This window comes from Arthrobacter sp. FW305-BF8 (assembly GCF_021789315.1).
Classification (GTDB): domain Bacteria; phylum Actinomycetota; class Actinomycetes; order Actinomycetales; family Micrococcaceae; genus Arthrobacter.
Map to the genome: position 1 here is coordinate 343,569 of NZ_CP084561.1, position 114,071 is coordinate 457,639.

At 67.2% G+C, this 114,071-nt stretch carries 101 protein-coding genes (2 of these 101 cut by a window edge); 58 read left to right on the forward strand and 43 right to left on the reverse strand.

The genetic code is table 11. From position 1 onward, the window contains the following. The 3 genes from LFT45_RS01555 to LFT45_RS01565 all read right to left on the reverse strand — a co-directional run. Positions 1-1,139, reverse strand: the 5' portion of a protein-coding gene (locus tag LFT45_RS01555; protein ID WP_236806209.1) for an MFS transporter. Its footprint begins 163 nt before the window's first position; only the first 1,139 of its 1,302 coding nucleotides appear in the window; its start codon is at positions 1,137-1,139; the stop codon falls past the left edge of the window. After that, positions 1,136-1,597: a MarR family winged helix-turn-helix transcriptional regulator gene (locus LFT45_RS01560; RefSeq protein ID WP_236806210.1), complete on the reverse strand. Its 462-nt coding sequence runs from the start codon at positions 1,595-1,597 to the stop codon at positions 1,136-1,138. Before LFT45_RS01560 ends, LFT45_RS01555 begins: the two co-directional genes overlap by 4 nt. 138 nt (positions 1,598-1,735) lie before the next feature. Beyond that, positions 1,736-2,818, reverse strand: coding sequence for a LacI family DNA-binding transcriptional regulator (locus LFT45_RS01565; RefSeq protein ID WP_336885596.1), 1,083 nt, complete (start codon positions 2,816-2,818; stop codon positions 1,736-1,738). 123 nt (positions 2,819-2,941) lie between these two features. On the opposite strand from LFT45_RS01565, the gene LFT45_RS01570 reads away from it, so the two are divergent. The 5 genes from LFT45_RS01570 (at position 2,942) to LFT45_RS01590 (ending at position 11,666) form a co-directional block, all read left to right on the forward strand. Further along, the gene (locus LFT45_RS01570; RefSeq protein ID WP_236808817.1) at positions 2,942-3,874 is read left to right on the forward strand and encodes a carbohydrate ABC transporter permease; all 933 of its coding nucleotides are present in this window, start codon (positions 2,942-2,944) and stop codon (positions 3,872-3,874) included. A gap of 2 nt (positions 3,875-3,876) precedes the next feature. Beyond that, on the forward strand, positions 3,877-4,815 hold the full coding sequence (locus tag LFT45_RS01575; protein ID WP_442863584.1) for a carbohydrate ABC transporter permease: 939 nt from the start codon (positions 3,877-3,879) through the stop codon (positions 4,813-4,815). Positions 4,816-4,858: 43 nt separating this feature from the next. After that, positions 4,859-6,202, forward strand: coding sequence for an ABC transporter substrate-binding protein (locus LFT45_RS01580; RefSeq protein ID WP_236806211.1), 1,344 nt, complete (start codon positions 4,859-4,861; stop codon positions 6,200-6,202). Between the two features lie 163 nt (positions 6,203-6,365). Next, entirely contained in the window at positions 6,366-8,405 is a 2,040-nt protein-coding gene (locus LFT45_RS01585; protein WP_236806212.1) for a beta-galactosidase, read from the forward strand. A gap of 66 nt (positions 8,406-8,471) precedes the next feature. Then, positions 8,472-11,666, forward strand: coding sequence for an Ig-like domain-containing protein (locus LFT45_RS01590; RefSeq protein WP_236806213.1), 3,195 nt, complete (start codon positions 8,472-8,474; stop codon positions 11,664-11,666). Positions 11,667-11,805: 139 nt separating this feature from the next. Here LFT45_RS01590 and LFT45_RS01595 read toward each other — a convergent pair whose 3' ends face one another. Together LFT45_RS01595 and LFT45_RS01600 are read right to left on the reverse strand one after the other, a co-directional pair. Beyond that, positions 11,806-13,020 carry an ROK family protein gene (locus LFT45_RS01595; RefSeq protein WP_236806214.1) on the reverse strand — a complete coding sequence of 405 codons (1,215 nt, stop codon included), beginning with the start codon at positions 13,018-13,020 and terminating at the stop codon, positions 11,806-11,808. Positions 13,021-13,030: 10 nt separating this feature from the next. Further along, on the reverse strand, positions 13,031-14,317 hold the full coding sequence (locus LFT45_RS01600) for an FAD-binding protein (RefSeq protein WP_236806215.1): 1,287 nt from the start codon (positions 14,315-14,317) through the stop codon (positions 13,031-13,033). 207 nt (positions 14,318-14,524) lie between these two features. Here LFT45_RS01600 and xylA point away from each other — a divergent pair, with 207 nt between their 5' ends. The 3 genes from xylA to LFT45_RS01615 all read left to right on the forward strand — a co-directional run bounded on the left by xylA (position 14,525) and on the right by LFT45_RS01615 (position 18,995). Beyond that, on the forward strand, positions 14,525-15,715 hold the full coding sequence (xylA, locus tag LFT45_RS01605; protein WP_236806216.1) for a xylose isomerase: 1,191 nt from the start codon (positions 14,525-14,527) through the stop codon (positions 15,713-15,715). A gap of 4 nt (positions 15,716-15,719) precedes the next feature. After that, positions 15,720-17,207: a xylulokinase gene (locus LFT45_RS01610; protein WP_442863585.1), complete on the forward strand. Its 1,488-nt coding sequence runs from the start codon at positions 15,720-15,722 to the stop codon at positions 17,205-17,207. Between the two features lie 204 nt (positions 17,208-17,411). Further along, positions 17,412-18,995 (forward strand): HNH endonuclease, encoded by a 1,584-nt coding sequence (locus LFT45_RS01615; RefSeq protein ID WP_236806217.1) that lies wholly within the window; start codon positions 17,412-17,414, stop codon positions 18,993-18,995. Between the two features lie 53 nt (positions 18,996-19,048). On the opposite strand, the gene LFT45_RS01620 is transcribed toward LFT45_RS01615, so the two are convergent. The 7 genes from LFT45_RS01620 to LFT45_RS01650 are packed head-to-tail and all read right to left on the reverse strand — an operon-like array spanning position 19,049 to position 26,330. After that, complete coding sequence (locus tag LFT45_RS01620; RefSeq protein WP_236806218.1) at positions 19,049-20,182, reverse strand: Gfo/Idh/MocA family protein; 1,134 nt, start codon at positions 20,180-20,182, stop codon at positions 19,049-19,051. Continuing rightward, the gene (locus LFT45_RS01625; protein WP_236806219.1) at positions 20,167-20,868 is read right to left on the reverse strand and encodes a ThuA domain-containing protein; all 702 of its coding nucleotides are present in this window, start codon (positions 20,866-20,868) and stop codon (positions 20,167-20,169) included. The genes LFT45_RS01620 and LFT45_RS01625 overlap by 16 nt, the downstream gene beginning before the upstream one ends. Positions 20,869-20,917: 49 nt before the next feature. Further along, positions 20,918-21,922, reverse strand: a complete 1,005-nt coding sequence (locus LFT45_RS01630; RefSeq protein ID WP_236806220.1) for a sugar phosphate isomerase/epimerase family protein — start codon at positions 21,920-21,922, stop codon at positions 20,918-20,920. After that, the gene (locus LFT45_RS01635) at positions 21,919-23,148 is read right to left on the reverse strand and encodes a Gfo/Idh/MocA family protein (protein ID WP_236806221.1); all 1,230 of its coding nucleotides are present in this window, start codon (positions 23,146-23,148) and stop codon (positions 21,919-21,921) included. Before LFT45_RS01635 ends, LFT45_RS01630 begins: the two co-directional genes overlap by 4 nt. 41 nt (positions 23,149-23,189) lie before the next feature. After that, positions 23,190-24,089, reverse strand: coding sequence for a carbohydrate ABC transporter permease (locus tag LFT45_RS01640; RefSeq protein WP_236806222.1), 900 nt, complete (start codon positions 24,087-24,089; stop codon positions 23,190-23,192). A gap of 1 nt (position 24,090) precedes the next feature. Next, positions 24,091-25,008, reverse strand: coding sequence for a carbohydrate ABC transporter permease (locus LFT45_RS01645; RefSeq protein WP_442863586.1), 918 nt, complete (start codon positions 25,006-25,008; stop codon positions 24,091-24,093). Positions 25,009-25,010: 2 nt separating this feature from the next. After that, the gene (locus tag LFT45_RS01650) at positions 25,011-26,330 is read right to left on the reverse strand and encodes an extracellular solute-binding protein (RefSeq protein WP_236806223.1); all 1,320 of its coding nucleotides are present in this window, start codon (positions 26,328-26,330) and stop codon (positions 25,011-25,013) included. Between the two features lie 262 nt (positions 26,331-26,592). Here LFT45_RS01650 and LFT45_RS01655 point away from each other — a divergent pair, with 262 nt between their 5' ends. From LFT45_RS01655 to LFT45_RS01675, 5 genes are all read left to right on the forward strand, one after another. Continuing rightward, a complete protein-coding gene (locus tag LFT45_RS01655) occupies positions 26,593-27,678 on the forward strand; it encodes a LacI family DNA-binding transcriptional regulator (protein ID WP_442863587.1) in 1,086 nt (361 codons plus the stop codon). 95 nt (positions 27,679-27,773) lie between these two features. Beyond that, positions 27,774-29,453 carry a sensor histidine kinase gene (locus LFT45_RS01660; RefSeq protein ID WP_236806224.1) on the forward strand — a complete coding sequence of 560 codons (1,680 nt, stop codon included), beginning with the start codon at positions 27,774-27,776 and terminating at the stop codon, positions 29,451-29,453. Positions 29,454-29,483: 30 nt separating this feature from the next. Then, positions 29,484-30,302 (forward strand): HAD family hydrolase, encoded by an 819-nt coding sequence (locus LFT45_RS01665; RefSeq protein WP_236806225.1) that lies wholly within the window; start codon positions 29,484-29,486, stop codon positions 30,300-30,302. Positions 30,303-30,409: 107 nt separating this feature from the next. Next, positions 30,410-30,652, forward strand: a complete 243-nt coding sequence (locus LFT45_RS01670; RefSeq protein WP_236806226.1) for a DUF2397 domain-containing protein — start codon at positions 30,410-30,412, stop codon at positions 30,650-30,652. A gap of 20 nt (positions 30,653-30,672) precedes the next feature. Beyond that, entirely contained in the window at positions 30,673-31,491 is an 819-nt protein-coding gene (locus LFT45_RS01675) for a glycerophosphodiester phosphodiesterase (protein WP_236806227.1), read from the forward strand. Here LFT45_RS01675 and LFT45_RS01680 read toward each other — a convergent pair. After that, the gene (locus LFT45_RS01680; protein ID WP_236806228.1) at positions 31,488-31,889 is read right to left on the reverse strand and encodes a hypothetical protein; all 402 of its coding nucleotides are present in this window, start codon (positions 31,887-31,889) and stop codon (positions 31,488-31,490) included. The two genes, LFT45_RS01675 and LFT45_RS01680, sit on opposite strands and share 4 nt — an antisense overlap. Positions 31,890-32,062: 173 nt before the next feature. Here LFT45_RS01680 and LFT45_RS01685 point away from each other — a divergent pair, with 173 nt between their 5' ends. The 3 genes from LFT45_RS01685 (at position 32,063) to LFT45_RS01695 (ending at position 35,404) form a co-directional block, all read left to right on the forward strand. After that, entirely contained in the window at positions 32,063-32,305 is a 243-nt protein-coding gene (locus LFT45_RS01685; RefSeq protein WP_236806229.1) for a DUF6480 family protein, read from the forward strand. 27 nt (positions 32,306-32,332) lie between these two features. Next, the gene (locus LFT45_RS01690; RefSeq protein ID WP_236806230.1) at positions 32,333-34,207 is read left to right on the forward strand and encodes a thiamine pyrophosphate-requiring protein; all 1,875 of its coding nucleotides are present in this window, start codon (positions 32,333-32,335) and stop codon (positions 34,205-34,207) included. 72 nt (positions 34,208-34,279) lie between these two features. Further along, on the forward strand, positions 34,280-35,404 hold the full coding sequence (locus tag LFT45_RS01695) for a glycerate kinase (protein WP_236806231.1): 1,125 nt from the start codon (positions 34,280-34,282) through the stop codon (positions 35,402-35,404). Here the strand turns inward: LFT45_RS01695 and LFT45_RS01700 are convergent. Next, the gene (locus LFT45_RS01700; RefSeq protein WP_236806232.1) at positions 35,401-35,898 is read right to left on the reverse strand and encodes a DUF6328 family protein; all 498 of its coding nucleotides are present in this window, start codon (positions 35,896-35,898) and stop codon (positions 35,401-35,403) included. The two genes, LFT45_RS01695 and LFT45_RS01700, sit on opposite strands and share 4 nt — an antisense overlap. Positions 35,899-36,074: 176 nt before the next feature. Here LFT45_RS01700 and LFT45_RS01705 point away from each other — a divergent pair, with 176 nt between their 5' ends. Together LFT45_RS01705 and LFT45_RS01710 are read left to right on the forward strand one after the other, a co-directional pair. Further along, positions 36,075-36,974: an SDR family oxidoreductase gene (locus LFT45_RS01705; protein ID WP_236806233.1), complete on the forward strand. Its 900-nt coding sequence runs from the start codon at positions 36,075-36,077 to the stop codon at positions 36,972-36,974. Positions 36,975-37,024: 50 nt separating this feature from the next. Then, positions 37,025-37,573, forward strand: a complete 549-nt coding sequence (locus tag LFT45_RS01710) for a hypothetical protein (protein ID WP_236806234.1) — start codon at positions 37,025-37,027, stop codon at positions 37,571-37,573. A gap of 40 nt (positions 37,574-37,613) precedes the next feature. Here the strand turns inward: LFT45_RS01710 and LFT45_RS01715 are convergent, their stop codons facing one another. Beyond that, positions 37,614-38,966 (reverse strand): uracil-xanthine permease family protein, encoded by a 1,353-nt coding sequence (locus tag LFT45_RS01715; protein ID WP_236806235.1) that lies wholly within the window; start codon positions 38,964-38,966, stop codon positions 37,614-37,616. A gap of 276 nt (positions 38,967-39,242) precedes the next feature. On the opposite strand from LFT45_RS01715, the gene LFT45_RS01720 reads away from it, so the two are divergent. Beyond that, on the forward strand, positions 39,243-39,848 hold the full coding sequence (locus LFT45_RS01720; RefSeq protein ID WP_236806236.1) for a malonic semialdehyde reductase: 606 nt from the start codon (positions 39,243-39,245) through the stop codon (positions 39,846-39,848). A 218-nt stretch (positions 39,849-40,066) separates the two neighbouring features. On the opposite strand, the gene pgm is transcribed toward LFT45_RS01720, so the two are convergent. Further along, complete coding sequence (pgm, locus tag LFT45_RS01725) at positions 40,067-41,728, reverse strand: phosphoglucomutase (alpha-D-glucose-1,6-bisphosphate-dependent) (protein ID WP_236806237.1); 1,662 nt, start codon at positions 41,726-41,728, stop codon at positions 40,067-40,069. A 396-nt stretch (positions 41,729-42,124) separates the two neighbouring features. On the opposite strand from pgm, the gene LFT45_RS01730 reads away from it, so the two are divergent. Together LFT45_RS01730 and LFT45_RS01735 are read left to right on the forward strand one after the other, a co-directional pair. Beyond that, on the forward strand, positions 42,125-43,087 hold the full coding sequence (locus LFT45_RS01730) for an NERD domain-containing protein (RefSeq protein WP_236806238.1): 963 nt from the start codon (positions 42,125-42,127) through the stop codon (positions 43,085-43,087). A gap of 87 nt (positions 43,088-43,174) precedes the next feature. Further along, the gene (locus LFT45_RS01735; protein ID WP_236806239.1) at positions 43,175-43,744 is read left to right on the forward strand and encodes a DUF4190 domain-containing protein; all 570 of its coding nucleotides are present in this window, start codon (positions 43,175-43,177) and stop codon (positions 43,742-43,744) included. Between the two features lie 26 nt (positions 43,745-43,770). Here LFT45_RS01735 and LFT45_RS01740 read toward each other — a convergent pair whose 3' ends face one another. Both LFT45_RS01740 and LFT45_RS01745 read right to left on the reverse strand, forming a co-directional pair. Then, the gene (locus LFT45_RS01740; RefSeq protein ID WP_236806240.1) at positions 43,771-44,628 is read right to left on the reverse strand and encodes a phosphotransferase; all 858 of its coding nucleotides are present in this window, start codon (positions 44,626-44,628) and stop codon (positions 43,771-43,773) included. 42 nt (positions 44,629-44,670) lie between these two features. Beyond that, entirely contained in the window at positions 44,671-46,116 is a 1,446-nt protein-coding gene (locus LFT45_RS01745) for an amidase (protein ID WP_236806241.1), read from the reverse strand. Between the two features lie 122 nt (positions 46,117-46,238). On the opposite strand from LFT45_RS01745, the gene LFT45_RS01750 reads away from it, so the two are divergent. The 3 genes from LFT45_RS01750 (at position 46,239) to LFT45_RS01760 (ending at position 47,904) form a co-directional block, all read left to right on the forward strand. Continuing rightward, complete coding sequence (locus LFT45_RS01750) at positions 46,239-46,565, forward strand: rhodanese-like domain-containing protein (protein WP_111902188.1); 327 nt, start codon at positions 46,239-46,241, stop codon at positions 46,563-46,565. 53 nt (positions 46,566-46,618) lie between these two features. Next, entirely contained in the window at positions 46,619-47,596 is a 978-nt protein-coding gene (gene pheA / locus LFT45_RS01755; protein ID WP_236806242.1) for a prephenate dehydratase, read from the forward strand. 92 nt (positions 47,597-47,688) lie between these two features. Further along, the gene (locus LFT45_RS01760) at positions 47,689-47,904 is read left to right on the forward strand and encodes a hypothetical protein (protein WP_236806243.1); all 216 of its coding nucleotides are present in this window, start codon (positions 47,689-47,691) and stop codon (positions 47,902-47,904) included. Positions 47,905-47,915: 11 nt separating this feature from the next. Here LFT45_RS01760 and LFT45_RS01765 read toward each other — a convergent pair whose 3' ends face one another. Further along, positions 47,916-48,992, reverse strand: coding sequence for a diacylglycerol/lipid kinase family protein (locus LFT45_RS01765; protein WP_236806244.1), 1,077 nt, complete (start codon positions 48,990-48,992; stop codon positions 47,916-47,918). 55 nt (positions 48,993-49,047) lie between these two features. Between LFT45_RS01765 and serS the strand changes: the two genes are divergently transcribed. Beyond that, a complete protein-coding gene (gene serS, locus LFT45_RS01770) occupies positions 49,048-50,328 on the forward strand; it encodes a serine--tRNA ligase (protein WP_236806245.1) in 1,281 nt (426 codons plus the stop codon). A gap of 124 nt (positions 50,329-50,452) precedes the next feature. After that, positions 50,453-51,298, forward strand: coding sequence for an HAD family hydrolase (locus LFT45_RS01775; protein ID WP_236806246.1), 846 nt, complete (start codon positions 50,453-50,455; stop codon positions 51,296-51,298). A gap of 28 nt (positions 51,299-51,326) precedes the next feature. Here LFT45_RS01775 and LFT45_RS01780 read toward each other — a convergent pair whose 3' ends face one another. After that, positions 51,327-51,926 (reverse strand): hypothetical protein, encoded by a 600-nt coding sequence (locus LFT45_RS01780; protein WP_236806247.1) that lies wholly within the window; start codon positions 51,924-51,926, stop codon positions 51,327-51,329. A gap of 158 nt (positions 51,927-52,084) precedes the next feature. Then, positions 52,085-52,573: an inorganic diphosphatase gene (locus tag LFT45_RS01785; protein ID WP_003799714.1), complete on the reverse strand. Its 489-nt coding sequence runs from the start codon at positions 52,571-52,573 to the stop codon at positions 52,085-52,087. A gap of 154 nt (positions 52,574-52,727) precedes the next feature. Here LFT45_RS01785 and dacB point away from each other — a divergent pair, with 154 nt between their 5' ends. The 15 genes from dacB (at position 52,728) to LFT45_RS01860 (ending at position 68,344) form a co-directional block, all read left to right on the forward strand. After that, positions 52,728-54,245: a D-alanyl-D-alanine carboxypeptidase/D-alanyl-D-alanine endopeptidase gene (gene dacB / locus LFT45_RS01790; protein ID WP_236806248.1), complete on the forward strand. Its 1,518-nt coding sequence runs from the start codon at positions 52,728-52,730 to the stop codon at positions 54,243-54,245. Between the two features lie 91 nt (positions 54,246-54,336). Then, the gene (locus tag LFT45_RS01795; protein ID WP_236806249.1) at positions 54,337-55,455 is read left to right on the forward strand and encodes a zinc-dependent metalloprotease; all 1,119 of its coding nucleotides are present in this window, start codon (positions 54,337-54,339) and stop codon (positions 55,453-55,455) included. A 174-nt stretch (positions 55,456-55,629) separates the two neighbouring features. Next, positions 55,630-56,664, forward strand: coding sequence for a tRNA lysidine(34) synthetase TilS (gene tilS, locus LFT45_RS01800; protein ID WP_236806250.1), 1,035 nt, complete (start codon positions 55,630-55,632; stop codon positions 56,662-56,664). A gap of 44 nt (positions 56,665-56,708) precedes the next feature. After that, positions 56,709-57,260: a hypoxanthine phosphoribosyltransferase gene (hpt, locus tag LFT45_RS01805; protein ID WP_003799723.1), complete on the forward strand. Its 552-nt coding sequence runs from the start codon at positions 56,709-56,711 to the stop codon at positions 57,258-57,260. 401 nt (positions 57,261-57,661) lie between these two features. Beyond that, the gene (ftsH, locus tag LFT45_RS01810; protein ID WP_236806251.1) at positions 57,662-59,728 is read left to right on the forward strand and encodes an ATP-dependent zinc metalloprotease FtsH; all 2,067 of its coding nucleotides are present in this window, start codon (positions 57,662-57,664) and stop codon (positions 59,726-59,728) included. Between the two features lie 10 nt (positions 59,729-59,738). Then, positions 59,739-60,377 carry a GTP cyclohydrolase I FolE gene (gene folE / locus LFT45_RS01815; protein ID WP_236806252.1) on the forward strand — a complete coding sequence of 213 codons (639 nt, stop codon included), beginning with the start codon at positions 59,739-59,741 and terminating at the stop codon, positions 60,375-60,377. Between the two features lie 10 nt (positions 60,378-60,387). After that, positions 60,388-61,308 carry a dihydropteroate synthase gene (folP, locus tag LFT45_RS01820; protein ID WP_190605657.1) on the forward strand — a complete coding sequence of 307 codons (921 nt, stop codon included), beginning with the start codon at positions 60,388-60,390 and terminating at the stop codon, positions 61,306-61,308. Positions 61,309-61,332: 24 nt separating this feature from the next. Next, a complete protein-coding gene (folB, locus tag LFT45_RS01825) occupies positions 61,333-61,692 on the forward strand; it encodes a dihydroneopterin aldolase (protein ID WP_236806253.1) in 360 nt (119 codons plus the stop codon). After that, the gene (gene folK, locus LFT45_RS01830; RefSeq protein ID WP_236806254.1) at positions 61,689-62,315 is read left to right on the forward strand and encodes a 2-amino-4-hydroxy-6-hydroxymethyldihydropteridine diphosphokinase; all 627 of its coding nucleotides are present in this window, start codon (positions 61,689-61,691) and stop codon (positions 62,313-62,315) included. The genes folB and folK overlap by 4 nt, the downstream gene beginning before the upstream one ends. Next, a complete protein-coding gene (locus LFT45_RS01835) occupies positions 62,312-62,839 on the forward strand; it encodes a DUF3180 domain-containing protein (RefSeq protein WP_236806255.1) in 528 nt (175 codons plus the stop codon). The genes folK and LFT45_RS01835 overlap by 4 nt, the downstream gene beginning before the upstream one ends. Beyond that, a complete protein-coding gene (locus LFT45_RS01840) occupies positions 62,820-63,332 on the forward strand; it encodes a PH domain-containing protein (RefSeq protein ID WP_111903210.1) in 513 nt (170 codons plus the stop codon). Before LFT45_RS01835 ends, LFT45_RS01840 begins: the two co-directional genes overlap by 20 nt. Further along, on the forward strand, positions 63,329-64,810 hold the full coding sequence (locus LFT45_RS01845) for a PH domain-containing protein (RefSeq protein ID WP_236806256.1): 1,482 nt from the start codon (positions 63,329-63,331) through the stop codon (positions 64,808-64,810). Before LFT45_RS01840 ends, LFT45_RS01845 begins: the two co-directional genes overlap by 4 nt. Further along, on the forward strand, positions 64,803-65,720 hold the full coding sequence (locus LFT45_RS01850) for a Rossmann-like and DUF2520 domain-containing protein (protein ID WP_236806257.1): 918 nt from the start codon (positions 64,803-64,805) through the stop codon (positions 65,718-65,720). Before LFT45_RS01845 ends, LFT45_RS01850 begins: the two co-directional genes overlap by 8 nt. A gap of 32 nt (positions 65,721-65,752) precedes the next feature. After that, positions 65,753-66,682, forward strand: a complete 930-nt coding sequence (locus tag LFT45_RS01855; RefSeq protein WP_236806258.1) for a 4-phosphopantoate--beta-alanine ligase — start codon at positions 65,753-65,755, stop codon at positions 66,680-66,682. 150 nt (positions 66,683-66,832) lie between these two features. Continuing rightward, on the forward strand, positions 66,833-68,344 hold the full coding sequence (locus tag LFT45_RS01860) for an MDR family MFS transporter (protein ID WP_236806259.1): 1,512 nt from the start codon (positions 66,833-66,835) through the stop codon (positions 68,342-68,344). An 83-nt stretch (positions 68,345-68,427) separates the two neighbouring features. On the opposite strand, the gene LFT45_RS01865 is transcribed toward LFT45_RS01860, so the two are convergent. Further along, positions 68,428-69,264, reverse strand: coding sequence for an alpha/beta fold hydrolase (locus LFT45_RS01865; RefSeq protein WP_236806260.1), 837 nt, complete (start codon positions 69,262-69,264; stop codon positions 68,428-68,430). Positions 69,265-69,324: 60 nt separating this feature from the next. Next, on the reverse strand, positions 69,325-70,278 hold the full coding sequence (locus LFT45_RS01870; protein WP_236806261.1) for an alpha/beta fold hydrolase: 954 nt from the start codon (positions 70,276-70,278) through the stop codon (positions 69,325-69,327). A gap of 139 nt (positions 70,279-70,417) precedes the next feature. On the opposite strand from LFT45_RS01870, the gene lysS reads away from it, so the two are divergent. The 9 genes from lysS to dhaM all read left to right on the forward strand — a co-directional run bounded on the left by lysS (position 70,418) and on the right by dhaM (position 81,040). Next, complete coding sequence (gene lysS, locus LFT45_RS01875; RefSeq protein WP_236806262.1) at positions 70,418-71,956, forward strand: lysine--tRNA ligase; 1,539 nt, start codon at positions 70,418-70,420, stop codon at positions 71,954-71,956. A 2-nt stretch (positions 71,957-71,958) separates the two neighbouring features. Next, positions 71,959-72,144 (forward strand): hypothetical protein, encoded by a 186-nt coding sequence (locus LFT45_RS01880; protein WP_236806263.1) that lies wholly within the window; start codon positions 71,959-71,961, stop codon positions 72,142-72,144. Positions 72,145-72,281: 137 nt separating this feature from the next. Continuing rightward, on the forward strand, positions 72,282-72,608 hold the full coding sequence (locus tag LFT45_RS01885) for a histone-like nucleoid-structuring protein Lsr2 (protein ID WP_236806264.1): 327 nt from the start codon (positions 72,282-72,284) through the stop codon (positions 72,606-72,608). A gap of 487 nt (positions 72,609-73,095) precedes the next feature. Then, positions 73,096-75,588 carry an ATP-dependent Clp protease ATP-binding subunit gene (locus LFT45_RS01890; protein WP_111903217.1) on the forward strand — a complete coding sequence of 831 codons (2,493 nt, stop codon included), beginning with the start codon at positions 73,096-73,098 and terminating at the stop codon, positions 75,586-75,588. 177 nt (positions 75,589-75,765) lie between these two features. Beyond that, positions 75,766-77,886 (forward strand): S9 family peptidase, encoded by a 2,121-nt coding sequence (locus tag LFT45_RS01895; protein ID WP_236806265.1) that lies wholly within the window; start codon positions 75,766-75,768, stop codon positions 77,884-77,886. A 44-nt stretch (positions 77,887-77,930) separates the two neighbouring features. Further along, the gene (locus LFT45_RS01900; protein ID WP_236806266.1) at positions 77,931-78,440 is read left to right on the forward strand and encodes an amino-acid N-acetyltransferase; all 510 of its coding nucleotides are present in this window, start codon (positions 77,931-77,933) and stop codon (positions 78,438-78,440) included. Between the two features lie 226 nt (positions 78,441-78,666). Further along, on the forward strand, positions 78,667-79,668 hold the full coding sequence (gene dhaK / locus LFT45_RS01905) for a dihydroxyacetone kinase subunit DhaK (protein WP_236806267.1): 1,002 nt from the start codon (positions 78,667-78,669) through the stop codon (positions 79,666-79,668). 2 nt (positions 79,669-79,670) lie between these two features. Further along, positions 79,671-80,297, forward strand: coding sequence for a dihydroxyacetone kinase subunit DhaL (dhaL, locus tag LFT45_RS01910; protein WP_236806268.1), 627 nt, complete (start codon positions 79,671-79,673; stop codon positions 80,295-80,297). Beyond that, the gene (gene dhaM / locus LFT45_RS01915; protein WP_236806269.1) at positions 80,294-81,040 is read left to right on the forward strand and encodes a dihydroxyacetone kinase phosphoryl donor subunit DhaM; all 747 of its coding nucleotides are present in this window, start codon (positions 80,294-80,296) and stop codon (positions 81,038-81,040) included. Before dhaL ends, dhaM begins: the two co-directional genes overlap by 4 nt. Positions 81,041-81,070: 30 nt before the next feature. Here dhaM and LFT45_RS01920 read toward each other — a convergent pair whose 3' ends face one another. From LFT45_RS01920 to LFT45_RS01930, 3 genes are all read right to left on the reverse strand, one after another. Next, positions 81,071-81,547 (reverse strand): hypothetical protein, encoded by a 477-nt coding sequence (locus LFT45_RS01920; RefSeq protein ID WP_336885597.1) that lies wholly within the window; start codon positions 81,545-81,547, stop codon positions 81,071-81,073. Positions 81,548-81,703: 156 nt separating this feature from the next. Continuing rightward, entirely contained in the window at positions 81,704-82,540 is an 837-nt protein-coding gene (locus LFT45_RS01925; RefSeq protein WP_236808839.1) for an A/G-specific adenine glycosylase, read from the reverse strand. A gap of 166 nt (positions 82,541-82,706) precedes the next feature. Then, positions 82,707-83,153, reverse strand: coding sequence for a hypothetical protein (locus tag LFT45_RS01930; protein ID WP_236806271.1), 447 nt, complete (start codon positions 83,151-83,153; stop codon positions 82,707-82,709). Positions 83,154-83,434: 281 nt separating this feature from the next. Between LFT45_RS01930 and LFT45_RS01935 the strand changes: the two genes are divergently transcribed. Then, positions 83,435-84,037, forward strand: coding sequence for a hypothetical protein (locus LFT45_RS01935; protein WP_336885598.1), 603 nt, complete (start codon positions 83,435-83,437; stop codon positions 84,035-84,037). Between the two features lie 5 nt (positions 84,038-84,042). Here LFT45_RS01935 and disA read toward each other — a convergent pair whose 3' ends face one another. Next, positions 84,043-85,119 carry a DNA integrity scanning diadenylate cyclase DisA gene (gene disA / locus LFT45_RS01940; RefSeq protein ID WP_236806273.1) on the reverse strand — a complete coding sequence of 359 codons (1,077 nt, stop codon included), beginning with the start codon at positions 85,117-85,119 and terminating at the stop codon, positions 84,043-84,045. A gap of 328 nt (positions 85,120-85,447) precedes the next feature. On the opposite strand from disA, the gene LFT45_RS01945 reads away from it, so the two are divergent. Together LFT45_RS01945 and LFT45_RS01950 are read left to right on the forward strand one after the other, a co-directional pair. Then, positions 85,448-87,061, forward strand: a complete 1,614-nt coding sequence (locus tag LFT45_RS01945; protein WP_236806274.1) for a peptide chain release factor 3 — start codon at positions 85,448-85,450, stop codon at positions 87,059-87,061. Between the two features lie 146 nt (positions 87,062-87,207). After that, on the forward strand, positions 87,208-88,392 hold the full coding sequence (locus LFT45_RS01950; RefSeq protein WP_236808841.1) for a beta-ketoacyl-[acyl-carrier-protein] synthase family protein: 1,185 nt from the start codon (positions 87,208-87,210) through the stop codon (positions 88,390-88,392). Positions 88,393-88,455: 63 nt separating this feature from the next. Here the strand turns inward: LFT45_RS01950 and LFT45_RS01955 are convergent, their stop codons facing one another. Both LFT45_RS01955 and LFT45_RS01960 read right to left on the reverse strand, forming a co-directional pair. Beyond that, the gene (locus LFT45_RS01955; protein WP_236806275.1) at positions 88,456-89,274 is read right to left on the reverse strand and encodes a YcnI family copper-binding membrane protein; all 819 of its coding nucleotides are present in this window, start codon (positions 89,272-89,274) and stop codon (positions 88,456-88,458) included. Between the two features lie 112 nt (positions 89,275-89,386). After that, on the reverse strand, positions 89,387-90,037 hold the full coding sequence (locus LFT45_RS01960; RefSeq protein ID WP_236806276.1) for a hypothetical protein: 651 nt from the start codon (positions 90,035-90,037) through the stop codon (positions 89,387-89,389). 212 nt (positions 90,038-90,249) lie between these two features. Between LFT45_RS01960 and LFT45_RS01965 the strand changes: the two genes are divergently transcribed. Both LFT45_RS01965 and LFT45_RS01970 read left to right on the forward strand, forming a co-directional pair. Continuing rightward, a complete protein-coding gene (locus LFT45_RS01965; protein WP_236806277.1) occupies positions 90,250-90,891 on the forward strand; it encodes a hypothetical protein in 642 nt (213 codons plus the stop codon). A gap of 142 nt (positions 90,892-91,033) precedes the next feature. Further along, entirely contained in the window at positions 91,034-91,792 is a 759-nt protein-coding gene (locus tag LFT45_RS01970; protein ID WP_236806278.1) for a YcnI family copper-binding membrane protein, read from the forward strand. A gap of 156 nt (positions 91,793-91,948) precedes the next feature. Here LFT45_RS01970 and radA read toward each other — a convergent pair whose 3' ends face one another. The 11 genes from radA to LFT45_RS02025 form a co-directional block, all read right to left on the reverse strand. Continuing rightward, a complete protein-coding gene (radA, locus tag LFT45_RS01975; protein ID WP_236806279.1) occupies positions 91,949-93,328 on the reverse strand; it encodes a DNA repair protein RadA in 1,380 nt (459 codons plus the stop codon). A gap of 70 nt (positions 93,329-93,398) precedes the next feature. Then, entirely contained in the window at positions 93,399-94,523 is a 1,125-nt protein-coding gene (locus LFT45_RS01980; protein ID WP_236806280.1) for an FUSC family protein, read from the reverse strand. 158 nt (positions 94,524-94,681) lie between these two features. Next, on the reverse strand, positions 94,682-96,091 hold the full coding sequence (locus LFT45_RS01985) for an aldehyde dehydrogenase family protein (RefSeq protein WP_236806281.1): 1,410 nt from the start codon (positions 96,089-96,091) through the stop codon (positions 94,682-94,684). Between the two features lie 247 nt (positions 96,092-96,338). Continuing rightward, a complete protein-coding gene (locus tag LFT45_RS01990; RefSeq protein WP_236806282.1) occupies positions 96,339-97,742 on the reverse strand; it encodes an MFS transporter in 1,404 nt (467 codons plus the stop codon). Between the two features lie 33 nt (positions 97,743-97,775). Then, positions 97,776-99,281 carry an NAD-dependent succinate-semialdehyde dehydrogenase gene (locus LFT45_RS01995; RefSeq protein WP_236806283.1) on the reverse strand — a complete coding sequence of 502 codons (1,506 nt, stop codon included), beginning with the start codon at positions 99,279-99,281 and terminating at the stop codon, positions 97,776-97,778. Between the two features lie 95 nt (positions 99,282-99,376). Beyond that, complete coding sequence (locus LFT45_RS02000; protein WP_236806284.1) at positions 99,377-100,198, reverse strand: HpcH/HpaI aldolase family protein; 822 nt, start codon at positions 100,196-100,198, stop codon at positions 99,377-99,379. Continuing rightward, a complete protein-coding gene (hpaH, locus tag LFT45_RS02005; protein ID WP_236806285.1) occupies positions 100,183-100,968 on the reverse strand; it encodes a 2-oxo-hept-4-ene-1,7-dioate hydratase in 786 nt (261 codons plus the stop codon). Before hpaH ends, LFT45_RS02000 begins: the two co-directional genes overlap by 16 nt. A gap of 3 nt (positions 100,969-100,971) precedes the next feature. Continuing rightward, positions 100,972-102,054 carry a 3,4-dihydroxyphenylacetate 2,3-dioxygenase gene (gene hpaD, locus LFT45_RS02010; protein WP_236806286.1) on the reverse strand — a complete coding sequence of 361 codons (1,083 nt, stop codon included), beginning with the start codon at positions 102,052-102,054 and terminating at the stop codon, positions 100,972-100,974. Positions 102,055-102,119: 65 nt separating this feature from the next. Next, the gene (gene hpaE, locus LFT45_RS02015) at positions 102,120-103,634 is read right to left on the reverse strand and encodes a 5-carboxymethyl-2-hydroxymuconate semialdehyde dehydrogenase (protein ID WP_236806287.1); all 1,515 of its coding nucleotides are present in this window, start codon (positions 103,632-103,634) and stop codon (positions 102,120-102,122) included. Positions 103,635-103,694: 60 nt separating this feature from the next. Then, a complete protein-coding gene (locus LFT45_RS02020) occupies positions 103,695-104,405 on the reverse strand; it encodes a GntR family transcriptional regulator (protein WP_236806288.1) in 711 nt (236 codons plus the stop codon). Next, complete coding sequence (locus LFT45_RS02025) at positions 104,398-105,864, reverse strand: fumarylacetoacetate hydrolase family protein (protein ID WP_236806289.1); 1,467 nt, start codon at positions 105,862-105,864, stop codon at positions 104,398-104,400. The genes LFT45_RS02020 and LFT45_RS02025 overlap by 8 nt, the downstream gene beginning before the upstream one ends. Before the next feature lie 223 nt (positions 105,865-106,087). Between LFT45_RS02025 and LFT45_RS02030 the strand changes: the two genes are divergently transcribed. Both LFT45_RS02030 and LFT45_RS02035 read left to right on the forward strand, forming a co-directional pair. Next, positions 106,088-108,040 (forward strand): FAD-binding monooxygenase, encoded by a 1,953-nt coding sequence (locus LFT45_RS02030; protein ID WP_236806290.1) that lies wholly within the window; start codon positions 106,088-106,090, stop codon positions 108,038-108,040. A gap of 211 nt (positions 108,041-108,251) precedes the next feature. Further along, complete coding sequence (locus LFT45_RS02035) at positions 108,252-109,727, forward strand: APC family permease (protein ID WP_236806291.1); 1,476 nt, start codon at positions 108,252-108,254, stop codon at positions 109,725-109,727. Here the strand turns inward: LFT45_RS02035 and LFT45_RS02040 are convergent. Next, positions 109,704-110,348, reverse strand: a complete 645-nt coding sequence (locus LFT45_RS02040; protein WP_236806292.1) for an AmiS/UreI family transporter — start codon at positions 110,346-110,348, stop codon at positions 109,704-109,706. The two genes, LFT45_RS02035 and LFT45_RS02040, sit on opposite strands and share 24 nt — an antisense overlap. A 196-nt stretch (positions 110,349-110,544) precedes the next feature. Here LFT45_RS02040 and gdhA point away from each other — a divergent pair, with 196 nt between their 5' ends. Then, the gene (gdhA, locus tag LFT45_RS02045) at positions 110,545-111,882 is read left to right on the forward strand and encodes an NADP-specific glutamate dehydrogenase (protein ID WP_111903247.1); all 1,338 of its coding nucleotides are present in this window, start codon (positions 110,545-110,547) and stop codon (positions 111,880-111,882) included. Here the strand turns inward: gdhA and LFT45_RS02050 are convergent. Together LFT45_RS02050 and LFT45_RS02055 are read right to left on the reverse strand one after the other, a co-directional pair. Next, positions 111,879-112,838: a helix-turn-helix domain-containing protein gene (locus LFT45_RS02050; protein WP_236806293.1), complete on the reverse strand. Its 960-nt coding sequence runs from the start codon at positions 112,836-112,838 to the stop codon at positions 111,879-111,881. The genes gdhA and LFT45_RS02050 overlap by 4 nt on opposite strands. A gap of 152 nt (positions 112,839-112,990) precedes the next feature. Then, on the reverse strand, positions 112,991-114,071 hold the 3' portion of the coding sequence (locus tag LFT45_RS02055) for a D-TA family PLP-dependent enzyme (protein ID WP_236806294.1). The gene runs 47 nt beyond the window's last position; the window shows 1,081 of its 1,128 coding nt (coding positions 48-1,128); the start codon falls outside the window, past its right edge — the gene reads right to left on this strand; the stop codon is at positions 112,991-112,993.

Here is a 114,071-nt window from a genome sequence, read left to right on the forward strand (position 1 = left end):
CCGGCCGCCACTGACCAGCGGGGGCCGAAGGTGCTGCCGAGCCAGCCCATGAGCGGGGCCCCCAAGGCGGTCCCGCCCTGCAGGGTTGCCAGATAGAGGGCAAGCACTCGTCCCCGGAACTGCGGCTCCACTGAGAGCTGGATGCTCGTATTGCAGCTGTTCAGGAAGGTAATCGAGGCGAGGCCCACCGGGACCAGGACCGCGGCGTACAGCCAGAACGACGGCGAGACGCTGCCGATCAGGGTAAAAAGGCCCAGCCCCAGCGCTCCGCCAAGCAGGAAACGCAGCCGGGGCCGGGACCTGCGTGCTGCGAGCAGTGCTCCGGCCAGTGTCCCGACAGCCATGATGGAGCCCAGGAGTCCGAATTCCCCGGGCCCCATCCCGAATTCCGCCGTGGCCATCAGGGCATTGGTAATGGGGAAGTTCATGCCGAAGGCCCCCAGGATGCCCACCAGGACGAGGATCAGCACCAGGTCCGGACGGCGGCGGACGTAGCCCAGTCCTTCGGCAACCTGGTGTTTGCTGCGGACGGCCGGCGCGGCCGGGACCAGCTCCGCTGCGCGGATCCGGGCCAGCGAGATCAGGACCGCAGCGAAGCTGGCAGCGTTGAGCAGGAAAACGGGGCCGGTGCCCACCCAGGCAATGAGCACTCCCGCGATTGCGGGTCCTGTAAGCCGGGCGGTGTTGAAGGAGGCGGAGTTGAGGGACACTGCATTGGCGATATGGTCCTGTCCCACGAGTTCGGAGACGAAGGACTGGCGTGCCGGCCCGTCAACGGCGCTGGCCAGCCCAAGGCAGAGGGCGGCTGCGTAGACATGCCACAGTTGCGCTGCGCCGGTCACCACCAGGAGCCCGACGGCCAGCCCGCACAGCCCCATTGCCGACTGTGTCCACAGCAGGATTAAGCGTTTGCGGTGCCGGTCCGCGAGCACTCCTGCGTAGGGGCCAAGCAGCAGCATGGGAAGGAACTGCAGGGCCGTGGTGATGCCGACGGCGGTGCCGGAGTGGTTCGTGAGAACGGTCAGGACCAGCCAGTCCTGTGCGACCCTCTGCATCCAGGTGCCGATGTTGGAAATGAGGGCCCCGCCGGCCCACAGCCGGTAGTTGCGGTTCTGCAGTGCCCGGAAGGTGGTGCTCATCGGCCGCTCATCTCCTGCATGATCTGCGCGGCGCGGCTCAGTGTCAGCCGGTCCTCAGGGCTCAGTCCAGCCACCCGCCGGGCCAGCCAGGCCGTCCGCTGTTCCCGCGCCTCTTCCAGGACGTCCACACCGGCAGGGGTGATACCTACCTGAATTTGGCGGCCATCCTCCGGGTGCGATGACCGGGACACGAACCCCTGCTCCGCGAGGGCGTTCACGATGCGGGTCATCGAAGGCGCCTGTACGTGCTCCCGTGCCGCCAGCTCCCGGGGCGTGCGCGGGCCGTCGCTGTGGAGCTGGGCCAGCACCGTGTACTGGCCAGGCGTGATGATGTCTCCGGTCGCTTCGACCCGGAGCCGGCGGGAGGTACGCATCACGGCGGTCCGCAGGTCGATCGCCAGGATGTCCGGCCTGATGGATTGTGGGGTTTCTCGGTGTGCCGCTTCGGTCGCAGGCATTGCGGAAGCGCGCCTCCTTTTCGTGGCCAAGTCGGTTAGCAAGTTACTCAGCAGTTTAGTTAGCTAAGCTAATTAGCTTCTCTAACCATCATCCTCCGGGTGTTCCTGTGAGGCAACCGCTAGCTATGCGAATGTGAGCTATTTCGCCTTCGGTGCGGCCGTGCTTGCCCGGATCACAAGTTCAGTGGGCACCAGGGTGACGCCGGGTTCGGTGGTGTTGGTGCGGATCTGCTGCAGGACGTTGTCCACGCACCGGTTGCCGACGTCGGCGAAGTTCTGGTGGACCGTGGTCAGCGGGGGAGCGTACGAGGAGGCTTCGGGGACGTCGTCGAACCCGACCAGGCTGATGTCCTCGGGAACTGATTTTCCCTTTTCCCGGAAGGCCCGCAGGAGGCCCAGGGCCATGTGGTCGTTCGCCGCGAACACCGCCGTGCAGGCGGGTTCGCCGGCGAGCCGGAGCCCTGCCGCATAGCCGGAGTCCGCTGACCAGTCACCGCGGAGCACTGGCGGCACTGTTTTGCCGGCGGCGGTGAGGGCGCTGCGCCAGGCGGCGGTGCGCCGTTCGGCGGCGAAGGATTCTTCGGGGCCGGCGACGTGCCAGACCGTCTCGTGGCCCAGATCCAAAAGATGCCGGACTGCTTTCTGGGCACCGTCGGCCTGGTCGGTGTCCACCACGCTGTACTGCTCGCCGGCGTCGGAGTCGACGACGACCACCTTCACTCCCGGGGGCAGCGTAACCGTCGCTGCATCCAGGAGGTGGACCTCCATGATGGCGATCACCGCGTCGACGGCAAGTTCGCCCATGCGGGAGAACGCACCCTGGATCCCGGCCTGGGTGGGGGCGGTCACCGGGATCAGCGTGATGGCGAAGTCCTGCCGGGCGGCGTGCAGTGCGATGGCCTCAAGGGTGCGCATGTTCCCCAGCGAAGACAGCGAGAACGTGATCACCCCGATGGTCCGGAAACTCCCGCGCTTGAGCGCCCGCGCCGCGCTGTTGGGCCGGTATCCCAGTTCGTTCATCGCCGCAATGACCTGGCGCCGCGTGCTTTCGATGACGTCCGGGCTCCCGTTGGACACCCGGGAGACCGTTTGGGAGGAGACGCCGGCGAGCTTCGCGACGTCGGCCATGGACACCTGCGGCTTGCGCCGCAGCGCGCCACCTGCCGCGCCCTGTGCGGCGGACAGATTGTGGACCGGGGGTTGACCGGGTTCGTGCTCCATGTCACCATCGTACCAATCATGTTTGCGCAAACACTAACAAAAGCTCACATCGATGTTTGCGCAAACAGAACACTTCCCGTCACCCGCCAAGTGACGCAGCCCTACAGAGGACCCTTCATGACAATGACGTCCCCGCAAGTCGCAGCGCGAGCCGGAGAGGCTACGCCGGCTGGCCGGACAACCCGCCGCGCCAACCGCCGATCCTGGGCCGGCTGGTGGTTCATCTGCCCGTTCATGGCCGTGTTCGCCCTGGTTTTCCTGGCCCCGATCGCCTACTCCATCTACCTGAGCGTTTTCCGCAACCAGCTCATTGGCGGTAAGGCGTTCGTGGGCCTGGACAACTACGCCCGGGCCCTGGGCGACGCGCAGTTCTGGTCCGCGCTGGGGCGGGTTTCGCTGTTCCTGGCAGTCCAGGTTCCGGTCATGCTGTTCATCGCCCTCGTTGTGGCCCTCGCCCTGGACAGCGGCCGGCTTTACGGAAGGTCGTTCTTCAGGATCTCGATTTTCCTTCCCTACGCCGTGCCGGCGGTCGTCGCCACGCTCATGTGGGGCTTCATGTACGGCACCCGCTTCGGCCTGGTGGGAAACATCAACCAGGCCTTCGGCCTCAACCTGCCCAGCCCGCTCTCCTCGGAACTGGTGCTGGCCTCCATCGGAAACATCGTCACCTGGGAATTCATCGGCTACAACATGCTGATCTTCTACTCCGCCCTGACTGTCATCCCCAAGTCGCTCTATGAGGCCGCCGAGATCGACGGCGCCGGCCAGCTGAGGGTCATCACCGCCATCAAGCTGCCGGCCATCCGGGGCGCCATCGTGGTGGCCAGCATCTTCTCCGTGATCGGCAGCTTCCAGCTCTTCAACGAGCCCAGCATCCTCAAGAGCCTCTCACCCAACACCATCTCGACCTACTTCACACCCAACCTGTACGCCTTCTCCCTGTCGTTCTCCGGGCAGCAGTACAACTACTCCGCCACGGTGGCGATCATCATGGGGCTGATCACCATGGCCATTGCCTATGCCGTCCAGGTCCGCGGCATGCGAAAGGAGCGCTGACCATGAGCGTTCAGACAACCGCCCGTCCCGGCAGCGCCGGCGCAGCATCCCCGGCAAGACTGCGCACCACGCGTATGCGGTCCCCCCGGACAGGACGGCGTTCGCGCCGGAGCGTGGCTCTGACTCTCCTGATGGGCCTTGTCCTGCTCTACAGCCTGGCCCCGCTGTTCTGGCTGCTGGTCAACGCCACCAAAACCCAGGACGGCCTCCTCAACTCCTTCGGCCTGTGGTTCGACGCCGATTTTGCCCTCTGGGACAACATCGCCCGGACCGCAACGTACGACGGCGGGATCTTCCTTCGTTGGTTCGCCAACACGGTCCTCTACGTCGTGCTCGGCGCCGGCGGCGCCACGTTTCTGGCCGTCCTCGGCGGCTACGCACTGGCGAAGTTCGACTTCCCGGGCCGGAAGGCCGTGTTCGCCGTCGTGATCGGCGCGGTGGCCATCCCCGGCACGGCCCTCGCCGTCCCCACGTTCCTCATGTTCAGCCAGATGGGACTCACCAACACTCCGTGGGCCGTGATCATCCCCTCGCTCATCTCGCCCTTCGGCCTGTACCTCATGTGGACCTTTGCCTCCGAGGCCATCCCCACCGAGATCATGGAGTCCGCCCGGATCGACGGCGCCAGCGAGGCACGCACGTTCTTCCAAGTCTGCCTGCCGCTGCTGACTCCGGGCATCGTCACCGTGCTGCTCTTCACCATGGTGGCCACCTGGAACAACTACTTCCTGCCGCTGATCATGCTGAAGAACCCGGACTGGTACCCCCTCACCCTGGGCCTGAATGCCTGGAACGCGCAGGCCGCCACCGCTGGCGGGGAAGCCATCTTCAACCTCGTCATCACCGGCTCCCTGCTCACCATCCTGCCGCTGATCGCAGCGTTCCTGCTGCTCCAGCGCTACTGGCAGTCCGGCCTTTCCGCCGGAAGCGTCAAAGAATAACGCCCCGTCCACCCTCATCAACAACGCAGTTAGAAGGAAGACCATGATCAAGACCCTGACCCGCCGCGGCCTGCTGCAGAGCTCCGCCGTCGCCGCCGCGCTCGCTCTGGGGCTCACCGCCTGCGGAGGCGGCGGCAACGCGGCGCCGCAGCAAACGGTCAACAGCGACGCCGTCGAGCAAGCCCTCCAGAAGGGCGGCAAGCTGACGGTGTGGGCCTGGGACCAGTCGCTGAAGAAGGTCGCCGAAGGCTTCGAAGCCAAGTATCCCAACGTGGACGTCAACCTCGTCAACGCGGGCACCGGCAACGACCAGTACACCGCCCTGCAGAACGCCATCTCCGCCGGCTCCGGCGTGCCCGACGTCGCGCAGATCGAATACTACGCACTTCCGCAGTTTGCCCTCAGCAAATCGCTGGCAGACCTTGGTCAGTTCGGCGCCGCCGACCTCGACGGCACCTTCACGGCCGGCCCGTGGTCCTCGGTGCAGGCACAGGGCGGCGTCTACGGCCTTCCCATGGATTCCGGCCCCATGGCCCTGTTCTACAACAAGGAACTGTTCGACAAGCACGGCATCGCAGTCCCCACCACGTGGGATGAATTCCTCGAGGCCGGACGCGCGCTGAAGAAGGCGGACCCCAAGGCCTACATCGCCAACGACACCGGGGACGCCGGGTTCACCACCAGCATGATCTGGCAGGCCGGCGGCAAGCCCTACCAGGTGGACGGCACCAACGTCGGCGTCAACTTCTCCGATGAAGGGTCCACCAAGTTCGCCGAGACCTGGCAAAAGCTCATCGACGAGGACCTGCTGGCCCCCATCAGCTCCTGGAGCGACGAGTGGTACAAGGGCCTGGGCAACGGAACCATCGCAACCCTGTCCACGGGCGCCTGGATGCCGGGGAACCTCGTCTCCGGCGTCGCCGACGGGGCCGGCAAATGGCGGGTCGCCCCTCTGCCGCAGTGGGAGAAGGGTGCCACCAGCAGCTCCGAAAACGGCGGCAGCTCCCTGGCCATCCCCGCCGCCGGCAGCCAGGCCGCGCTCGCGTACGGCTTCCTGAAGTACTCCAACGTGGAGGAAGGCGTCCAAACCAGGATCGACGGCGGGGCGTTCCCCGCCACCTCAAAGGACCTCGCGTCCGAGAAGTTCCAGAACACCCAGTTCAAGTACTTCGGCGGCCAGAAAGCCAACCAGATCTTCGCCGAATCAGCGAAGAACGTTCCCGCCGGCTGGTCCTACCTGCCCTTCCAGGTCTACGCGAACAGCATCTTCAACGACACCGCCGGCCAGGCCTACGTCTCCGGCACCAAGCTCAAGGACGGCCTGACCGCATGGCAGAAAGCCTCGGTCAAGTACGGCACCGAGCAGGGCTTCACGGTCAAGGAATAACAGCCTCAGGTAAACCGCCCCACCCCGGCGGACGCGCCAGCCCGGCGCGTCCGCCGCCATCCCAGCCCACAGCCACCAAGCACACAGCCACCAAGCACACGGCCATCCCAGCTTCGCTGCCGCCCAAATGCGCCTACCCAGCCGCGCCCAAAATAGGAGATCCATGTCCCTCGCCACCAACCACCGCTGGCTGCGCTGGCCGTCCCCGGACACCAAGCGGCTGGCCTTCGGAGCCGACTACAACCCCGAGCAGTGGCCCCGCGCGGTCTGGGCCGAGGACGTCCGCCTCATGCAGGAGGCCGGAGTCAACATCGTCTCCCTCGCCATCTTCTCCTGGGCCCGGCTCCAGCCCACGCGGGATACCTGGGACTTTTCCTGGCTCGACGACATCATCGACCTGCTCCACGCCAACGGCATCGCGGTGGACCTCGCCACGGCCACCGCCTCCCCGCCGCCCTGGCTCGCCGCCGAGCACCCGGAAATCCTGCCGGTCACCCACAACGGCGCAACCCTCTGGCCGGGCGGCCGGCAGCACTGGCGGCCCACATCCCCGGTCTTCCGCGAGCACGCGTTGACCCTCGTGCGCACCATGGCGGAGCGGTACAAGGCCCACCCCGCCGTCTGCGCCTGGCACGTTTCCAACGAACTCGGCTGCCACAACATCTATGACTATTCCGACGACGCCGCGGCCGCCTTCCGCCTCTGGCTGCAGAACCGCTACGGCACCCTTGAGGAGATGAACACTGCCTGGGGGACCGACTTCTGGTCCCAGCGCTACGCGGACTGGAACCACATCTTCCCGCCGCGGCAGGCAGCGTCCTATCCGAACCCCACGCAGCAGCTGGACTTCAAGCGCTTCTCCTCGGACTCACTGCAGGACTACCTCCGCGCCGAACGCGACATCCTCAACAGCATCACCCCGGACATCCCCGTCACCACCAATTTCATGGTGATGGGGGAGACAAAGGGAATGGACTATGCAGCCTGGGCCGCCGACGTCGACTTCGTCTCGAATGACCACTATGTGGTCCTGGGCCCGCAGGACCACGACGAGCTGTCCTTCTCCGCGAACCTGACCGGCAACATCGCCGGCGGCAGCCCCTGGTTTCTCATGGAGCACTCCACCAGCGCCGTCAACTGGCAGCCCGTGAACACGCCCAAGAAGCCCGGGGCCCTCGCCCGGGACTCGCTCACCCACGTGGCCCACGGGGCAGATGCGGTCTGTTTCTTCCAGTGGCGGCAGTCGCGCGCCGGGGCGGAAAAGTACCACTCAGCGATGGTGTCGCACGCCGGCAGTGACAGCAGGCTCTTCCGCGACGTCAGCGCCCTGGGGCGAACCCTTGGCGAACTCTCGGCGATCACGGGCAGCCGACGAGAGCCGGCAAAGGCTGCGATCCTTTTCGACTGGGACTCTTGGTGGGCCAGCGAGCTGGACTCCCATCCGACCGACCGGCTCCGCTACCGGCAGGAGGCCCTCGACTGGTACTCCGCGTTCCTGGTCAGCGGCATCCGCGCCGATGTCCTCCCGGCGGCGGCCTCCCTCGAGGGGTACCAGCTGGTCATCGCGCCGGTCCTGCACGTGGTGCCGGCGGAGCTGCGTTCGCGGCTGACGGCTTTCGTCGAAGCAGGCGGGCACCTCGTGACCACCTACTTCTCGGGCATCGTGGACCAGAACGACCACGTGTGGCTGGGCGGATACCCCGGCGCACTCAGCGACCTGCTGGGGATCCGGGTCGAAGAGTTCGGGCCGCTGGCTCCGGGGGAGGAGGCCACACTCGACGACGGGTCAACCGGAACGCTGTGGGCCGACTCGGTGGCCACCACGTCGGGCGACACGAAGGTCCTGCGCCGGTTCACGTCCGGCGACCATGCCGGCGAACCGGCCGTGACCCGGCGCACCGTGGGCAACGGATCCGCGGGCTACGTGGCGACGCGCCTCGGACCCGACGGCCTGGTCCCGGTCCTGCGGGAATTCGCGCATCTGGCCGGCGTCGAGTCTGAACTGCCCGCGGAACTCCGTGGCGCCGTCGAACTCACCGTCCGCACGGCGGAGGACGGGCGCTTCCTTTTCCTGATCAACCGCACGGACCAGGCCGTCGACATCTCGGCGGTCCCCGGAACCCCGCTCACGCGCGAACGTACTGCCGAACGCACCGCCAAGCTTGCCGCCCGCGGCGTGACCGTTCTACACAACCCCCGCTAAACCAAAGCCCCAAATAGAGCAGCAGTCCCCAGAGATCAGCAGCATCACCGCACCGAAGGGAATTCAATGACGAACAGATCCAGACGGCCCTGGGCCGTGACCGCCGCCGGCGTTACCGCGGCGGTCTTCTCCGCAGGGCTCGTGGCCGGCCCCGCGCTCGCCGCACCGGCACCGGCCAAGGCAGCCGATGAAACCGTGCCGGCGGGCGCCGTGACGGTACGGCCGGACCCGTCCTACCAGGGCGAGGCCTTCGAAGGCTGGGGCACCAGCCTGGTTTGGTTCGCCAACGCCACCGGTGACTATCCGGACGAAGTCCGCAACAAGCTCGCGGACATGGTTTTTGGCGACGACGGGCTGAACCTCAACATCGCGCGGTACAACGTCGGTGGCGGCAACGCCCCCGACGTGAAGGACTACCTCCGTGCCGGCGGCGCCGTCGAGGGCTGGTGGAAGGCGCCCGCCGGCACCACGCGGGAGGACAAGGACTGGTGGGATCCGGCGAACCCGGAGCACTGGAACCTCGACAGCGACCAGACGCAGCGCTGGTGGGTGGACCGGATCAAGAACGACGTCACGCACTGGGAGGCCTTCAGCAACTCCCCGCCGTGGTTCCAGACGGTCAGCGGCTACGTTTCGGGCGGCTTCAACTCCTCGCAGGACCAGCTGCGGACCGAAAGCGTTGACGATTTCTCGTCCTATCTGGTGGGCGTCGTCAAGCAGCTTGAAAAGGCCCACGGCATCAAGATCGACACGATCGATCCCATGAACGAACCGAACACGCCGTACTGGGGAACCAGCCTCAACGCGTCCGGACAGCCCGTCGGCGGCCGGCAGGAAGGCGCCCACATGGGCCCCGAACTGCAGCAGAAGGTGGTCCAGTCGCTGGCCAAGGCCCTGGCCAGCGCGGACACCGGCGCCGCCATCAGCGCCATGGACGAGACCAACCCCTCGACGTTCGCCAACAACTGGAACAGTTACTCCGCCGAAGCCAAGGAGAACGTCGCGCAGCTCAACGTCCACACCTACGGGACCGGGCAGCGGACGTCCGTCCGGGACATCGCCAAGGGCGAGGACAAGCCGCTCTGGATGAGCGAGACCGGCGGCTCGTGGATGGACGGGCAGAACTTCACGAGCATGCAGCCCGGCCTTGGCCTGGCCCAGCACATGGTCAATGACCTCCGCGAGCTGGAGCCCGAGGCCTGGGTGTTCTGGCAGCCCGTTGAGGACTACAACAACATGAAGCCGGGCGGCGAAAGCGCCATTGGCTCCAACTGGGGCGAGATCCAGTTGCCGTTCGACTGTGCCGCCGGGGACACCCTCGAAAGCTGCCCGATCTACACGAACACCAAATACAACACCGCGCGGAACTTCACACACTTCATCAAGCCCGGGGACCGTCTGGTTACCGTGAACGACCTGAACAGCGCAGCCGCGGTCTCGGACTCCGGCGCCACCGTGGTGCACGTGAACGACAGCAAGCAGCAGCGACCCGTGGCCCTGGACCTCTCCGGATTCGGAGCCGTCCAGGGAAACGCCACCGTGACGCCGGTGACCAGCGACGCGTCCGGCGCGCTGGTGGAGGGCGAGCCGGTCGCCGTCGGAAAGGACCGCACGGCGGTCCTCACGGTGCCCGCCGAGTCCGTCACGACATTCCTGGTCAACGGTGTGCACGGCGTGGCGAAGGACGCCGCCCTCGCGCAGGCGGACCACGTCTACAGCCTCAAGGGTGTGGAAAGCGGCAAGTCCCTTACCCAGGGAACCGGCAGCGCCGCCGTCATCCGTTCCGGCGCCGGCGCGGACCAGCTGTGGAACATCCGCCGCCTCAGCGGCGAAAACAGCAGCCGTGCCCGCTACGCCATTGAAACGGCCGACGGCGGGCGGCAGCTCGCCGTCGTCGACGGAACGCCCCAGCTGGTGCCGGCGGAGGCAACGCCGGCTGAGCCCTCGCAGTGGACCATGTCCACCACCGGCGACGGCACGTACACGTTCGTCAACGCGGCAACCGGCCGGCTCCTCGAGGTGGGCGGTCATGCCACCGCCGACGGGTCGCCGGTGACGCTGTGGACCGCCAACTCCGGTGAGAACCAGCGCTGGCGGGTCATCGATGAAACTGTCCAGGGATTCCAGAACGTCACAGCTTTCACGGTACCCGGGACCACGCCGCAGCTGCCCGCCACGGTGGTCCCCGTGTACCGCGGAGGCGCCCGCGGCGAACTGCCGGTGACCTGGACGATGCCGCCGGAGACCCGGTGGAGCAAGCCCGGAACCGTCGACGTGCGCGGAACAGCGACGGACGTCCTGGGGGCGGCCCATCCGGTGACAGCCAAGGTCACCGTCGACACGCTCGTCTCGACGCTTCCGGCGAGGGCCAAGACCTACGTTGGCGGAACGCCCTCGCTGCCCGCCACCGTGACCGCGCTGACTGCCGGCGGCAGCAAGGTGGAGCGGCCGGTAATCTGGGACGCGGCTCCCGCGTTCACCGAGACCGGCGTGGCCAGTGTGGCAGGCACAGCCGACGCCGCCGACGGACGGACGCTGCCGGCCACCGTTCGCGTCCAGGTCACGGCGGGAACGGCGGACAACGTGGCCGACGACGGCGGTGCCACGTTCAGCGCCTCCTTCACCGAGCCGGGGTACGGCACGGCCGGACTGGGCAACGGCAACCTGACGGACAAGGCCTGGTCCAACTGGAAGTCGGGCACCAAGAACACCACCGACACCCTGTCCGTCTCCCTGGCCCAGCAGAAGACGGTGACCGGCGTGAAGGTCCACTTCTACCGCGACGGATCAACTGACAGCTACGCGCAGAGCCTGCAGGTTCAGACCCAGGCCGCCGACGGCACGTGGAAGAACGCCGGTGCTGCGGTGCCGGTGCCCGGTGGCAGCCCCGCCCCGGTGGTCACGGTTCCGGTGGCCAACGTGGACACCAAGGGCGTGCGCGTGGTGCTCACTGCCCGCACGAACACCCACATGACGGTGAGCGAGGTCCAGGTTCTCGCCTCGGCTCCGGGCCAGTCCTCCGACGCCGCCGCAGCCGGGATTTCCGTCAACGGCCAGCCGCTGGCCGGCTTCGACCCGGACGTCACCGCCTACCGGGCTGAGGCTCAGGGAGGGCGGCAGGAGGTCACGGCCACCGCAGCTGACCCGTACGCGACGGTCACCGTGCAGCCGGCTGACAAGCAGACGGGAACCGCCGTGGTCACCGTCAAGAGCGAAGACGGAAGCCAGACCCGGACCTACGAGGTGGTGTTCGGCCGGTAGTAGCCTGGCGTTCCTATAAGTCAGGTGGGTGCAGGGCACCGGGTGCGTCCCAACAGGGGCACCCGGTGCCTTCTGCTTTTAAGCAGGCTTAGCCGTAACGCCGGCCCGTGCCGTGAACAGGCCTATGCCGTGAACAGGTTTATGCCGTGAGGGCCGCCCCGAAGCCGGTGGGGTCCGCCAGGAACCGGGCGAATCCCAGTTCCGCCGCGCCGATCATCATCAGGTTGGAGCCGAGCGCCGCGGGGTGCACCCTGGCCTGGGCGGCCGGGCCATCCAGAGCCTGGGACAGCAGCAGGTCATCGAGCGTGGACGGCTCGAGGGCGTAGAGCACCCCCAGGAAGCCGTCGAGGATGATCACCTCCGGGTTGAAGGTGTTGACGGCGTTCCGGAGTGCGATGGCCAGGAAGCCCAGCTGCCGGGAGATCTCTTCGGCGACAGCAGGGCTGCCTGACGCGCGGAGGGCCTGCTCCAACTGGGAGGCGTCGCCGCCGGTGAGGCCCAGCAAATCAAAGAGCCGGCCCTGGGACACTTCGGTTTCCAGGCAGCCAATGGCTCCGCAGTGGCACTGTTTGCCGGAGGTGCGGACGAAGGTGTGGCCCAGTTCCCCCGCGTAGCCGGATGCCCCGCGGAGCAGCATGCCGTTGGAAATGATTCCCCCGCCGACGCCGCTGGCCCCGCCGTTGAGGTACACGAGGTTGTTCCGCCCTGCGCCGGCCCCGAAAATCAGCTCCGCCTCGGCGGCGAGCGAGGCGTCGTTGGCGGCCTGGCAAGCGTAGCCGGTGGCCTCGCCCAGCATCCGGGCCACAGGCTCGTCCCGCCAACCCAGGTGCGGCGCGTGGCGCACCGTCCCGTCGTCGGGGTTCACCAGGCCCGGCACCGCCACACCGATGCCGGTGATCCGGTAGGAGTGCTCCAGCTCCGTGCGCATCCCCTCGATCACGGCAGCGGCTATATTGACCGCCTCCCGTGCACTGGGAATCCGTTCGGTGGCGAACCGGATCTTCTTCTGGACGATGCCCCCGAGGTTGACCAGGCCAATGGTGACCGCGTCGATCTCCGGGTAGACCGCGAGCGCCGCAATCGAGGGGCTCGGACGCACCTCGGGGCTCGGCCGGCCCACCTGGGCTTCGCCGGTGGGGGCGGTTTCATAGACGAGGCCGAGCGCAACCAGCTGTCCGATCAGGGTTCCGACCGTTGACCTGTTCAGCCCGGTCGTCTTCGTCAGCTGCGCACGGCTGAGGACACGGTGATGGTGGACCAGGGACGTAATCAGCGCCAGGTTGTTCCGCCGGGAGGGGTCCAACTCGCTGGGCCGGGTGGTCGGGGCGGCCCGTTGGCGAGGGGAAGACATCATCGGAACAATATCAGCTGCCGAAAACCTTGGTGTCGAGGAAATCGTTGCGGAACTTCCCCTCCGGATCCAGGCGGTCCGCGAGGGCCTTGTAATCTGCGAAGCGGGGGTAAAGCGGCGCGAGGCGGGAGGCGTCGCCGTCGAACAGCTTGCCCCAGTGGGGCCGGGCGCCGAAGGGCGCCAGCTCCGCCTCGATCACGGGGAGCACGGCCTCGACGGCGGGCTGGTCCTGCCGCCAGGTGAGGTGCAGGCCAACGCTGTCAGTGCCGTAGTTCGGGCTCAGCCACAGGCTGTCCGCAGCCATGGTGCGGATCTCCGAGACCAGCAGCAGCGGAGTCACCAGATGGGACAGCCGGCGCATAGCCTGGATGGCGTCCACGGCGTGCTCGCGGGGGACGAGGTACTCGCTCTGCAGCTCGTCGCCCTTGCTCGGGGTGAATTCCATCCGGAAGTGGGCCAGCCTGTCCGACCATGGACCGGGCACGCCGAGTTGCTGCGTGCAGGTGGTTCCGGGCACGCCGGCGATGGGATGCCTCGGTTCTTTGGCCGGGCTGCCGCCGAAGAAGCCGGCGCGTTCGGCTATGGCCTCGGCCGGTACTGGCCGGGACTTCAGCCAGGCCTGGCCGATACGGTCCCCGCTCCAGTCGGTGAACAGGCTGACGCTGTACGCGGAGGAGGTGACGCCGTCGAAATTCTCCAGAACCTGGTCCCAGCCAAGGTCCTCGAACACCGTCTGCGAGACCGGAAACGTCGGTTCGATGTCCAGGGTCAGGCTGCTCACGACGCCCAGGGCGCCGAGGTTCACCACCATGCCGTCAAAGTCGGGTTCCCCGCGGCGCACGGTGAGGACCCCGCCGTCGGCGGTCACCAGTTCAAGGCCGGCGACGGCGGTGGCAAGGTTGCCGTTTCGGTCACCTGATCCGTGGGTGGCGGTGGCGACGGCCCCGGCCACCGAGATGTGGGGGAGGGACGCCAGGTTGTGCAGCGCGTAGCCCTGCCGCTGCAGCTCGGCGGCAAGGGTCCCATAGCGTGTGCCGCCGCTCACGGTCACCGTCATCGCGGCGGGGTCCACCTCGATGGCCGGCGCGAGGCGCTCGAGCGAGACCAGGGTGCCGGCGGTGTCGGCGATGCGGTTGAAGGAGTGCCGCGAACCGAGGGAGCGAAGCTTGGTCGCGCCGGCCACCAGGTCCTGAAGTTCCGCCACTGTGGTTGGCTCGAGCACCTCGGCGGCGGCGTACCTGAGGTTGCCCGCCCAGTTGTGCCCCGCGGTGTGCAGCTCAGTTCCTGCTTCGCTGACCATTGCCTGCCCTTCGTTTGGTGTTGCGGAGAACATAACATCAAGGGCTGCCTGACGATAGATGTTTCCGCAGATTGAGACTGCACATTTAGTTCTGGAAGAACTGTTGACAGGCTGCGAAAAACAAATATGTTTGTTTGTGGAACATATTCAGGATCTACGCTTTCCTTCTTTAGGGGCAGGTCCCTCCAAACCAAACGGGAGCACTCAATGGCGATTCAGCCCACGCGCGACGACAAGTTTTCCTTCGGCCTGTGGACCGTCGGCTGGGAGGCCCAGGACCAGTTCGGTTCTGCTACCCGCCCGCCGCTGGACACAGTGGAGGCCATCAACCGGCTCAGCGATCTGGGCGCCTACGGCATCACCTTCCACGACAACGACCTGTTCCCGTTCGGCTGCTCCGCGGCTGACCGCCAGCGGGAGATCGACCGGCTGACCGGCGCGCTGAAGGCCACCGGCATGGTGGTTCCCATGATCACCACCAACCTGTTCAGCCACCCGGTCTTCAAGGACGGCGGTTTCACCAGCAACGATCGCGGCGTGCGCCGCTTCGCCCTCCGCAAGGTCCTGGAGAACATCGACCTGGCAGCTGAGCTCGGCGCCGAGACCTTCGTGATGTGGGGCGGGCGTGAAGGCAGCGAGTACGACGCCGCAAAGGACATCCGCGGTGCCCTCGAGCGCTACCGCGAGGCCGTGAACCTGCTGGGCGACTACGTGACGGACAAGGGCTACAACATCCGCTTCGCGATCGAGCCCAAACCCAACGAACCGCGCGGCGACATCCTGCTGCCCACCCTGGGCCACGCCCTGGCGTTCATCGAGACCCTCGAGCGGCCGGAGCTTGTGGGCATCAACCCCGAAACCGGCCACGAGCAGATGGCCGGGCTGAACTTCACCCACGGCATCGCGCAGGCGCTGTACCAGGGGAAGCTCTTCCACATCGACCTCAACGGCCAGCGCAGCATCAAGTTCGACCAGGACCTGGTGTTCGGCCACGGCGACCTGCAGAACGCCTTCTCCCTGGTTGACCTGCTGGAAAACGGAGGCCCGCAGGGCGGGCCTGCCTACAACGGCCCGCGCCACTTCGACTACAAGCCCAGCCGGACCGAGGACATCAACGGCGTCTGGGATTCCGCGGCGGCCAACATGCAGACGTACCTGCTGCTCAAGGAGCGCGCCAAGGCCTTCCGTTCCGACCCCGAGGTGCAGGCTGCCCTGGAGGCGTCGCGGGTTTCCGAGATCAACGTCCCCACCCTGAACCCGGGCGAAGGCTACGAGCAGCTCCTCGCCGACCGCTCGTCCTACGAGGATTTCGACGCCGACGCCTACTTCGGCGGCAAGGGCTTCGGTTTCGTGAAGCTCCAGCAGCTTTTCATCGAGCACCTGCTCGGCGCCCGCTGATCCCATGACTGTTTTTCCCGTGAACCTCGTCGCCGGGGTGGACTCATCGACCCAAAGCTGCAAGGTGGTGGTGCTGGACGCGGATACCGGCGCGCTCGTCCGGGAGGGCCGCGCCGGCCATCCGGACGGCACGGAGGTCCACCCGGACCACTGGTGGCGGGCGTTGTCCGAAGCGTTCGACGACGCCGGGGGACTTGCCGGGGTCAGCGCGCTTTCCGTGGGGGGCCAGCAGCACGGCATGGTGCTGCTGGGCCGGGACGGCAACGTGCTGCGGCCGGCGCTGCTCTGGAACGACACCCGCTCGGCAGAGTCAGCCACGGCCCTTACCGAAGAAGTGGGCGCCGAGGACTACGCGAAGCGGACGGGCTTGGTACCGGTGGCCTCCTTCACCGTCACCAAGATCCGGTGGGTGCGCGATAACGAGCCGGACATTGCCGGCCGGGTGGCCGCCGTCGTGCTTCCGCATGACTGGCTGACCTGGCGTCTGCGGGGCTACGGCCCCGCGGACGCCAGCCCGCTCGGGCCCGATCTGGAGCAGCTCACCACGGACCGCTCCGATGTTAGCGGCACGGGTTACTGGAACCCCGCCACCGGTGAATACGACCTCGAGCTGTTCCGGCTCGCATTCGGCCGGGATGCGATCGAGGCCGGTCGCGGGGTTGGCGCCGCTGGCGGTGCCGTGATCCTGCCGCGGGTCCTGGAGCCGGGCGCTTCGCCCGGCGCCGTCCACGCCGACATTGCCGGGCAGCCGATTTTGCTTGGCGCCGGTGCCGGGGACAATGCCGCAGCGGCACTGGGCCTGGACGCCCGGGCGGGTGACGTCGTCGTATCCGTGGGCACCAGCGGGACGGTGTTCGCCGTCTCCGATGAGCCCATCGGTGACCCCAGCGGGACGGTGGCGGGCTTTGCCGACGCGAGCGGCCTGTTCCTGCCCATTGCCGTGACCCTCAACGCAGCGCGGGTGCTGACATCTATCGCCGGGTTGCTGGGTGTGGACTTCGACGAGCTGTCCCGGCTGGCCCTTGAGGCTGAACCGGGGGCCGGTGGAGTGGTGCTGGTCCCGTACTTCGAGGGGGAAAGGACACCCAACCTGCCGCACGCCACGGCCAGCTTCTCCGGGCTGACCATCGCCTCGACCACGCGCAGCAACATTGCGCGGGCCGCCGTCGAAGGGATGCTGTGCGGGCTGGCCGGAGGTCTGGACGCCCTTCGAGCTCTGGGTCATCCTGCCGAGCGCCTCCTGCTGATCGGCGGCGCAGTGCAGAACCCTGCGGTCCAGCGGATCGCCGCCCAGGTGTTCGACCTGCCCGTACTGGTTCCCAGTCCCGGCGAGTACGTGGCCCGCGGAGCTGCCGTGCAGGCGGCGTGGGCGCTGACAGGGGAGCGGCCGGACTGGAATCTAGCGCTGGACGGCAACCCTAAGCCCGACTTCCGCCCTGCCATCCTTGAGCAGTACAAGGTGGAGCAGCACAAGGTGGCAAGCGCCGGCTGAGCCTTCCTCTGTTGGTTGAGCTTGTCGAAACCTCTTCCTGCCAGCCCAACTAAGTAGCACTTCAGGGCGTTCTCAGGCCTGGGAACGCCCCGTGCTGCTACCCAGTTTCCGTTCTCGGGCGGATCCAAGAAATGTTTTTGGATCCGCCTCAATCTGGCGCCGGACCGGCACTTCAATGTCGTACCCCCTTGGCAGACTGTGTTTATGTATGTTGTTGGGGAATCAAAGCTGGCTTTCGCAGCGGTGTCGCGCGGCGGCGTCCTGCAGGCTGCCGCGTTTCCTGACGCTGATTTTCACTTCGCTGCGTTGCCCGATAATCGGTTTGCGGACGACGGGTTGCCGTATGACGATGATCCCGACGCCGTGTATCCGGCAGTGCTTCCGGAAGACCCGTTTCCCGAGGCCCTGTTTGCCGACCGTCCTTTCGACGACCTCTTTGACGACGGCGTTCTCTCGAGCGCTGCTGCACCCTGGGGCTGGTTTCTCCCGGCGGCTGACCTCACCGCCGACAACGCCGGCCTGATCGACCAAGTCCGAGCGTACGAGAACGTCAAAAGCTGGGCGGCCGGGCAACAGGCACGGCTTTCGGTGACCTTCGAGGCCCGGCTCCGCCAGGAATCCACCGGCCGGGCGCCACTGGCCGCCGAGGACCTGGGTAAAGATCGCGGCAAAGACCCGGGCCTGGGCGCGGCCGAGCAGATCGCGCTGGCCCGGGGTGAGTCCCCGAACCGCGGAGGCCGGCTGCTCGGGATGTCCAAAGCTCTGGTCGTCGAAATGCCGCACACCCTAGGCGCGCTGGACACCGGGCAGCTGAACGAAGAGCGCGCCATGTATTTCGTGAAGGAGACGGCCTGCCTGACTGTGGAAGACCGGACCGCGGTCGATGAGGAACTCGCGGCCGACACCGGAACCTTCACCGGGGTCGGGACCCGCGCCGTCATCGCCGCTGTAAAAGCCGCCGCCACCCGCAGGGACCCGCGATCGGTCACCCAACGCGCGAGCCACGCCGCCTCCGAGCGGTCCGTCAGCCTGCGCCCGGCCCCCGACTGCATGACCTATTTCACCGTGCTGCTTCCCGCCAACCAGGGAGTCGCCGTGTACACGGCCCTCACCCGGAACGCCGAAACCCTCAAAGCCGCCGGAGACCCGCGCACGCTGAACCAGATCAAAGCCGACACCCTCGTCCACTGGACCACCGGCACCCCCGGCGGAATCAGCGGGATAGAGCTCAACCTCGTCATGACCGACCGCACCCTACTGCAGGGCGACAGCGAACCAGCACGCCTGACCGGCTACGGCACCGTCCCCGCCGCCTGGGGCAGGGACCTGGTGACTAGCGAACAGGCCAAGGGAGCTGAGGAGCTGAAGGTTTGGCTCCGCCGACTCTACACCGCCCCAGAGACCGGTGACCTCGTCGCCATGGACTCGCGCAGGCGGCTCTTCCCCGCACCGCTGCGCCGCTTCATCCAAATCCGCGACGACACCTGCCGCACACCCTACTGCGACGCCCCCATCCGCCACCACGACCACATCATCCCTTGGCACAACGACGGCCGAACCAGTCTGGACAACGGCGCGGGTCTCTGTGAAGCCTGCAACCACACCAAAGAACTTCCCGGCTGGGCGGCACAGCCCAGGCCAGGGCCGCGACATACCTTCGAAATCACCACGCCCACCGGCCACACCTACCGCTCCACCGCACCGCCGCTACCGGGAGCAATCGGAACTCCCTCCAGCCTGCGCGAAAACGGCCAGCGGAGTGGCCACGGCCCGCGTCACGACGAATAAGGCGGCGGCGGAAATACCGCCGCCGCCGAATCGGGCGCAACCAGCTTCCAGCCCTACGAGCTGGCCTCCGCGACCTGGGCTGCCAGGGTAGTCAGTTCCACGGCCTCAGGACGTGCCGCTGTGCTGTGAATCTTCACAGCGGCGCCGCTCTTGGCCGAGGCGAGCACGGACTCCATCACCTCGAGGGCGTGGTAGGCAAGCAGTCCACCGGCGCGCGGCTCGGACCCCGGTGGAGTGCCGGCAAGGTCCGCGATCCCGAACCCCCTGCCGGAATCTACGTAGCCGGCCGAAACGGGTAGCGTCTGCCAGTCCTCGGCGCCCAGCGCGAACAACTGCACGTCGCCGTCGAAGTGGTTGGGGTCCGGCACGGCAAGTGAGCCGAGCTCACCGTGGATCTCGATATTGGGGCTCTTGGTTTTGACGGCGTCGAAGCTCATCACCAGCGTGGACAGTGCTCCCGAGGCGTGAACCAGCACGCCGGTGACGTGGGTGTCGGTGGTCACGGGAACGGTTTCGCCCTCACGGGGACCTGAGCCGATGGTGCGTTCTGAGCGCGTATGGCTGGCGGCGCCCATCACTGAGACGACGGGTCCCAGCAGGGTGACCAGGGCCGAAACGTAGTACGGGCCCATGTCCAGGAGCGGGCCGCCGCCGGGCTGGTAGTAGAAGTCGGGGTTGGGGTGCCAGCGTTCGTGGCCCGGAGTGACCATAGTGGCGGTGGCGGAGATGGGACGGCCGATCAGGCCGTCGTCGATTGCCTTGCGGGCTGTCTGGATTCCGGTACCCAGCACTGTGTCCGGAGCACATCCGACCAGGACGCCGGCCGCCTCGGCGGCCTCAAGCACTTCCCGTGCCTCCGCGGTTGTCGCTGCCAGCGGCTTTTCGCCGTAGACGCTCTTTCCGGCGGCGATGGCTTTGAGGGCGACGTCGGCATGGGCAGCGGGGATGGTCAGGTTCAGCACGAGTTCGACGTCGTCTGCCGCCAGGAGCTCCTCGACTGTGAGGGCGCGGACGCCCTCGTAGTCGTCGGCGACCGCCTGCGCGCGTGCAGGGTCGAGGTCTGCGACGGCCACGAGGCTGATGAGGTCCTGAAGGCGGCGGAAGCTGGCCAGGTACTGCTCAACAATTTTGCCGCAGCCGATGATTCCTACTCGTGTGTGCTCTCCTGCGTCTAGCGAGTTGCCCACAGCATGCCCCTTTCGATGATTGTGCGGACGTTGGTGTCCTGGAGAATTTCCACGCGGTGCCCGGGCGTGGCGACGAAGATACGCCCCTTGCCCCACTGGCGGGTCCAGATGGCAGGCGAGGTGACTTCACGGTTCCACGGGTCCCATTCGCGTACCTTTTGGGTGGTGGTGGCCAGGACGTCGATGTAGTCGTCGGCCAGGACCCAGTATTGTTCGGTGACGAGGTCGAAGTCGCCGATGCCTTCGGTGATGGGGTGTTGTTCCGCTGCGGGCAGCATGTTCACCGTGTAGGGAACATAGTTGTCCGCCTGCTCACCCTTGCGCTCGTCCGGGTGCTTGCCCGGGTGGCAGGCGAACTGTCCGCCGATCAGGTGCAGGTAGTCAGAGGTGTTGCGGTAGGAGTCCGCGATCCCGCCGTGCCAGCCGGCCAGGCCGGTACCGTTCTCGACGGCGGTCCGCAGGCCCTCGAACTCGTCTTTTTCAATGGTGGACATGGTCATGCACTGGACGATCAGGTCCACGCCGGCCATGTATTGGGCATCGGCATAGATTTTGGGTGATTCCTCCACCCGCACCTCGTAGCCTTGCTCTTTCAGGTATGGGATGAACAGCTCGGTGGCCTCAATGGGCTGGTGTCCGTCCCAGCCTCCGCGCACCACCAGGGCGGTCTTGTTCTCGCTTGTCATGGTTTCCTTGCAGTCTCGTCGGGTGAAGCGTTGGATTCTCTGATACAGCTCAGCGGGTGCTGAAGGCCGCGTCGAAGGCAGCGGCGGGCGGGCTGATGGCAGCAAGGTCTTTCACCATGGCCAGAGCCTGGGGTGCGCCCACCAGCCGGTCCATGCCGGCGTCTTCCCATTCGATGCTGGTGGGGCCGTCATAGCCGATCGCGTTCAGCGTGCGGAAGATCGGTTCCCATTTGACGTCGCCGTGTCCTGCGGTGACGAAGTCCCAGCCGCGGCGCGGGTCCGCCCAGGGCAGGTGCGAGCCGAGCCGGCCGTTGCGGCCGTTGAGCTGGCGGACCGACTCCTTCACATGCACGTGGAAGATCTTGTCGGCGAAGTCCTGCAGGAACATCACCGGGTCCAGGTCCTGCCAGATGAAGTGGGAAGGGTCGAAGTTCAGGCCGAAGTTTTCCCGGTGGCCGATGGCCTCCAGGGTGCGCTTGGCGGTCCAGTAGTCGTAGGCGATTTCGGAGGGATGAACCTCGAGAGCGAACCGGACCCCGACTTCGTCGAAGACGTCCATGATCGGATTCCAGCGCTCGGCGAAGTCCCTGTAGCCGCGTTCGATCATGGCATCCGAGGCGGGTGGGAACATGGCCACGCATTTCCAGATCGACGAACCGGTGAAGCCGGTGACGGTCTTGACGCCCAGCCTGGCGGCTGCCCGTGCTGTTGTCTTCATCGCGTCGGCAGCCCGGGCGCGGACGCCGTCGGGATCACCGTCGCCCCAGACCGTCGGGGAGAGGATGTCCCGGTGCCGTTCGTCGATGGGATCGTCGCACACCGCCTGGCCGGTGAGGTGGTTGGCGATGGCGTGGACTTTGAGGCTGTGTTTGTCGAGGATGTCGAGTTTGCCCTGCAGGTAGGCATCGTCCTCGACGGCGCGCTCCGGGTCCAGGTGGTCGCCCCAGCAGGCGATTTCCAGGCCGTCGAAGCCCCACTCGCCCGCGAGCCGGGCCACCTCTTCGAAGGGCAGGTCGGCCCACTGGCCGGTAAACAGGGTGATGGGACGGGTCATGGCTGCACCTTCTGCCAGCGGCTGTCGTCAGTGGCGCTGGCTTCCACGGCGGCCAGTACCTTTTGCACCTGCAATGCCTCGGCGAACGACGGTGATGGCTGGCGGCCCTCGCTGATCGCGTTGACGAAGTCCACCACCTGATGGGTGAAGACGTGCTCGTAGCCGAGGCCGTGGCCGACGGGCCACCAGTTACCGGTGTAGGGGTGTTCCGGTTCGGTGACCTGGATCCGGCGGAAGCCGGCGTCGGGCTCTTGGGCGGCGTCGTAGAAGGACAGGGAGTTCATGTCCTCGAAGTCGAACGCCAGCGACCCCTTGGTGCCGTTGAGTTCAAGACGCATGGCGTTCTTCCTGCCCAGGGCGAAGCGGGTGGCTTCGAACACTCCAATAGGCCCGTCATCGGAAGCGCCGCCGTCGGAAACGCCGCCGTCGGAAGCGCCGCCCTCGAAGCGGGCGCTGAAGATTGCCGCGTCATCAACAGTGACGGGACCCAGCTCCACGTCCTCGCCGGTGGCGCCGTGCCCGCCGAGGCCCACGAAGTCCCCGCCCACGGGGCGTTCCTTGACGAAGGTCTCGAGCAGGGCGGAGACCCCGGTGATCCGGCGGCCGGTGATCCACTGGGCCGCATCGATGCTGTGGGCGCCGATGTCCCCGAGTGAGCCGGATCCGGACTTTTCCTTGTCCAGCCGCCAGGTGAGCGGGGCATTGGCGTCGCTGAGCCAGTCCTGGAGGTACTGGGCGCGGACATGGCGGATCTGTCCCAGCCGCCCGGCGTCGACCATGCGCTTGGCGAGGGCCAGCGCAGGGGTGCGGCGGTAGCTGAAGCCGCACATCGAATACACCCCGCGGGCTGCTGCCGAGTCCGCGGCCTCGGTCATCAATTCGGCCTCCTCCACGGAGTTGGCGAGCGGCTTCTCGCACAGCACGTGTTTGCCCGCTTCCAGCGCCGCGATTGCGATCTCTGCGTGGGTGTTGCCGGGGGTGCAGATGTCGATCAGGTCGATGTCGTCCCGCTCGATCAGCCTGCGCCAGTCGGTTTCGACGCCGTCCCAGCCGTATTTGCCGGCAGCGGCCCGGACGCCCTCGGCGTTCCGGCCGGCCACCGCGGACAGCTCCGGCTGAAGCGGCAGGTCGAAGAAGCGCGGGGCCGTCCGCCAGGCGTGGGAGTGCGCGGCGCCCATGAAGGCGTAACCCACCATCCCGACGCGTAGGGGCTTACGGTCACTCATTGGTTTGTTCCTTTCATTCTTCGGCTCAGTTGCGGAGCTGCTCACTTGCTGAACCCGGCGGTCAGGCCGCTGAGCAGCTGGCGGCGGGCCATCACGTAGAGCACCAGCAGCGGCAGCGTGGCGAGGACCACGGAGGCCAGCACTGCGGGGATGTTGGCGGTGAACTCGTCCTGGAACGTCCACAGGGAGAGCGGCAGCACGCGGGTGGAAGGGCTCTGGGTCAGGATGAGCGGGAACAAGAAGCCGTTCCAGACGTGCAGGGCGTTGTAGATGCCCACCGTCACCACCGCGGGGCGCATCAGCGGCAGCGCAAGGCGCCACATCATGGTCCAGTCGCTGCATCCGTCCAGCCGCATGGATTCGAACAGTTCATTGGGAACATCCCGCATGAAGTTGGACAGGATCAGTACCGAGATGGGGATGGCGAAGGCGATCGAGGGCAGGATCAGCGCCAGGAGGGTGTCGTACATGTGGGCACGGGTGATCATCCAGTAGATCGGGATGATCGTGGCGTGCAGCGGGATGGCCAGGCCCAGCAGGAACAGCTTGCTGGTGGAGGTGATGAACCAGCCGCTGCCGCGCACGATTGCATACGCGGCCATGAAGGAGACCAGCAGGGCGGGAATCACACTGCCGGCAGTGACGATCAGGCTGTTGGCGAAGTACTTCGCGAAATCCTTTTCCAGGACAAGCTTGTAGTTGTCCAGCGTCGGCTCCGTGGGCGGCATCATCGGGTTGGTTGTGAAGAACCCGGCCTGGTCCTTCAGGCTGGTGATGATGACGTAGTAGACGGGCAGGATGATCACTGCGAGCCAGATCCACCCGCCGAGTGACCCGATGAGATTGGGACGCCGGCCGGGGCCCTTGCCGCCGCGCGGTGCGGGCTGCCGCCTCGTGGCCGGGGCCACGGGAGGAACTGCGAGCTCAGTGGTTGAGGCCATGTCAGGCTCCTTCGAGTTGGCTTGCGCTGCGGTTGCGTCCGCCGAGCCGCTGCAGGAAGAGGGCCAGGACCAGGCCGATGACGACCAGGATGACGCCCAGCGCGCTGGCCGCGCCCATGTCGTTGGCTTTGAAGCCGGTGAGGTACATGTGTAGCGGAAGCAGGCGGGTCGAATAGCCGGGACCGCCGGCTGTCAGGACGAAGACCAAGTCGAAGTAGGCAAGGGATCCCACGACCATCAGTGTGGAGGAGGTGATCATGGTGTACTTCAGCTGCGGCAGGGTGACGTGGAAGAACTGCTTGACCCGGCCTGCCCCGTCGATCTGTGCCGCCTCATACAGCGAGGCGGGGATCTGGCGGACACCGCCTTGATAGATAAGGGTGTGGAAGGGAACGAACTGCCAGGCGATCACGAACACCACCACGAACAGCACCAGGTCCGAATTGCCGAGCCAGTCCTGGGCGAGGGCGGGGATGCCCAGCCCCGGCCCCATCCCGAAGTTGGGGTCCAGGAGGGCCTTGAACGCGATCGCGACAGCAGCAGACGAGAGCAGCAGCGGCAGGAAGTACAGCACGGCGAGCGCGGCCCGGTACTTTTGCGCGCCCGAAGTGAAGACGCCCAGCAGCAGGCTGATGGGCGCCTGGACAATGAACGAGAAGACGATGATCTTGGCGGTGACCAGCATCGCGTTGCCGGTCACCGGATCGGTGAGGACGGAGGCCCAGCTGCCGACGCCATCCAATCTGATTTCACCCAGGCCGTCCCAGCTGGTGAAGCTGAGGAACAGAACCCCGGCCAGCGGGATTACGGCGAAGACCAGAAAGAAAACCAGTGCCGGCGCGACGAGCCACCCCGACGGACCCTTGCTCAGGCTTCGCCTGCTCTGGGTCCGCCGGGAGGTGCTTGTAATCGAAGCCACGGTTACTTCTCCACCGTCGCGTTCATGGTGTCCACAAACTGCTGGGGGGTGATCTTCTTCAGGAAGATCTGGTCCAGGTTCGAGAGCATGGCGTCTCCCTGGGCGGGGCTAAGGGCCTGGTCCCAGGACATGGTGAACGTCGGCGCGTCCTTGGCCAGGCCATAGGCGAAGGTCAGGAAGTCCTTGTCCGGGGATGCCTCCAGCTTGGACTCGATGCCCTTGACCACCGGCACGGCACCGGAGTCGATCAGGTCCTGCGTGTTCTTTTCGGTGAACATGCCGTCCTTGATGTAGTTCAGTGCCGCTTCCTTCTGGGCGTCGGTGGCCTTGGCGGACACTGACCAGAAGTTGGAGGGGTTGCCGACGACGTTGCCCGGGTCACCCTTGCCGCCGGAGACGGTGGGGAACGAGGTGAAGCCGAGCTTGCCGCTGCTCACAAAGTTACCGGCGTCCTTCTTCATGCCCTGGTAGATCCAGCCGCCCTGCAGGATCATGGCAGCCTTGCCCGTGTACAGGAGGGCCTGGTCGGCGCTGCTGTCGGCGGCGATGGAGGAGAAGCCGTTGATGAACCCTCCGGCATCGACCAGTTCCTGGATCTTGGTCAGTGCCTCCGTGACGGCCGGGTCAGACCAGGCGTTGGGCTTGTTTGCGGCGATGTCTGCGAAGACTTCAGGACCGCCAATGCGCTCAACCAGGTATTCGAGCCACATCAGGTTCGGCCACTTCGACTGGCCGGCCAGGGAAAACGGTGCAATACCCGCGGCCTTGAACTTGGGCACCAGTGCCATCAGCTCGTCCCAGGTCTTGGGCGGCTGTGCGCCCACCTTCTCGAAGACTTCTTTGTTGTAGTACAGCACCACGGGCTGGGCGTTGTTGTTGGGGACGGCGTACGCCTTGCCGTTGATCTCACCGTTCTTCAGCACGGCCGGAAGGTAACGGTCCTTCACCTGCGGATTCTTCTCGAGGAACCCACTCAGGTCCTCAACCTGCCCCGAATCGACATAGGACTTGAGCACACCGCCGCCCCAGCCGTATATGAAGGTGGGGCCCTGTCCGGCACCAATGGCAGTGCGGACCTTGGTCTTGTAAGCATCGTTGGCAAAGAACTCGACCTTGATGCTCTGGTCACTGTGCGCGCTGTTCCAGGCATCGACAGAGTTCTGCAGGGATGCCTGGTTCCCGCCGGTGAGCCCCCACATTGACGCAGAGTCGGCGCTCACGGAGCCGCCGGCCGGGCCGCTCGAGCCGCAGGCGGCGAGGGAAAGGGCCAGCGCACCGGCTGTGAGAGCTGTACCTGCAGTACGCAGTTTCAGAAATTTCATTAGTCTTCCGTTCATCCTTCGGGGGCGTCCTTGGCTCCCAGGCTTGAAACCCCATCTCCGCTGCGAGACGGGAACGAATTGCGGTGCGGCTCTCGAAACTTTTCGATAACCGTTCGATACGATGTAAAGGTACTAGTGATCGCCATCACGGTCAAGAGCCTGCATAAAGCCGCGTATTGCCGGAAATTACCGTCGATAGTTGACGTGAGGGCGGCGGTAGGCAAGACTTCTAATCGCGAAACATTTCGAAAGGCGGTTGGTTGTGTCCCTCTCGACACCCCCGAAGAAAATGACCCTGGCAGCCATTGCCAGACTGACGGGAGTCTCCACGCCTACCGTCTCCAAGGTGGTGAATGGCCGCGAAGACGTAGCGGAAGAGACCCGCGCAAAAGTGCTCGCCGCGCTGGTGGACGCCGGCTACCAGTCCCCTATGCAGCGCCGGGTCGCCTCCCCCGAGCCCTCAATCGTCGAAGTCTCCTTTGATGCCTTCACGCCGGCCTACTCCACAGCCGTCCTCAACGGGATCCTGGAATACGCGGCATCCGTGGGCGTGGAGGTCCTCATGAGCACCTCCAGCAGCGGGGCAGTTCCCGGTTTGAGCCCGGAAAAGCGGGCCGAACGGATGGTTGCCCACGGCAGGATAGGGCTGATCCTCGTGACTTCTGATTTCAGCGAGGCCCAGCTGACAGCCCTCAGGCGGCGGAACATTCCGGTAGCCGTGGTGGACCCTCTCAATCCTCCGCCGCCGGACGTTGTTAGTGTCGGCGCCACCAACTGGGCAGGCGGCAAGGCCGCCGCGGAGCACCTGCTCAAACTCGGGCACCGGGACATTGCCTATCTCGGCGGGCATGAGACGGCCGAGTGCAACCAGGCCCGGCTGCACGGCTACATGTCCGCCCTGGCCTCCGGCGGTGTGCAGGTGAATCCGGAATACATCATTCACGGAAAGTTCCGGACCCATCACGGCATAGAGGGACTCAGGCGACTGATTGCCCTGCCAAAACGGCCGACGGCGATCTTTGCCGGCAGCGACAGTGTTGCCGTTGGCGTGCTGCGGGAAGCCCGCCATCACGGCATCCGCATCCCCGAAGACCTCAGCCTGGTGGGCTTCGACGGGACAACGCTGGCGGAGGATGCCGTTCCGTCCCTGACCTCGGTTTCCCAGCCGCTGCACGAAATGGGAAGGGCGGCCCTGCGGGCTGTCCTGAGCCAGGCGCGGGGAGAAGAGCTTGACTCCCACCGTGTGGAGCTTGCCACCCAGTTGGTGGTCAGGGAATCCACCGCGCCGCCGCGAGAAGATGAACCGCGGAAAAATGTGCCTCGTAAAGATGGGATTATCTCGAGCTAGCCTCGGTCCGGCCACTTCCTGCGGGTTAGGCTGTGACCAGTGCCCTTCAAGCAGCCGGAGGCCTTACTTCATGCTGCTCCGGGGGGAAAAGGCTGATGAGTCATTTACGGGAACCGGACGTGCGGCCGGAGCTACGGCCAGGCGGCGGCACCGGCGCTGAACTGGCTGACAGGGTGGATGCTTTTTTTGGCCGCCTTGGGGAGCGGGGCCGCGTCATTGTCCGGCAGTTGCCTCTTTCGGTGACTGTGGTGCTGGTGGTTGCAGCCGCCAAGGTCTTCCACCCTGAAACGCTGGCCGATCCACGCTTCCAGCTCGCCTTGCTGGCGCACACCGCCCTTTTTGTCCTCAGCGTTGCGGTGCCCTGGGGCAGGCTCCCTAGGGGAGCCTACGCCGTCATTCCCGCGCTGGACTGTGTCGCCGTCGGTTTCACGCGGGAGGCCGGCGGTCCCAACTTCAACGTTTTGAGCCTCCTGCTGGTCTTTCCCGTGATCTGGCTGTCCGTGGACCGCAACCGGGCCGGCGTGGTCCTCGCCGTGGCAGGTGCCACGCTCAGCACTGTGCTGCCCGCGGCGGCGTTCGGAGCGGCGCCCACCCAGGGCTCTATGATCCGGACCATTTTCTTGCCCCTTGTCATGGCGGCCATCGCCGTCACCGCCCACGTGGTGGCGGGTGCCCTCTACCGCCAGCGCCAGACGCTGGTGAGGAAGGACGAGGCGCTCGCCGACACCGTCGCCGAGAGCATGCAGCGGCAGCGGCTCCTGGACGCCGTACTCTCCACCGTCAATGTTGGCGTGTGGGTGGTGGACCAGAACGGACAGGACGTCCTGACCAACAAAGCCCTTCGGACCGACGCGGCGCTGTCCGGGCTGGCACCGTCAGCCAACCGGCCGCGGCTGTTCCAGGCTGATCGCGCCACTGCGCTGCCGCCGGAACGCTTCCCGACGGCGCGCGCGGCCGCCGGCGAGACGTTCACCGACGAGCTGTGCTGGGCAGGTGAGGGTGAGGATATGCGCGCGTACTCCGTCACAGCCCGCACCATGGTTTCCACGAACGGAACCCACGCCGGCGCGGTGATCACCTTCGCCGAAGTCACGGCACTGATCCGCGCCCTGTCGGCCAAGGACAACTTCGTGGCCACCGTCTCCCATGAGCTCCGTACCCCGCTAACGTCCATCCTCGGCTACCTCGAACTGGTCCTCGACGAGCCCGGCCACGAGGACATCGAGGAGGAACTGCGGATCGTGCAGCGCAACGCCAACCATCTGCTCGGCCTTGTGAACGATCTGATTGCCGTAGCCTCGGAGCGGGTGGAACTGGCCCTGCAGGAGGCCGACGTGGCCAGCCTGCTGGCTGGCGTGGTGGCCTCCTCGCATGCGAAGGCCACAGTCAGCGGTGTGGAACTGGTCCTCGACCTCGAGGAGCCCCTGAACGCCCGCGTCGATCCCGGCCGGATCAGCCAGGTTTTCGGCAACCTGGTGTCCAATGCGATCAAGTTCTCGCCGGACGGGGGAAGGGTCACGGCCCGCGCCCACCGGGCCAACAGCCATGTTGTCTGTTCGATCACAGACACCGGCATTGGCATGGACGGCCAGGAGCAGGAGCAGGCGTTCACCAAGTTCTTCCGGTCCGCCCGCTCGCGTGAAACGGCCATCCCCGGCGCAGGCCTGGGACTGCCGATCAGCAAGACCATCGTCGAGGGCCACGGCGGCTCGATCAGCCTTAGCAGTGTGCCGGGCAAAGGAACCACGGTGACGGTGAGCCTCCCCGTCTCCTGAGCATACGGACGGCCCACGTAAACTGGCAGCATGCGGTTGGTAGCGAGTGATATAGACGGAACGATCCTTGGGCACGACGGAAAAATCAGTGACCGCACCATCCGGGCCTTCCACGCCTGCCGGAAAGCCGGCGTCGAACTTGTCTTTGTCACCGGCCGCCCGCCGCGCTGGCTGCACCCGCTCGAGGAGCAGCTGGGCCACACAGGCACCGTGATCTGTTCCAACGGCGCCGTGGTGTGGGACCTCGAGGCGGACAAGGTTGTCTCGGCGCAGACCATGGCCATTGACGACATCTTCGAAATCCGGCGGATCATCAAGAAGGTGCGCCCCACCGCCCTCTTCGCCGCCGAAACCCTCACCGGCTTCCACCTCGAACCCGGCTTCATCGAAAACGGCTCAAGCGAGCTGCTCTCCGAGTTCACCCCAGCCCCGCTGGCCTCGACGCTCACCGCGGAAGACGCCGTCGTCAAGTTCCTGGCCATCGTCCGCGAAGGCACCGCCGACGACTTCCTCGCAGAGGTGGGCCCCGCCGTCGGAAACCTGGCCTCGGTGACGCACTCGGCGCCCACCGTCGCCATGCTGGAGCTCGCGGTGCCGGGGATCAACAAGGCCGTCACCCTCGCCGACTATGCCGCCTCGCTGGGCATTGATGCCGCGGACGTCGTGGCGTTCGGCGACATGCCGAACGACATTGAGATGCTCCGCTGGGCCGGCCACGGCTACGCCATGGCCAGCGGACACCCGGAAGCGATCCGGGCCGCCGGCCAGCAGGCGCCACATTTTGACGACGACGGCGTGGCCCAGATTCTCGAGGAAAAGCTCGCCGCGCTGGGCCTCCAGCTGCCGTAAGGCTGCAGTCGCCCGCCTGCCACCGAACTCGCGGCTGGCGGTCAACTGGCGTTCATGTCAGCACCATAGGGTGTGGCCTGTTGGGTGAGTGACCGATAGGGGACATCGTGGCCAGGAAAAAGACCAAAAATACAGTCGAGGTTCCGCTGCGTCCCGTGGAGCCGGCCCCGCACTGGTCGGCCCTGCGTGAGGGGGACCGGGTCAGCGTGTTGCTTGCGCCGGGATTCGAAACCGGCGGCCGCGTCTCGGCCGTCACGCCGGACCGCACCGTGGTGTGGGTGGATCTCGACGGCGGCCGCGGCCGCACCCTGCTCCACTGCAGCGACGGCGTGGAGATCCTGCCCGCCTGAGGCTGGTCTAAGCTTCGGGGATGACGGGAACCTTGCCTTACTTTTCCGCCCCCGGCCCCGAACCAGGGGCGGGCCAGCCGGTGGCCATGGCCCACAGGGGATTCTCCCTGGCCGGTCTGGAGAATTCGCTGGCAGCATTCCGGGCCGCCGTCGAGCTTGGCTATTCCCACCTGGAGACGGACGTTCACACCACGTCCGACGGCGAGCTGCTCCTCTTCCACGACCGCACTCTGGACCGGGTCACGGACGGCCACGGCAGGATCCATGACCTCATGGCGGACGACTTGCGGCGGGTGCGGATTGGCGGGACGGAACCCGTGCCAACGTTCGACGAACTTGTGGCGGCGTTTCCGGACGCGCGTTTCAACCTGGACGTCAAGGACTGGCACTCCGTCCCCAGCGTCGTGGCCGCAATCGAGCGCCACCAGGTCCACGAGCGCGTGCTGATCGCCAGCTTCTCCGACCGCCGGCGCCGCGCGGTCCTGCAGCAGCTCAGCCGCAGGACCGCATCATCGGCTGGGACCTTTGCGAATGCCCTCTTCCTGGTGCTGGGGCCACTGCTGTCCGTTCGCGCGCTGGCCGCCGCGGTGCGGGCGGTGCTGCGCCGGGCGCTGCGCGACGTTGACGCCCTGCAGGTGCCGGTCCGCTACCGGGCCGTGCCCGTCGTCACGGCGGGATTTGTCCGCCGGGCGCATGAGCTGGGGCTGTACGTGCACGTCTGGACCATCAATGACCCCGCCGAGATGAGCCGGCTGCTGGACCTCGGCGTGGACGGCATCGTCTCCGACCGCGCCGACCTGCTGAAGGAAGTCCTGCAGGGGCGCGGGCAGTGGCGCTAGCCCTGTTCCTCCGGGTCCGGTTCGGGCAGCCCGGCCGGGCCGGGTACGCTGCGCGCTGCCTCTCCGGCGTCCGTGGTGCCGGCCGCGCCGATGCCGCCGGACGTCGCGGTTCCGGCTGACTCCTCCGTTCCGGACCCGCCGGAGGCGCCTGCCGTGCCCTGGCCCCCGCTCGCCTCGGTGCCCGGGCCCTGCGGCGTGTAGGTCGTGTGCACACCTGACCGCGGGCCGGCGTCGCCATCCCTGGCGTTGGAGCCTTCGCTGATGGAGGAGTGCACCTGGATGTCCTCGTCGGACGCTCCGGGCTCGGGCGCGTGGGCGTCGTCCGTGGGATCGGACGTCTGCCCCAGGTCCTCCATCGCGTTTTCCGCTGCTTTGCCAATGCTGTCGCCGATTCCCATCAGTTTGCTCCTTCGAAACGTTCCGGCCGGGCCGGACTGTGCGGCATCTGACTGTTCCAGAATTATCAGCATGCTTACAATTAGTCCAGTGTTGCCGGGGCCCCGGCAGCCTGAGCCCGTTACTAAGTCCGTCGCCACGCCGGCGCACCTGTTCCAAGGAGGACCGCAGGACCATGAGCACCTACCATCCCGAAAATGACCCGGCCAATCCGGACCGCGACGCCGCCAAGACAGGTGAAGCCGGAACAGGCGAAGCCGGAACCGGTGACGCCGCCCGTGGGGACTCGGCCGCCACGCCCAACCCCGACCCGTTGAACGGCAACGTCACGGGCCTGGAGCCTGGCGGGGGAGTGCCGCCCGGCGAGACGCCTCCCGCAGAAGACCAGATGAGCGGGGACCAGGGGCACGACGAATAGCGGAACAACTATCAAAAGGAGTGTGCGATGGCTGACCGGCTGGTTGCCGACGTAATGGTGGAGCGCCTCAAAGCCTGGGGCGTAAACAGGGTCTTCGGCTACAGCGGGGACGGCATTAACGGTTTCATGGGCGCGCTGCGCCGTAGTACGCAGGGCGGCGCCGGAACCGACAGCGGCGACAGCGCCGACGGCGGCGGCAGGGAAACCGGCGTCGAATTCGTTCAGGCGCGGCACGAGGAAACGGCGGCATTCATGGCCGTCGGGCACGCGAAGTACACAGGCCAAGTGGGCGTGGTGACGTCCACCCAGGGGCCGGGCGCCGTGCACCTCCTCAACGGGCTCTATGACGCCAAGCTGGATGGTGTCCCCGTGGTGGCCATCATCGGCCAGCAGAGCCGCAGCGTGCTGGGGTCGGCCTACATGCAGGAAATCGACCTTCTCACACTTTTTAAGGACGTGGCGGCGCAGTTCGCGCAGATGGTCAGCACCCCGGAGCAGCTTCCCATGGTGCTGGACCGCGCCTTCCGCACCGCCCTCGAAACCCGCACCCCATGCGTTGTGATTGTCCCGCACGACATCCAAAAGGCCCCGGCCCCCGAGCTCGACCAGGAGCACGGCATCATCGTCACCGCGCCCGAATGGCAGCCCGCGCGGGTGCTGCCCCACGATGACGACCTGGCCAGGGCTGCCGAGGTGCTGGGAGCCGGCAGTAAGGTGGCGTTCCTGGTGGGCCAGGGCGCCAAGACCGCCCAGGCCGAGGTGGTGGCCCTGGCGCAGCAGCTGGACGCCGGCATCACCACCAGCCTCCTAGGCAAGCCGTACATGGATGAGACGCTGCCATTTGCGGCGGGCACCATGGGGCATCTCGGGTCCACCGCCAGCGCTCACCTGATGGGGAACTGCGACACCCTCCTGATCGTCGGCTCCAACGATCCCTGGACCGAGTTCTATCCGAAACCCGGGGCCGCCCGGGCCGTCCAGGTGGACATCGACGGGCGGAAGGTCGGCAACCGGTACCCCGTGGAAGTTGGTCTCGTTGGCGACGCTGCCGAAACCCTTGCCAGGCTGGCGGAGCTGCTGAAGGGCGCCGGCGGGCAACCGGATGGGAACCCGCAAGCTCAGGCCCGCAAGCAGTGGCGGACGGAAGTGGAGGAGGAGGTCCGCAGCTGGCGCGACCTTTCCGAGGAGCGTTCCCGCGTCCCGGCCAGCCCCGTCAACCCTGAACTCGTGGTCCGCGAGCTCAGCGGCAGGCTGCCGCACAACGCCCAGGTGAGTGTCGACGTCGGGAGCTGCGTCTACTGGTACGCGCGCCAGCTGATCCTGCCGGCGGGAGTCCCGGCGCACCTTTCGGGGACGCTGGCCAGTATGGGCTGCTCGGTCCCGTATGGGATCGCGGCCAAGCTGGCCCGGCCGGACAGACCCGTCGTGGCCCTGGCCGGCGACGGTGCCATGCAGATGGCAGGCATCGCCGAGCTGGTCACCGTCGCGCACCGGTGGCGGCAGTGGTCCGACCCCCGCTTTGTGGTGTGCGTGTTCAACAACAGGGATCTGGCCGAGGTCACGTGGGAGCAGCGCGAGACCGAATCCGAGCCGCGGTTCCCGGACAGCCAGGAAATCCCCGACTTTCCCTACGCCGGTTATGCGGAGCTGCTGGGGCTGACCGGCATCCGCGTTGACTCCCCGGAGCAGCTCGCCGATGCCTGGGACCGGGCGCTCGGCGCGGAACGTCCGGTGTTGATCGAGGTCCTGACCGACCCGGACGTGCCCCTCCTGCCGCCGTTCCCGGCGGGCGCCGAAAAGCTGGACGGCATGCGCTCCGCGCTCTCCGAGGAAGGCGAAGCCGGGAAGGGTGCGGCGGCGCTGCTGGACACCTACGCGGGCCAGGAGGAGTCGCGCAGCTGACCGCCCGGACTGTGTGACTTCCATTACGCGTCCGGCAAGCGTATTCCCGGTTGGAAATGGCAGGATAGGGGCATGCGTATCCTCATTGCCCCGGACAAGTTCAAGGGATCACTCACCGCCGTCGAAGCCGCCGCCGCCATCGCCGAGGGCGCACTCCGCGTCTACCCGGACGCTGTGACCACCCAGTTCCCGGTGGCCGACGGCGGCGAGGGAACCCTGGAAGCCGCCGTCGCCGCCGGCTATGAGGAGCGGATCAACGCCGTCGTCGGTCCCATTCTGGCACCGATCGGCGCCGCCTGGGCCCTCCGAAAGGACCGGTCCGGAGCCACCACCGCAGTGATTGAAACGGCGCAGGCTTCCGGCCTGGCCCACATGGAGCCGACGCCGGAGAACTCGCTGCGCGCGCACAGCTACGGCTGCGGGCAACTCATCGCCGCCGCGCTCGACGCCGGCGCCACCGAAATCGTACTGGGCGTCGGCGGCTCGGCCATGACCGACGGCGGCAGCGGCGCCCTGCGCGCGCTGGGCCTCAAGCCGCTCGACGCCGCCGGGAACGTGGTGCCGCTGGGCGGCGGGTCCCTGGCTGACGCCGTTTCCCTGGATGTCTCCGGGCTGGATCCGCGGTTGTCCGCCGTCACGTTCCGGATCGCCGTCGACGTCCAGAGCCCGCTCTACGGCACCACCGGTGCCGCGCACGTCTTCGGCCGCCAGAAGGGCGCAGACGACGACGCCATTGAGAAGCTCGACGCCGGCCTGCGCAACTGGGCATCCCTCGTCCGGGAGGCGACGGGCCGGGACGTGAACGTTCCGGGCGCCGGTGCGGCCGGCGGCTTCCCGGCGTCGTTCCTTGCCTTCACCCAGGCCACGCTGGAAGGCGGCTTCGCCTTGGTGGCCGCGCTCACGGGACTGGCCGAACGGCTGGCCGACGCCGACCTGGTAATCACCGGCGAGGGTTCCATGGACTCGCAGTCGCTCACGGGGAAGGCGCCGATCGCGCTCGCGGAGGCCGCCCGGGACCGCGGCATTCCGGTGGTGGCCGTGGCGGGACGGATCACGGTCACGCCGGAGGAACTGGCCGAACATGGCGTGGTGGCTGCGGCGCAACTGCTGGACGTCGCGCCCAGCCCGCAAGATGCCATGTCCGACGCCGGCAAATACCTCGCGTGGGCCACCCGGCAGGTGCTGGAAGGGGCCTAGCCGCCCTCTTTGGCGGCCCTCCGGTGCAGGTGCACGGGAACGTAGGCCAGGAGGATGGCCAGCACAGCGAGAAGCACGCCGCCGGCGATAAGGCCCACCGTGCGGCCTGCCGTAACGTCGAACACCAGCGCAGCCGTTCCCACGCTGAGGGTGGCCACCCCGCCCAGGGCGATCTTGGTGATGTTGTCGGCGCTGGCCACGAGGGTTGCTTTGAGCCGTTTCCGGAACAGCCGACGGTGGACGCTGACCGGCAGGAGGATAAACGCGGTGGTCAGCGCGGCAAGGGCCACGTTCACAAGATAGAGCGTGACCTGGAAGTCATCGAGAGACTCAAAGCGCTGCTGGAACGGCAGGGTCAGCAGGAAGCCGGCAAGGATCTGGACGCCCGTCTGGAGGACTCGCAGCTCCTGGATCAGTTCCATCCAGTTCCGGTCCAGCTGCTCCTCGCGCGTCTCATTTCTGCCGCTGCCAGCCGGGGCGTCCGGATCGGTCATGAGCCCTCCTCTGTCTGGCCCGCAGCGGGCGTGCTTGCTCCAACCTAGGCTCAAGTGCGTCCCTATTTCAACAAACACTAAGTTTGCTGACTAGTTTTGCGTCGGGCGGTGGACTTGCTCCTCAAACCTGCGTTAGGTTCGAACAACCCGCAGCCGACAACGTGAGCAGGTGGAAGATGACCGACCCAGCCAAGCAGTCCGACCAGCCCGGTGACCCCCGGGGAACGTACCACTCAGGGCCCTTTCCGGAGCAGGAGCAGAAGCAGCCGGGCCTGACCGCACCTATGGATCCGCAGCCGGACCATGGCGAGCTGAGTTACGAGGGAAGCGGGGCGCTGGAGGGCAAGGCGGCGCTCATCACGGGCGGCGACTCCGGAATCGGCAAGGCGGTGGCCATCGCCTTCGCACGCGAGGGGGCCGACGTCGCCATTTCCTATCTTCCCGAGGAGGAGGACGACGCGCAGGACACCGCCGAATGGATCCGCAAGACCGGGCGGCGGGCACTGCTCCTCGCCGGTGACGGCAGGAACGAGGACTTCAGCACGTCGATCGTCGAGGACGCCGTTGCCGAGTTTGGCCGGCTCGACGTGCTGGTGCTGAACGCCGCGTACCAGAAGAACCGCGACAGCCTTGAGTCCCTGCCCACCGAGGAGTTCGACCGCGTCTTCAAGACCAACCTGTACTCGCTGCTCTGGACAGCCCGCGCGGCGGTGCCGCACCTGGAGGCCGGCGCCTCGATCATCACCACGGCCTCCATCCAGGCATTCAATCCGTCTCCGGGGCTCATTGACTACGCCATGACCAAAGCGGCCCAGGTGGCCTTCACCAAGGCCCTCGCCCAGGAACTGGGACCCAAGGGAATCCGCGTCAACGCCGTGGCGCCCGGGCCCATCTGGACCCCGCTGATCCCAGCCACCGAATGGCCGGACAAGCTGCCCAAGTTCGGCCAGGACACCCCGCTGCAGCGCGCCGGACAGCCCGCCGAGCTCGCCCCCGCCTACGTTCTGCTGGCGTCCGACGCCGGTTCTTACATGTCCGGGGCGGTGGTTCCCGTCACCGGTGGCAAGGGCCTTTGAGTTTCCAGTAATTCCCAGCCAAGCAATTCCCCACCAAGCAGGAGGAACAGATGAGCCAGGACAACCAGCACGCAGCCCCTGAAGAGGAAGCGGGAGGCTACGGAACGCCCACCGCGGAGCAGGAAGCCGGCGGCCAGCAGTTTGCCCAGCCCCGCGAGGAGGAAGACTTCGACGCCGCGGGCCTGAACCAGAACAGCCCCGAGGGAGAGACCTTCCAGACCGGCACGCCGAACCTCAGCCACTTCGCCGAGGAGGACCAGGACAGCTCGGGCGAACCCGGGGCCGGGCGTTTCGGCGGAACCGACGACCAGCTCCACGCCGAGGGTGAAAGCAACGTGGCTGGCTTTGACCCGGTCCCCGGTGAGTCGCCGCTGCCGCGCGATCCGGACGCCTCGCCCGGGGCCGGCGCCGAGGACGGGGACACGGCCGTGCCATCGGCGGACGCCGAGATCGACGAGGGCAACGCCGACGACTCCGGTGCCGGGCAGTTCTCCTCGGAGCCCGGGCAGGAGGCTGCGGGCATCCCGGACGGCAGCGGAAACGACCTGCCGAAGGAACAGTCACCCAACGACGACGACGAAACGTTCGACGCCGGGTAAGTACGTCGCAGACTGTTTTCGGAGGCAGTCAGGGAAGCGTTTACCGCTTCTTGGGCTGCCTCTTTGCTGCGGCGTTGATGGCTGCCTTGGCGGCTGGTGGCAGGCCCTGCTGCTCGGTCTCGGGCTCGGCAGCGGTGCCGCGTGCCTTCGCGATGGCCTTCATGCCGTGGTAGATCACCAGAGCCGCGGCGGATCCGAGCGCGATGCCCGTGAACTTCAGGTCACCCACGGCCCAGGTGTAGTCCGCGATGCCGATGATGAGGGAAACTGCGGCCGTGGTCAGGTTGACCGGGTTCGAAAAGTTCACCTTGTTCTGGACCCAGATCTTCACGCCGAGGATGCCGATCATGCCGTACAGCATGGTGGCGGCGCCGCCCAGTACGCCGGGCGGGACAGTGGCGATCAGTTCGCCGAACTTCGGCGAAAAGCTCAGCAGGATGGCGAAGATGCCGGCTACCCAGTAGGCGGCGGTGGAGTAGACCTTCGTGGCCGCCATGACGCCGATGTTTTCCGCGTACGTGGTGGTGCCCGAACCGCCGCCGAAGCCGGCCAGCACCGTGGCGGCGCCGTCTGCCATCAGGGCCCGGCCGGAGACGCCGTCCAGGTTCTGGCCGGTCATGGCGGACACCGACTTCACATGGCCGATGTTCTCTGCCACCAGCACCAGGACCACCGGCACGAACAGGCCCAGCACGCCGATGTGGAACTCGGGCGTCTGGAAGTGCGGGAGTCCTACCCAGGCGGCGGCGTCCATTTTGTCGTAGCTCACCTCGCCGCGGAGCATGGCCACCAGGTAGCCCACCAGCACGCCCACCAGGATGCTGAGGCGGCCGATGATCCCGCGGAACAAGACGCTCACCACGATAATGGTGGCCAGCGTAATCAGCGCGGTCACGGGGGCGGCGTCGAAGTTGTTCTTGGCGGCAGGGGCCAGGTTTAGCCCGATCAGGGCCACGATGGCGCCGGTGACAATCGGCGGCATCAGCCTGTTGATCCAGCCTGCGCCGAACTTCTGCACGATCGCGCCGATCACGGCGAGGCCGGCGCCGGCCAGCACCACGCCGCCCAGCGCCCCGGGCACTCCGAACTGCTGCTGGGACGCCGTGATGGGCGCGATGAACGCAAAGCTCGAGCCAAGGTAGCTGGGAACGCGGCCCTGGGTGATCACGAGGAACAGGAGTGTGCCGATGCCGGAGAAGAAGAGCGTGGTGGCCGGCGGCATTCCGGTGATGATGGGCACCAGGAAGGTGGCGCCGAACATGGCCACAACGTGCTGCATGCCCACGCCGATGGTGATGGGCCACGCGAGCCGTTCGCCGGGAGCCACCACCTCGCCCGGACGTACGGCTTTGCCATTGCCGTGCAGCTTCCATTTGATTCCGAGCATGCTCATTGGCGGGGCCTTTCGGAGGGGAGTTTGCCCGCTCGCCGGGCTGGATCTTCAGGAGCAAGAATACCCCGACGGACGCGGGCATGAGAGGGCTTCCGGCCAACAGCCGCTGCGGCACTGTGCAGCCAGCAAAGGGACGCCGCGGTGTGCGGAACGTCACGCCGCTGATTTGCCCGTTCCGGGAAGAGCGCGCCTCCGAAGTCGGTTGAACCCAACGAAAGCAACCAGGACTGCCCGACGCCGCCCGCCAGGGATGTCGGCCTAGTGAAAGGGGCGCGAATGACAATCGCCCACGAAGAAGCAGTGATCGATTCCGCCGCCGTGGATGCAATCTTTGCCGAAGCCCGCACCGCCAACGCATTCACCGGCGAGGTTAGCGAGCAACAGGCCCGCGCCATCTACGAACTGACCAAGTTCGGCCCCACGGCCTTCAACTCCCAGCCGCTGCGCGTCACCTACGTGCGCTCGGAGGAAGCCCGCGCGAAGCTCGTGGCCACGCTGTCCTCCGGGAACCGGGCCAAGACGGCCTCCGCACCACTGGTGGCGATCCTCAGCTACGACACCGCCTGGCAGGAGCAGTGGGACAACTTCCTCCCCGGCTACAACGCCCCCAAGGCCATGTACGACGCCGCACCGGACCTGGCCACCGCCACGGGCAACAACAACGCCCACCTGCAGGCCGGTTACTTCATCCTGGCCGTCCGCTCGCTGGGCTTCGCCGCCGGCCCGATGACCGGCGCTGACTTCTCCGCGATCGACGCGGAGTTCTTCCCGGCAGGCGACCAGAAGAGCTTCCTGGTGGTGAACATTGGCCAGCCCGGCCCCGAGGCCTGGGGTGAAGCGAAGCCCAAGTTCGCCTACGAGGACGTGGTCCGCACGGTCTAAGGGCCGGGTTGCGGACAGCCTCCGGACACGGAATGCCTCCGGCAATATGGGGGACATTCCGGAGGCATTCTGGACAGTATTTCTGCAGTTTAAAACTGCAAGGCATGCATCCGGGCCACTTCCAATGGTAGTCCTGTTTGGACTTCTTGAGCATAGGAAAGCGCCGGATGGCCAACAGCCATCCGGCGCTTTCTTGTCCCTGGGAACCCGGTAAATTCCTAGGAAATGACTCCGTCCACCAGCGCCTTGGCCTCGGCCTGGACCTGCTTGAGGTGGTCGGCGCCCTTGAAGGACTCGGCGTAGATCTTGTAGACGTCCTCGGTGCCGGAGGGGCGGGCCGCGAACCACGCGTTCTCGGTGACCACCTTCAGTCCGCCGATGGACGCGCCGTTGCCCGGCGCCTCGGTCAGTTTTGCCGTGATGGCCTCGCCTGCCAGTTCCGTCGCTGTGACGTCCGACGGCGACAGCTTGCCCAGCGCCGCCTTCTGGTCCCGCGTCGCGGCGGCGTCGATCCGTGCATACACCGGGGCGCCGAACTGGTCCGTGAGGCCCTTGTAGAGCTGCGACGGCGACTTTCCGGTGACGGCGGTGATCTCCGAGGCCAGCAGCGCCAGCAGGATGCCGTCCTTGTCCGTGGTCCAGACGCTGCCGTCGCGCTTGTTGAAGGAAGCGCCGGCGGACTCCTCGCCGCCGAATGCACCTTCACCGGAAAGCAGGCCGGGGACAAACCACTTGAAGCCCACGGGCACCTCCACGAGCTTGCGGCCCAGGCCGCCCGCCACGCGGTCGATGATCGAGGAGGACACGAGGGTCTTGCCCACAACGGAGTTCGGGTTCCAGCCACTGCGGTTGCGGTACAGGTAGTCGATGGCCACCGCGAGGTAGTGGTTGGGGTTCATCAGTCCGCCGTCAGGGGTAACGATGCCGTGCCGGTCGGCGTCGGCGTCATTCCCGGTGGCGACGTCGTAGGCGGCGGTCCCGTCCGCACCAACAGACATCCGGTTGATGAGGGATGCCATGGCCGACGGCGAAGAGCAGTCCATCCGGATCTTCTCGTCCCAGTCCAGGGTCATGAAGGCCCACTGCGGGTCCACCGTGGGGTTGACCACCGTGAGGTTCAGCTGGTGGCGTTCGCCGATCTCACCCCAGTAATCCACGGACGCGCCGCCCATGGGGTCGGCCCCGATCCGGACGCCTGCGTCGCGGATGGCGTCCAGGTTCAGGACGGACGGCAGATCGTCCACATAGCTGCTGAGGAAATCGAACTTCCCGGTGGTTTCGGCCTCGAGGGCCTGGGCCAGCGGAATCCGCTTCACGCCGCGGAGCCCGTTCTCCAGCAGTTCGTTGGCGCGGTTGGCGATCCAGCCCGTCGCGTCGGTGTCGGCGGGGCCGCCGTGCGGCGGGTTGTACTTGAAGCCGCCGTCGGCCGGCGGGTTGTGGCTGGGGGTGACAACAATGCCGTCAGCCTGCGGTGCTCCCGCGGGGGCGTTGTTGTTGTACGTGAGGATGGCGTGGCTCAGGGCCGGGGTGGGGGTGTAGCCGTGCCGCGCGTCGATGAGGACGTTCACGCCGTTTGCGGCCAGCACCTCAAGGGCGGAGTTCTGGGCCGGTTCGCTCAGCGCGTGGGTGTCTTTGGCCAGGAACAGCGGGCCAGTGATGCCCTGTCCGGCGCGGTACTCCACGATCGCCTGGGTGATCGCCACGATGTGCGCCTCGTTGAAGGACGCTTTCAGGCTTGATCCGCGGTGCCCGGAGGTTCCGAAGGCCACGCGCTGGCCGGGATCCCCCAGGTCAGGCTTGACGTCGTAGTACGCGTCGAGCAGTGCGGTCAGGTCGACAAGGTCTTGGGGTTGGGCAACTGTGCCCGCTCGGCTAGCCATGGCACCAGCATGCCAGACGACGGCGAAGGGCAACACGGAGTGTCCGGAATCCGGCCCCTGTGACGCAGAATGTCGCAAATTTTCCGGACTACTTGCATTTATCCGGAACAAAAAACTGAGTAGTGCCGGAAAAGTACTTATATACCCGCCCCTGTGGGGCTGTTACGTTCAAACGGCAGGAACACCCGGTGTGATGAACGACGCCGGGCGTCCGGACCAGCGGAAACGTCCCGGCTGCCTGTGGCTGAATTTCAGCCGTGCCATCCGCGGGAGGGTAATTCCGCCCGCCGGGGCCGGAAATTTTGCCGGCTTTTGGGCCGGGAAAATTTACGGCCGGGTGTCCGGTGGAATTGGGCCGGTCATTGGGAAGACGAGCGAGCAATGCAGAGGTGAACAATGGGGGCTGGAGATGCAGCATTCGAACGGACGAGGCTTGCCTCCGAACGGATTGCGCGGCTGAAGCGCGACCTCGCCCCCGGCGGCGGGGGCCCGGCTGAGGGCACGGGCTTCGGCCCCGCCCGCCAGGCTGGAGCAAGCAAAGCCGGAGTGGTCCCTGTTGGTTCCGGCCCTGTTGGTTCCGGCCCTGTTAGCGCGGGCGCCATGGGTGCGGAGCAAAGCAGCCATCTGGTGGCCGAAAGGCTTGCCGAACTGGGGCCTTACGGCTGGTTCGTGCTGCACGATGTCCATTGGCCAGGCCGCCCGTTGGCGCGGCTGGAGCAGGTGCTGGTGGGACCCGGCGGTGTGGTGGTGGTCAGCGCCAAGAGCTGGTCCGGCCACGTCGACGTCGTGGACGGCGCACTCCGCCAGAACGGTCATGACCGGTTCCCCGCGGTGGAGACGGCGCTGGCGCAGGCAGCCGCGGTGGCCGCGGACCTGCCTCCGCCGTGGCGGAGGCTGGTCCGCTCCCTGATCTGCCTGACAGCCCAGCCGGAGCTGCAGGGCACCACCGGTGCAGGCATCGAGGTGCGGGGGATCGACTGCATGACGGCCGCCATAACCGGCCTGCCGGATGTGCTGGATGCACCTTCGGCCCTGTTGCTCTACGCACAACTCGGGCAACTCCTCACCCGTCCTCAGGTGCCGGAAGCCGGCACCGTCCGAAACCCTGCGTACCGCCCAGCCACGGGCAGCGGCGCAGGCCGTACGGGCACCCAGGGAGCGGATGACGCGAACACGTCCAGGGCAGCGCTCCGGCGTCCGGCCCACAAGCGTCCGGCTCCACCGCGCTACCGGTATGGCCGGGATCGCCGGCCGGGTACCGTGCTGCGGGTGGTGGGACGCTCGCTCGTCGCGGGTCTCGTTTCAGCGGCACTGCTGGCGCCGCCCCTGTGGCTGTTGTGGGAGCTGCTCCCCAAGTAGGGCCACCCAGCGCCCGGATCAGATCCCCGGCGTAAACCGCCGGGGACGGCGGTAATGTTCTGTTGAGGACAGAATGAGGGGATTTCCATGACAGAGCAGCGTCCCGGAACCGGCGACGAGCCGAAACCGGACACCCACCAGCAACCGCAGTACGGTCAACAACAGGGTTCGGACATTCCGGCCCCGCCGTTGTACGATCCGCCGCTGTATACCCCGCCAGGCCAGCAGTTCGGCGGCCAGCAGTTCGGCGGGCAGCACGGCGACGCTGGCGCCGGCGGTGCCTACGGACAGCCGGCGAGCCCCTACAGTCAGCAGTACGGCCAGCAGTACGGGCAACAATATGGCCAGCAATACAATCAGCAGTACTCCAGCCCGTACGGCCAGCCGTCGTACTACGGTGCAGCGCCCCAGCCGAAGGGCCTCAGCATTGCCAGCCTGTGCTGCGGCATCGCCGTCTACCTGGGCTTCGGGGTGTTCATCCTGCCGCAGCTGGCCGCCGTTATCCTGGGCCACATGGCGCTGGGACGGGAACCCTCAGGCCGCGGCTTCGCCATTGCGGGCCTGGTGATGGGGTATCTCGGCCTCGCCCTGACGGTCCTCGCGATTGTGGGGCTGGCCATCCTGGCGAGCGTCGCGAGCACGTCCAGCACGATCTGAAGCCCAGCACTATGTGACGTCCAGGACTACCTGAAGCCCAGGTCCGTCAGCGCTGCCGTCAGGCTGGCCTCGTTGTCCTCGAGCCACTGCCGGCGTCGGCTGATCACTTCGCCAACTCCGCCGCGCCACATGCGTGCCCAGCCTCCTCCGAGGTTCCGGGCGTTATGCTCCATGCGTTCGAGCGAGAGCGCCGCGGCCTCCGCTCCGAACTGCGGAAGCCGCCGTCGTTCTTCCAGTGTCCAGCCGTAGGCGTCAGCGAAAATCCTGAGCCGCCGGAAGGGATCCGCCGTTTCCCAGCCGGCCCAGGCATCAGCCGGATCCCGCAACGGAACCCAGTGCATGGCAGTGTTGAAGGAATCCTTAAGTGCGGTGCTCGGTCCTGCGAGGTCGAAGTCGATGAGTCCTGTGGCGAGGCCCCCGCGGACCACAACGTTCTGGGGGGTCACATCGAGGTGGCAGACCAGCCTGCCCGGATCCTGCCGGACCGGCCGCGGCGGGAATGGATGCCTGGCCGGGGTATATCCCGCGGACGCCGCGTGCAGCCGGCGCAGCAGGCGGGTCACGGAGCGCAACAGATCCTCGGACTGCGCCCACTGTTCAGGCACGGCGCCGGCACATGTGCCCGGAAGGAATGTGAGCACATCACGGCCCGCGCTGTCCCGGCCGAGGAATCTGGGGGAGCCCTCGAAGCCGGCGTCCTCCAGCCAGTCCAGGTAGTCCGCCACGGCGTGGCTTTGCAGCTGGTGCGGGCGGCGCACCGTCCCGCCAACCCGCACCACGCCATTGGTGACGTCGCCTGCCGGCAGGAGTTCGACGTCGGTCTCCTCGCCTGGAGCAGGGATGTAGATGCGGTTCTCGACAGGGAGGCGCGTTCTGGGATCCACCCGGCAAGCGTACGCCTGGGCGATGGAAGCCCGGGGATGCGCTCAGAACCCTAGCTGGGCTGCCACCTGCAGGAGCAGCGCCTCCGAGCCGGGCCGGCCGATCAGCTGGATGCCCATCGGCAGCCCTGTTCGCGGGCCGCCTCCGGTCCAGTGCACGGGGACACTGATGGCCGGAAGGCCGCATACATTGACCATGGACGACCATGGCGCGAACTCGCACTGCCTGCGGTAGTCGCCGTCGGCGTCGCCCGCCCATTCCGACGCCGGCCACCGGCCGTCCCCGTGGCCCGTCCCGGTGAACCAGCCCACCGGGCGCGGCGTCTGGGCCAGTGCAGGCGTCAGGATCAGGTCCCAGGCTGAGTACTGCGCCAAGGTGTCGCGCTCGAATTGCCGCAGGAACGCCAGGCATTCGTTGAGCTTGGCGGCGCTACGCTGCTGCGCGCGCCGCCGGAAGGTGCGCGTCAGCGGCGTCAGCAGGACCTCGCGGTGCGGCGCGATCCGGGCCGCACCCACTCCTGCCGTCCAGGCGGTGGTGAACGCGTCGGGGTAACGGTTGTCGTACCGGATCTCAGCCTCGACGACGTCGTGCCCGGCGCCGGTGAGCAGCCGGACGCCGGCGTCCAGCGCGTCCAGTGCCTCCGGATCCGGGGTGAACGGAAAAATCCCGGCCCATGGGCTGTCCAGGCTGACTCCGATCCGCAGCGGAGCAGGCGCGCGGCCTACAACGTCCAGGTAGCTCGCGTCGTCCGGCCTGCCCGGGCCGTTGGATGCCAGCACATCCAGCAGCAGTGCGGCGTCGGCCGCAGAGCGTGCCAGCGGCCCGGCCACCACGAGGCCGGCAGGGTCGCCGCTGCTTTCGCCCGCCGGGACCACGCCCCGGCCGGGTTTCAGGCCCAGCAGGCCGCATGCCGCCGCGGGGATCCGGATCGATCCGCCGCCGTCTGTACCGGGGGCGAACGGCACCAGTCCCGCCGCCACGGCAGCGGCGCTGCCGCCGGAGGAACCGCCCGAGCTCCTGCTCAGGGCAAAGGGATTGCGCGACGGCGGTGCAATGCGGTTTTCGCTGTAGGCCGTCAGCCCGAATTCTGGTACCTGCGTCTTGCCGACGGAGATGGCACCTGCGCCCCTGAGGGCTGCGGCGAGGGCGCCGTCGACCGGTGCCGGACGGCGGTCCAGCGCTGCGCTGCCGTGGGTGGTGACCACGCCGGCAACATCGGTGAGGTCCTTGAAGGCGACCGGCATCCCGTGAAGCGCCGGGAGCGGCTGGTCCGGGTGCCGCCGGGCGAACAGATCGGCGGCAGCGGCCTCGGCCATCGCCCTCGGCCCGGTGACGGTGATGAAGGCCCCCAGCCTCGGGTTCGATTCCTCGATCCGCGCCAGGAAATGCGCCGTGACTTCGCGGGCGGAGAGCTCTCCGGAACGCAGTGCTGCGCTCAGCTGCACCGCCGGCAGGCGGTGGATGTCAGCGAGGCGGTGTGGGGCGGACACTGTGCTCCTTTGCGGCGGCTCGCGGGCTTCGGACCAGCGTAACCTGTGCCGGCCGAGGGGTACGGGGTGCTGTGCTGGCGATACGCTGGAGTCAAGAGCTTGAGGCCAAGGAGAGGACTCCCATGAGCGACTTCGATACCGTCACCGTGAAGGACGTCCCCGCGGACGCCACCATCCTGGACGTGCGGGAGGACTACGAATGGGCAGCCGGGCACGCCGAGGGCGCCCTGCACATCCCCCTGGACCAGCTACCCGGCAAGCTGGACGACCTCGACCCGGACGAGGACTTGTACGTCATCTGCCGGACCGGCGGGCGTTCCTTCCGGGCAGCCCAGTGGCTGGTGGGCCAGGGGTATACGGCGGTCAACGTCGCCGGCGGGATGGACCAGTGGCTGGAATCCGGCAAGCCGCTGGTGTCCGACAACGGCCTTAAGCCCGTGGTTCTGTAGACCGGCCCGCCGTCACCTGCGCAACGCCCGTCCATACCCGCAAAGGAATACCCATGCCCGCCCGCCGCACCTATACCTTCCTCGGACCTGAGGGCACTTTTACGGAGGCGGCGCTCCTGCAGGTTCCGGATGCGGCCGAAGCCGTGCGCATCCCCTCCTCCAACGTGAACGCGGCGCTGGACCGGGTGCGGGACGGATCGGCCGATGCTGCGATGGTGCCCATCGAGAACTCGGTGGAGGGCGGCGTCACGGCCACCTTGGACGCCATTGCCTCCGGACAGGAACTGCGGATCATCCGTGAGGCCCTCGTGCCTATCAGTTTTGTGCTGGTGGCGAGGCCCGGCGTCGAACTTTCCCGGATCCGCCGGATCTCCACGCACGGGCACGCGTGGGCGCAGTGCCGGCTGTGGGTGGACCAGCATATTCCCGGCGCAGAATACGTCCCGGGTTCCTCAACAGCCGCTGCTGCGATGGGCCTGCTGGAGGAGAACGCGCACTACGACGCCGCGATCTGCGCGCCCATAGTGGCCGCTGAGCAACCAAGCCTGCAGGTGCTGGCCGAGAACATCGGCGACAATCCGGGCGCGGTGACCCGGTTCATCCTGGTGAGCCGTCCGGGCGTCCTGCCGGCGCGGACCGGCGCGGACAAGACAACGGTCGTGGTGCCCCTTCCCGAGGACCGGCCGGGCGCGCTGATGGAAATCCTGGACCAGTTCGCCACCCGCGGGGTTAACCTGAGCCGCATCGAATCCCGGCCCACCGGGCAGTACCTGGGGCACTACTTCTTCAGCATCGACGCCGATGGGCACGTCGGCGATGCCCGGTTGGCGGACGCCCTCGCCGGCCTGCACCGCATCAGCCCCGCCACGCGGTTCCTCGGTTCCTACGGCCGTGCCGATGCGCAGGCGCCCGTAGTGCCCGAGCACACGTCCGATGACGCATTCCGGGCTGCGCATGCGTGGGTCAAGGGGATACTCGGCGGCGAATCCCCGGGCTCAGAATTGCCGGTGGAAGCTTCGCCGTCAGCGTAGATAAATGCCCTTCGGGGCACTTCCCTGCAAATGTTGCTGTGCGTATGCTTGCATGATCAACAAAGGGATGGCCCCAGCGAAAGGAGCGGGTCATGTCGGACAAGAATGACAATGACGGCCAGGGAATGATCGTCAACCCGAAGCCCACAGGTGATAACCAGGACTGGGACGGGGATGAGGCCGACCGTGCGGACCGCCTGCGCTTCGAAGAGGAGCAGGCCATGATCCGCGAACAGTCCGAGGCCCGGGCAGCCGCTAAGGCCGCTGCCGAGTCCGCCAAGCACGCCGGCACCGCGCAGTCAGCCTAGGGGCAGGCAGCCTAGGCGCGCGTTCCCAGGCGCGCGGTTTCTTCCCTCACCCGGACCAGCAGCGACCTCGGCTCCACCTGAACCGTCACCTTCGTGGCGTCCCCCGACGTGTCGCCGTCGAGCTGGGTGGGCATGGGCTCCGGGCACCTGATGACCACCTTGCCGGAACGGTACATGCTCATGACGGGCAGATGCCGCTTGTGCTTGAACAGGATCTTGGCGTACATCGCCAGCCAGCCCACGGCGCTCCGGGGGCTCATGACCACCACGTCCAGCATCCCGTCGTCGATCATGGCCTGCGGGATGAAGTCGATGCCGCCCGGCACCAGGCCGCAATTGGCAAAAAGGACGCTGCGGATCTTCCTCGACTGGTCAGGCTGGTCATCCAGCGAGATGGCGACCTTCTTCCTGCGCCCGGGAAGATGGCGCACGCCTGCTTCTGTGTAGGCAAGCCAGCCGACGGCGCGCTTGAGGCCATCATTCGTGTCGCCCACAACCTCTGCGTCCATGCCGATTCCGGCCATGACGAGGAACGAGTGGCTTGAGGAGTGGCCGGTGAGCGAGTTCTCGATCTCCATCCGCGCCGTGTCGATGAACCGCTGGTGGCCGAAGAGCGCCGTCTGGATATTGCCGTACAGGTCGTAGACGTTCAGGTCCACGTTGCGGGCCAGCAGGTTGCCGGTGCCGAGGGGGATCAGGCCCATGGCCACCCCGGTATGCGCAAGGGCCTCAGCCGCCACGCGCACTGTACCGTCGCCGCCGCCCACCAGAACGACGTCGGCCCCGTACTCCAGGGCCGCCCGGACCTGCGAGTGGCCCGGGTCCTCTACAGTCGTTTCGAAGAACCGCGGCTCCTCCCAGCCGGCAGTCAGGCAGGCGCGCTGGATGGTGGCGCGGGCTTCATCTGCCTTGGCTTTGATGGGGTTGAGGATGACGGCGACGCGCTGGCGTTCCAGGCCGTGTTCGTGGGCCGCCTCCCGCACCGCGCTGCGGATGTGCAGCGCCTTCAGCCTGCGCACGCCCCACCAGCTGGAGACGGCGAAGGCCAGCGCTGCAGCGATCAGGACGTAAAGAAGCAGGTCGCTCATGGTGCTCCAACACTATCCCGCCCGGAGTGTCCTGCGGATTCGATACCCTTGTCTGGTGATCGACGTAAAAGACCTCAGCGAAAACCCGGACAAGTTCCGCGCCAGCCAGCGCGCCCGCGGTGCGGACGAGACCCTGGTGGACGCGATCATCGACGCAGACGCCGCGCGCCGCACAGCACTGATCAGCTTTGAGAACCTCCGCGCCGAACAGAACGTGTTCGGCAAGAAAGTGGCGCAGGCCAAGGGCGAGGAAAAGCAGGCGCTGCTCGCCGAGGTCCGCGAACTTGCGGGAGCGGTGAAGGCTGCCTCGGCTGAAGCGGACGCAGCGCAGGCCAAGCAGGAAGAGCTGCTGCGCACCATCCCCAACCTCATTGAAGACGGCGTGCCGGCAGGTGGCGAGGACGACTACGTTGTGGTCAAGACCGTGGGCACGCCGCGCGAATTCCCCGATTTCGAGCCCCGCGACCACCTCGAAATCGGCGAGCTGATCGGCGCGATCGACATGGAGCGCGGCGCGAAGGTCTCCGGGGCACGCTTCTACTTCCTCCGCGGGGTGGGCGCCCGGCTCGAAATGGCCTTGCTGCAGATGGCCATGGAACAGGCCATCGAGGCCGGCTTCATCCCTATGATCACCCCCACGCTCGTCCGGCCCGAGACCATGCAGGGCACCGGGTTCGACGTAAAGCACGACGCCGAGATCTACCGTCTCGCCGAGGACGACCTTTACCTGGTGGGTACCTCGGAGGTGCCCCTCGCCGGGTACCACGCGGACGAGATCCTGGACCTCTCCGCCGGCCCCATCCGCTTCGCCGGCCAAAGCTCCTGCTACCGCCGCGAGGCCGGTTCGCACGGCAAGGACACCCGCGGGATCATCCGCGTCCATCAGTTCAACAAGGTGGAGATGTTCATCTACACCACGGCGGAAGAGGCCGCGGCTGAACATGAGCGCCTGCTGGCCTGGGAAGAGCAGATGCTGGCCAAGTGCGAGCTGCCCTACCGTGTTATCGACACCGCCGCCGGCGACCTCGGCATGTCCGCAGCCCGCAAGTTCGACTGCGAAGCCTGGGTCCCGACCCAGGGCGCGTACCGCGAGCTGACGTCCACGTCCAACTGCACCACTTTCCAGGCGCGCCGCCTGAACATCCGTGAGCGCGTGTTCGCCGAGGACGGCAGCCCCAAGGGCACCCGTGCCGTGGCCACGCTCAACGGCACGCTGGCAACCACGCGCTGGATCGTCGCACTCCTGGAACACCACCAGAACGCCGACGGCTCGGTCAACGTGCCGGCGGCCCTGCAGAAGTACCTCGGCGACCTCGAGGTGCTCCCCGTTCTTTAGGCACAAGCTTGGCTGCGGGTAAATACTCACACCGGGGACAACCTGTGGGTATTTACCCGCTGTTCACGCGCTGCTGTGCGCTGCGTCCTAGCTGGTGTCAGGGGCGTCTGCTCTACTAGGAAGCATGACTACATTGACTGAATTCTCAGCCGCTGGCACCGAAGACCGGCCAGAAGCACAACAGAAACTCATGATCGCCCTGGACGTGGACGGCACCCTCGTGGACCACGACGGCCACATGTCCGCCCCGGTCCGCGACGCCGCACAGGCTGTGGTGGCGGCCGGGCACGAGGTCATGATCGCCACCGGGCGGTCGCTCAACGCCACGCTTCCGATCATCGAACAGATCGGCCTGGACCGCGGTTACGCCGTCTGCTGCAACGGCGGCGTGACGCTGCGCCTGGATCCAGGGTTGCCCAACGGCTACGACATCATCCACAAGGCCACCTTTGATCCCGGCCCGGCGCTCCGCGCCCTCCGCAAGCGCCTGCCGGCGGCGAAATACGCGCTGGAGGACGAGGACGGGAACTTCCTCTCCACCGAGCGCTTCCAGGACGCGAGCTTCGGCGTTGAGGCCATCGGCGTCGACTTCCAGACCATGCTCGAGGCCACGGCCGTCCGCGTCGTCGTCTTCAGCGCGGAGAACACGCCGGAGGAGTTCAACGAAGCCATCGAACACATCGGTCTCGCCGGCGTGACCTATTCGGTCGGCTGGACCGCGTGGCTGGATATCGCCGCGGCCGGCGTCACCAAGGCCAGTGCACTGGAGAACCTCCGCAGCCGCCTCGGCGTCGATCCCGCCGCCACGGTTGCCATCGGCGATGGCCGCAACGACATCGAAATGCTCACCTGGGCGGGCCGCGGCGTGGCCATGGGACAGGCTCCGGAAGAAGTGGTGGCCGCCGCGGACGAGGTCACCAAGTCGGTATACGACGACGGCGCCGCCCACGTGCTGCGGGGCCTTTTGTAAGGACCGGCCCTAGTTGTAACAGGCGGCTCTAGCGCACGTCGAGGATCATCGAGAGGAGCCTGGCCGCTGCCGGCCGGGCCGCGTGCTCCTCGTTCCACTGCGACCTCGCCACAGCCTTGCTGACAGCCTGGGAGGTAATGCCGAGCTCGGCGGCCACGGTCTTCTGCTGGCCGCGCACCCCCGGGGTCATCAGGTCCAGCACGCGCCACTCTGCCTCGCTCCTGTCCCGGACTATGTGGCCAAGGAGGCGGAGCACCGACTCGGATTCGGCCGCGACGTCCGTCAGGGGACCCTCCACGGCCACTGGGATGCGCTCTTTGCTGTTGCGGAGGCGGTCCACGGCGCGGCGGGCGTAGATGAGGCCGTGCCCGCTGGCGTCCTTGATCTGGTTCGGCAGCGGCTCATTCACCGGGCCCACGCCGATCCCCACATACCAGGTCCCGCAGCGGAGTGCGATCAGGGCGGCATCCACCGCCTGGTGCGGGCAATCCACGATGCCCTGCACCTCGTCCTCAACGGACCGGTCAAAGTCCAGTCGCGCCGGGATATGCCGTAGGTCCTTAAGGAGATGCGGGACCCGGTCGCCGTCGCGCCGGCTGTCTGTTTGATTGATAGTCAGCGTGAACATGGTGGACATCAGACTACCCGGTGGCCACGTCGAGGCAAGCCGGGAGCTGACGGCACGTTACGGATCTCACGCGCTGTTAAAGGACGACGGCGGCAGGTGCGGTTCGTTGAGAACCGCACCAGCCGCCGTCGTGAACTCCGAAAGGGGAGCGGTGGGGACTAGTGTGCTGCGGGCACGTAGCGCTTGATGGAAGCCTCAAGTTCGGCTTCGGCAGCAGCGCGGTCGGCCCAGCCTTCGGCCTTGACCCACTTGCCGGGCTCCAGGTCCTTGTAGCGGGTGAAGAAGTGCTCGATTTCCTTGATCAGGAATTCATTGACGTCGCTGACTTCCTGGATGTGGTCGAAGCGCGGGTCGGCCGGAACGCAGAGGACCTTGGCGTCCCCGCCGCCGTCGTCGGTCATGTTGAAGACGCCGATCGGACGGGCCTCAACGATGACGCCCGGGTGCAGATCGAAGTCCTGCAGGAGCACCAGTGCGTCCAGCGGGTCGCCGTCTTCGCCGAGGGTGTTCTCGAAGAAGCCGTAGTGGGTGGGGTACTGCATGGAAGTGAAGAGGACACGGTCCAGGCGGACTCGGCCGGTCTCGTGGTCGACTTCGTACTTGACGCGCGATCCCTTGGGGATCTCGATGGTCACGTCATGCTTCATGGAATGCTCCTCGACGATTGCTTGGTGTTCGCGGCACCCGCGATGATCAACCAAAAATGGGCTGTCGGTGCCGCCGACTACTATTGAGGATATAGCGAGAGGCCCAGGTTTCAGGAACTAATGGGGTAATTTCAGGACTTTGAGGACCAGCAGCATGAGCGGCACCAGGGGCACGGCGAGCGGCCGCGGCAGGCCTTCAACAGGCAAACTTTCCAAACTGGTCCGGAGCTGGCCCACCCTCCTGATCACCGTGCTCCTTCTGGCGCTGGCCATTCCCGCCGGGCTGCTCATTGCGCCGGCGCTGACCGGTCCGGCCCGGTCCATGGCCCAGCCTGTCCAGACCCCCGCTTGGCAGCTGGTCCCGGAACGCCTGTCCGTGCCGCAGGGGATCGATCCGCTCAGCAGCGCCGCGCCGGTGCCGGTTCCCGCAGATGTTGCTGCCCGGCTGGACCCCGTCCTCAAGACCGACGGCGGCGGCTCCTTCACGGCCGTAGTCCAGGACGCCGCCACCGGCAAGATCCTCTATGACCGGGAAGGCGCCGCCAACAGGATCCCGGCCTCCAACATGAAGCTCCTCACCGCCGTGGCCGCTTTGCGGGGGATCGGCCCCGAGGAACGGTTCAGCACAAAGGTGGTCGCCGAACCGGTTGCAGGGGCAACGTCGGCTGCTGCCGCCACGAGGTCCGTGGTGCTGGTGGGCGGCGGCGACGTCCTGCTCGGGGCCGGCGAATCCGCCGCGGACAAAGTCCTGGGCCATGCCGGGCTCGGCACGCTGGCCAAACTGACTGTGGACTCGCTGCGGAAGGGCGGCTTCAAGGGGCAGGTTCAGGTGCTTGTGGATGATTCCCTCTTCACCGGGCCGGCACTGAACCCGGCCTGGAGCGCGGATGACGTTGCTGCCGGTGAGACGGCCCCGCTGTTTCCGCTCGCCCTGAATTCGGCACGATTTGATCCGGCAGACACCACGGCACCCCGGCCCCAGGACTCCGCCATCGCCGCGGGGGAGGCGTTCGCCGCCGGCCTCAAAGCGGCCGGTGCGGCCGCGGGCCTCACGGTGGCACCCGCCGTCGTACGTGTTGACGGAAAGCCGACGGCGGAGGCCAAAGTCCTCGCCGAAGTGCAGTCCGCGACGGTCAACCAGCAGGTGGACCTCATGCTCCAGACCTCAGATAACTACCTCGCCGAAACCCTTGGCCGCATGACCGCGCTTGCGGGTGGCCAGCCTGCGACGAACGAGTCGGCCAAGGCCGCCGTGCTGGCCCAGCTCTCCGGCCTGGGCATTCCCACGGAGGGGATGGTCGCCGCGGATGTTTCCGGCCTGGCCCTCGCCAACCAGGTATCCGCCCGCCAGTTCTCGGAAGTGGTGCGCGCCATCACCAACGGCAAGGACACCCGGCTCAGGGCAGCGCTGGCGGGGTTTCCGGTGGCGGGGCTGACGGGGACGCTCGGCGACAGATATATCGACGAGTCCACGGCCGAGGGCGCCGGCCTGGTCCGGGCCAAAACGGGAACCCTGAACACGGTGATCGCGCTGAGCGGGTACGTGGTGGACGCCGACGGCAGGCTCCTGGTGTTCTCCTTCATCGGCAACGGCCTGACGCCGGGAGCCAAGGGCAACAAACCGGCACTGGACGCGGCGGCCACGGCACTGGCAGGCTGCGGCTGCAGCTAGGGCTGGCACCTGCTTCCGGGCAGCGCCGTGCCGGTTCGCCGGTCAGCGAACTTAAGGCGCGCTGACGGGCGCATATGTTCTGATGGAGCGTATGGAGTCCACTGCAAGCCAGTCATCCGCCCCGGCCCAGGCCCTCATTAACTGGGACCTTGCCGCGTCCGCCGCAGCACGGCTGGCTCCGCCGGGTCCGTCGCTGACTGCCGCCGAGATCGGGGACGCCGTCTCCCAGCTGCGCGAGTTGGCGGATGCCTCCGTCCGGCACGTTCACCAGATCACCGGGCTGGAGGCTGCGCGCGACCTCCGTGACTCATCAGTCCTGGTGGTGGACCGTGCCTCCTGGGCGAAGGCCAACACCCAGAGCTTCGCGGTGATGCTGAAGCCCGCCATCGAAAAGATGCTGGAGAGCCGCCGCGGTACCATCAGCCCCGGAGCCACCACCGTCAGCGGCGCCATCACCGGCAGCCAACTCGGCGCTGTGCTGGCATTCCTCTCCAGCAAGGTCCTGGGCCAGTACGATCCCTTCGCCGCCCTCGCCGAAGGATCACAGGCGCCGCCGGGAGGCCGCCTGCTGCTCGTCGCGCCCAACATCATCGCCGTCGAGCGCGAGCTCAATGTGGATCCCACGGACTTCCGGCTCTGGGTGTGCCTGCACGAGCAGACCCACCGGGTGCAGTTCGCCGCGGCACCATGGCTCCGGCACCACATGCTGAACGAGATCGACAACCTCAGCGGGCACCTGCTGGGCAACGTCGACTCCCTGATGGAACGCGCTACAGCAGCAGCACGCTCGCTCAAGGACCGCGCCGGCTCGGGTTCCACTCCGGGCCGGGGCGCCATTCTCGATCTCCTGCAGGACCCCGAGGAAAAGGCCTCGCTGTCCCACCTCACGGCCGTCATGAGCCTGCTCGAAGGCCACGCCAACGTGGTGATGGACGCCGTGGACGCCAGCATCGTCCCGTCAGTGAAGACCATCCGGCAGCGGTTCAACGCCCGCGGCAAGGACAGGGGCGTCGTCGAGAAGTTCATCCGCAGCCTGCTCGGGCTTGACGCCAAGATGAAGCAGTACAGCGACGGCGCCAAGTTCGTCAGGGCTGTGGTGGACGTGGCCGGGATGGACGGCTTCAACCGTGTTTGGGAAGCTCCGGCGAACCTCCCCACCGAGGAGGAGATCCACAACGCCCGGATCTGGCTCGACAGGATGGGTTTCTAGGTTTCCGTGCAGCACCTTCCCAACACTGCAGGCGCCCCCGTCCCCTGCGGACCTGCTCCCAGCGGACCGATCCCCTGCGGACCTGCTCCCAGCGGACCTGCTCCCAGCGGACCGATCCCCAGCGGACGGCGGCGGCCAGGCCGGCTGGCTCCGGTTCTCGGCACGGCACGGAAAATGCTGCAGACTGCCCTGGCTGAAGCGGGTTACCCGGAACGGGTCCTGGTGGCGTGCAGCGGGGGCCCCGACTCCCTGGCCCTGGCCGCTGTGGCCGCCTACTTCGCCCGGCGCGGCCATGTGGATGGCCGGCCGGTGGCCGTGGGCGCGGTGGTGGTGGACCACCAGCTGCAGGCCGGTTCCTCCGACGTTGCCGCGAGAACCGCTGAGACCCTGCGGGAGCTCGGCCTGGACCCGGTGCAGATCCGCACGGTCGACGTCGCTTCCACCGGTTTCGGACCGGAAGCCGCAGCCCGCGATGCCCGCCACGCCGCACTCGACGCGGCGGCGGGGGAATGGGGAGCCGGCGCCATCCTGCTGGGGCACACCCTCGACGACCAGGCGGAGCAGGTGCTGCTGGGCTTGGCCCGGGGCTCGGGCACACGGTCCCTGGCCGGCATGCGGCCTGTCCGGGGGAAGCTGCTCCGGCCGTTCCTGGGCCTGCGCAGGGCAGACACCCTGGAAATTTGCCGCGCAGAGGAACTGGACGCCTGGCTTGACCCCAGCAATGCCGATCCCGCCTTCGCCCGCTCGCGGACCAGGGTGGAGGTCATGCCGGTGCTGGAGGAAAAACTCGGCCCGGGGGTGGCAGAATCCCTGGCCCGCACGGCTGCCATCCTGCAGCTGGATGCCGACTATCTGGAGGACGTGGCCAACAGCACTTACGCCTCGCTCGTTGAGCACGATGGCCCGGACGCCAGCCTCCCGGAGGCTGCCCTGACTGAACTGGCCCCGGCCATCAGGTTCCGGGTGATCGCGAAGGCCGCTGCCGGCGTCGGCGGCCAGCAGCCCAGCTATCAGCGCCTTTTGGCGGCGGAAGCACTGCTGCGGCGGAAGGGCTCGGCAGGTCCGGTGGAACTGCCCGGCGGGGTCAGCGTGTACCGTCTCTCGCTGGCCGAGCTGCAGGACCGCGAGCGTGCCCAGGGGCAGGGCGGGGCGGACGGCGTTCCCCGCGAGGCCGCCCGCTGTGGGAAGCTTGTATTCCGGCTTCATTAACCGTCCCGCAAATAGTCGCACCCGCATCTACACAGGAGCAATTGGTGGATTCATCCGACGTCCAGGCAGACCTCAAGCACGTTCTCTACACCAAGGAACAGATCCAGCAGCGCATCACCGAGCTCGCGGCGCAGATCGACAAGGACTACGAAGGCCGTGAAATCCTCATCGTGGGCGTGCTCAAGGGCGCGGTCATGGTCATGGCGGACCTTGCACGAGCACTGCACAGCCACATCTCCATGGACTGGATGGCCGTCTCCTCCTACGGTTCCGGCACGCAGTCCTCTGGCGTGGTGCGCATCCTCAAGGACCTGGACACGGACCTGATGGGCAAGGACGTGCTCATTGTTGAGGACATCATCGACTCCGGCCTTACGCTGTCCTGGCTGAAGACCAACCTCGAATCCCGCGGCACCGCGTCGGTGGAAATCTGCACCGCCTTCCGCAAGCCGACCGCCGCCAAGGTGGAGATCGACGTCAAGTACGTCGGCTACGACATCCCCAACGAGTTCGTGGTGGGCTACGGCCTGGACTACGCCGAAAAGTACCGCAACCTGGACTTCGTGGGCACCCTGGCCCCGCACGTCTACGAGTAAAACGCCTGCCGCACAACGCGGCTCCGCATTTTGCACCGCTTTCGCTGACCGCGCCGCCGTTGAGCCCTGAAACCACGGGCTCGACGGCGGCGCGAGCCGCTTAAAGAGGTGCAGAAACGTGGGTCCGCGGGCCCGGATTAACTCCCACCGGGAGCCTGGCCCGGCGATCCCGCGGGACTGGTTTCCGGGCAGTCCTGAAAGCGGTGCAGAAATGTGGCGGCACAGCCAGGTGGGGGCGCATCCCCGCCCCCACCAGCCACTACGCCCTGAGGGAACTTTTGTATTACACCGTGCGTGAATTACTCCTGACGGTGTATAGCTAGAAGCGACGCAGCACCACACGCGCGCAGTCCTCGCGCCGTGCAGCACTACCAGGAGGGACGGGGCCAGCCCCCGAACAGATGAAAGCTAAGAGTTTCTTCAAGGGCCCGGGCATTTGGATCATTGTGGTGGTCGGCATGCTCCTGCTGGCCTTTGCAACGTTGGCTCCGGGCGGCTCGACGCGCATCGACACGCAGCCGGGCCTCGAGCTCCTCGCCCAGAGCGGCAAGGTGGAACAGGCCAAGATCTTCGACGGCGAAAACCGCGTCGACCTGGTACTGAAAGACAACCTCGTCATCGACGGCCAGGACAAGGGCAAGAACGTCCAGTTCTTCTTCGTCAATGACCGCGGCCCGGACGTCGTCAAGGCCGTGACTGCTGCCAACCCCTCCAAGGGCTACACGGACCAGCCGGTGGAGAGCAACTGGCTCTCGGGACTCTTCTCGCTGCTGGTGCCGGTGCTGCTGCTCGGCGTCCTGTTCTGGTTCCTGCTGTCCCGCATGCAGGGCGGCGGCTCCAAGGTCATGCAGTTCGGCAAGTCCAAGGCCAAGATGGTCAGCAAGGACATGCCGCAGGTGACCTTCGCTGACGTCGCCGGTGCAGACGAAGCCGTCGAGGAACTGCAGGAAATTAAGGAGTTCCTGCAGGAGCCAGCCAAGTTCCAGGCTGTCGGCGCCAAGATCCCCAAGGGCGTGCTGCTCTACGGCCCTCCGGGCACCGGCAAGACCCTGCTGGCCCGCGCCGTCGCAGGCGAGGCCGGCGTCCCGTTCTTCTCCATCTCGGGCTCGGACTTCGTGGAAATGTTCGTCGGTGTTGGTGCGTCCCGCGTCCGCGACCTCTTCGAGCAGGCCAAGTCCAACTCGCCCGCCATCATCTTCGTCGACGAAATCGACGCCGTCGGCCGCCACCGCGGTGCCGGCGTGGGTGGCGGCAACGACGAACGCGAGCAGACCCTCAACCAGCTTCTCGTTGAGATGGACGGCTTCGATGTCAAGACCAATGTCATCCTGATCGCGGCCACCAACCGGCCCGACGTGCTGGACCCGGCTCTGCTGCGTCCTGGCCGCTTCGACCGCCAGGTCTCCGTGGAAGCCCCGGACCTGATCGGGCGCGACCAGATCCTGCAGGTCCACGCCAAGGGCAAGCCCATGGCCTCCACCGTGGACCTGAAGGCCGTGGCCAAAAAGACCCCCGGCTACACGGGTGCAGACCTGGCCAACGTGCTCAACGAAGCTGCGCTGCTGACCGCCCGCTCCAACGCCAACCTGATTGACGACCGCGCACTGGACGAAGCGATCGACCGCGTCATGGCCGGCCCGCAGAAGCGCAGCCGCGTCATGAAGGAGCACGAGCGTAAGATCACCGCGTACCACGAAGGCGGCCACGCCCTGGTGGCCGCGGCGCTGCGCAACTCTGCGCCGGTCACCAAGATCACCATTCTGCCCCGCGGCCGTGCCCTGGGCTACACCATGGTGGTCCCGGAAAACGACAAGTACTCCGTCACCCGCAACGAGCTCCTGGACCAGATGGCGTACGCCATGGGCGGCCGCGTGGCCGAGGAAATCGTCTTCCATGATCCGTCCACGGGCGCCTCGAATGACATCGAAAAGGCCACCTCCACGGCCCGCCAGATGGTCACGCAGTACGGCATGAGCGAACGGGTGGGTGCCGTGCGCCTGGGCCAGGGCGGCGGCGAGCCGTTCCTGGGCCGCGACGCGAGCCACGAGCGCAATTACTCCGACCAGATCGCCTACATCGTGGATGAGGAGGTCCGCCGCCTGATCGACCAGGCCCATGACGAGGCCTACGCCATCCTCACCGAGAACCGGGACGTCCTGGACCGGCTGGCCCTGGAACTCCTGGAACGGGAAACCCTGAACCAGGCCGAAATCGCCGACGTCTTCCGCGACATCCGCAAGCGCGACTTCCGCGAGGTCTGGCTGTCCAAGGAAACCCGTCCGGTGCAGACTGCCGGTCCTGTGGAGTCCCGGCAGGAACGTGCCGAACGCGAGGCCCAGGAAGAAGCCAAGGAAGCCCGCCTCGAGGAACCGCTGGACGCGATTCCGCCGCACCCCCAGGGAGTTCCGGAGGATGCCTCCTTCCAGAGCGGAGTAACGGAAGCGGGACCAGACGGCCACCGCGGCTAAGCTCTTTGGTGTGACTCACTTCGACGACGACGACCTCACCGCCACCGCCGACCATTCGGCGGCGGGCGGATCGGGCCACCACCCCAAGGTGGACAAGCCCCGGATAGAAGCAGCCGTGCGGGAAATCCTGCTGGCCATAGGCGAGGACCCGGACCGCGGCGGGCTGCAGGACACGCCCAAGCGCGTGGCCAAGGCTTATGCCGAGGTGTTTGCCGGCCTGCATCAGGACCCGGGCAGCGTGCTCGGCACCACGTTCGACCTCGACCACGAGGAACTCGTGCTGGTGAAGGACATCCCGTTCTACTCCACCTGCGAGCACCACCTGGTTCCGTTCCACGGCGTCGCGCATGTGGGGTACATCCCCTCGCACGACGGCAGGGTTACGGGCCTGAGCAAGCTGGCACGCTTGGTGGACATTTACGCCCGCCGCCCGCAGGTGCAGGAGCGCCTCACCACCCAGATCGTCGAAGCGCTGGTCACATTCCTCAAGCCGCGCGGAGCCATTGTGGTGGTGGAATGCGAACACATGTGCATGTCCATGCGCGGCATCCGCAAGCCCGGAGCCAAAACCGTCACAAGCGCGGTTCGCGGGCAACTTCATGACCCGGCCACCCGTGCCGAAGCCATGAGCCTCATACTCGGAAGGTAAAAAACAGACTATGGATTCCCTAGCTGCAGCACCTGGAACCGGACCCGCAACTTCACCCCTGCCCATCCTGCGCAAACCGCGGCCGGCAGCGAAGTTCGACGACCTGCCCACCGACCGCACGCTCGTCATGGGCATCCTCAACGTCACCCCGGACTCGTTCAGCGACGGCGGCAAGCACGCGACGGCGGACACCGCCATCGCCGCGGGCCTCCGGATGTTCTACGCGGGAGCCGACATCATCGACGTCGGCGGGGAATCCACCCGCCCCGGCGCGGAGGAAGTCAGCCCCGAGGAGGAGCAGCGGCGGGTGGTGCCTGTCATCGCAGCCCTCGTGAAGGCCGGCGCCCTGGTCAGCATCGACACCACCCACGTCTCCACTGCCGAGGCCGCGCTGAATGCCGGAGCGGCGATCATCAACGACATCTCCGGCCTCAGCATCGAACCCGGCATGGCCGAGCTCGTGGCGAAGACCAAGGTGCCGTATGTCCTGACCCACCGCCGTGGGGACGCCAAGACCATGACGTCCCTGACGGAGTACGACGACGTCGCGGACGACGTCGTCTCCGAACTGAACGGCGTCCGCGACAAGCTGTACGCGGCCGGCGTCCTGCCCGAGCAGATCATCGTGGACCCGGGCATCGGGTTCTCGAAAACTGACGTGCAGAACTGGGAACTGCTGCGGAACCTGGACCGGCTCGATGCCATGGGCCACAAGGTGCTGGTGGGTGCGTCCCGCAAGCGCTTCCTGGGTACCCTGCTGACGGTCGCCGGCAAGGCGGCTCTCCCGGAAGAGCGCGACGCCGCCACGGCCGCCATCACTGCCATCAGCGCCGCCCGTGGCGCGTGGGCCGTGCGCGTGCACGACGTCGGATCCAGCCTTGACGCTGTGAAGGTCGCCGCCCGCATGTCCTCCCCGGACCACGGCAGCTGAGCAGGAAGGCCGAGCAGAACCGCCATGGACAGGATCTCGCTGACCGGTGTCACCGCCACCGGCTACCACGGGGTGTTTGATTTTGAGCGCCGCGAAGGCCAGCCGTTCGTTGTGGACGCCGTACTGCATCTGGATTTCAGCCAGGCTGCGGCGTCGGACGACGTGCGCGATACCGCCCACTACGGCGAGGTGGCCGGACGGATCACCGACTGGATCACCGGCGAGCCCCTGAACCTGATAGAAGGACTGGCGGTGCGGATGGCCGAGGGCCTGCTCAAGGAGTTCAAAATCCAGGCCGTGGAGATCACGGTGCACAAGCCGAAGGCGCCCATCGAGGTGCCCTTCGGTGACGTCGCCGTCAGCGTCTTCCGGGAGCGGCCATGAACCCGGCACCCGCACTGCATGAGAAGCCGGTCCATGAGAAGCCGATCCATGAGAAGCCGGTGCACGGGAAGGCGCCAGCCAAAACCGCCTACACACGCGCGGTGCTGGCGCTGGGCAGCAACCTCGGGGCGCGGAACGAGACGCTGTCCGAGGCCGTGGCGGACCTTGTGGACCGCCCGGAGGTGCGGCTCCTGGCCGTCTCGCCCATAGTGCAGACCAAGGCCGTCGGCGGCCCCGCCGGGCAGCCGGACTTCCTCAACATGGTGATTTCGGTAGAAACCTCGCTGGAACCGCTCGCACTGCTCCGGCACTGCCAGTCAGTGGAGAACAAGCACCACCGTGTCCGTGAGGTCCACTGGGGTCCGCGCACGCTCGACGTCGACGTGATCGTCTACGGGGACGTCGAAAGTTCCGATCCTGTGCTGACCCTGCCTCACCCGTTCGCCGCTGTGCGGGCCTTCGTGCTTTATCCCTGGTCCCAGATGGACCCCTCAGCCACCCTGAACGGGCAGCCGGTGGGGGAGTTGGCGGCCAGGGCCGCCGATTTCCCGGACCTGAAGCCGTTCGACGGCTTCGGGGACTTCGACGGCGTGCCGGACGTCGGGGCGGTGGAGCAGCCGTGAAACCCGTGAGCCCGCTGCTGCTCGCCGTCGTGGGCCTGGCCCTTGCAGTCGCCGGCTGGTCCGCTGCCGTCCTGACCGTCCGCTACGGCATGGCCACACCGGTCCTGCCGGCCACGGCGCTGGTCACCATGGGCGTGATCGTGGCACTGACCCTGGTGCTGGGCATCCGCGTGCTCCGCTGGCGGAACGGCAAAAAGAAGAAAATGCTGAACCCCATCCTGGCGGCGTGGACGCTGGTCCTCGCCCAGGCCTGTGCCTACACCGGCGCGATGCTGCTGGGCTGGCACGCCGGGATCTTCCTGGACCAGCTGCGGTTCTGGAGCATCCGCAGCGGGCTGGACGTCACTTGGCTCGCCCTCGGCATGGCCGGCGGCGGGTTGGTCATGATCGTGGTGGGGCTCGTCGTCGAACGCTTCTGCAAAATCCCGCCGGAGGACGGCGAGACGGACGCCGCAGAGGGCCTGCCGGGCCAAGGCAGGGGCAAGGCCAAGGGGGAAGGCGAGTATGCCTACCGCGGCGATTGATCCCCCCGGGATCACCTGGCTGCGCGTGTCCCCGAAATACGTCACCGTCCGGCTTGTGGAGTGGGCCCTCGGCAACCTGGTGATGGTGGCCGTGCTGAGCCTGCCGCTGGTGTTTGTCCGGCTCGGCTGGTGGCGGTGGCCGCCGCTCTGGCTGGCCATTGGCCTTCCGGCTTTCATGCTGCTGCTGGCGCTGTGGCGGCTGGTCCTGATCCCGCGGCAGGTGCGGGCCATCGGCTACGCCGAGCGCGAGGACGACCTCCTCATCCGCGGCGGCATCTTCTTCCAGCGCGTCATGGTGGTGCCGTACGGCCGGATGCAGTACGTGGACATCAGTGCCGGGCCGGTGGAACGCGGGCTGGGCCTGTGCACCCTGAAGCTGCATACGGCATCCGCCGGAACCAACGCCGGCATCCCCGGACTTCCTGCCGCGGAAGGCGCCCGGCTCAGGGAACAGCTCTCGGCACGCGGCGAAGCCAGGCTGGCCGGGCTGTGAGCGCCGGCGGCCTCGCTTCCGGAAAGCCCGACGGCGAGTGGCTGCGCGTGCACCCGGCGACCCCCTTTGTTCGCGGCTGGGTTGCGCTGGCCGCCATCGGCTACTTCTTCGGGCGTGACAGCTTTGAACGGATGCTGCAGGGCCAGCCGCTGATCGATGACCGCCTCGCGGGGCGCGCCCCGTGGCTCCTGGGCGCCGGGGCACTGATGCTGGTGCTGGCGGTCCTGAGCTTCATCCTGTCCTGGTATTTCACCCGGTACCAGGTGGCGGAGGGCTACGTCCGGGTCAACACCGGCTTCCTGTTCAAGCAGCAGCGGCAGGCGAGGCTGGACCGGGTGCAGGCCATCGACATCGTCCAGCCGCTGCTCGCCAGGATCTTCGGCCTCGCGGAACTGAAGTTCGAAGTTGCCGACGCCGGCGAATCGGCCGTCCGCCTGGCCTACCTGCGCATCGGCGACGCCCGCCAGCTGCGCGCCACCATCCTCGCCCGTGCCTCGGGCGTCCGGCTGGATCCCGCGCAGCCCGAGGCAGCCGCTCCCGAGGCGCCGGAGCAGCAGGTCCTGCAGGTCCCGCCGTCGCGCCTGTTTGGCTCGCTCCTGCTCAGCGAGCAGACAGTATTCATTGTCCTGGGTGCCGCGGCGTCCGTGGTGCTGTCCGCGCTCACCGAGAACAGGGCTTTCTTCCTGTACCTGATTCCGGCGGCGCTGGGTTTCGTGGCCGCATACTGGAGCTCGTTCAACAAGGGCTACAACTTCACGGCGGCCATTTCCCCGGACGGCATCCGGCTCCGGTACGGGCTGCTCGACACGCAGGCGCAGACACTGCCGCCGGGCCGGATCCAGGCGCTGAAGGTGGCGCAGCCGCCCCTGTGGCGCCTCTTCGGCTGGTACCGGATGCAGGTCAACGCCGCCGGTTACGGGGCGGGGGCGAACAACGGCGAAGGGGGCTCGCGCACCACGCTGCTGCCGGTCGGAAAGATGGATGACGTCCTGACCATGATGGCGCTCGTGCTGCCGGACCCCGGAACGGCTGATCCGCTGCGCGTTTTCCACCAGGGCGTGAACGGTCTGGATTCCGACGGCGGTTTTGTCACCACGCCGCGCCGGGCGCGGCTGCTGGCACCGCTGGGCTGGCGGCGCAACGCCTTCGCCGCCACGGACACCGCGCTGCTCATGCGGTCGGGCCGCTGGTGGCGGCAGCTTGTGGTGGTTCCGCACCAGCGCACGCAGTCGATCGCGCTGCAGCAGGGACCCCTGGCGCGCCGGTTCGGGCTGGCCGACCTCGTGCTGCACACCACTGCCGGGCCTGTCGCCCCACGCGTGATCCAGGCGGACCTCCGGGAGGCGCAGGCGCTCTTCGACGCGCAGGCGGCCCGCGCCCGGGCGGCCCGGCGGCGGCAGACGAGCGAACAGTGGCTGGCCCAGCTCGATCAGCGACCAACTCCAGCACCACAAGAGGAAGGCCAGCAACGTGGCTAAGCCAGGACGCCTCGGCGTCGGAATCATCGGTGCCGGCAAAGTGGGCGCTGTCCTCGGTGCGGCGCTCCGCGCGGCCGAGCACGCCGTCGTCGGGGTTTCCGCCGTGTCCGACGCGAGCCGGGAACGGGCCGAAACCCTGCTGCCCGGCGTTCCCGTCCTGGAGATCCAGGACATCGTGGAACGCTCCGAACTGGTGCTCCTGGCCGTTCCGGATGATGCCCTCGGCGGCCTGGTGGAGGGGCTCGCCAAGCTCGGCGCGTGGCAGCCCGGGCAACTCGTGGCGCACACCTCGGGCCGGTTCGGCGTCGGCGTGCTGCATCCGGTCCGGGCGGCCGGTGCAGTGCCGCTGGCGCTGCACCCGGCCATGACCTTCACCGGCATGAGCCTCGACCTGACCCGGCTGCTGGACTGCACGTTCGGCGTCACGGCGGACGCCGCCATGCTTCCCATCGCCCAGGCGCTCGTCGTCGAGATGGGGGCCGAACCCGTGGTCATCGCCGAGGGTGACCGCACCATCTACCACGCGGCCCTGGCCCACGGTTCGAACCACCTGGTCACGCTCGTGGCGCAGGCGTCGCAACTGCTGGCCGAGGTGGGCGTGGAGGCTCCGGACCGCATGCTCGGGCCGCTGCTGCGGGCCACCCTGGAGAACGCCCTCGCCTCCGGCGAGTCCGCACTGACGGGCCCGGTGGCGCGGGGGGACGCCGGCACGGTGGAGGCGCACGCCCGCGCGCTGCGGGAGCATGACGGCGGGACCGGCGGCGACGTCCTCGCCGCGTACCTGGCCATGGCCCAGGCCACCGCCAGGCGCGCGGAACGGCGGGGCCTGCTGAAGCCGGATCAGGCGGAGAAAATTCGCATCGCGCTTGAGAGCACAGACGACGACGGCCAGGATGACGGCCGTGCATGAAACCGGCCACGGGGCCAAAGGAGGACACTGACATGCCAATCCGACTCGTAACGACGGCGGACTCCCTCCGTGGGGAAAGCCGGCTGCTGCTGACGCAAAAGAACGGCACGTCCCTGGGCCTTGTGCCCACCATGGGCGCCCTGCATGCGGGCCACGGGCGGCTGGCCCGAACCGCCGCCGAACAGAATGACGTTGTGGTGGCCTCCATCTTTGTGAACCCGCTGCAGTTCGGCGAGGCGCAGGACCTGGACCGCTATCCGCGGACCCTCGAGGCGGACATGGCGCTGCTCGAGGAGCAGGGCGTGGATCTGGTCTTCGCTCCGTCGGTCGAGGAGATGTACCCCGACGGGCCGCCGATGGTCAGAATCACTGCCGGCCCGCTCGGGGAGAAATGGGAGGGCGCATCCCGGCCTGGCCACTTCGACGGCGCGCTCACCGTGGTGGCCAAGCTGCTGCACCTGGGCATCCCCGGCACCGGCCTGCCCGGCGGCCGCGCCTTCGTTGCCGCCTCGGGCGGCGGCCTGCCGGCGTACTGCGCCTACTTCGGGCAGAAGGACGCCCAGCAGCTGGCGCTGGTCCGCCGCATGGTGGCCGACCTGGACTTCCCCGTGGAGATCGTTGCCGTGCCAACCGCCCGCGACTCCGACGGGCTGGCGCTGTCCAGCCGGAACCGCTTCCTTTCCGGCGAGGAGCGTGAGGCGGCGCTGGTGCTGTCCCGTGCGTTGCGCCTTATTGAGGAGCGGGCGAACGCGAACGAGCCGCTTGATGTCGGTTCGGCCCGGGCCCTGATCGAGTCCCAGCCCCTGGTCCGGCTGGACTACTTCGACGTCGTCGATCCCGCCACGCTGGAGCCGCTCGCCGAGAACTGTCACGAGACACCCTTCCGCGGTGAAGGGCTGGCACTGGTTGCCGCGAAGGTTGGCGCCGTGCGGCTGATCGACAACGTGCCGCTCAGCTCCTGACGGGGCGGAGTGGCCGGCGCTCAGCTCCCGGGTGACGTGAATCTCGTTGACTAAATCCCGTGTACGGGAATGGGTCCCGCCACTACACTGTTGGAGTCTGCAGCGGCGCTGACCGCCAGCCACCAATTCCAACACCCTGAGGGTCTCGCCATGTCTACCAAAGTCACGTCCAATTCGAACGGCGAACCTGCCCAGGAGCCGGCGGCTCCCGTTGCATCCCCGGCCGCAGCACCGGCGCCGGCCGCAGCACCGCCCTCGGGCAAGATGTCGCGCGAGTCCGTGACGGTGATCGCCACGCTGCTGGTGGCCACCTTCGTGGTGATCCTCAACGAAACCATCATGAATGTAGCCCTGCAGCGGCTCATGGTGGACCTGCGCGTGGATGCCCCCACCGTCCAGTGGCTCTCCACAGGGTTCATGCTGACCATGGCGGTGGTGATTCCGACCACCGGGTTCATCCTCCAGCGGCTGTCCACGCGGTCCGTCTTCCTCCTGGCGATGGGCCTGTTCGCCGGCGGCACAGCCCTCGCCGCTGCGGCGCCCGGCTACGAAATCCTCCTGCTCGCACGGATCATCCAGGCCGGCGGTACCGCCATCATGCTTCCGCTGCTGATGACCACCATCCTCACGCTGGTGCCGCTGGCCCGCCGCGGCGCCGTGATGGGCAACGTCAGCATCGCCATCTCCGTTGCACCAGCCATGGGACCCACCGTCTCCGGATTCATCCTGCAGCACTTCTCCTGGCGCTTCATGTTCATCTTCGTCCTGCCCATCGCGCTGGCTGCGCTGGCCATTGGCGCAAAGTTCCTGACCAACATCGGCGAGACCGAAAAGTCCAAACTCGACTTCTTCTCCGTGGTGCTGACCGTCCCCGCCTTCGGCGGCCTCGTCTACGGCCTCAGCCAGATCGGAGGCGGCCACGGGGGCAGCAGCGGCCCGAGCCCGCTTGCCGTAGTGGCTCTGGTCGCCGGCGTCGCCGGCCTTGCCGCGTTCACGTTCCGCCAACTCCGGCTGCAGAAGTCCGAGGCCCCGCTGCTGGACCTGCGGGCCTTCAACTTCAGGATGTTCACAGTCTCCGTGCTGCTGATGGTGGTGTCCATGGTGGCCCTGTTCGGCGCCGTGATCCTGCTGCCGCTGTACCTGCAGGAAATCCGCGGCCTGCAGGCCCTCGAGACCGGCCTGGCCCTGCTGCCCGGTGGCCTGGCCATGGGCCTGCTCGGCCCGGTGATCGGCCGCCTGTTCGACAAGGTGGGGCCGCTGCCGCTCACGGTCACCGGATCCTCGCTGATGGTCCTGACACTGTGGCAGTTCTCGATGCTCGACGCCGGCACTCCGGTCTGGTGGATCGTCACCCTGCACGTCGGGCTCAGCTTCGGGCTGGCGCTGCTCTTCACCCCCGCGTTCACCACCGGCCTGAACCCGCTGCCGCCGCACCTGTACTCGCATGGCTCGGCCATCATGAGTACCCTGCAGCAGGTGGCCGGCGCGGCGGGCACGGCGCTGCTCGTGTCCATCTTCGCCTTCGTTTCGGCGGCCTCCGGCCTCGTTGCGGGCATGAACGCAGCGTTCCTGACGGCGACCGTCATCGCCGTGGCCGCCGTCGTCCTCTCCACCATGATGCGGAAGACAGCAGGCGCCGAAGGCACACCCGCGGCCCACTAGGACCCACCTTAAAAGCAACGCGGGGTCACTTCGCGCCCAATCCGGAGGGTTAATTGGGCGCGATGTGACCCCGCGTTGCTTTGTTAACCGGCGAAGAAGTCGCTGAGCTCGGTGATGAGCCGGTCCGGGGCGCGGTTGACGCCGTCGTGCCCGAAGCCCGGCAGGATGGTGTAGCTGGAGCCGGAGAGGACGTCGTGGATCTGGCCGCAGGCCACGCCGAAGTAGGCCGGGCTTTTCTCGCCCACGATGATGAGCGTCTCCAGCGGCAGCGCCAGGAACGGCTCGGCCGGCATGTCGGCCGAGATGATCGCCTTGATCTCCCGCACGCCGGTGCGCATCATTTCCCGTTGCTGCTTGCCCACTGAGGTCCCCGCCGTGAGCTTGTTGGCGAGGGTCATCATGGACAGCGGCATGCGGGAGGAGAAGACGCTTTCGGCCTCCAGCCCGCGGAGCAGGACGGCGAGGGCGCGGTCATCGTCTCCGGCCGCTGTTGCCCGCTCGTATTCCGTGGTCCAGTCCGCCTTGACGCTGTGGTTGACGGAGACCGCGGGGTCGTACACGGCGAGCCGTTCCACCGGGAGTGTCCGGGCCGCGTGCAGGGCCACGGCCCCGCCGAAGCTGTGGCCAAAGACGTCGGTGCTGGACGTGTGCTTCATGACGGCGTCGAGGTCGCGGATGTCGACGTCCAGGGTGTAGTCGCCGGCCTGTTCGGAGGAGGCGCCCCGGCCGCGGCGGTTGAACGTGTGCACCGGCCGGCCCAGGGACGCGCTGAGCTTTTGCGCAAAGCGGGTGTAGTCCGCCGCCGTCACCATGGAAGAGATTACGACGACGACGCCGGAACCGGCCGTGGCCAGCTCCTCGCCAGTGCTGAACAGCTCAAGCTTGCCGCCGTCAGGTGTGCTGATGATCTCGCGAGTCATGCTCCGAGCCTATCGGAGGCCGGCGTGTGCCGACAGCCGGCCATAGCCGAGCGCCGGCGGCTACCCGCGCCGGCGCTTCTTGCTCTGGGAAGTGATGGTCCCGTCGGTGCCGTTCAGGAAGCGGGCGATCCGAATGGCCAGGCGTTTGCCCGGCCGGATCGGCCCCTCGTGCAGCTGGCCCGGAACCACCGCGAAGTCGATCGCCGGCACGGCCGACGCCAGTTGCCGGCCGGTGTCGGCGAAGTATCCCGGGCTCCAGCCGCCGCTGAGCATGAGCGTTGGGGTGGCCAGTTCCGTGAAATCCGTGAGCTCCGCGTCGGCGTCCAGCACGGCCCGCATTTCCTTGACGGCCGTGGGCAGCAGCTCGCGCATTTCCGCGCCCACATTGGTCCGGGCCGACATGATGCTGAGCATCCGCAGCGCGCCGAGGGGCAGGTACGACAACGGGCCGGCCGTGGCCAGCCCCTGCACCAGGTGCGCCCAGGCATGGTTGAGCTGGCCGTCCGTCACGGCCTGCTCCAGTTCCGGCCGCCAGCGGTGGTGCAGGTTGCCGGAGAGGGACACCGCGGCGTCGTACGTGACCAGCCTGCGCAGCGGCAAGTCACGTGCCGCCTGGAGAGCCACGAAGCCGCCGAAGCTGTGCGCCACCACATCTTCGGAGCCCGTTGCCTTCATCACGGCGGCCAGGTCCCCGATCTCGGTCTTGACGGAATAGTCGTCCGGCTGCGGTGCGGAACCGGCGCGGCCGCGGCGGTTGTAGCAGTGCACCGGCCGGCTCAGCAGGAGGCTCAGGTTGCGGGCGAACGGCCGATACAGTGCGTCGGTCACCAGTGTTCCGTGAATAAGGACGACGCCGGGCGCCGTGACCGGGGCCGGGTCACCTTCCGCGGAGGTGCTGCCGGCGGTGCTGCCACCAGAATTACTTCCTTCGGCACCGGTGAGTGCTGCGGGCCTGAAGGAATGCACCTCAAGGCGGCTGCCGTCGTCGTCCGTCTCAACTGTCCAGGTCTCCACAGCCCGAGTCTATGCCCCACCCCCTTTGGAGTTTTTGTCCAGATATCGCGCCCAAACGGCCCCGGAAGTCCGAATATCTGGACAAAAACTCCAAGGCGGGAAGTCCCGAACTCCCAGGCGGGAAGTCCCGGTAAACTTGATGACTGTGACTTCCCAAAACACCCCCGCCCCCAAGAACGCCCCAGAACCGCTCGACGCCAGTGAACAGATGCGCATCCGCATGGAGAAGCGCGCCAAGCTGATCGAACGCGGGCAGGAGGCGTACCCGGTGGGTGTTGAGCGCACGCACTCTCTCAGCGAAATCCGCGAAAAGTACGCACACCTGCAGGCCGACGAAACCACCGGCGACGTCGTCGGCGTCACCGGCCGCGTGGTGTTTGTCCGGAACACCGGCAAGCTCTGCTTCGCCACGCTGCAGGAAGGCGGCACTGACGGCAAGGGCACCCGGCTGCAGGCCATGCTCAGCCTCGCGAACGTGGGCGAGGAGGCCCTCGCCGACTGGAAGGCCCTGGTTGACCTGGGCGACCACGTTTTCATCAGGGGCGAAGTCATCTCTTCGCGCCGCGGTGAACTCTCCGTCATGGCTGAGTCCTGGTCCATGGCCTCCAAGGCGCTCCGCCCGCTGCCGGTGCTGCACGCCGAACTCAACGAGGAAACCCGCGTCCGCCAGCGCTACGTGGACCTGATGGTCCGCGACGAGGCCCGCGAGATGGTGTACACCCGTGCCGCCATCACCCGCTCCATCCGCGAGACCCTGTTCCGCCACACCTACGTCGAGGTGGAAACGCCCATCCTGCAGCTGGTCCACGGCGGCGCCCTCGCCCGGCCGTTCGAGACGCACATGAACGCGTTCGACCAGAAGATGACGCTGCGCATCGCCACCGAGCTGTACCTCAAGCGCGCCGTCGTGGGCGGCATCGACCGCGTCTATGACATGGGCCGGGTGTTCCGGAACGAGGGCGTGGATTCAACCCACAGCCCGGAGTTCACCACGCTTGAGTGCTACGAGGCCTGGGCAGACCAGTTCGTCATGGCCGAGCGCATCAAGGAGATCATCCTGGACGCCGCGGACGCCGTGGGTGCGGGCCGCGTGCTCCAGACCGAAGCCGGGGAGATTAACCTCGACGGTGACTGGGCCTGGGTGGCCGTGTACCCGGGGCTTTCCGAAGCAGTGGGCCAGGAGATCACCCCGGACACCACGCTTGAGGAGCTGCGCGCCGTTGCCGGGAAGCACGATGTCAAGGTCGATCCCAAGTGGGACGCCGAGAAGCTGGCCGTGGAACTCTTCGGCGAAATCGTGGAACCCACCCTGCTGAACCCCACGTTTGTGTACGACTACCCGCCCTCCGCCCAGCCGCTGGCCCGCCCGCACCGGGGAGACGGCCGCCTGATCGAGGCCTGGGACCTGATCATCGGCGGCATGGAACGCGGCACCGCGTTCTCCGAGCTCATTGACCCGGTCATCCAGCGCGAACGCCTCACCGAGCAGTCCAGGCACGCCGCTGCCGGCGACGTCGAGGCCATGCAGCTGGATGAGGACTTCCTCCGCGCCCTGGAATACGGTGCGCCGCCGATGGGCGGCATCGGGCTGGGCATCGACCGCCTGGTCATGCTGTTTACCGGCGCCGGCATCCGCGAAACAATTCTCTTCCCGCTCCTTAAGCCTGAAGGCCACTGATGATGGACTATGTCGCAGTGCTGCTGCCCTCGCTGGTGGTCGGCCTGATCTTCTGGTTCGCCATGAAGTCGATCTTTAACGCGGACAAGGCCGAACGGCAGGCCGAAGCCCGCGCACAGGCTGAGGCTGACGCGCAGGCGGCTGCCGGAGATGATTCTCCCGAGCCGACCACTGAATCAGACAAATAACAGGCGACTTTTAATACCGCCGGTTATCCCCAAGGAACCATTGCATGTTTTGACGCGTTCCCTTATTGGGGGAGATACTTCAGGTGGATACATCCTGCTTATCTGATTACACGTCCTTTCCAAAAGAGAGATTTTTGATGGCACAGAAAGTCAATATCGTCCTTGTGGACGATCTGGATGGGGGATCTGCGGACGAAACCGTTCGCTTCGGCCTGGATGGCGTCGGTTATGAAATTGACCTGTCCTCAGCCAATGCTTCAGAACTGCGGTCATCACTGGAACGCTTTGTTTCAGCGGGCCGGAAAACGTCCGGCGGCCGGCCTGCCCGTGCCAAGGCAACGGGCGGACGCAACCAGGACTCAGCCCAGATACGCCAGTGGGCGCGGGACCACGGTTACACCGTAAACGCGCGCGGCCGTATTCAGGCAGAAATCCAGGAAGCCTACCAAAAGGCCAATTCCTAGCCCGGTGACCTGACAACCAGTTAGTGCACAAAACGTTCTGAGCATATGTGCGGCGCCCCCGGTTGACGGGGGCGCTGCGCTTTAACCGGCCGTTGCCAGTCGCATAAATCAGAACCACTGTTATTCAGAACCGCCAGCCGAACGGGGAATCCGGTCCGCCGGGCAGCGGCATCCGACAATGCCCCCCGGCCGAAAATCCTGCCCCGCGGCAATCCGGTGCTTTTACATCACCGGCGTGCAAGCTAATCCGGGCCCAGGGAACATTCCGCGGCGGTGATTTCGGACACCCTGCATAGTGAAACGGTAAATGGCGCACTGGCGGCACCCGGATGCTATTTGCGTGCTCTCCGGCATTGCGCCGCAAGTCCGGCACGGCAGCTGCGTGGACCTGCGCAAGGCCCCCGGTTTCCCCTGTGGCGAACAAGCTCCCCAAGTCAGGCTTCGCCCACGTAGCATCAAAGTACGTCGTAGCTAGGAGTGTGGCGAAATGTTTGAGCGATTTACGGACCGTGCCCGTCGCGTAGTTGTGCTTGCCCAAGAAGAGGCACGCATGCTGAACCACAATTACATTGGTACCGAACACATCCTCTTGGGTCTGATCCATGAGGGTGAGGGCGTTGCCGCCAAAGCTCTTGAGTCCTTGAGCATTTCGCTCGACGGCGTCCGCGAGCAGGTGCAGGAGATCATCGGCCAGGGCCAGCAGGCTCCCTCGGGCCATATCCCCTTCACGCCGCGTGCAAAGAAGGTGCTGGAGCTCTCGCTGCGCGAAGCCCTGCAGCTTGGCCACAACTACATCGGCACGGAGCACATCCTGCTGGGACTCATCCGCGAGGGTGAGGGCGTGGCAGCCCAGGTGCTGGTGAAGCTCGGTGCCGACCTGAACCGGGTCCGCCAGCAGGTCATCCAGCTGCTCTCCGGCTACCAGGGCAAAGAGACCACGGGCGCCGGCGTCGGCCAGAGCCAAGCAGAGGGTACTCCCGCCGGCTCTGTTGTGCTGGACCAGTTCGGCCGGAACCTGACGCAGGCTGCCCGCGAGAACAAGCTGGACCCTGTAATCGGACGCGAGCAGGAAATGGAACGCGTCATGCAGGTCCTGTCCCGCCGCACCAAGAACAACCCTGTGCTGATCGGCGAGCCCGGCGTCGGTAAGACCGCCGTCGTCGAGGGCCTGGCCCAGGCGATCGTGCGCGGCGACGTGCCGGAGACCATCAAGGACAAGCAGCTCTACACGCTGGACCTTGGCTCCCTCGTGGCCGGCTCCCGCTACCGTGGTGACTTCGAAGAGCGCCTGAAGAAGGTCCTCAAGGAGATCCGCACCCGCGGCGACATCATCCTCTTCATCGACGAGATCCACACCCTCGTGGGTGCCGGTGCCGCCGAAGGCGCCATCGACGCGGCCTCGATCCTGAAGCCGATGCTGGCCCGCGGCGAGCTGCAGACCATCGGTGCCACCACGTTGGACGAGTACCGCAAGCACATCGAGAAGGACGCCGCCCTCGAGCGCCGCTTCCAGCCCATCCAGGTCAAGGAGCCGTCGGTTGCGCACGCAATCGAGATCCTCAAGGGCCTGCGGGACCGCTACGAGGCGCACCACCGCGTCACCATCACCGACGGCGCCCTCGCCTCGGCCGCGAACCTGTCCGAACGCTACATCTCGGACCGGTTCCTCCCGGACAAGGCGATCGACCTCATCGACGAAGCCGGAGCCCGGCTCCGCATCCGCCGCATGACCGCTCCGCCGGAGCTCAAGGAGATGGACGAGCGCATCTCCGAGCTGAAGATGGAGAAGGAGTCCGCAATTGACGCGCAGGACTTCGAAGGTGCTGCCGCGCTGCGCGACAAGGAGCAGAAGCTCATCACCGAGCGCTCCGAGAAGGAACGCCACTGGAAGACCGGCGGCATGGACGACATCTCGGAAGTGGACGAGGACCTGATCGCCGAAGTCCTCGCGAATTCCACGGGCATTCCGGTCTTCAAGCTGACCGAGGAAGAATCCTCGCGCCTGCTGAAGATGGAAGACGAGCTGCACAAGCGCGTCGTCGGCCAGGACGAGGCCATCAAGGCGCTGTCCCAGGCAATCCGCCGCACGCGTGCAGGCCTGAAGGACCCGAAGCGTCCGGGCGGTTCGTTTATCTTCGCCGGCCCCACCGGCGTCGGCAAGACCGAACTCGCCAAGGCCCTCGCGGAGTTCCTGTTCGGTGAAGAGGACGCCCTCATCACGCTGGACATGTCCGAGTACTCCGAGAAGCACACGGTGTCGCGCCTCTTCGGTGCCCCTCCGGGCTACGTCGGCTACGAAGAGGGCGGGCAGCTGACCGAGAAGGTCCGCCGCCGTCCGTTCTCCGTGGTGCTGTTCGACGAAGTTGAAAAGGCGCACGCGGACCTCTTCAACTCGCTGCTGCAGATCCTGGAAGACGGCCGCCTGACCGACTCCCAGGGCCGCGTGGTGGACTTCAAGAACACCGTGATCATCATGACCACCAACCTCGGAACCCGGGACATCTCCAAGAGCGTCGCCACCGGCTTCCAGTCCGGCACGGACACCCAGACCGGCTACAATCGGATGCGCGCCCGGGTCACGGAGGAGCTCAAGCAGCACTTCCGCCCCGAGTTCCTCAACCGTGTTGACGACGTCGTGGTGTTCCCGCAGCTGACGCAGGACGAGATCATCGAGATCGTGGACATGTTCGTGACGCGCCTGGAGAAGCGCCTCAAGGACAAGGACATGGGCATCGAGCTGACCAAGACAGCCAAGGTACTCCTGGCCACCCGCGGCTACGATCCCGCCATGGGTGCCCGGCCGCTGCGCCGCACCATCCAGCGCGAGATCGAGGACCAGCTCTCGGAGAAGATCCTCTTCGGCGAGCTGCACCCCGGCGACATCGTGGTGGTGGATGTGGACGGCGAAGGCGACGACGCGAAGTTCACCTTCGCGGGCAACGCCAAGCCGCGCATCCCGGAAATCGCCCCGAGCGCCTAGCACGAGGCGCCCGGCACCCAGCCGCACTCCAGCGCCAAAAGGCCCCGCCAGCCCCCGAAAGGGAGCCGGCGGGGCCTTTTGCTTGCGCTCCCGCCGGTAGAGGTTGTGCTGAAAGTACTGGTTCACCGATAGTGAACCCTCCTGTGATCCAGAGCACCGGCGGTGTTGAATCGGCACATGTCAACTGAAGATGCAGCGATCCTGCGTGAGCAACCGGCGACCCCTTTCCACGACCTCGACCACTACCTGGCGATCCCGCGCGTCAGTGGCCTGGCCCTCAGCCCTGACGGCCAGCGGCTGGTAACGACGGTCGCCACGCTGAACAGCAAGGGCACCGAATACGGCACGGCGCTGTGGGAGCTGGATCCGGCGGGCGGGAAGCAGGCCCGCCGGATCACCCGCAGCGCCAAGGGCGAAGCCGGCGCCGCGTTCGCGGCCAACGGCGACGTCTACTTCACGTCCGCCAGGCCCGATCCGGACCGCGAGGCCGACGGCGATCCCGTCAAGGCGCTCTGGGTGCTCCCCGCAGGTGGCGGCGAGGCCCGCGTGGTGTTGTCGCGGGCTGGCGGCGTGGACAAGGTCATTGCGGCCAGGGACGCCAACGCTGCCTTCGTCACCGCGTCCGTTCTTGCCGGCTCCGGCGACGAGGAGGCCGACGCCGAGCGCCGCAAGAGCCGCAAGGACAACAAGGTGGCGGCCATCCTGCACAGCGAGTATCCGGTGCGGTACTGGGACGCGGACCTGGGCCCTGCCCAGCCGCGGCTCTTCTCGGTGGAGCCGGGGCCCGAGCCGGAATCCGGCAAGCCCGCCACCGTGGACAGCGCGGCGCCGCTCACCCTTCGCAACCTCACCCCGGAAGCGGGTTCCCGCCTCCGGGAGGCCGTCTCGGTGGCCAGCCCGGACGGAAAGACCATCTACACGAGCCTGGTGAAGCCGCTGCCGAAGGCGGACCTGCGCTCGGTCCTCGTGGCCATCGACGTCGCCACAGGCACGCAGCGGGTCCTCCTCGACGAGGAGGGCATGAACTACTTCCCCGGCCCGGTCAGCCCCGACGGCGGCCTGCTCGCCGTCGTCAGTGAAAGCGACACAACGCCGCAGCAGGCGCCGCAGGTCAGGCTGCATCTCCTCGATGTCTCCGGGGAAGCCGGTCCGGAGGACCTGCAGCCCCTGGCACACGAATGGGACCGCTGGCCCCACCCCGAAGCGTGGCTGCCGGACGGCTCTGCCCTCCTGGTCACGGCAGACGACGACGGCGCGTCGCCGGTTTTCAGTGTTTCCGTTGCGGCAGGTGCCGCCCGGGGGAGTGTCACCCGGGTGACACCGGACGCAGCGGCCTACACCGACGTCGTCGTTTCACCCGACGGCCGCAGCGCCTATGCGCTGCGGAGCTCGTACGAGTTCCCCGCCGAGCCCGTCCGGATCGACCTCGCCAGCGGGAACGTCACGCGGTTGCCGTCCCCGGCGGAACGGCCGCAAACCGAGGGGTCGCTGGAGCGGGTGGAGGCGACAGCGGCTGACGGCACCCGCGTGCCCGCCTACCTGGCACTGCCGGCCGGCGCCTCCGCCGAGAGCCCCGCGCCCCTGCTGCTGTGGATCCACGGCGGACCGCTGGGATCCTGGAATGCCTGGACCTGGCGGTGGAACCCGTGGCTGCTCACCGCCCGCGGGTACGCTGTCCTGCTGCCGGACCCCGCCCTGTCCACGGGCTACGGCCAGGACTACATCCAGCGGGGCTGGGGCGGCTGGGGCAAGGCGCCGTTTACGGATCTTATGGCCATCACGGACGCTGTGGTGCAGCGGCCGGACATCGATGAAAGCCGCACTGCCGCGATGGGTGGCTCCTTTGGCGGCTACATGGCCAACTGGGTGGCCGGGCAGACGGACCGCTTCAGGGCGATCGTCACCCATGCCAGCCTGTGGGCGCTGGACCAGTTCGGGCCCACCACCGACGCGTCGCAGTACTGGCTCAAGGAGATGACGGCGGAGATGGCGCTGGAGAACTCCCCGCACCTGCATGTCGAGAAGATCCGGACGCCCATGCTGGTCATCCACGGTGACAAGGACTACCGGGTGCCCATTGGGGAGGGCCTGCGGCTCTGGTACGAGCTGTTATCCAAGTCCCAGCTCGCGTCCGACGAGAACGGGCAGACCAGCCACCGGTTCCTCTTCTACCCCGACGAGAACCACTGGATCCTGCAGCCGCAGCACGCCAAGATCTGGTACGGCGTGGTTGAACACTTCCTGGCCAGGAACGTCCTGGGCAAGGACATCGAGCTGCCCGCGGATCTGGGCCTCTGACCTCCCGCCGGAGGTGGCCGGGGCCGCCGCCGTAAGATGGGGCTGTGACTGACTCCTTCACCGTTCGCCCTGCCCGGACCAGCGATGTGGCTGCCATCAAGAAACTGGTGGCGCCGCTGGCGGAAGAGCGAATACTGATGGCCAAGGAGACGGTGGCCTATTACGAGAGCCTGCAGGAGTTCCTGATAGCCGAGTCGGCGGACGGCGAGGTCATCGGCTGCGGAGCCCTGCACGTCATGTGGGAGGACCTCGCGGAAGTCCGCACCCTTGCCGCCTCAGATGCCTGGCGGGGCAGGGGAGTGGGGCACGTCCTCGTCGAGAGTCTCCTGAAGCAGGCCGCCGCGCTGGGCGTTTCGCGGGTGTTCTGCCTGACCTTCGAGGTCGATTTTTTCAAGCGGCACGGTTTCGAGGTCATGGCGGACCAGTCGGCCGTGGACCCGCAGGTGTACTCCGAGCTGTTGCGCTCGCACGACGAAGGTGTGGCGGAGTTCCTGGACCTTGCGCGCGTGAAGCCCAACACGCTGGGCAACACGCGGATGATCAAGGCTCTCTAGAGCCTGCCCGGATCTCCGCGGGGCCGCGCTCAGCGCGGCTTTGCCGCCCCGTAACAGTCCTTTCGTTTTATACATTTGCTGGATAAACTCTTGGGAGCCGGAAGGGACAGCATTGGGGGCTGTCCCTTCCGCCGTTTCCGAACTACCGCGCAGCAGGTGCCGGTAGTAGGGTCAAAGCACATCCTGACCGATGCCAATAAAAGGACCGAGAGCCCAGGAGCCGGCCGTGAAAAAGCTCATCAATGACCCGCGCGCTGTTGTGGATGAATCCGTGGAGGGATTCGGCCTAGCCCATGCAGACCTAGTGACAGTCAGTGCCGATCCGAAGTACGTCACCCGCAAGGACGCCCCCGTTGCCGGCAAGGTCGGCCTGGTGTCCGGCGGCGGCAGCGGACATGAACCGCTCCACGCCGGATTTGTGGGGCGTGGCATGCTCGACGCCGCTGTTCCCGGCGCCGTCTTCACCTCACCGACCCCCGACCAGATCATTCCGGCCACGCTCGCCGTGAACTCCGGTGCAGGGGTGGTCCACATCGTGAAGAACTACACCGGCGACGTTCTGAACTTCGAAACGGCGGCCGAGATGGCCCAGGCCGAGGGCGTGGAAGTCCGCACCGTGCTCGTCAACGACGACGTTGCGGTGGAGGATTCGCTGTACACGGCCGGCCGCAGGGGCGTGGGCGGCACGGTCCTGGTGGAGAAGATCGCCGGGGCCGCGGCCGAGCGCGGTGACGACCTCGACGCGGTGGCGGCCATCGGTGACCGTGTGAACCAGAACGTGCGGACCATGGGCGTCGCGCTCTCGGCCTGCACGGTGCCCCATGCCGGCACCCCGAGCTTCGACCTCGAGGACAACGAGATCGAAATCGGCATCGGCATCCACGGTGAGCCGGGCCGGCACAAGATCGCCATGGAAAGCGCCGATGGCATCACCAGCCGCCTGCTGGAACCGATCCTCAGCGACCTCGGAACGGCGCCGGGGGAGAAGGTGCTCCTGTTCGTCAACGGCATGGGTGGGACGCCGCTGAGTGAGCTGTACATCGTCTACCGCCGGGCCGCGCAGATCCTGGCGGAGCGGGGCCTCACGGTGGAGCGTTCCCTGGTGGGGAATTACATCACGTCCCTCGAGATGCAGGGCTGTTCCGTCTCGGTGCTGCGGCTCGACGGCGAAATGACAGCCCTTTGGGATGCGCCCGTGCACACGCCGGCTCTCCGGTGGGGCGTGTAGCGGTGGGGCTAGACGTGACCTGGGCCGTCAAATGGCTGACGCTGTCGGCGCAGGCAATGGCGGAGCACAGGGTGGAACTCATCGAGCTGGACAGGGCCATCGGCGACTCTGACCACGGCGAAAACATGGACCGCGGCTTCCAGGCGGTGCTCGACAAGCTCGCCGAGAGTCCTCCCGAAACCCCCGGCGCCGCGCTCAAGCTGACGGCCATGGCGTTGATGTCGAAGGTCGGCGGGGCTGCCGGCCCGCTCTACGGCACGGCATTCCTGCGGGCCGCAACCACGCTGGGCGATGCCGCGTACATCGACGCGGCAGCGCTCGCCGCCGCGCTCACCGCGGCGCGGGACGGCATCGTGGCCAGGGGGAAGGCCGAGGCGGGCGACAAGACGATGGTTGATGCCTGGACCCCTGCCGTTGACGCAGCCGCAGCGGCAGCGGCCGACGGCGACACGCTGGCGGTCCTGATCGCCGCGGCGGAGGCTGCCGAGGCCGGCGCCGTGGCCACTGATCCGCTGGTGGCGCGCAAGGGCAGGGCCAGCTACCTCGGGGAGCGAAGTGCCGGCCACCGGGACCCCGGGGCCGCTTCAAGTGCCCTCATCCTTCGCGCCGCTGCGGGAGCCGCCGCATGACGGTGCGGATCGTGGTGGTTTCGCACAGTGACAAGATTGCCGACGGCGCCGTGGAGCTCGCGGCCCAGATGGCGCCGGACGTGATGATGGTGCCGGCCGGTGGAACGTCGGACGGCCGGATCGGCACCAGCATGGAAAAGGTAATGGCGGCGCTGGAAACCGCTGCCGGGGGCGATGGTGTGGTGGTGCTGACCGATCTGGGCTCGGCCGTGATGACCGCGGAATCGGCCATGGAATTCGCCGAGGGCAGCGGCACCGTGCTCCTCGCCGACGCCCCGATCATCGAGGGCCTCGTGGCGGCAGCGGTGGCGGCCCAGGGAGGAGCCAGCGTTCATGCTGTCCGGCGTGCAGCCGAGGCCACCCATGGCTATCCCGCGCCGCGGCCCAAGGCAGAGAATTACCCGGCCGCCGCCACCGCCGGTAAGCAGCCCGGTAAGCAGCCCGCCGCCCATGGCCCGGCCTCGGATGAACCGGAAGCCCTGGCCCCGGATGCCAGCGGGGACTTCGAGCTCGTCAACCTCGCAGGCATGCATGCCCGGCCCGCCGCCAAGATAGCCGGCGGCCTGTCTGCGTTGGATGCGGACGTGACCGTGAACGGAGTGGACGGCGCCTCCATGACCGGCCTGATGACGCTGGGTGCCGGCAAGGGATCGGTGCTACACGTGGAAGCGTACGGACCCGACGCCGAGCGCGCGGTGGCGTATGTGGCGGGGCTGGTACGGGACGGATTCGGGGAACCCTGAGAGGGTTCCGGCAGTCTGGGTTCAGGCAGGCTACCTGTCCTGCCTGAGGCCCGCCGCATCCAGCACCACGGAAGCCGAGACAAACCGTCCGCACTGCTCGCCGAACGGGTAGCTGGCCCTGGGGGCGAAGGTCAGCGTGCGCACGGGCAGCGGCTTGCCGCTGGCGGACCGCCCACTGGCCGTGACGTTGATCGGGGACTCGCCCAGCCTGTCCAGATTCAGCATTCCCCGTCGCGTGCCGTCCGGCTTGGCGGTTGCCGCGCACACGGCATCGGGTTTGGAAGCATCGGCGCAGCCCAAGTCAACAGGTACTGAGCCTGCCACGAGCTCGAGCGTGTCGTCTTTGCACTTGCCATCCTGGCAGGCTTTCACATGAAGCGTCTTCACTTCGGGGGCGTAGCCTGCGGCCACCGTGACCGCGACCCCGGACACCTGGCCGACAGCCGGGCACGCCGTTTCGAAGGCATGGCACCCCGAGAGGAGTGCCGTCGTCGTGATTGTGGCCAAAAGTACCCCTGTCTTGCCCATACTTCAGGGTAGATCCGGCGTGCCGAAGGGGACCCGGCGGGGCCAAAACTGGTGCCCTCATCGTTACCCGGTCCGTGCCGTGGGTGCCTAATTGAGACCAAAACCGTGCGGCAGGTGCCAGTCCGGGCGAAGCAGTCAGGCCGGCAGCCGGTACCCGCCATGGTGCAGTTCGGCCAGGCCATCCGCCAGGAGGCCGGCCAGCGCCCGTTCCAGCTGCTCCGGCGCGCAGTTCAACCGGTGCAGGGCGGCCAGCGGCACGCCGATGCCGGCGGCTTCGAACCCGAGGTCGGCGGGTGCCTGCTGGAACATCTCCGCGGGCACCGGCGCGTCCGCCAGCCGAAGGACGGCCATCACACCGCCGCGGACCTGCCGGTCTGTGCCGTGCCATGTTTGGCCCTTGGGGGTGTACGACGGCGGCGGCTCGCCGGCGGCGAGCCAGGCGCACCGGTCGCGGACGGGGCACGCGGCGCACTTGGGTGCCCGGGCCGTGCACACCAGCGCCCCCAGCTCCATGACTGAAGCGTTCCAGCGGACGGAACTGCCGGCGTCGGTCGGCAGCAGCTCCGCGGCAAGCCGCATTTCCGCGGCCGTCAGGGCCGGGGCTGGCAGTGCGGAGCCGGAAAAGAGCCGCGCGTGGACTCTGCGGATGTTGGTGTCGACCACCGTCTCGCGGCGCCCAAAGGCGAAAGCGGCGACGGCGGCCGCCGTATAGCTGCCCACACCTGGCAGTCCGAGCAACTCGGCGTAGTCCTGCGGGACCCTGCCGCCGTGGTCTCCTTCGATGGCGACTGCGGCAGCGTGCAGCCTCAGCGCGCGCCGCGGATAGCCCAGCCGGCCCCAGGCACGGACGGCCTCACCGGCGGGTTCCAGTGCCAGCGCTGCGGGCTCCGGCCACCGGCGCAGCCACTCTTCCCAGACCGGCAGCACACGGACCACGGGGGTCTGCTGCAGCATGATCTCGCTGACCAGCACGCCCCAGGGGGAGCAGCCGGGCGAGCGCCACGGCAAGTCCCGGGCTTCGGCGTCGAACCAGTCCTCCAGTGAGGAGTGGACGTCCGTCAGGTCGGGGTAATCGGCTGTGGTTTTGATGCCAATACTCTAGTTGAAAACCCCGACGGCGGTTTCCGGCCAGGGATCGTCAGCTGGCCTCCTTCTGCGCGGGAGGCAGTCCTTCCTGCCGTGCGGGCAGCCGCCGCACATGGCCGTGCAAAGTTTCGCCGCCGCGGCCGTTGGGCGCCGGAACAGCAAGGGCCACCACGAAGCTGGCGCTGTCCGGATCCACTGAGCGGATGGTCAGGCTGCGCGTTCCCTCCGGTATCGAGGGCGCAAAGAACTGCAGCTGGCGGGTGCCGACGGTGGCCACCTCATCCAGCTTGTACTCTGTGCCGAAGTGGTCATGGATAACGATTTCGGGGGTTTGCGGCTCGTCGTCATTGACTGAGGCGAGATGCAGGTTCACCAGGATCCCGGTGTCCCAGATCTCAACCGCAAGCACCGTGAACGCTGTCCCCTGGCTCTGATGTTTGCCAAACGTCAGCGGCAGAAGAACGCGTTCGAGGTGACCGCCAGACACGTGATCTACCATCAGTGGTCCTCTCCAACTCGGCCCGGTAAGTGGTATCCGGGATTCAATTTTAGTAAGTGTGCTGACAGTTGTCACCCGAATTTGAGTCACGAATTGGACATGGTGGGGCGATGGCGGCGTGGTGGTGCAGCAGAAAGCCGGCCGTTCCTTAGCCTAGAAGGATGGGCAGGCAAGACACTCCGAACTCCGGCGCGGGCCGGAACCGGTCACCGCAACCGGCGGCACAGAAAACGGCTTCCGGGAAAACGGGGCCCCGTGGGGGCCGTAAGCCGGGCCCCGCCGTGTACCGCCGTCGTCGGCTTTTTGCCGGAGTGGCGCTGCTGCTGGTCCTGGGCCTGATCGCCGGCGGTGTCGCAACGGTAACCAGCCTCCTCGGCGGCGCCCAGCAGGTGTCAGCGCAGGACTCCTCGCAGGGTTCCTCAACGCCGGGCAGCACCGCGCAGCCGGGGGCAACGCCTTCGGCCAGCCCTTCTGCAACCCCCTCCGCCTCGCCCGCGTGCGAACAGAAGCTCGTGACGGTCAAGGCGGCCACCAACAAGACGTCCTACGCCGCAGACGAGAAGCCGGTGCTGAGCCTCACGGTCACCAACGGCGGAAAGCTTCCCTGCAAGGTGAACATCGGGACGTCGCAGATGGACTTCCTGGTCACCAGCGGCTCGGACCGCGTCTTCTCCTCCGCCGACTGCCAGGCCGCCAGCACTGACCTGGTCAAGACCATTGCGCCCGGCAAGAGTGAAACGGCGAACTTCCCGTGGCCGCGCAACCGTTCCGTGCAGGGCTGCGAGGCGGTGCCGGACGGCGCGGTTGCCGGCAGCGGGTACTACGTGTTCATCGCGAAGCTTGGCGCCAAGGTCAGCCCGCCGACGGCCTTCCAGCTCAGCTGACGGGGTTAGAGGAAGCGGTCCAGCAGGCTGGCTTCAGCCATCCGGCTGAGGCCCTCGCGCACCGTGCGGGCACGCTGGTCGCCGATCCCGTCCACGGTCATCAGGTCGTCAATGGTCGCAGCCATGAGGTACTGCAGCCCGCCGAAGTGGTCCACGAGCCTGTCCGCGACGGCCTTCGGCACGGCCTTGAGCCCGGACAGGAGCCGGTAGCCCCGCGGCTGCACCACGGCGTCGAGGGTGTCCACACCGCCGGCGAAGCCGATGATTCCGGCGATTTTGCTGAGGTCGATCAGTTCGGTGGGGCCGAGGTTGAGGAGTGCGCTGACGGCGCCGTCGATGTCCTCCGGGGATGCGTTCGGCCCGGCGTAGTCGCGGATGATGATGTCGCTGCCCGGGCCGCGGCCCACCGTGAGCTCGTCCAGTTGGAGGGAGAGCAGCCTGCCGTCCTCGCCGAGCTCCAGCACATATTGCGAGATTTCCTCGGAGATCCGGCGCACCATCTCCTGGCGCTGCAGGGTCACGGCCACATCGCGGACGGTCACCATGGCCTCAATCTCCAGGGCGGAGAGCGAGCTGGTCACCTGGTCCAGCCGCGAACGGTAGCGCTCCAGTGTGGCCAGGGCCTGGTTGGCGCGGGCCAGGACCTTTTCGGAGCCCTCGAGCACATGCCGCAGCCCGTTGACGTACAGGGCGATGATCTGCATGGACTGGCTTACCGATATGACCGGGACGCCTGTCTGGATGGCCACGCGTTCCGCGGTCCGGTGCCGGGTGCCCGATTCCTGCGTTTCGATGCTCGAGTCCGGGACGAGCTGGACTGCCGCCCGCAGGATGTTGCTGGCATCCTTGTCGCAAACAATGGCGCCGTCCATCTTGGCCAGTTCGCGGAGCCTCGTTGGTGAGAAGTCGATGCCGATGTCGAAGCCGCCGGAACAGATCGAGTCGATGGTCCGGTCCGAGCCCAGCACGATCAGCGCACCGGTGCGTCCGCGGAGAATGCGTTCCAGGCCGTCCCGCAGCGGGGTCCCCGGGGCCACCCTCCCCAAAGTCGCCTTGAGCGATTCTTCAGGGCTGCGAGCCATAAATATTCCCTTCAAAGGTGCAGGCGGGCCTGCAGGTTTGCCGGTTTTCGGTAGTCCGCCGGCAGGATCAAAAGTACTCGGTTTCCCGCATGCACCATCCTAGAGGTAGATTACCCCAGCAACCGCACGGGCAAGCCTTAAAGTGCCCCGTCGGGGTCCTGTGGAAAAGGCATCCGGAGTGCGTCCGACGGCGGCTGGCTCGGAGGCACTTTTGGCCCGCCTTCGGTGCGGATTCCGCCCCTGAGATAAACTTGAAGCCTTGGCTGGCAGGTTCCGCCGCCACCTTTTCCAATCAGGATCCCCCGCGGATCGCAGTGAAAGTAGCACCGTGTCCCAAGAAGTGCAGAGCCCCGCCCGAGTGCACGAGATCCACAAGCAGGCCTCCCGCCGCCGCACGTTCGCCGTCATCTCCCACCCGGACGCCGGCAAGTCCACGCTTACCGAGGCCCTCGCCCTGCACGCCAAGGTGATCGGCACCGCGGGCGCTTCCAGCGGCAAGGCCAACCGCAAGGAGACGGTCTCGGACTGGATGCAGATGGAGAAGGACCGCGGCATTTCCATCAGCTCGGCCGCCCTGCAGTTCTCCTACCGGGACACGGTGATCAACCTGCTGGACACCCCCGGCCACGCCGACTTCTCCGAGGACACCTACCGTGTGCTCGCCGCCGTCGACTGCGCCGTGATGCTCGTGGACGCGGCCAAGGGCCTTGAGACGCAGACCATGAAGCTGTTCGAGGTCTGCAAGCAGCGGAACCTTCCCATCATCACGGTCATCAACAAGTGGGACCGCCCGGGCCTGGATGCCCTGGCCCTCATGGACGAGATCACGGAGCGCACCGGGCTGCAACCGATGCCCCTGACCTGGGCCGTGGGCATCTCCGGCGATTTCCGCGGCGTCTGGGACCTGCGCAACGACAGGTTCGCGCGTTTCCAGCGGAACAACGCCGGCGCCAGCATCGCCCTCACCGAGTACTTCACTCCCGAAGAGGCCGCCGAAAGCCAGGGCGGCAACTGGACGGATGCTGTCGACGAGGCCGGCCTGGTCATCGAGTCCAACCTCGCCTTCGACGTCGAGAGCTTCCACGCGGGCAAGGCCACCCCCATCCTGTTCAGCTCCGCGGCGCTGAACTTCGGCGTCAAGGAACTTTTGGACGCCCTGGTGGACTTCGCCCCGCCGGCCGCGCCCCGGCCGGACATCGAGGGCACCCCGCGTGCCGTCGAGTCGCCGTTTTCCGGATTCGTGTTCAAGGTCCAGGCAGGCATGAACAAAGCCCACCGCGACCACGTTGCTTTTATCCGCGTCTGCTCCGGCGTGTTCGAGCGCGGCATGGTGGTCACCCAAACCCGCACCGGAAAGTCTTTCGCCACGAAGTACGCGCAGCAGGTTTTCGGCCGCGAACGCGAGGTCATTGACGAGGCCTACCCGGGCGACGTCGTGGGTCTGGTCAACGCGTCTTCGCTGCGGGTGGGGGACAGCCTGTTCCTTGAGGAAGCCGTGGAGTTCCCGGCCATTCCGCTGTTCGCTCCCGAGCACTTCCAGGTTGCCCGCTCCAAGGACCCCAGCCGCTTCAAGCAGTTCCGCCGCGGGATCGAGCAGCTTGAGCACGAGGGCGTCATCCAGGTGCTGCGCTCCGACGTCCGCGGTGACCAGGCGCCCGTGCTTGCCGCCGTCGGGCCCATGCAGTTCGAGGTGGTGGAGGACCGCATGGCGCACGACTTCAGCGCGCCGATGCGGCTGGAGCGCCTTCCGTACTCCATGGCCAGGATTTCGACGGCGGATGCCATGCCGGCGCTGGCCAACGTGCCGGGCGCCGAGGTGCTGCTGCGGTCCGACGGCGAATACCTGGCCCTCTTCAATGACGTCTGGGCCCTGCGCCGCATCGAGAAGAACCATCCGGACCTCACGCTGGTGCCTATCGGGACGCACAACCCCGCAAAGTAACTGCGCCAACGCGGGGCTCCGGCTCCCGAACGGTCTCCCAACCAACGAAGCAAGGTATCGCCGTGCCCACAAACCAGTCGTCTGCCGCAGCACCCGTTACAGGATCAACCAGTGCTTCAGGATCAACCAGTGTCGTCGTGACGGGCATGGGGTCCATGAACCCGCTCGGGGCCACCGTGGCCGAGACCTGGGAGGCCATGCTGGCCGGGCGCTCGGGTGTCACGGCGCTGGAGGACAGCTGGGCTGAAGCGCTACCGGTGCGCATTGCCGGCCGGGTCACCGCGGATTTGGGCGCGTTCCTCAGCACCCGCGAGTTGAAGCGGATGGATCGTTGCGGGCAGCTGGCGCTCGTTGCCTCCCGCGAAGCCTGGGAGCAGTCGGGTAAGCCGGACGTCGAGCCGGAGCGGTTGGCCGTCGTGATCGGCTCGGCCTACGGCGGCATGGACACCGTGCTCGCACAGGTCAGGGAACTGGACAATGGCGGTCCCCGCAAGGTTTCGCCACACACCCTGACCCGGCTCATGGTGAACGGACCATCCGCCTGGGTTTCCATCGACCTCGGCGCCAAGGGCGGGGCACGCACTCCGGTCAGCGCGTGTGCGTCCGGGGCCGAGGCGATTGCCCAGGGTGCCGACATGATCAGGTCCGGGGCCGTCGACGTCGTAATTGCCGGGGGCGTTGATGCCTCCGTCAATGACCTGATCATCAGCGGTTTCTCGCAGATCCGGGCGCTCTCCACCCGCAACGACGATCCGGAGCGGGCTTCACGGCCGTTCGACCGGGACCGCGACGGGTTCGTGCTGTCCGAAGGGGCGGGGATCGTGGTGCTGGAGAGCGAGGAACACGCGCGTGCCCGGGGCGCGAAAGTGCTGGGCGGCATAGCGGGGGCAGCCGTGACCTCGGACGCGAACGACATCGTGGCAGCCGACCCGGACATGCAGGTGCGGGTCATGGAGAAGGCCCTTGCCTCCGCCGGCCTCCGTGGGACGGACATCGGATTCGTGCACGCGCACGCCACCTCCACCCCCGTGGGCGACCGACTGGAGGCGCAGGCCATCAAGACCATTGCCGGCGACCAGGTCCCGGTGACCTCCACAAAGTCGCTCACCGGGCACCTGCTCGGCGGAGCGGGAGCCCTTGCCACCATCGCCACGCTGCAGGCTCTCCGGACCGGCGACCTGCCCGGCACATACAACGTGGCTGCCCTTGACCCCGAGGTGGACCTCAACGTGATCACCGGTACCGTCAGCGGCAGCACCGCGACGGCGGGACTCGTCAATGCCTTCGGGTTCGGCGGGCACAGCGCGGCCCTCGTGGTCACCCGCGCCTAACCGGGGAATGCCAAGAGCCCGGCCGCAGTCGCGCGGCCGGGCTCTTGGCATTTCTCACAGGGATCAGTTCTGCCGCGGCTTCCGGGTCCGCACCAGGGCCGCCGTCCCGGCGGCCAGGCCGAGCAGGCCTGCTCCGAGGCCGACGATGCCGAACGTGTTGTCGGGTGCGGCCGCGGCCGGGGTGGTGGACGCTGCCGCCGCCGTGTCCGCGGTTGCTGTGTCTGCAGTTGCCGTGTCTGCGGCGGGGGCCGCCGCGGCAGCCGGTGCCGCATGCGAGTGTTCGTCCGCGGCCGCGGTGGTGACGAAGGAGGGGACCGGGTGCTCGGGCTCGGGCTGGCCGGCAGTCTCGGGCTGGTTCCACTTCACCACCGTTCCGTCGGAGTAGGTCTGTGCCGCGGGCAAGGCCACAGTGGTCCCGGCTTCCGGGAGCCGGCCCACCGAGATGGAGAACGTCTGGTACTCATTCGGGCCGAGCTGGTGCGCTGCATCGGCTGTCCAGGTGACCGTGGCGGCTGCCTTGGTGATCTTGGCGCCTTCCACCGTGACGGGTGCGGGCAGGGCCGCTTCCGTGATCTTCGCCGTCCAGCCGTCCATGGGCTTGACCGAGACCGAGGTGAACGGCGTCGCTGTGGGCAGCGTGACGGTGACCTTGGTGGTCTTGGCGGCAGCTGACTCGCTGGGAACCCGGAAGGTCAGCTGCGAGAAGCCGCCGGCCGAGGTAGAGGCGGGGTCCACGCGGACGTGGGCGGATGCTGAGCCCACCCCCAGGACCATGAGGCCGGCCGCCGCCGTGACGACTGTGACGGTTTTCAGGGCAGAAGTTTTCAGGGCAGAAGTTTTCAGTGCAGACGAGTGCGCAGCTCGGTTTGCTGAGGTGGTCATGACAGGGCCTTTCGCGGGTGCTGCCGCGCTCGTGCCGAGGGGCAGCAGGGTGAGGGATGGTCAGGCGGCGTCCCGGCACCCCGCGCAGGCTCGTTGGCCATACGCAGGAAGGTTAAATGGTGCGCGGGAGGGCGGCCAGGGGCGGACCGCGAAGGGTGTCGTGCCGCAGGTTGCGGCGGTCGGCAGCGACGAAGACCGTTGGCCAGGCCGCAGGACGGTGCCTGGCGGGTGTGAACCCGAAGGGCCGGGGGAGCCGCACCAGCGGACGGAGCCACGCCAGGAGCTGCCACAGTGCGGCCTCGCCCCGCCGCAACAGCCAGGCGGTGGCCAGCATGGCGAGGAGGTGGCCTGCCAGCATGGCGGGCGAAGTGGCACCGTTACCCATGGCCATGGTTTCCGCGGCCGCCGTGCAGTTCAGGCCCCCATGCCCGTAGTGCGTCAAACCGCCCGCCGGCGGCGTCAGGCCGCTGGATAACTGGGAAAACGGCAGCTGTGGCAGGCAGGAAGCCCCGGGTGAGAAAGCTGCGAAGGCCGTATGCAATGCCAGCTGGCCTGCGCCGAGCAGCGCGAAAAGGACAGCAAACGACAGCTGCCGCCGCGCGAGCCAGGCGGCCGGGGCCAACAGGACTGCTGCCGTCATGGCAACTGTCCCGATATCCGGAAGCTGCCCGCCACCCAGCACGTGGCCTGCGGCGGCAAGAGAGACCGCCACGGCGGTGACCAGGGCTGCGCGGAAGTGGCGCAGGGGACCTCGGAGTTCCATCGGTGCCTCCCTCCACCAGGCCCGGAGCTGCTGTGACACCCCGACCGTAGACACGGAAGAGTGGGAAAACCTTGGGCCTTGCGCCGGTTAGTTACAAGTTTGGGCGGCCCGGAATGGTGGTTCGGATGATCGGACAAGGCAGCGGCACGGGCGTCCCAGTAGAATTGCTGGGACGCCCGCTGTGCCCGTCCATCTTCCGGAAAGGACCGCTGATGATGCCCTGTGCCTCGTTCCGGCTTTTCCGCACCGGGCTGATCGGTTCGCTCATTATCGGGTTTGCCGCCGGCGGGCACCTTGCGGGCGGCGGCCAGCTTCCCTCAGCGGCCATCCTGGCGGCGCTGTTCGCCGTGACACTCGTTCCCGTCGCCGCACTGACGCGGTTCCGCCTCTCCGCCCCTGCCTTGATGTCATTGCTGGGCGCCGGCCAATTGTGGCTGCACTGGGCTCTCGAGGCGCTGGGCGGTGCGGGTTCGGCCGCACCGGGGTCCGCGGCGCTGATGCCGGGCCATGCCGGCCACGCGGGTGCCTTGCAGCCGGGTGCCATGAGCCCGGACGCGCTGGCCGCCGCAGGGTCGGCAGCCGCCGGAAGCGTCCATCCTGCGGCACCAGACGGCCTCATGTTCGCTGCGCACGCCGTGGCCACCCTGTGCACCGCCGTCCTGCTGGCCCGCGGTGAACGCGTGCTCTCAGCGCTGGCTTCCTGGCTGCAGCCGCTTATCCGGCGACCCGAACCGGCAGTTATCCTTCCCTCCCGCGTCCCCGCGCCTTTTCCAACTCCGGTCATCCTCCCGCGCATTCGCGCCGGCGTGCGCCTGCCCACCCGGCGCGGGCCGCCGGTGCCGTTGGCCGCCTAGGCGGGTTCCTTGCAGAACGGGATGGTCCTTTAGGGACGGTTCCGCTCCAGCCAGGGTCCGACGGCGGCATGCAGCTACCTGCCCGTGTCGCCTTGGTGGCGCATGGGCCCTGACTGATTTTTCTGTGAAAGGCATTACCCTCATGAACACCTCCATCCGCCGTACCCTCAAGACCGCAGCCGCCGCCTCCCTCACGGCCGGGCTCCTCGCCGCCGGTGCCACCGCGGCCTCGGCGCACGTCACGGTTGACCCCTCCGCAACCGCCGAGGGCGGCTTCACCAAACTGACCTTCAGTGTTCCGAACGAATCCGAGACAGCCAAGACCAACCGGCTGGAGGTCAAGCTGCCCACGGACACCCCGCTGACCTCGGTCTCGGTGAAGCCGATGGACGGCTGGAAGGCGCAGGTGGTCACGTCCACCCTGCCCAAGCCGGTGGAAATTGCGGGCGCAACGGTCACCAAGGCCGCGACCAGCGTGATCTGGACCGCCGATGCGGCCCATCAGATCGGGCAGAAGGAATTCCAGACCTTCACTCTGTCCGTCGGCCGGCTCCCGGCAGCCGGCACCACCCTGATGCTGCCCGCGGCCCAGGGCTACACTGACGGCACCACGGTGAACTGGGCCGACGCGGCCGAGGCCGAGCATGACCACGCGTCCGCAAACTCCTCCGCCGCAGCTTCTGCTCCGGCCGCTGAAAAGGAGCACCACCCCGCGCCCTCGTTCGTCGTCACCGCGGCGGAGGCCGCCGATGGTTCCGCATCGGCCACGCCGGCATCGGAAACGCAGGCAGCAGGTTCCAACGGCGGCCAGGCCGCGGGCTGGATCGGGCTGGTAGCGGGTCTTCTTGGCCTCGCCGCAGGCGCCACGGCCCTGGTCCGCACCCGGGCGGTCAAGAAGTAGGCCAAGGGCTGTAACAGCAGCGGCCCGCGCCGTCTCCTGGAGCTGCCAGGGACGGCGCGGGCCGCTTGCGCGCAACTGCGAATTGCGCTGAACTGCGAATTGCCCTGAACGCCGAATTGCGCTGAACGGCGAACAGATGCGCCGGTTGGCTAGCGCTCAGGGCTTGGTGATGAGCAGTTCCAGCACCTCGGTCAGGTGGCCCACTTCCTTCACGTTGAAGCCCGCCGGGACCGGGCCGGGACCGGTGGGGCTGGAGGGGACCACGGCGTGCGTGAATCCCAGCCGATGGGCCTCGTGGATCCGCTGGTTGATGCCCGGGACCGGGCGCACCTCGCCGGCCAGGCCCACCTCGCCGAACGCGATCAGGCGCTGGGGCAGGGGTTTCTTGTGCTTCGCGGACGCCACTGCCAGCGCCACCGCCAAGTCGGTGGCCGGCTCGCTGAGCTTCACGCCGCCCACCGTGGCCACGTAGGAGTCGTCCTTCTGCAGCTGACACCCGGCGCGCTGCTGCAGTACTGCCAGGAGCATGGCCACCCGGGAACTGTCCAGGCCGCTGGTTGCCCGTCGCGGCTGTGAGTTCTGGGTCTCGGCCAGCAGGGACTGCACCTCGGCAAGCAGCGGCCTGCGGCCCTCCATGGTGACGGTGATGCAGGTGCCGGATACCGGGTCCTTGGTGCGGGTGACGAACAGCCCGCTTGGATCGGCGAGGCCCAGGATGCCGTCTTCGGTGAGGTCGAAGCAGCCCACGTCGTCGGTGGGCCCGTAGCGGTTCTTGACCGCCCGGAGCAGGCGGAGGCGGGAGTGGCGCTCGCCCTCGAACTGGCACACGACGTCCACCAGGTGCTCCAGCAGGCGGGGCCCGGCGATGGAGCCATCTTTGGTCACATGTCCCACCAGCAGCGTGGTCATATTCCGGCGTTTGGCCGCCGAAATGATGGAGGCAGCCACCTCGCGGACCTGGGAGACACCGCCGGAGCTGCCCTCCACGTCCGCGCTGCTGAGCGTCTGCACGGAGTCCACCACCAGCAGCTTCGGTTCCACCTTCTCCACCTGGCCGAGCGCCTGGCCAAGATCGGTCTCCGCTGAGAGGTAGAGGGTGTCCGCGATCGCGCTGATCCGCTCCGCCCTCAGCTTCACCTGGGCCGCGGACTCCTCGCCCGTCACATACAGGACGCTCTGCCCGGTGCGGGCGAACTTGGCAGCCACGTCCAGGAGCAGCGTGGACTTTCCGACGCCGGGCTCGCCCGCGAGCAGGATGACGGCGCCGGGAACCACGCCGCCGCCGAGCACGCGGTCCAGTTCGTCCACGCCGGTGGGCAGGTAGGCGGCCGTGGTGGCGTCAATATCGGCAATGGGGCGGGCGGGCTCCAGAACTGTAGTGGCCGCCGTCGTACGCGCCACCGCGGCGCCGGTTTCCTCGACGGTGCCCCACGCCTGGCACTCACCGCACCGGCCCACCCACTTGACCGTGGTCCAGCCGCATTCCGCGCACTTATAGCCCGGCGCCTTGGAAACCCGGAAAGTCTTTGTAGCCATTGCTCCACAGTATCCGTCGGGTCTGACAATATTTGGCCAGCGGGTTTCGGCAAGCTCAACCAGCGGACTTTTACAGCGGGGGCAGGAGGTCGCGCGCCTCGCGGGAATCGATGCCGGTGGCTTCCAGCAGGTCCACCATGAGTGGCCGGAACAGCATCACCACGGTCTCGCCCTCGAGCTTCTGCACCTTCAGCATTCTCGGATGCAACCGCCCGGCGATCTCGCCCAGGTCCTGCCGCGCGCTGCGCAGGTGGGCATGGCGGGCACCCTCCTGCACCTCAGCTAGGCCGAGCGAGAGCTCATCCACGGCCGCCCCTGTCTCCAGCAACACCTCGGCGATTTTCTCCGTGGCTTCGTCGGACAGCGCGGCGTGGTTGATGGAACTGGTGAGCCGGCGTGCAAAAACACGGCTGTTGCGCAGGGCAAGGTCGATGTACTCGAGCGACTGCTCCAGCCGGTCCAGTTCATCCCGGTGGCGCCGGTAGGCGGGCGCCAGCGTGGCCACTTCGCCGGATGCCCGGAGCGAGTGCCGCATGGCATCCACCAGCGGCTGGCTGTTCCGGCCCCGAACCAGGGCATGCCAGGCCCGGGTGGAATCGCTCTCAACCAGGGCTGCAGCGCATTCCCGCAGCACTTCGGCCAGTTCATGGAGCAGCTTCTGGACGTCCTTGCGCGGTTCCCGGCGGGGATCTTTGGGCGCCAGGACGGTGACCAGCAGCGCGACCACGCCGCCCACCACGGCGTCGATGCTGCGGGTGAAGGGCCCGCCGGCAGGCGCCGGCAGCAGCACAACCAGCAGCGACTGCAGTGCCAGCTGGGTGGTGAAGATGTTGCCGCTGTCCAGGAAGCGGGCCAGCAGGATGGACACCAAAAGCACGACGGCGGCCTGCCAGATCCCGGCCCCGAGCCAGTGGAGCAGCATGTCGCCAACAGCAATGCCGATGGTGCAGCCCAGGCCCACCTCCATCACCCTCCGCATGCGCAGGTCGCGAGAGAACCCGAGGGCAATCAGGGCGGATGTGGCGGCGAACAGCGGGCCGGCATGGCCCAGGACGAACTCGGCGAATGCGTAGGCTCCGACGGCACCGAAGGTCATCTGGATCGCGGGGACCAGCGAATTCCGGCTCCGGACCATCCCTGTCCTGATCCGGCCGCGAAGGAAGCGTCTGCTGGCGGAGAGTCCGGTCTGGGGCATGGCTTCAGTCTATGGCGGGAGCTGGTACGGACCGGGAACCAACGGACCGGTTACAAGCCGCTGGGCGCTCCGCCACCGGAACCACAAAGGGAAGGGCCGCCGTCGCGGTTGGCGACGGCGGCCCGTGGGTTCCGGTGGTGCTGGTTAGCCGTTGATGACTAGCCGTTGATGACTTGGGGGACGCCGAGGTGTTTGAGGCCTTCGACGCCGAATTCGAGGCCGTAGCCGGACTGTTTGGCGCCGCCGAAGGGGACGCGGGGGTCCACCGCGCCGTGCTTGTTGATCCAGACGGTGCCGGCTTCAATGCGGGCGGCGACTTCGCGGGCGGCGGTGAGGTTGGGGGACCAGACGGAGGCGCCGAGGCCGACGTCGAGGGCGTTGGCGTACTCGATGGCCTGGTCGATGGTGCTGTAGCGGATGATGGGCAGGGCGGGGCCGAACTGTTCTTCGGCGACGAGGGGGTTGTTGTTGTCGATGTCGGCGATGAGGGTGGTGGGGTAGAAGTAGCCGGGCTGGCCGGGGTCGGGGTTGCCGCCGAGCAGGACCCGGGCGCCGGATGCTTTCGCGGCGTCGACGAGGTTGGCGACGATGTCGTACTGGGCTTTGTTCTGCAGGGGGCCGAGGACGTTGTTTTCGTCCAGGCCGTTCCCCATGGGCATGTTGTTGGCGACGGTGGTGAGTTCTTCGCAGACGGCGTCGTAGATGTCGTCGTGGACGTAGAGGCGTTTCAGGGCGGCGCAGGTCTGGCCGGTGTTGATGAACGCGCCCCAGAAGAGGCCTTCGGCGATGGTTTTGGGGTCGGCGTCCGGCAGCACGATGCCGGCGTCGTTGCCGCCGAGTTCCAGGGTGAGCCGCTTGACCGTGTCCGCGGAGGACCTGATGATCGCCTTCCCTGTAGTGGTGGAACCGGTGAACATCAGCTTCCCGACCGCGGGGTGTTCGGCCAGGCGGGCGCCGACTTCGCGGCCACCGGAAACTACTGACAGCAAGCCTTCGGGCAGCTCCTCGTTGATAACCTTCACCAGCGCCAGGACACCCAGCGGTGTGTACTCGGAGGGTTTGACCACGGCGGCGTTGCCCATCCACAGGGCGGGGGCGATCTGCCAGATGGTGATCATCATGGGCCAGTTCCAGGGGCCGATGGCGCCCACGACGCCGATGGGCCGGTAGTGCAGCTCGGCGTAGGTTTCGCCGTCGTCGACGATCACTTCCGGGTCCAGCGGGGTGCCGGCAGCAGCCCGCAGCCAGGCGGCGCAGGCGCCGACTTCGAAGCGGGCGTTCGGCCCGTTCAGGGGCTTGCCTTGCTCGCGGGAGAGCAGCTGGGCGAGTTCCTCGGCGGAGCGTTCGACGGCGTCGGCCGCCTTGAACAGGGCGGCGGAGCGGGCGTCGTGGCCGAGTGCAGCCCACGCGGGCTGGGCGGCGACGGCCGCGGTGACGGCGGTTTCGAGGTCCGCAACGGTGTGGACCGGCGCCTCGCCGACGACGCCGCCGGTGGCAGGGTCGAAAATGGTCCGGGTCTCGCCGGAGCCGGGGGTGATGGACGCGAGGAGGGCATCGTAGGTTTCCAAGAGGTACTCCACTTCGAGTAGGACAGTGCGCTCAGCCGGTCGGCGAGGCGGGCATGCCTAAGTGTTGTCCGTCCGCAGGGCCGCTGGCTTGTCTTTGGGTGCAGGACCCTTGACTTGGGGCGAACTGCGCACGTCACTGCTCCCCCAGTACCCCCCCAGGGATGAGAGTTCTTGTCCAGATATCGTGGGTTGCTGGGCCTTTTGCGGTCGATATCTGGACAAAAACTCTCTGCTTGCAGGTGCAGGGTTAGACGCCGGCGGACGCCTTGGCGGCGTCGGCTGAATCCGCCCGGCGCCGGTCGAAGATGGTGGCGCCGACCTCCTGCTCGGCCTGGTTGTTGATGCCCAGATCGATGCCTTTGCGTTCCCGGATCACCAGGACCGCGGCCGTTGAAACGAGGGCCACGATCAGCAGGTAAACAGACACCGAGGCCGTTGTTCCGGTGGCCTGGACCAGGGCAGTGGCAATCATCGGAGCAAAGGCGCCGCCGATGATGGCGCCGAGAGCGTAGGAGATCGCGACGCCGGAGAACCTGATGGAGGCGGGGAACAGTTCGCTGTAGAGGGCTGCCTGCGGGCCGTAGGTCAAACCGAGCCCGACGGTGAACAGGGCAAGGCCAAGGAACAGCGCCCAGATGTTCCCGGTGTTCACCAGCCAGAACAGCGGGAACACCGTGAGGATCAGGCAGGCATAGCCGATGAGGTACGTCTTCTTGCGGCCGATGCTGTCCGCCAGGTAGCCGGAGATCAGCGTGAACAAGAACCACAGGGCAGCGGAGCCGGTCACTGCGAGGAGCACCTCAGTGCGGTCCATGGCCAGTCCGGCGGGATTGGCGGCATAGCTGAGGATGTATCCGCCCGTGGTCATGTGGCCCGCGGCGTTGTTGCCCGCGAAGACCAGCGCCGCGATGATGACCAGCAGCCAGTGCTTCTTGAAGAGTTCGACGATCGGAACGCGGGTCTGCTGCTTCTTCTGTGCGATCTCCTCGAAAACCGGGCTTTCCTCCACGCTGCGGCGGACCATGAAGCCGACGACGATCAGGACGAAGCTGAGCAGGAACGGGATGCGCCAGCCCCACTGCACAAAGGCCGCGCCGGGGGAGACCACGCCGGACATCAGGGCCAGGACGCCGGAGGCCAGCAGCATGCCCAGGGGAACGCCCAGTTGGGGGAAGGCACCGAACAGGCCCCGCTTGCCGCGGGGTGCATGCTCGACCGCCATCAGGACCGCGCCGCCCCACTCGCCGCCGGCCGAAATGCCCTGCAGGATGCGCAGGAGCAGCAGCAGGACGGGCGCCACAATGCCGGCCGTCTCGAAGGTCGGCAGCACGCCGATGAGCGTGGTGGCTGCCCCCATCATGATCAGCGTGATGACCAGCATGGCGCGGCGGCACAGCCGGTCCCCGAAGTGTCCGGCCAGGAAGGCACCCAGTGGACGGAACAGGAAGCTGAGTCCCACCGAGGCAAAGGAAATCAGGATGCCAATGTCGTCGCCGGCGGGTTCGAAGAACAGTTTCGCGAAGACCAGGCCCGCGGCGTTGGCGTAGATGAAGAAGTCGTACCACTCGACGGTGGTACCGATGATGGTGGCAAACGCTACTCGGCGGTTATCCCTTGCCGAGGTGCGCTGCGCGTGCTGGACAGTACTCAATGTTTTTCCTTGCTGTGTGGGCACGTCGTTGTGTCAGTTGGCGTAGGGGTCGGCGATGCCGATGTATTGGGTGGTGGTGTATTCGGCGATGCCTTCGGAGCCGCCTTCGCGGCCGAGGCCGGATTGTTTGACGCCGCCGAAGGGTGCCGCGGCGTTGGAGATGACGCCGGCGTTGAAGCCGACCATGCCGAATTCGATCTGTTCGGCCACGCGCAGGAGGCGGTTGAAGTCGCGGCTGTAGAGGTAGGAGGCGAGGCCGTATTCGCTGGCGTTGGCCAGGCGGATGGCGTCTTCTTCGGTGCTGAAGGTGGTGACGGGGGCGACGGGGCCGAAGATTTCCTGGCGGAGGATTTCGGCGTCGTTGGGGACGTTGGCGAGGACGGTGGGCTGGTAGAAGTACCCGGGTCCGCTCACAGGGTCGCCGCCGGTGATGGCGGTGGCTCCGGCGTCGACGGCGGCGCTCACCAGGGCGTGGACGTCGTCGCGGGCGCCGGCATCGATGAGCGGTCCAACCTGCGTGTTGGGTTCGGTGCCGCGGCCGGTGGTCAGGGCGCCCATGGCGGCGGCGAACTTGGCGGTGAACTCGGGCGCGACTGATTCGTGGACGAGGAACCGGTTGGCGGCGGTGCAGGCTTCGCCCATGTTCCGCATTTTGGCTGCCATGGCCCCTTCGACGGCCTTGTCCAGGTCGGCGTCCTCGAACACGATGAAGGGTGCGTTCCCGCCTAGTTCCATGGAGGTGCGCAGGACGTTCTGGGCGGCGTCGGCCATCAGGCGCTTGCCCACCGGGGTGGACCCGGTGAAGGAGACCTTCCGCAGCCGCGGGTCGGCGAGCAGTGGCTCGGAGATCCCGGAGGCGGAGGAGGAGGCGACGACGTTGAGGACGCCGCCGGGCAGGCCGGCGTCGAGCATGGTCTGGGCGAAGTATTGGGCGGTGAGCGGGGTGAGTTTGGCGGGTTTGAGGACCATGGTGCAGCCGGCGGCGATGGCGGGGGCGACCTTGCGGGTGGCCATGGCGAGGGGGAAGTTCCAGGGGGTGATGAGCAGGCACGGGCCGACGGGTTTGTGCTGGACGAGGATCTTGTTCTTGCCCTCGGGGGTGGTGAGGTAGCGGCCGTAGTCGCGGACGGTTTCCTCGGAGAACCAGCGGAGGAACTCGGCGCCGTAGGTGACTTCTCCGCGCGCTTCGGCCAGCGGTTTGCCCATTTCCAGGGTCATCAGGAGGGCGAAGTCCTCGGCCCGTTCGGTGACCAGGTCGAAGGCGCGGCGCAGGATCTCGGCCCGTACCCGGGGTGCGGTGCGGGCCCAGGAGGCCTGGGCGGCGTCGGCCGCGTCGAGTGCGGCGAGGGCGTCTTCGCTGGTGGCCGAGGCGAGGGTGGCGAGTACCTCCCCGGTGGCGGGGTCGTGGACGTCGAACGTGCCGCCGTCGGACGCGTCCCGCCACTGCCCGCCAATGAGAAGGCCGGTGGGCACGGACGCGAGGAGCTGAGCCTCACGTTCGGGGGAGATGGCAGGGGAGAGTACGGGCGAAGCGGTCATGGAAAGTCTCCTCAGTGAGAGCTGGCCCAACTGACTCGCAGTTGTTGTCGTTTTGGGGCGTCAAAACGACAACAAGTGCGAGTCAGTTGGGTGGGTCAGTAGCTGGTGGGGGTGTCGGCGTCGGCTGCCTGGATGTACTCGGCGGCGAGTGCTTCGGAGCCGCGGGCCAGGAGGGCGACGTCGGCGCCCACCAGGATGAAGGCGGCGCCGGCGTCGAGGTAGGCGCGGGCGGTGGCAGGGGCGAAGGCGTTGACACCGGCGGCCTTGCCGGCCGCCTTGGCGGCGGCGAGGCAGTGTTCGACGGCGGCGCGCACCTCGGGGTGCTCCTGCTGGCCGAGCAGGCCCATGGAGGCGGCGAGGTCGGAGGGGCCGACGAAGATGGCGTCCACGCCGTCGATCTTCAGGATGTCCTCCACCGCCTCAACCGCCGCGGTGGATTCGATCTGCACGGTGACGCTGACGGTCTCCGACGCCCGGGCGAGGTAGTCCGGGACCCGGTTCCAGCGGGCCGCGCGGGCCAGCGCGGAGCCGACCCCGCGGACCCCGTGGGGCGGGTAGCGGGTAGCGGCCACCGCGGCCTCCGCCTCGGCCACCGAGTTGACCATCGGGACCAGCAGGTTCTGCACGCCCAGGTCCAGGTACTGCTTGATCAGCACCGTGTCGTTCACCGGCGGCCGGACCAGGGTGTGGACCGGGTAGCCGTGGATCGCCTGGAGCTGGGCCAGGATGGATTCGAGCCCGTTCGGGCTGTGTTCGGCGTCCACCAGCAGCCAGTCCAGGCCGGATCCGGCGCAGAGCTCGGCGATGAGCGGGCTGCCGGAGCAGACCCACATTCCGGCGAGCGGCCTGCCCGCCTTACCGTTTTGATTGTGGAGGGCGTGGCGGAACGTCACAGCGTCTTCTACTCGAAGCGGCATGTGACAGTCCCCAGGGGTCCGTAGTCGGCATGGACGGTGTCGCCCTTGTAGACCCAGAGCGGGCGGGTGAAGGAGCCGGCGAGGATGATGTCGCCGGCCTTCATCGAGTCCCCGTGGGCGGCGATCTTGTTGGCCAGCCAGTGCACGCCGTTGGCCGGGTGGTCGAGGACGCCGGCGGCCACGCCGGTTTCCTCCACGGTCTGGTTCTTGTAGAGGATCGCCGAAACCCAGCGGAGGTCGACGGCGTCCGGCTTCACCGGGCGGCCGCCCACCACCATGGCGCCCATGGCGGCGTTGTCGGAGATGGTGTCCACGATGGTCCGGCCCTCCATCTCGATCCTGGAGTCCAGGATTTCGAGGGCCGGAACCACGTAGTCGGTGGCGTTCAGGACGTCGAAGATGGTGCAGCCGGGACCCTTGAGCCCGTCCTTCAGAACGAACGCCAACTCCACCTCCACCCGCGGATGGGTGTACCGGTCCCACTCCACCGAACAGCCGGTTTCCAGCACCATGTCGTCAAAGATGGCGCCATAGTCCGGTTCGGTGATGCCGGTGGCGGACTGCATGGCCTTGGACGTGAGGCCGATCTTGCGCCCCACCAGGGTCCGTCCGGCGTCCTCGTTGCGGCGCCGCCACAGCTGCTGCACCGCGTAGGAATCCTCCACCGTCATGTCCGGGTAGCGGGCAGTCAGGCGGGGCACAGGGGTGCGGGTCCGGCCGGCTTCCAGCAGCTCGTCCGCAATGGCCTCGATCGTCTTCGCGTCCAGCATCGGTTAGACCTGGGCTCCCAGCTTGAAGCCTTCCACTGCGGCGGAGGTTTCGTCCTTGCGCGTGTAGGAGAACCCGTCGGCGCCCACGGTGACGGCCATTTCGGAGGCGTCGGTGCGTTCGATGACGGGCTGCGGATTGCCGTCCAGGTCCAGGACCAGGGAAGCCTCGGTGTACCAGGACGGGACGACGGGGTTGCCCCACCAGTCGCGGCGCTGGTTGTCGTGGACGTCCCAGGTGACGGTGGGGTTGTCCGGGTCGCCGGTGTAGTAGTCCTGGGTGTAGATCTCGATGCGGTGGCCGTCCGGGTCCAGGATGTAGAGGTAGAACGCGTTGGAGACGCCGTGCCGGCCGGGGCCGCGTTCGATCCGGTCGCTGATGCGAAGGGCGCCCATCTTGTCGCAGATCTGGATGATGTTGTGCTTCTCGTGCGTGGCGAAGGCGACGTGGTGCATGCGCGGGCCGTTGCCGCCGGTGAGGGCGGTGTCGTGGACGGTCTGCTTGCGGTGCATCCACGCGGCGTACGTGACGCCATCGGAGTCCTTGATGTCCTCCGAGACGCGGAAGCCGAGGTCCTCCAGGTAGGCCCGGCCGCGGGGAACGTCCGGGGTGACCTGGTTGAAATGGTCCAGGCGCACCAGTTCACCGGCGGAGTAGAGATCGTAGCGCTGGGTGAGGCGCTCCACGTGCTCGGTCTCGTAGAAGAACTCGTAGGGGAAGCCCAGCGGGTCCTCGACGCGGACGGAGTCGCCGATGCCCTTGGTGAAGCCTTCCTTGCGGCGCTCGGTGCGGCAGCCGAGTTCCTTGTAGTAGGCCTCGGCGGCGTCCACTTCAGCGGGGGACTTCACCCGGTAGGCGAAGGCTGCGACGGCGGCGATGGGTCCCTGGCGGAGCACCAGGTTGTGGTGGATGAACTCCTCCAGGGAACGGAGGTAGATGGTGTTCTCGTCCTCCTCGGTGACGTGCAGGCCGAGGACGCCGACGTAGAACTCGCGGGACTTGGCGAGGTCCGTGACCACGATTTCCATGTAGGCGCAGCGGACGATGTCCGGTGCCGGGACGGTGGGGGTGGGAACGAAGTTGGTCATGATGTTCTCTCTTCTTTGAAAGGGGGTTCGGGAGAAGTACGACGGCGGCCGGCTGGCTTTGCTGCTTAGGCGCCGAATTTGGGGGTGTGAACGGAGCCGAGCGTGATGTGAACGGCCTGCTGGTCGGTGTAGAAGTCGATGGAGCGGTAGCCGCCCTCGTGGCCCAGGCCGGAGGCCTTGACGCCGCCGAACGGCGTGCGGAGGTCGCGGACGTTGTGGCTGTTCAGCCACACCATGCCGGCTTCGACGTTCTGTGAGAAGTTGTGGGCGCGGGTCAGGTTCTGGGTCCAGATGTAGGCCGCCAGGCCGTACTTGGTGTTGTTCGCGAGGGCGAGGGCCTCGTCGTCGTTCTCAAACGGGGTAATGGCGACGACGGGCCCGAAGATTTCCTCCTGGAAGATCCGGGCGTCGGGGGAGACGTCGGCGAAGACGGTGGGGGCGATGTAGTTGCCCTCCGGCAGGCCTTCGGGCCGGCCGCCGCCTGCCAGCAGCCGCCCTTCGGACTTGCCGATCTCCACGTAGGAGGCCACCTTCTCGTAATGCTCCGGGTGCACCAGGGCACCCACCTGGGTCTTGGGGTCGTGGGGGTCGCCGACCACGATGTTCTTGGCGCGGGCGGCGTACTTCTCGCAGAACTCGTCGTAGATGGCGCGTTCCACGAGGATGCGGGAGCCGGCGGTGCAGCGCTCGCCGTTGAGCGAGAAGACACCGAACAGGGCGGAGTCGATCGCGGCGTCCAGGTCGGCGTCGGCGAACACGACGCAGGGGGACTTGCCGCCGAGCTCCATGGAGAGGCCCTTGAGGTTGGCGGCGGCGTTGCGGAAGATCGTCTGGCCGGTGGTGGTCTCGCCGGTGAAGGAGATCAGCGGGACGTCCGGGTGCTTGACCAGGGCGTCCCCGGCTTCCTCGCCGAGGCCGTTGACCAGGTTGAAGACGCCGTCCGGCAGGCCGGCTTCCTTGAAGATGGTGGCCCAGAGCGAGGCGGACAGCGGGGTGAATTCGGCCGGCTTGAGGACCACGGTGTTGCCGGTGGCCAGGGCCGGGGCGAGCTTCCAGGACTCCAGCATGAACGGGGTGTTCCAAGGAGTGATGAGTCCGGCGACGCCGATCGGCTTCCGGTTCACGTAGTTGATCTGTGAACCGGGGACCTTCATGGCGTCGTCGAACTGGGCCACGATCAGGTCCGCGAAGAAGCGGAAGTTCTCCGCCGCACGCAGCGCCTGGCCCTTGGCCTGGGTGATGGGCAGACCCGTGTCGAAGGTTTCCAGCTCGGCGAGGCGGCTTTCCTGGGCTTCGACGGCGTCGGCGATCCGGTTCAGGACCTTGGCGCGTTCACGGGGCTTCATCTTGGGCCACGGGCCGCTGGTGAACGCCTCGCGGGCTGCGGCGACGGCGAGGTCGATGTCTTCCTTCTGGCCTGCCGCGGCGGTGGCGTAGTTCTGGTTGGAGACCGGGTCCAGGACGTCGAAGGTCTTGCCGCCCACGGAATCAACGAACTTGCCGTTGATGAAGTGCTGGATGTGGGTGGGCAGGTTCTCGGGAACGTAGTGCGTGGTGGTTTCCGGAGCAGTGAACGTCATTGTTGTTTTTCCTTACTGTCTAGAGCAACGCGGGGTCAGTTACGGCCCAATGCGAGCACGTTATTGGGCGCTAAGTGACCCCGCGTTGGTTTGGGAGAGGTACGCGTCCAGGGTGGCGCTGCGGTGGAGCCGCGCTGCTTTTTCGATGGTGTCGGCGTCGGCACCGGTTTCAATGAGCCGGAGCAGGGCCTCGTGTTCGTCCACGGACAGGTGGGCTCGGCCCGGAACAAATCGGAACGTTGAGGACCGCAGTGATGCCAGCCGGTTCCAGCCGCGGTGGACCAGGTCCAGGATGTGCGGGTTGGGGCAGTGTTCGAACAGGACGCTGTGGAAGTCCTGGTTGAGCTGCGTGAAGCGGACGGGGTCGAAGTGCTGCAGGCACTCGCGCATCTCGGCGTTCACGGCGCGCGCCCGGGCAATGTCCGCTTCGCCCACCAGCGGCGCGGACAGGGCGGTGGCCGCACCCTCCACAATGCTCAGGGTCTGCATCGTGTAGAGGTACTCGGTGGGGTCGATGCCCGCCACGGTGGCCCCTACGTTGCGTTCGAACTTCACCAGGCCTTCGGCTTCGAGCCGGCGGATCGCTTCCCGGACCGGGACCACGCTAAAGCCGAGGTCCTTGGCGATGGCAGCCAGGACCAGCCGGTAACCGGGTGTGTAGGTGCCTTCCACGATCCGCGCCTTGATGGCCTGGTAGGCCTGCTCGGACTTGCTGCCGGCAGTGACCTCAGAGATGCCCTCGGCAGCGGTGGCGGTGGCCGTTTCAGTCATTGGCTTTGCCTGCTTCCCATTCTTCGTACTTGGCACGCCATGCAGCGTTGAGCGGATAGAGCCCGTCCACGCTGTGGCCCTGCTCTACCATTTCGGCGATGAAGACCTCTTCGCGTTCCTGGGCGATCGAGTCGTCGGCGACTTCCTCGGCAATGGCCGGCGGAATCACCAGGATGCCGTCCGAGTCCGCCACGATGATGTCCCCGGGCTGCACTGTGGTGCCGCCGCAGGCAATGGTGATGTCCATGTCCCACGGGATGTGGCGGCGGCCCAGCACAGCGGGGTGCGGGTTGGAGTAGTAGGTGGGCAGCTCCATGGCGGCCACGGCGGAGAAGTCGCGGACCCCGCCGTCGGTGATGATGGCGGCAGCGCCGCGGACCTGGGCGCGCAGGGCGAGGATGTCACCGATGGTCCCGGTGCCCTTCTCCCCGCGGGCCTCCATGACCAGGATCTCGCCCTCGTTCACTGAATCGATGGCGCGCTTCTGGGCATTAAAACCGCCGCCGTGCGTCTTGAAGAGGTCTTCGCGGTTGGGCACGTAGCGCAGGGTCCGGGCCAGGCCCACCACCTTGCGGTCCGGGCGGGTGGCGGTCAGCCCGTCGATGCTGACGTTGTTAAGGCCGCGCTTCCGCAGCTGGGAGGACAGCGTAGCGGTGCAGACGCTTTCCAGCTTGGCCTTGACCTCCGGGCTCAGAGCAGAGCCGACGGCGGGCAGACCTGCCGCCTCCCGCGAGCCGTACGCCTCTTCGCGCTGCAGGTCATCGGCCTTGGGTTGGGCACCAAAGTCCGCGAACGCCGTCGTACCTTCCGTGACTGTGGTGGTGAGGCGGCCGGTGCTCAGCGCACCGTCAGTGGTGCCCACTTCGACCTCCAGCACGTCGCCGGGTACCGCGACGGAGGCGCCGGCGGGCGTGCCCGTGAGAATGATGTCCCCCTCCTCGAGGGTGAGGAGCTGGGACAGGTCCGCCACGAGCCGGGCGAACGGGAAGAGCAGGTCCTCGGTTGTGTCGTCCTGAACGAGTTCGGCGTTGTGCCAGGTGCGGATGCGCAGTTTGGCGGGGTCGACGGCGTCTGCCGGGATCAGTGCCGGGCCCACCGGGGTGAAGCCGTCGCCGCCCTTGGACCGGAGGTTGGAGCCCTTGTCCGCATAGCGGAGGTCGTACACGCCGAGGTCGTTGCTGGCCGTGACCGCGGCGACGTGGCTCCAGGCGTCTTCGACGCCGACGCGGCGGGCTGCCTTGCCGATGATGATGGCGATCTCGCCCTCGTAGCCGAGGAGCTCGCAGCCGGACGGGCGTTCGACGGCGGTTCCGGTCAGGGACAGCGAGGACGACGGCTTCAGGAAGTACGAGGGCTGCGCCGGAGTGCGGCCGCGCTGGGCTGCGCGGCTGGGGTAGTTGATGTGCACCGCGATCACCTTGCGTGCTGCTGCCAGGGTGTCGTCGTTGACCTGCTCCAAAGCGTTCTCCTCATCAGGTACGAAATCGTATACGAAACATACTGGACCGTGAGGACCGCTTCGTCAACCCCCGTTTTCGGGAGAGGGAAAGCTGCTTGTAACCCGGGTCGGATGTGACGTACAGTACTGAAGCATAACCACAGTTTCTATTATCGAACCATCTGTTCCAATATAGAACACGCAATCGGCGCAAGCCAGCCACACAGTGAAGTGAGGAAAGCCCGTGCAGTTCCACCACCACGGTTACGTTTCCGGTGACCCGCGTATCCAGCCGGCCGCCGGCGTCGGCATCAACCGCCCCGAAGAGCTGCCCGACGAGGTCGACGTACTCATCGTGGGCTCCGGCCCTGCGGGCATGCTCGCAGCGGCCCAGCTCTCCCAGTTCCCGGACATCACCACGCGCATCGTGGAGCGCCGCGGCGGACGCCTGGCGATCGGCCAGGCCGACGGCATCCAGGCCCGCAGCGTCGAGACCTTCCAGGCCTTCGGCTTCGCCGAGGAGATCACTGCAGAGGCCTACCGGATCACCGAGATGGCGTTCTGGAAGCCGAGCCCCGAGAACCCGCAGCACATCGTCCGTGCCGCCCGCGCGGTCGACGACGAAATGGGCATCAGCGAATTTCCGCACCTCATCGTCAACCAGGCCCGCGTGCTGGACTACTTCGCCCGGGTCATGGCCTATTCACCGGCCCGGATGACCCCCGACTACGGCTACGAGTTCAGCAGCCTCCACGTCGCGGATGCGGGGGAGTACCCCGTCACGGTGACCCTGCTCCACACCGCCGGCGAGCTGGCGGGCCAGGAGCGCGTTGTGCGGGCCAAGTATGTGGTCGGTGCTGACGGTGCCCGCAGCAAGGTCCGTGAATCGATCGGCTGCACGCTTGCCGGTGACCAGGCCAATCACGCCTGGGGCGTCATGGATGTCCTCGCGTCCACCGATTTCCCGGACATCCGCACCAAGTGCGCCATCCAGTCCCACGACGGCGGCAGCATCCTGCTGATCCCGCGAGAGGGCGGCCACCTCTTCCGCATGTACGTCGACCTCGGCGTCGTGCCGGAGAACGATAACGGCGCCATCCGCAAGACCACCATTGAACAGATCATCGCCCACGCGAACCAGATCCTGCAGCCCTACACCCTCGACGTCCGCAACGTCGCCTGGCACAGCGTGTACGAGGTGGGCCACCGCCTCACCGACAGATTCGACGACGTCCTGCCCGCCGAGCGGGATACCCGCACGCCGCGGGTGTTCATTACCGGCGACGCCTGCCACACGCACAGCGCGAAGGCTGGCCAGGGCATGAACGTGTCCATGCAGGACGGCTTCAACATCGGCTGGAAGCTCGGCCACGTGCTCGAGGGCCGCAGTCCGGAGTCGCTGCTCGCCACGTACTCCGCGGAGCGCCAGGTGGTCGCGAAGAACCTCATCGACTTCGACAAGGAATGGTCCACCCTCATGGCCAAGAAGCCCGAGGAGTTCGAGGACCCCTCGGAGCTCGAGGACTTCTACGTTCGCACCGCGGAATTCCCGGCGGGCTTCATGACCGAATACGCGCCGTCAATGATCGTGGCAGAGGCCAAGCACCAGGAACTTGCAACCGGCTTCACGGTGGGCAAGCGCTTCAAATCCGCGCCCGTGCAGCGCGTCTGCGACACCAACCCGCTGCAGCTAGGCCACCAGGCAAAGGCAGACGGCCGCTGGCGGATCTACGTGTTCGCCGACCCCGCCGAGGCTGGCGCGCCGTCGCCGACCACCGACCTCGCGCAGTGGCTGGAGAACTCACCGGAGTCCCCGCTCGCGGCTACGCCGGAAGGCGCCGACGCCGACGCCTGGTTCGACGTGAAGGTCATCTACCAGCAGGACCACAGGGGCATCGACATCAACGCCGTCCCGTCCGTGTTCAAGCCGGAGGTCGGGCCGTTCAGGCTCACCTACCTCGAGAAGGTCTACGGCACCGACCCGAACGCCGACATCTTCGAGCTGCGCGGCCTTGACCGCGGCGGCGTCGTGGTGGTGGTGCGTCCGGACCAGTACGTGGCGAACGTCCTGCCGCTGACCGCGACGGCGGAGCTCGGGGCCTTCTTTGCGCCGCTGCTGCCGGCCCGCCAGCCCGAGCCGCCTAAGTCGGAGCCGCTGCAGTCCGCCGGCTCGGGGCTCGTCGCCCACCTGGTGTAAGGCCAGCATGCCTTTCGCTCCTGGAGTCCGGATCCTCGCAACGGGGGATCCGGACTCTTTGGTTTTCTGCCGGTCACGACCAGTGCGCTGAGGCACAACAACTGATCGCTGCCAGACAAGCCCTATCCGACCGGGACTGCCAAGCTGGATTCAGCGGTGCGAGGCCATTGCCGGCACCCCTCCAACGCTCATGACCGTTAAGAAGGATCCAATGAGTATTTCAAATTCCGAGTCCCGGACTGCAGAAGCAAATCCACACAAGGAACAGTCCACCGCCCTCCGCGCGGGCAGCATCGGCGTCCTGGGTATTCTCTTTTTCGTTCTCTCAGCCCAGGCTCCGCTGACCGGCATCGTCGGCGCTGCACCCCTGGCGGCTGCACTCGGCAATGGCGCCGGGGCACCGGGTGCCTACCTCGTGGTGGGCATCGTCATTGTCATCTTCGCCGTCGGGTTCGTCGCCATGAGCCGGAAGGTGCAGGCCAGCGGCGCCTTTTACGCCTACATCACCGCCGCCTTCGGCAGAAAGACCGGCACAGGCGCGGCCTGGCTGGCACTCCTGGCGTACAGCACGGTGCAGGCCGCAATGTACGGCCTCTATGGTGCGGCCTTCTCCGGCCTGCTGGGTTCTGCCGGCCTGACCGTTCCCTGGTGGCTTCTGGCCGTTGCCACCATGGCAGGCGTGCAGGTTCTCGGGTCGATGAACATCGAACTCGGCGCCCGCGTCCTGGCTGTCCTCGTGGGCCTGGAGGTGGCGATTCTGCTGCTGTTCGGTCTCACCGTCCTGCTGAGGGGCGGAGGCCCCGAAGGCCTCAACATGGCAGCCTCATTTTCCCCGGAAGCGATCGCAAGCGGCGCCCCCGGAGTGGCCATCATGTTCGCCGTGGCGTCCATGTTCGGCTTCGAGTCGACGGCCATCTACTCCGCCGAGGCCAAGGATCCCCACCGCACGGTGGCCCGGGCAACCTACCTCTCCGTGGGCATCATCGCCGTGTTTTTCGGCTTCATCACCTGGATGCTGGTGAGCTTCTACGGGCCCTCGCACGTCATCGACGCCGCCGGAGCTGCCCTGGAGTCGGGGGACGCAACCTCGTTCGTCATTGGCCCGCTGGTTGAGCTGTTCGGCCCCTGGGCCGGCGTGACCGCCGGCATCCTCCTGGTGACATCCCTGCTGGCAGGCATCATCGCCTTCCACAACGGCATCAACCGCTACCTCCACTCGCTGGCCCTTCGTGGTTCCCTGCCCGCCGTCCTGGCACGGACCAACAGGCACCGCGCCCCTGCAAACGCCGCCTGGGTCCAGACGAGTGTCGCCGTGCTGCTCGTGGCACCGTTCGCGGTGCTGGGAATGGACCCGGTCCTGACGCTCTTCTCGTGGTTCAGCGGGCTGGCTGTTGCGGCGCTGCTGGTGCTGTACATGCTCTGCTCCCTGGCCGTTGTTGCATTCTTCCGGCCCGAACGGGTGCCGGGGCAACTCTGGCAGACCCTCATCGCACCGGCGCTCGCGTCGCTGCTGCTGGCATGGGTCCTCTACCTGGTGGTCAGCAACTTCACTTCCCTCATCGGCGGCAGCGCCGAAACCGCCCTCGGGCTGCTGGTTGCCGTCCCCGTGATGTTCGTGGCCGGGTTGCTGGCGGAAATCGTAGTGGAGAAGCGGGCAGGGACCTTAGAGTCGGAGCTCGCCGGGTAGCGGGCGTTCGACGGCGGCAGCACCCGTTCCGCTGCGGCGGCCTCGCCTCGCGAGGCCGCCCGCCAGCAGCAGAAGGGCGGCAAGGCCGGCCCCTGCGGCGGCGGCCGCCGCTATGCCGGCCGGCCACTGCCCGCTAATCCCCAGGAACGCCGGCACCGTTGCCGAGGCCTGGCTGGTGAGCACAAGGGACCAGCCGATCAGGGGTGCCATCCGCTCGAAGCCCAACGCCATGTGAAGAAAGAACAGCAGCCACAAGTAGGTCCAGCAGAGCCACAGGACGGCAAGCAGGGGATCCTCCCCGGACCACGCCGCCGCGAGCAGGATGCCGCAGGCGGCCACCATCCCGCAGAACCAGCCGAGCCCTTTGGATCCGAGCCCCAGCAGGAAGTCCAGGCCCACGTAGACATACGTCAGCCCGAACAGGAACATCCCGGCGGCCCCCAGCAGGGACTGCGTCCCGCCTCCCTCGGTGACGGTCAGATGAGCAACACCCAGTATGAGCTGCGCGTTCCCGATGACCAGACTGAAGACGGCAGCGTCCCGGCGGGGGATCTGGTTCAAGGCGGCCAGCCCGTTCAGCAACAGTGCAGCTCCGGAGAGGAGCAGGCAAACATACGCCATCAGTAGCCCTTTCCGGCCCGCGGCGCTCTGGATTGAGTTCTCATTTTATGGAATTTTTCTGTCACAATACGGAGAATAAGCGATTTCGGTGCCGCCGCCTATCAAGCGGCGGTCTTAATCGGTAAGGTTGAAAGGTCAACCATAGGCGGCTGGAAATATCCTTTTGGCCGTTGCTCGCGGATTTAAGGACAGATTCATGGATGCACGGCTGGAAGCCGTCAGGGATACGGTACTGGCGCGGAACCCCGGTGAGTCTGAGTTCCACCAGGCGGTGGTCGAGGTGTTCGAAAGCCTTGGCCCGGTCCACGACCGCCACCCCGAGTTCCTGGAAGCCGCTATCCTGGAACGGCTCTGCGAGCCCGAACGGCAGATCATCTTCCGGGTGCCGTGGACCGACGATTCAGGCCGCGTGCAGATCAACCGCGGCTTCCGCGTGGAGTTCAATTCAGCGCTCGGCCCCTACAAGGGCGGGCTCCGGTTCCACCCCTCCGTTTACCTCGGGATCGTGAAATTCCTCGGCTTCGAGCAGATTTTCAAGAACGCGCTGACCGGCATGCCCATCGGCGGCGGCAAGGGCGGTTCCGACTTCGACCCCCGCGGCCGCAGTGACGCCGAAGTCATGCGCTTCTGCCAGTCGTTCATGACGGAGCTCTACCGCCACATCGGCGAGTACACTGATGTCCCGGCCGGCGACATCGGTGTGGGCGGCCGCGAAATCGGCTACCTCTTTGGCCAGTACAAACGCATCACCAACCGCTACGAATCGGGCGTGCTGACCGGCAAGGGCATCTCCTGGGGAGGTTCCCTGGTCCGGCCCGAAGCCACCGGCTTCGGCACGGTGATCTTTACCGAGGAGATGCTCAAGACCCGGGGCTCATCCTTCGATGGGCAGCGCGTGGTGGTTTCCGGCTCCGGCAACGTGGCCATCAATGCCATCGCCAAGGCCCAGGCGCTCGGCGCCAGCGTTGTGGCCTGTTCCGATTCCTCCGGGTACGTCGTGGACGAGGCGGGGATCGACGTCGGGCTGCTTCGCCAGGTCAAGGAAGTGGAACGCGGACGCCTCAAGGACTACGTTCTGCGCCGTTCCGGCGTTTCCTATGTGGAGGCCGGCTCCGTCTGGGACGTCGATGCGACTGTCGCCCTGCCGTGCGCCACGCAGAACGAGCTCGACGGCGGTGCTGCCGCCCGGCTGGTCCGCAACGGACTGCTCGCCGTCGGTGAAGGCGCCAACATGCCGTGCACCCCGGACGCCGTAGCAGTCTTCCAGGAGGCGGGCGTGCTGTTCGGGCCCGGCAAGGCCGCCAACGCAGGCGGCGTGGCCACCTCGGCGCTGGAGATGCAGCAGAACGCGAGCCGCGATTCCTGGTCCTTCGAGCACACGGAACAGCGCCTGACGGACATCATGGTGGGAATCCACCACCGCTGCGCCTCCACCGCGGACGAGTACGGTGACCCCGGCAACTACGTGCTGGGCGCGAACATTGGCGGCTTCGTCAAAGTGGCGGACGCGATGCTCGCCCAGGGTCTGATTTAGGCGCCGCGGCGCCAGTCGCTGGGGGATTCGCCGAAAGCCTCGCGGAATGTCCTGCTGAAGTGGGCTGCGTCCAGGAAGCCCCACCGCGCTGCCACGGCTCCCACTGAGGTGCCCGAGTGCAGCGGGTCCCTGAGGTCCCGGCGGACCCGATCCAGCCGGCGGCTGCGGATCCAGCTGGCAACAGTGCTGCCGGACTCGTGGAAGACGTTGTGCAGGTGGCGGGTCGAAATGAAATGTGCTGCGGCAATGCTGGCCGGCGAAAGCTGCGGGTCGGCGAGGTTCTGCTCAATGTATTCGCGGACCGACGTCGCCAGCATTGCCTGGGGCTTCATGCTGTCGGCAGCCAGATCCAGTTCCGAATGGAGCATGGTGGTCACAAGGTCCAGGGTGTTGGCAGCGAGCCGGGAACCGCTCGGCCCGCCGAGTGCCTCCAAATTGCCGGCAAGCTGCGTGATGAACGGCCCCACAATGCCCGCCAGGCTGGACTCGCCGGCCAGCCGGACGGCTGACAGCTGCCCCACACAGTCCGGCGGCAGCGACAGGGAGTCGTGCGGGAACATGACCACCACCACGCGGGCCTGCTCTTCGAACGCCAGGGTGTACGGGCGGTTGGTGTCATAGATGGCGAGGTCGCCGGGGCGGAGCACGGCCTCGCGGTTGTCCTGGATGAGGAGGCCGGTGCCCTCCAGCTGAAGGTTGAGCTTGAAATAACGCTGGTCGGACTGGGCCAGAAGCGCGGGTGTGCGGTGGACGCTGTGGCCCGAAGCCGACACCTCCACGATGCACGTGCGGTCCAACACCCTGGAGCGCATGCGGCCGCGGAACCGATCGGGCCGGGCCGTTTCGGCGGCCAGCGGCACGAAGGACTGGGCCACGAGGTGCCTCCAGTGGTCAAAGGAGGTGGCCACGCTGGAGGTGAGGGTCTGGTCCGCGGGGCGGGCCGTGGTTGCTGGCATGAACATTCCTGACGCCGGTTCGCTGTCTGTTAGCGGGTCCCCAACACTGTGTCCTGGAACACAGTCATTTCAGGTTAACGGCGAAATCCCGCCCTGTCATCTTTTTTCAACACATGGCGAATAAAGATTTTGTGAAGAAGGGCGGTCGGCCCTTACCTGTTCTTGCCCCGGGCTGCCACGGCCCAGCGGTCCACGAGTCCGCCGCCGCGCACCACTGCGACATCATCCACCAGGTTCATCGCGAGGCATACGTGGTTGGGGATGACGCGCAACCTGTCGCCGATGGCCGGCAGGGTTCCGCGCTGAGGCCAGTCGACGGTTGCGTGGTGCTCCGACAGTGCGGTGATCCGGGCGTCCGGATAGCCCATCAGCCGTCCGAAGCCGCTTGCCCACGCGGGCCGGTCACTGCCGAGAACCTTGCTGCCGGCGTCAATGATGAAACGTGCCGGTCCGTCCGCGGGGGTTGCGTGGTGGCTGACCACCGTGGCCGCCACTGTCAGCGCGATGTCCTCGGCGGCGCACCGCCCCAGCTCCAGCTGCTGGGCGTCGCCAAAGACGTACACGCCAGGGCGCACCTCGGTGGCAGCCGAATTCCCGGTCAGCATCGCCGTCGGGGTGGAGCCGCCGCTGCGGCAGGTGACGTCGAATCCCGCCGCCGCCAGAACCTCGGACGCCCGGTTCAGGGCGTGCTCCTCCTGCCTGGCCGCCTCGACCGGCATGCCCGGTGCGTAGCTGTGTCCCGGGAAGGTGAACACGCCGGCGACCTTCAGCCCGGCGCGCGCTGCTGCCTCGGCGACCGGTGCGACGGATTCCGGGCGGACGCCGCTCCGGTGGTGGCCGCTGTCGACTTCCACCAGGGCGCTGATGCTCCCCGCGGCACTGCCCAGGCCGGATCCCAGGGCCGTTGCTCCCTCCACGGAGTCGATGCCAACGGTGATCTGCGCAGTTTGTGACAGGCGCCGAAGCCGCTCGGACTTCTGCGGCGAAAGCCAGAGGGGGTAGGCGATGAAGAGGTTGTCGACTCCGGCAATGGCAAACACTTCGGCTTCGCCGATGGTGGCCACTGTCAGTCCGGAGGCTCCCGCTGCGATCTGGCGGGCGGCGATTTCGGGAATCTTGTGGGTTTTGGCATGCGGGCGCAGATTCAGGCCCCGCGCCCGGACGGCTGATGCCATCCGCTCAATGTTCCGGTCGAGAATGTCGACGTCGATCAAGATTTCCGGGGTATCGATT

Excerpts from the sequence above, each read along its gene's own strand:
- LFT45_RS01560 (WP_236806210.1), bottom strand. The coding sequence starts at position 1,597 with ATGCCTGCGACCGAAGCGGCACACCGAGAAACCCCACAATCCATCAGG.
- LFT45_RS01565 (WP_336885596.1), bottom strand. The coding sequence starts at position 2,818 with ATGGAGCACGAACCCGGTCAACCCCCGGTCCACAATCTGTCCGCCGCA.
- LFT45_RS01570 (WP_236808817.1), top strand. The coding sequence starts at position 2,942 with ATGACGTCCCCGCAAGTCGCAGCGCGAGCCGGAGAGGCTACGCCGGCT.
- LFT45_RS01575 (WP_442863584.1), top strand. The coding sequence starts at position 3,877 with ATGAGCGTTCAGACAACCGCCCGTCCCGGCAGCGCCGGCGCAGCATCC.
- LFT45_RS01580 (WP_236806211.1), top strand. The coding sequence starts at position 4,859 with ATGATCAAGACCCTGACCCGCCGCGGCCTGCTGCAGAGCTCCGCCGTC.
- LFT45_RS01585 (WP_236806212.1), top strand. The coding sequence starts at position 6,366 with ATGTCCCTCGCCACCAACCACCGCTGGCTGCGCTGGCCGTCCCCGGAC.
- LFT45_RS01590 (WP_236806213.1), top strand. The coding sequence starts at position 8,472 with ATGACGAACAGATCCAGACGGCCCTGGGCCGTGACCGCCGCCGGCGTT.
- LFT45_RS01595 (WP_236806214.1), bottom strand. The coding sequence starts at position 13,020 with ATGATGTCTTCCCCTCGCCAACGGGCCGCCCCGACCACCCGGCCCAGC.
- LFT45_RS01600 (WP_236806215.1), bottom strand. The coding sequence starts at position 14,317 with ATGGTCAGCGAAGCAGGAACTGAGCTGCACACCGCGGGGCACAACTGG.
- xylA (WP_236806216.1), top strand. The coding sequence starts at position 14,525 with ATGGCGATTCAGCCCACGCGCGACGACAAGTTTTCCTTCGGCCTGTGG.
- LFT45_RS01610 (WP_442863585.1), top strand. The coding sequence starts at position 15,720 with ATGACTGTTTTTCCCGTGAACCTCGTCGCCGGGGTGGACTCATCGACC.
- LFT45_RS01615 (WP_236806217.1), top strand. The coding sequence starts at position 17,412 with ATGTATGTTGTTGGGGAATCAAAGCTGGCTTTCGCAGCGGTGTCGCGC.
- LFT45_RS01625 (WP_236806219.1), bottom strand. The coding sequence starts at position 20,868 with ATGACAAGCGAGAACAAGACCGCCCTGGTGGTGCGCGGAGGCTGGGAC.
- LFT45_RS01630 (WP_236806220.1), bottom strand. The coding sequence starts at position 21,922 with ATGACCCGTCCCATCACCCTGTTTACCGGCCAGTGGGCCGACCTGCCC.
- LFT45_RS01635 (WP_236806221.1), bottom strand. The coding sequence starts at position 23,148 with ATGAGTGACCGTAAGCCCCTACGCGTCGGGATGGTGGGTTACGCCTTC.
- LFT45_RS01640 (WP_236806222.1), bottom strand. The coding sequence starts at position 24,089 with ATGGCCTCAACCACTGAGCTCGCAGTTCCTCCCGTGGCCCCGGCCACG.
- LFT45_RS01650 (WP_236806223.1), bottom strand. The coding sequence starts at position 26,330 with ATGAAATTTCTGAAACTGCGTACTGCAGGTACAGCTCTCACAGCCGGT.
- LFT45_RS01660 (WP_236806224.1), top strand. The coding sequence starts at position 27,774 with ATGAGTCATTTACGGGAACCGGACGTGCGGCCGGAGCTACGGCCAGGC.
- LFT45_RS01665 (WP_236806225.1), top strand. The coding sequence starts at position 29,484 with ATGCGGTTGGTAGCGAGTGATATAGACGGAACGATCCTTGGGCACGAC.
- LFT45_RS01675 (WP_236806227.1), top strand. The coding sequence starts at position 30,673 with ATGACGGGAACCTTGCCTTACTTTTCCGCCCCCGGCCCCGAACCAGGG.
- LFT45_RS01680 (WP_236806228.1), bottom strand. The coding sequence starts at position 31,889 with ATGGGAATCGGCGACAGCATTGGCAAAGCAGCGGAAAACGCGATGGAG.
- LFT45_RS01685 (WP_236806229.1), top strand. The coding sequence starts at position 32,063 with ATGAGCACCTACCATCCCGAAAATGACCCGGCCAATCCGGACCGCGAC.
- LFT45_RS01690 (WP_236806230.1), top strand. The coding sequence starts at position 32,333 with ATGGCTGACCGGCTGGTTGCCGACGTAATGGTGGAGCGCCTCAAAGCC.
- LFT45_RS01695 (WP_236806231.1), top strand. The coding sequence starts at position 34,280 with ATGCGTATCCTCATTGCCCCGGACAAGTTCAAGGGATCACTCACCGCC.
- LFT45_RS01700 (WP_236806232.1), bottom strand. The coding sequence starts at position 35,898 with ATGACCGATCCGGACGCCCCGGCTGGCAGCGGCAGAAATGAGACGCGC.
- LFT45_RS01705 (WP_236806233.1), top strand. The coding sequence starts at position 36,075 with ATGACCGACCCAGCCAAGCAGTCCGACCAGCCCGGTGACCCCCGGGGA.
- LFT45_RS01710 (WP_236806234.1), top strand. The coding sequence starts at position 37,025 with ATGAGCCAGGACAACCAGCACGCAGCCCCTGAAGAGGAAGCGGGAGGC.
- LFT45_RS01715 (WP_236806235.1), bottom strand. The coding sequence starts at position 38,966 with ATGAGCATGCTCGGAATCAAATGGAAGCTGCACGGCAATGGCAAAGCC.
- LFT45_RS01720 (WP_236806236.1), top strand. The coding sequence starts at position 39,243 with ATGACAATCGCCCACGAAGAAGCAGTGATCGATTCCGCCGCCGTGGAT.
- pgm (WP_236806237.1), bottom strand. The coding sequence starts at position 41,728 with ATGGCTAGCCGAGCGGGCACAGTTGCCCAACCCCAAGACCTTGTCGAC.
- LFT45_RS01730 (WP_236806238.1), top strand. The coding sequence starts at position 42,125 with ATGGGGGCTGGAGATGCAGCATTCGAACGGACGAGGCTTGCCTCCGAA.
- LFT45_RS01735 (WP_236806239.1), top strand. The coding sequence starts at position 43,175 with ATGACAGAGCAGCGTCCCGGAACCGGCGACGAGCCGAAACCGGACACC.
- LFT45_RS01750 (WP_111902188.1), top strand. The coding sequence starts at position 46,239 with ATGAGCGACTTCGATACCGTCACCGTGAAGGACGTCCCCGCGGACGCC.
- pheA (WP_236806242.1), top strand. The coding sequence starts at position 46,619 with ATGCCCGCCCGCCGCACCTATACCTTCCTCGGACCTGAGGGCACTTTT.
- LFT45_RS01760 (WP_236806243.1), top strand. The coding sequence starts at position 47,689 with ATGTCGGACAAGAATGACAATGACGGCCAGGGAATGATCGTCAACCCG.
- LFT45_RS01765 (WP_236806244.1), bottom strand. The coding sequence starts at position 48,992 with ATGAGCGACCTGCTTCTTTACGTCCTGATCGCTGCAGCGCTGGCCTTC.
- LFT45_RS01775 (WP_236806246.1), top strand. The coding sequence starts at position 50,453 with ATGACTACATTGACTGAATTCTCAGCCGCTGGCACCGAAGACCGGCCA.
- LFT45_RS01780 (WP_236806247.1), bottom strand. The coding sequence starts at position 51,926 with ATGTTCACGCTGACTATCAATCAAACAGACAGCCGGCGCGACGGCGAC.
- LFT45_RS01785 (WP_003799714.1), bottom strand. The coding sequence starts at position 52,573 with ATGAAGCATGACGTGACCATCGAGATCCCCAAGGGATCGCGCGTCAAG.
- dacB (WP_236806248.1), top strand. The coding sequence starts at position 52,728 with ATGAGCGGCACCAGGGGCACGGCGAGCGGCCGCGGCAGGCCTTCAACA.
- LFT45_RS01795 (WP_236806249.1), top strand. The coding sequence starts at position 54,337 with ATGGAGTCCACTGCAAGCCAGTCATCCGCCCCGGCCCAGGCCCTCATT.
- tilS (WP_236806250.1), top strand. The coding sequence starts at position 55,630 with ATGCTGCAGACTGCCCTGGCTGAAGCGGGTTACCCGGAACGGGTCCTG.
- ftsH (WP_236806251.1), top strand. The coding sequence starts at position 57,662 with ATGAAAGCTAAGAGTTTCTTCAAGGGCCCGGGCATTTGGATCATTGTG.
- folP (WP_190605657.1), top strand. The coding sequence starts at position 60,388 with ATGGATTCCCTAGCTGCAGCACCTGGAACCGGACCCGCAACTTCACCC.
- folB (WP_236806253.1), top strand. The coding sequence starts at position 61,333 with ATGGACAGGATCTCGCTGACCGGTGTCACCGCCACCGGCTACCACGGG.
- folK (WP_236806254.1), top strand. The coding sequence starts at position 61,689 with ATGAACCCGGCACCCGCACTGCATGAGAAGCCGGTCCATGAGAAGCCG.
- LFT45_RS01840 (WP_111903210.1), top strand. The coding sequence starts at position 62,820 with ATGCCTACCGCGGCGATTGATCCCCCCGGGATCACCTGGCTGCGCGTG.
- LFT45_RS01855 (WP_236806258.1), top strand. The coding sequence starts at position 65,753 with ATGCCAATCCGACTCGTAACGACGGCGGACTCCCTCCGTGGGGAAAGC.
- LFT45_RS01860 (WP_236806259.1), top strand. The coding sequence starts at position 66,833 with ATGTCTACCAAAGTCACGTCCAATTCGAACGGCGAACCTGCCCAGGAG.
- LFT45_RS01865 (WP_236806260.1), bottom strand. The coding sequence starts at position 69,264 with ATGACTCGCGAGATCATCAGCACACCTGACGGCGGCAAGCTTGAGCTG.
- lysS (WP_236806262.1), top strand. The coding sequence starts at position 70,418 with ATGACTGTGACTTCCCAAAACACCCCCGCCCCCAAGAACGCCCCAGAA.
- LFT45_RS01880 (WP_236806263.1), top strand. The coding sequence starts at position 71,959 with ATGGACTATGTCGCAGTGCTGCTGCCCTCGCTGGTGGTCGGCCTGATC.
- LFT45_RS01885 (WP_236806264.1), top strand. The coding sequence starts at position 72,282 with ATGGCACAGAAAGTCAATATCGTCCTTGTGGACGATCTGGATGGGGGA.
- LFT45_RS01890 (WP_111903217.1), top strand. The coding sequence starts at position 73,096 with ATGTTTGAGCGATTTACGGACCGTGCCCGTCGCGTAGTTGTGCTTGCC.
- LFT45_RS01895 (WP_236806265.1), top strand. The coding sequence starts at position 75,766 with ATGTCAACTGAAGATGCAGCGATCCTGCGTGAGCAACCGGCGACCCCT.
- dhaM (WP_236806269.1), top strand. The coding sequence starts at position 80,294 with ATGACGGTGCGGATCGTGGTGGTTTCGCACAGTGACAAGATTGCCGAC.
- LFT45_RS01930 (WP_236806271.1), bottom strand. The coding sequence starts at position 83,153 with ATGGTAGATCACGTGTCTGGCGGTCACCTCGAACGCGTTCTTCTGCCG.
- disA (WP_236806273.1), bottom strand. The coding sequence starts at position 85,119 with ATGGCTCGCAGCCCTGAAGAATCGCTCAAGGCGACTTTGGGGAGGGTG.
- LFT45_RS01950 (WP_236808841.1), top strand. The coding sequence starts at position 87,208 with ATGGGGTCCATGAACCCGCTCGGGGCCACCGTGGCCGAGACCTGGGAG.
- LFT45_RS01955 (WP_236806275.1), bottom strand. The coding sequence starts at position 89,274 with ATGACCACCTCAGCAAACCGAGCTGCGCACTCGTCTGCACTGAAAACT.
- LFT45_RS01960 (WP_236806276.1), bottom strand. The coding sequence starts at position 90,037 with ATGGAACTCCGAGGTCCCCTGCGCCACTTCCGCGCAGCCCTGGTCACC.
- LFT45_RS01965 (WP_236806277.1), top strand. The coding sequence starts at position 90,250 with ATGATGCCCTGTGCCTCGTTCCGGCTTTTCCGCACCGGGCTGATCGGT.
- LFT45_RS01970 (WP_236806278.1), top strand. The coding sequence starts at position 91,034 with ATGAACACCTCCATCCGCCGTACCCTCAAGACCGCAGCCGCCGCCTCC.
- radA (WP_236806279.1), bottom strand. The coding sequence starts at position 93,328 with ATGGCTACAAAGACTTTCCGGGTTTCCAAGGCGCCGGGCTATAAGTGC.
- LFT45_RS01980 (WP_236806280.1), bottom strand. The coding sequence starts at position 94,523 with ATGCCCCAGACCGGACTCTCCGCCAGCAGACGCTTCCTTCGCGGCCGG.
- LFT45_RS01995 (WP_236806283.1), bottom strand. The coding sequence starts at position 99,281 with ATGACCGCTTCGCCCGTACTCTCCCCTGCCATCTCCCCCGAACGTGAG.
- LFT45_RS02000 (WP_236806284.1), bottom strand. The coding sequence starts at position 100,198 with ATGCCGCTTCGAGTAGAAGACGCTGTGACGTTCCGCCACGCCCTCCAC.
- hpaH (WP_236806285.1), bottom strand. The coding sequence starts at position 100,968 with ATGCTGGACGCGAAGACGATCGAGGCCATTGCGGACGAGCTGCTGGAA.
- hpaD (WP_236806286.1), bottom strand. The coding sequence starts at position 102,054 with ATGACCAACTTCGTTCCCACCCCCACCGTCCCGGCACCGGACATCGTC.
- hpaE (WP_236806287.1), bottom strand. The coding sequence starts at position 103,634 with ATGACGTTCACTGCTCCGGAAACCACCACGCACTACGTTCCCGAGAAC.
- LFT45_RS02020 (WP_236806288.1), bottom strand. The coding sequence starts at position 104,405 with ATGACTGAAACGGCCACCGCCACCGCTGCCGAGGGCATCTCTGAGGTC.
- LFT45_RS02035 (WP_236806291.1), top strand. The coding sequence starts at position 108,252 with ATGAGTATTTCAAATTCCGAGTCCCGGACTGCAGAAGCAAATCCACAC.
- LFT45_RS02040 (WP_236806292.1), bottom strand. The coding sequence starts at position 110,348 with ATGGCGTATGTTTGCCTGCTCCTCTCCGGAGCTGCACTGTTGCTGAAC.
- gdhA (WP_111903247.1), top strand. The coding sequence starts at position 110,545 with ATGGATGCACGGCTGGAAGCCGTCAGGGATACGGTACTGGCGCGGAAC.
- LFT45_RS02050 (WP_236806293.1), bottom strand. The coding sequence starts at position 112,838 with ATGCCAGCAACCACGGCCCGCCCCGCGGACCAGACCCTCACCTCCAGC.